Source organism: Enterobacter kobei (assembly GCF_001729765.1).
Lineage (GTDB): Bacteria > Pseudomonadota > Gammaproteobacteria > Enterobacterales > Enterobacteriaceae > Enterobacter > Enterobacter kobei.
In genome coordinates, this window is sequence record NZ_CP017181.1 from 1,088,170 (window position 1) to 1,203,512 (window position 115,343).

General features: G+C 56.0%; 106 protein-coding genes, 1 tRNA gene, 5 pseudogenes and 1 other annotated feature (1 of these 113 running past the window's edge). Of the genes and pseudogenes, 52 read left to right on the top strand and 60 right to left on the bottom strand.

Translation table 11 applies throughout. The features are described 5' to 3' along the window. Together acrB and acrA are read right to left on the bottom strand one after the other, a co-directional pair. Positions 1–528, bottom strand: partial view of a multidrug efflux RND transporter permease subunit AcrB gene (gene acrB, locus BFV64_RS05145; RefSeq protein WP_069601784.1) — the 5' end (the start) only. 2,619 nt of this gene lie to the left of the window's left edge; 528 of the gene's 3,147 nt are visible here — the first part of the coding sequence; the start codon lies at positions 526–528; the stop codon falls past the left edge of the window. Between the two features lie 22 nt (positions 529–550). Then, positions 551–1,744: a multidrug efflux RND transporter periplasmic adaptor subunit AcrA gene (acrA, locus tag BFV64_RS05150; protein ID WP_014882804.1), complete on the bottom strand. Its 1,194-nt coding sequence runs from the start codon at positions 1,742–1,744 to the stop codon at positions 551–553. Positions 1,745–1,885: 141 nt separating this feature from the next. On the opposite strand from acrA, the gene acrR reads away from it, so the two are divergent. Next, a complete protein-coding gene (acrR, locus tag BFV64_RS05155; protein ID WP_032637305.1) occupies positions 1,886–2,539 on the top strand; it encodes a multidrug efflux transporter transcriptional repressor AcrR in 654 nt (217 codons plus the stop codon). A 112-nt stretch (positions 2,540–2,651) separates the two neighbouring features. Then, the gene (gene mscK / locus BFV64_RS05160; protein ID WP_032637303.1) at positions 2,652–5,999 is read left to right on the top strand and encodes a mechanosensitive channel MscK; all 3,348 of its coding nucleotides are present in this window, start codon (positions 2,652–2,654) and stop codon (positions 5,997–5,999) included. A gap of 1 nt (position 6,000) precedes the next feature. On the opposite strand, the gene rsmS is transcribed toward mscK, so the two are convergent. Beyond that, positions 6,001–6,186 carry a pleiotropic regulatory protein RsmS gene (rsmS, locus tag BFV64_RS05165; protein WP_023338125.1) on the bottom strand — a complete coding sequence of 62 codons (186 nt, stop codon included), beginning with the start codon at positions 6,184–6,186 and terminating at the stop codon, positions 6,001–6,003. Between the two features lie 14 nt (positions 6,187–6,200). Continuing rightward, the gene (gene priC, locus BFV64_RS05170; RefSeq protein ID WP_058690568.1) at positions 6,201–6,728 is read right to left on the bottom strand and encodes a primosomal replication protein N''; all 528 of its coding nucleotides are present in this window, start codon (positions 6,726–6,728) and stop codon (positions 6,201–6,203) included. Between the two features lie 50 nt (positions 6,729–6,778). On the opposite strand from priC, the gene BFV64_RS05175 reads away from it, so the two are divergent. From BFV64_RS05175 to BFV64_RS05215, 9 genes are all read left to right on the top strand, one after another. Next, a complete protein-coding gene (locus tag BFV64_RS05175; RefSeq protein WP_014882809.1) occupies positions 6,779–7,156 on the top strand; it encodes a DUF454 family protein in 378 nt (125 codons plus the stop codon). Positions 7,157–7,308: 152 nt separating this feature from the next. Beyond that, complete coding sequence (gene apt, locus BFV64_RS05180; RefSeq protein ID WP_000127359.1) at positions 7,309–7,860, top strand: adenine phosphoribosyltransferase; 552 nt, start codon at positions 7,309–7,311, stop codon at positions 7,858–7,860. An 88-nt stretch (positions 7,861–7,948) separates the two neighbouring features. Next, on the top strand, positions 7,949–9,880 hold the full coding sequence (gene dnaX / locus BFV64_RS05185; RefSeq protein ID WP_069601785.1) for a DNA polymerase III subunit gamma/tau: 1,932 nt from the start codon (positions 7,949–7,951) through the stop codon (positions 9,878–9,880). After that, positions 9,210–9,274, top strand: a sequence feature (DnaX frameshifting element). (Overlaps the previous gene by 65 nt.) A gap of 54 nt (positions 9,881–9,934) precedes the next feature. Next, positions 9,935–10,267 carry a YbaB/EbfC family nucleoid-associated protein gene (locus tag BFV64_RS05190; protein ID WP_014882811.1) on the top strand — a complete coding sequence of 111 codons (333 nt, stop codon included), beginning with the start codon at positions 9,935–9,937 and terminating at the stop codon, positions 10,265–10,267. Beyond that, a complete protein-coding gene (gene recR / locus BFV64_RS05195) occupies positions 10,267–10,872 on the top strand; it encodes a recombination mediator RecR (protein WP_014882812.1) in 606 nt (201 codons plus the stop codon). Before BFV64_RS05190 ends, recR begins: the two co-directional genes overlap by 1 nt. A gap of 110 nt (positions 10,873–10,982) precedes the next feature. Beyond that, positions 10,983–12,857, top strand: coding sequence for a molecular chaperone HtpG (gene htpG / locus BFV64_RS05200; RefSeq protein ID WP_023332254.1), 1,875 nt, complete (start codon positions 10,983–10,985; stop codon positions 12,855–12,857). A 195-nt stretch (positions 12,858–13,052) separates the two neighbouring features. Continuing rightward, positions 13,053–13,697 carry an adenylate kinase gene (gene adk, locus BFV64_RS05205; RefSeq protein WP_006809841.1) on the top strand — a complete coding sequence of 215 codons (645 nt, stop codon included), beginning with the start codon at positions 13,053–13,055 and terminating at the stop codon, positions 13,695–13,697. 124 nt (positions 13,698–13,821) lie between these two features. Further along, positions 13,822–14,784, top strand: a complete 963-nt coding sequence (gene hemH / locus BFV64_RS05210; protein ID WP_014882814.1) for a ferrochelatase — start codon at positions 13,822–13,824, stop codon at positions 14,782–14,784. A 62-nt stretch (positions 14,785–14,846) separates the two neighbouring features. Further along, positions 14,847–16,151, top strand: a complete 1,305-nt coding sequence (locus BFV64_RS05215) for an inosine/guanosine kinase (RefSeq protein WP_023332255.1) — start codon at positions 14,847–14,849, stop codon at positions 16,149–16,151. A 92-nt stretch (positions 16,152–16,243) separates the two neighbouring features. Here BFV64_RS05215 and ybaL read toward each other — a convergent pair whose 3' ends face one another. After that, positions 16,244–17,920: a YbaL family putative K(+) efflux transporter gene (ybaL, locus tag BFV64_RS05220; RefSeq protein ID WP_069601786.1), complete on the bottom strand. Its 1,677-nt coding sequence runs from the start codon at positions 17,918–17,920 to the stop codon at positions 16,244–16,246. Between the two features lie 233 nt (positions 17,921–18,153). Beyond that, positions 18,154–19,356, bottom strand: a complete 1,203-nt coding sequence (locus BFV64_RS05225) for an MFS transporter (protein WP_023332256.1) — start codon at positions 19,354–19,356, stop codon at positions 18,154–18,156. Between the two features lie 164 nt (positions 19,357–19,520). On the opposite strand from BFV64_RS05225, the gene ushA reads away from it, so the two are divergent. Beyond that, on the top strand, positions 19,521–21,173 hold the full coding sequence (gene ushA / locus BFV64_RS05230; protein ID WP_014882818.1) for a bifunctional UDP-sugar hydrolase/5'-nucleotidase UshA: 1,653 nt from the start codon (positions 19,521–19,523) through the stop codon (positions 21,171–21,173). 122 nt (positions 21,174–21,295) lie between these two features. Here the strand turns inward: ushA and ybaK are convergent, their stop codons facing one another. The 3 genes from ybaK to copA form a co-directional block, all read right to left on the bottom strand. Then, positions 21,296–21,775 carry a Cys-tRNA(Pro)/Cys-tRNA(Cys) deacylase YbaK gene (ybaK, locus tag BFV64_RS05235; protein WP_023332257.1) on the bottom strand — a complete coding sequence of 160 codons (480 nt, stop codon included), beginning with the start codon at positions 21,773–21,775 and terminating at the stop codon, positions 21,296–21,298. A gap of 199 nt (positions 21,776–21,974) precedes the next feature. After that, positions 21,975–22,769 carry a TraB/GumN family protein gene (locus BFV64_RS05240; RefSeq protein ID WP_014882820.1) on the bottom strand — a complete coding sequence of 265 codons (795 nt, stop codon included), beginning with the start codon at positions 22,767–22,769 and terminating at the stop codon, positions 21,975–21,977. Between the two features lie 50 nt (positions 22,770–22,819). Continuing rightward, a complete protein-coding gene (copA, locus tag BFV64_RS05245) occupies positions 22,820–25,318 on the bottom strand; it encodes a copper-exporting P-type ATPase CopA (protein ID WP_023332258.1) in 2,499 nt (832 codons plus the stop codon). 108 nt (positions 25,319–25,426) lie between these two features. Here copA and cueR point away from each other — a divergent pair, with 108 nt between their 5' ends. After that, entirely contained in the window at positions 25,427–25,837 is a 411-nt protein-coding gene (cueR, locus tag BFV64_RS05250) for a Cu(I)-responsive transcriptional regulator (RefSeq protein WP_014882822.1), read from the top strand. Here cueR and BFV64_RS05255 read toward each other — a convergent pair. Together BFV64_RS05255 and BFV64_RS05260 are read right to left on the bottom strand one after the other, a co-directional pair. Next, on the bottom strand, positions 25,834–26,286 hold the full coding sequence (locus BFV64_RS05255; RefSeq protein ID WP_023332259.1) for an NfeD family protein: 453 nt from the start codon (positions 26,284–26,286) through the stop codon (positions 25,834–25,836). The genes cueR and BFV64_RS05255 overlap by 4 nt on opposite strands. Further along, a complete protein-coding gene (locus BFV64_RS05260) occupies positions 26,283–27,197 on the bottom strand; it encodes an SPFH domain-containing protein (RefSeq protein ID WP_008499312.1) in 915 nt (304 codons plus the stop codon). Before BFV64_RS05260 ends, BFV64_RS05255 begins: the two co-directional genes overlap by 4 nt. A 136-nt stretch (positions 27,198–27,333) precedes the next feature. On the opposite strand from BFV64_RS05260, the gene fetA reads away from it, so the two are divergent. Both fetA and fetB read left to right on the top strand, forming a co-directional pair. Next, positions 27,334–28,005 (top strand): iron efflux ABC transporter ATP-binding subunit FetA, encoded by a 672-nt coding sequence (gene fetA / locus BFV64_RS05265; RefSeq protein WP_045281677.1) that lies wholly within the window; start codon positions 27,334–27,336, stop codon positions 28,003–28,005. Continuing rightward, positions 27,998–28,780 carry an iron efflux ABC transporter permease subunit FetB gene (fetB, locus tag BFV64_RS05270; RefSeq protein WP_058690574.1) on the top strand — a complete coding sequence of 261 codons (783 nt, stop codon included), beginning with the start codon at positions 27,998–28,000 and terminating at the stop codon, positions 28,778–28,780. The genes fetA and fetB overlap by 8 nt, the downstream gene beginning before the upstream one ends. A gap of 86 nt (positions 28,781–28,866) precedes the next feature. On the opposite strand, the gene BFV64_RS05275 is transcribed toward fetB, so the two are convergent. The 3 genes from BFV64_RS05275 to tesA are packed head-to-tail and all read right to left on the bottom strand — an operon-like array spanning position 28,867 to position 31,202. Then, entirely contained in the window at positions 28,867–29,721 is an 855-nt protein-coding gene (locus BFV64_RS05275; protein ID WP_014882826.1) for a co-chaperone YbbN, read from the bottom strand. 58 nt (positions 29,722–29,779) lie between these two features. Beyond that, positions 29,780–30,550: an SDR family oxidoreductase gene (locus BFV64_RS05280; RefSeq protein WP_069601787.1), complete on the bottom strand. Its 771-nt coding sequence runs from the start codon at positions 30,548–30,550 to the stop codon at positions 29,780–29,782. Between the two features lie 28 nt (positions 30,551–30,578). After that, on the bottom strand, positions 30,579–31,202 hold the full coding sequence (gene tesA, locus BFV64_RS05285) for a multifunctional acyl-CoA thioesterase I/protease I/lysophospholipase L1 (protein ID WP_045281711.1): 624 nt from the start codon (positions 31,200–31,202) through the stop codon (positions 30,579–30,581). On the opposite strand from tesA, the gene ybbA reads away from it, so the two are divergent. The 3 genes from ybbA (at position 31,173) to BFV64_RS05300 (ending at position 35,598) form a co-directional block, all read left to right on the top strand. Then, the gene (ybbA, locus tag BFV64_RS05290; protein ID WP_045281710.1) at positions 31,173–31,859 is read left to right on the top strand and encodes a putative ABC transporter ATP-binding protein YbbA; all 687 of its coding nucleotides are present in this window, start codon (positions 31,173–31,175) and stop codon (positions 31,857–31,859) included. The two genes, tesA and ybbA, sit on opposite strands and share 30 nt — an antisense overlap. Further along, positions 31,856–34,270, top strand: coding sequence for a putative ABC transporter permease subunit YbbP (gene ybbP / locus BFV64_RS05295; RefSeq protein WP_069601788.1), 2,415 nt, complete (start codon positions 31,856–31,858; stop codon positions 34,268–34,270). The genes ybbA and ybbP overlap by 4 nt, the downstream gene beginning before the upstream one ends. Before the next feature lie 182 nt (positions 34,271–34,452). Beyond that, entirely contained in the window at positions 34,453–35,598 is a 1,146-nt protein-coding gene (locus tag BFV64_RS05300) for a porin (RefSeq protein WP_014882831.1), read from the top strand. A gap of 87 nt (positions 35,599–35,685) precedes the next feature. Here the strand turns inward: BFV64_RS05300 and mnmH are convergent, their stop codons facing one another. The 5 genes from mnmH to ppiB form a co-directional block, all read right to left on the bottom strand. Further along, on the bottom strand, positions 35,686–36,756 hold the full coding sequence (gene mnmH / locus BFV64_RS05305) for a tRNA 2-selenouridine(34) synthase MnmH (protein WP_069601789.1): 1,071 nt from the start codon (positions 36,754–36,756) through the stop codon (positions 35,686–35,688). A gap of 94 nt (positions 36,757–36,850) precedes the next feature. Further along, positions 36,851–37,918: a 5-(carboxyamino)imidazole ribonucleotide synthase gene (gene purK, locus BFV64_RS05310; RefSeq protein WP_014882833.1), complete on the bottom strand. Its 1,068-nt coding sequence runs from the start codon at positions 37,916–37,918 to the stop codon at positions 36,851–36,853. Next, entirely contained in the window at positions 37,915–38,424 is a 510-nt protein-coding gene (gene purE, locus BFV64_RS05315) for a 5-(carboxyamino)imidazole ribonucleotide mutase (RefSeq protein WP_014882834.1), read from the bottom strand. The genes purK and purE overlap by 4 nt, the downstream gene beginning before the upstream one ends. Positions 38,425–38,535: 111 nt before the next feature. Continuing rightward, the gene (gene lpxH / locus BFV64_RS05320) at positions 38,536–39,258 is read right to left on the bottom strand and encodes a UDP-2,3-diacylglucosamine diphosphatase (protein ID WP_045134737.1); all 723 of its coding nucleotides are present in this window, start codon (positions 39,256–39,258) and stop codon (positions 38,536–38,538) included. Positions 39,259–39,261: 3 nt separating this feature from the next. Beyond that, positions 39,262–39,756 carry a peptidylprolyl isomerase B gene (gene ppiB / locus BFV64_RS05325; RefSeq protein WP_014882836.1) on the bottom strand — a complete coding sequence of 165 codons (495 nt, stop codon included), beginning with the start codon at positions 39,754–39,756 and terminating at the stop codon, positions 39,262–39,264. 175 nt (positions 39,757–39,931) lie between these two features. Here ppiB and cysS point away from each other — a divergent pair, with 175 nt between their 5' ends. Further along, entirely contained in the window at positions 39,932–41,317 is a 1,386-nt protein-coding gene (gene cysS / locus BFV64_RS05330) for a cysteine--tRNA ligase (RefSeq protein WP_023332268.1), read from the top strand. An 89-nt stretch (positions 41,318–41,406) separates the two neighbouring features. Here the strand turns inward: cysS and BFV64_RS05335 are convergent, their stop codons facing one another. The 5 genes from BFV64_RS05335 to folD all read right to left on the bottom strand — a co-directional run bounded on the left by BFV64_RS05335 (position 41,407) and on the right by folD (position 45,973). Beyond that, positions 41,407–41,934, bottom strand: coding sequence for a metal-dependent hydrolase (locus tag BFV64_RS05335; protein ID WP_045134738.1), 528 nt, complete (start codon positions 41,932–41,934; stop codon positions 41,407–41,409). 73 nt (positions 41,935–42,007) lie between these two features. Continuing rightward, complete coding sequence (malI, locus tag BFV64_RS05340; RefSeq protein ID WP_063614028.1) at positions 42,008–43,024, bottom strand: Mal regulon transcriptional regulator MalI; 1,017 nt, start codon at positions 43,022–43,024, stop codon at positions 42,008–42,010. 86 nt (positions 43,025–43,110) lie between these two features. Beyond that, positions 43,111–44,610: a PTS transporter subunit EIIC gene (locus BFV64_RS05345; RefSeq protein WP_014882840.1), complete on the bottom strand. Its 1,500-nt coding sequence runs from the start codon at positions 44,608–44,610 to the stop codon at positions 43,111–43,113. Positions 44,611–44,892: 282 nt separating this feature from the next. Beyond that, positions 44,893–45,105: a ribosome-associated protein YbcJ gene (gene ybcJ, locus BFV64_RS05350; RefSeq protein ID WP_004143016.1), complete on the bottom strand. Its 213-nt coding sequence runs from the start codon at positions 45,103–45,105 to the stop codon at positions 44,893–44,895. A gap of 1 nt (position 45,106) precedes the next feature. Next, positions 45,107–45,973: a bifunctional methylenetetrahydrofolate dehydrogenase/methenyltetrahydrofolate cyclohydrolase FolD gene (gene folD, locus BFV64_RS05355; protein WP_014882841.1), complete on the bottom strand. Its 867-nt coding sequence runs from the start codon at positions 45,971–45,973 to the stop codon at positions 45,107–45,109. Between the two features lie 309 nt (positions 45,974–46,282). Here folD and fimA point away from each other — a divergent pair, with 309 nt between their 5' ends. The 6 genes and pseudogenes from fimA (at position 46,283) to sfmF (ending at position 52,292) form a co-directional block, all read left to right on the top strand. Further along, on the top strand, positions 46,283–46,846 hold the full coding sequence (gene fimA / locus BFV64_RS05360) for a type 1 fimbrial major subunit FimA (RefSeq protein WP_014882842.1): 564 nt from the start codon (positions 46,283–46,285) through the stop codon (positions 46,844–46,846). A gap of 67 nt (positions 46,847–46,913) precedes the next feature. Next, positions 46,914–47,459: a type 1 fimbrial protein subunit FimI gene (fimI, locus tag BFV64_RS05365; RefSeq protein ID WP_063943373.1), complete on the top strand. Its 546-nt coding sequence runs from the start codon at positions 46,914–46,916 to the stop codon at positions 47,457–47,459. A gap of 34 nt (positions 47,460–47,493) precedes the next feature. After that, the gene (gene fimC, locus BFV64_RS05370) at positions 47,494–48,186 is read left to right on the top strand and encodes a type 1 fimbria chaperone FimC (protein WP_014882844.1); all 693 of its coding nucleotides are present in this window, start codon (positions 47,494–47,496) and stop codon (positions 48,184–48,186) included. A gap of 14 nt (positions 48,187–48,200) precedes the next feature. Further along, positions 48,201–50,761 (top strand): annotated as a pseudogene (locus BFV64_RS05375) (fimbrial biogenesis usher protein). After that, entirely contained in the window at positions 50,754–51,761 is a 1,008-nt protein-coding gene (gene fimH, locus BFV64_RS05380; RefSeq protein WP_023332274.1) for a type 1 fimbria D-mannose specific adhesin FimH, read from the top strand. Before BFV64_RS05375 ends, fimH begins: the two are co-directional and overlap by 8 nt. Before the next feature lie 9 nt (positions 51,762–51,770). Next, positions 51,771–52,292 (top strand): fimbria assembly protein, encoded by a 522-nt coding sequence (gene sfmF / locus BFV64_RS05385; protein ID WP_014882847.1) that lies wholly within the window; start codon positions 51,771–51,773, stop codon positions 52,290–52,292. A gap of 51 nt (positions 52,293–52,343) precedes the next feature. On the opposite strand, the gene fimZ is transcribed toward sfmF, so the two are convergent. From fimZ to BFV64_RS05400, 3 genes are all read right to left on the bottom strand, one after another. Then, positions 52,344–52,976, bottom strand: coding sequence for a fimbria biosynthesis transcriptional regulator FimZ (gene fimZ, locus BFV64_RS05390; RefSeq protein WP_023332276.1), 633 nt, complete (start codon positions 52,974–52,976; stop codon positions 52,344–52,346). Positions 52,977–53,788: 812 nt separating this feature from the next. Continuing rightward, positions 53,789–54,505: a helix-turn-helix transcriptional regulator gene (locus BFV64_RS05395; RefSeq protein WP_014882850.1), complete on the bottom strand. Its 717-nt coding sequence runs from the start codon at positions 54,503–54,505 to the stop codon at positions 53,789–53,791. A gap of 24 nt (positions 54,506–54,529) precedes the next feature. Then, complete coding sequence (locus BFV64_RS05400; protein WP_014882851.1) at positions 54,530–55,228, bottom strand: EAL domain-containing protein; 699 nt, start codon at positions 55,226–55,228, stop codon at positions 54,530–54,532. Between the two features lie 278 nt (positions 55,229–55,506). Between BFV64_RS05400 and BFV64_RS05405 the strand changes: the two genes are divergently transcribed. After that, a tRNA-Arg gene (locus BFV64_RS05405) sits at positions 55,507–55,583 on the top strand. Between the two features lie 15 nt (positions 55,584–55,598). Here BFV64_RS05405 and BFV64_RS25665 read toward each other — a convergent pair. The 5 genes and pseudogenes from BFV64_RS25665 to BFV64_RS05420 form a co-directional block, all read right to left on the bottom strand. Next, positions 55,599–55,908: pseudogene (locus tag BFV64_RS25665) on the bottom strand (tyrosine-type recombinase/integrase); the annotation flags it as partial. Next, positions 55,908–56,114: a hypothetical protein gene (locus BFV64_RS26050; RefSeq protein WP_335671936.1), complete on the bottom strand. Its 207-nt coding sequence runs from the start codon at positions 56,112–56,114 to the stop codon at positions 55,908–55,910. The pseudogene BFV64_RS25665 and the gene BFV64_RS26050, both read right to left, overlap by 1 nt. Continuing rightward, complete coding sequence (locus BFV64_RS05410) at positions 56,096–57,076, bottom strand: IS5-like element ISKpn26 family transposase (RefSeq protein WP_032637327.1); 981 nt, start codon at positions 57,074–57,076, stop codon at positions 56,096–56,098. The genes BFV64_RS26050 and BFV64_RS05410 overlap by 19 nt, the downstream gene beginning before the upstream one ends. Positions 57,077–57,179: 103 nt before the next feature. Next, a protein-coding gene (locus BFV64_RS05415; RefSeq protein WP_223216367.1) for an IS1 family transposase occupies positions 57,180–57,877 on the bottom strand; the annotation gives its coding sequence in 2 pieces (ribosomal slippage) (positions 57,180–57,628 and positions 57,628–57,877; 699 coding nt in all). Positions 57,878–57,992: 115 nt separating this feature from the next. Beyond that, positions 57,993–58,580 (bottom strand): annotated as a pseudogene (locus BFV64_RS05420) (glycosyltransferase); the annotation flags it as partial. 70 nt (positions 58,581–58,650) lie between these two features. Here BFV64_RS05420 and BFV64_RS05425 point away from each other — a divergent pair. Next, positions 58,651–59,631 carry an IS5-like element ISKpn26 family transposase gene (locus BFV64_RS05425; protein WP_000019445.1) on the top strand — a complete coding sequence of 327 codons (981 nt, stop codon included), beginning with the start codon at positions 58,651–58,653 and terminating at the stop codon, positions 59,629–59,631. Between the two features lie 146 nt (positions 59,632–59,777). Here the strand turns inward: BFV64_RS05425 and BFV64_RS05430 are convergent. The 3 genes and pseudogenes from BFV64_RS05430 to BFV64_RS05440 all read right to left on the bottom strand — a co-directional run. Beyond that, positions 59,778–60,134 (bottom strand): annotated as a pseudogene (locus tag BFV64_RS05430) (glycosyltransferase family 2 protein); the annotation flags it as partial. Then, positions 60,131–60,493, bottom strand: a complete 363-nt coding sequence (locus BFV64_RS05435; protein ID WP_014882854.1) for a GtrA family protein — start codon at positions 60,491–60,493, stop codon at positions 60,131–60,133. The pseudogene BFV64_RS05430 and the gene BFV64_RS05435, both read right to left, overlap by 4 nt. A 539-nt stretch (positions 60,494–61,032) precedes the next feature. Further along, complete coding sequence (locus BFV64_RS05440; RefSeq protein WP_069601790.1) at positions 61,033–62,166, bottom strand: acyltransferase family protein; 1,134 nt, start codon at positions 62,164–62,166, stop codon at positions 61,033–61,035. Between the two features lie 284 nt (positions 62,167–62,450). Here BFV64_RS05440 and BFV64_RS26180 point away from each other — a divergent pair. From BFV64_RS26180 to pheP, 8 genes and pseudogenes are all read left to right on the top strand, one after another. After that, positions 62,451–62,862 (top strand): annotated as a pseudogene (locus BFV64_RS26180) (HumD family translesion DNA polymerase). Positions 62,863–63,144: 282 nt separating this feature from the next. Beyond that, positions 63,145–64,365: a cytochrome P450 gene (locus BFV64_RS05445; protein WP_023336848.1), complete on the top strand. Its 1,221-nt coding sequence runs from the start codon at positions 63,145–63,147 to the stop codon at positions 64,363–64,365. 332 nt (positions 64,366–64,697) lie between these two features. Continuing rightward, positions 64,698–65,714, top strand: a complete 1,017-nt coding sequence (locus BFV64_RS05450) for an iron ABC transporter substrate-binding protein (protein ID WP_014882857.1) — start codon at positions 64,698–64,700, stop codon at positions 65,712–65,714. Between the two features lie 24 nt (positions 65,715–65,738). Continuing rightward, entirely contained in the window at positions 65,739–67,313 is a 1,575-nt protein-coding gene (locus BFV64_RS05455) for an ABC transporter permease (protein ID WP_023332289.1), read from the top strand. Position 67,314: 1 nt separating this feature from the next. Further along, a complete protein-coding gene (locus tag BFV64_RS05460; protein WP_069601791.1) occupies positions 67,315–68,337 on the top strand; it encodes an ABC transporter ATP-binding protein in 1,023 nt (340 codons plus the stop codon). A 177-nt stretch (positions 68,338–68,514) separates the two neighbouring features. Next, entirely contained in the window at positions 68,515–70,698 is a 2,184-nt protein-coding gene (locus BFV64_RS05465; RefSeq protein ID WP_023332291.1) for a TonB-dependent receptor, read from the top strand. A 127-nt stretch (positions 70,699–70,825) separates the two neighbouring features. Next, positions 70,826–72,799, top strand: coding sequence for a PhoX family protein (locus BFV64_RS05470; RefSeq protein WP_023332292.1), 1,974 nt, complete (start codon positions 70,826–70,828; stop codon positions 72,797–72,799). Between the two features lie 102 nt (positions 72,800–72,901). Continuing rightward, positions 72,902–74,290, top strand: coding sequence for a phenylalanine transporter (gene pheP, locus BFV64_RS05475; RefSeq protein WP_023332293.1), 1,389 nt, complete (start codon positions 72,902–72,904; stop codon positions 74,288–74,290). A 110-nt stretch (positions 74,291–74,400) separates the two neighbouring features. On the opposite strand, the gene BFV64_RS05480 is transcribed toward pheP, so the two are convergent. Together BFV64_RS05480 and BFV64_RS05485 are read right to left on the bottom strand one after the other, a co-directional pair. Continuing rightward, entirely contained in the window at positions 74,401–74,700 is a 300-nt protein-coding gene (locus BFV64_RS05480; protein ID WP_069601792.1) for a helix-turn-helix domain-containing protein, read from the bottom strand. Continuing rightward, positions 74,688–75,050 carry a type II toxin-antitoxin system RelE/ParE family toxin gene (locus tag BFV64_RS05485; protein ID WP_023332294.1) on the bottom strand — a complete coding sequence of 121 codons (363 nt, stop codon included), beginning with the start codon at positions 75,048–75,050 and terminating at the stop codon, positions 74,688–74,690. The genes BFV64_RS05480 and BFV64_RS05485 overlap by 13 nt, the downstream gene beginning before the upstream one ends. Positions 75,051–75,255: 205 nt before the next feature. On the opposite strand from BFV64_RS05485, the gene BFV64_RS05490 reads away from it, so the two are divergent. The 4 genes from BFV64_RS05490 to BFV64_RS05505 all read left to right on the top strand — a co-directional run bounded on the left by BFV64_RS05490 (position 75,256) and on the right by BFV64_RS05505 (position 79,714). Then, a complete protein-coding gene (locus BFV64_RS05490; RefSeq protein ID WP_023332295.1) occupies positions 75,256–76,491 on the top strand; it encodes an MFS transporter in 1,236 nt (411 codons plus the stop codon). A 15-nt stretch (positions 76,492–76,506) separates the two neighbouring features. After that, positions 76,507–77,532: a sugar phosphate isomerase/epimerase family protein gene (locus BFV64_RS05495; RefSeq protein WP_059372448.1), complete on the top strand. Its 1,026-nt coding sequence runs from the start codon at positions 76,507–76,509 to the stop codon at positions 77,530–77,532. Then, positions 77,525–78,667: a Gfo/Idh/MocA family protein gene (locus BFV64_RS05500; protein ID WP_069601793.1), complete on the top strand. Its 1,143-nt coding sequence runs from the start codon at positions 77,525–77,527 to the stop codon at positions 78,665–78,667. Before BFV64_RS05495 ends, BFV64_RS05500 begins: the two co-directional genes overlap by 8 nt. Before the next feature lie 75 nt (positions 78,668–78,742). Next, positions 78,743–79,714 carry a LacI family DNA-binding transcriptional regulator gene (locus BFV64_RS05505; protein ID WP_047626963.1) on the top strand — a complete coding sequence of 324 codons (972 nt, stop codon included), beginning with the start codon at positions 78,743–78,745 and terminating at the stop codon, positions 79,712–79,714. On the opposite strand, the gene BFV64_RS05510 is transcribed toward BFV64_RS05505, so the two are convergent. Then, positions 79,715–80,959, bottom strand: coding sequence for a mechanosensitive ion channel family protein (locus BFV64_RS05510; protein ID WP_014882869.1), 1,245 nt, complete (start codon positions 80,957–80,959; stop codon positions 79,715–79,717). It abuts the gene before it with no gap. Between the two features lie 66 nt (positions 80,960–81,025). Beyond that, positions 81,026–82,462 carry an MFS transporter gene (locus BFV64_RS05515; protein WP_059372453.1) on the bottom strand — a complete coding sequence of 479 codons (1,437 nt, stop codon included), beginning with the start codon at positions 82,460–82,462 and terminating at the stop codon, positions 81,026–81,028. Between the two features lie 107 nt (positions 82,463–82,569). Here BFV64_RS05515 and BFV64_RS05520 point away from each other — a divergent pair, with 107 nt between their 5' ends. Continuing rightward, a complete protein-coding gene (locus BFV64_RS05520; protein ID WP_059372456.1) occupies positions 82,570–83,439 on the top strand; it encodes a helix-turn-helix transcriptional regulator in 870 nt (289 codons plus the stop codon). 165 nt (positions 83,440–83,604) lie between these two features. Further along, positions 83,605–84,195: a hypothetical protein gene (locus BFV64_RS05525; RefSeq protein WP_235611137.1), complete on the top strand. Its 591-nt coding sequence runs from the start codon at positions 83,605–83,607 to the stop codon at positions 84,193–84,195. A 27-nt stretch (positions 84,196–84,222) separates the two neighbouring features. Here BFV64_RS05525 and nfsB read toward each other — a convergent pair whose 3' ends face one another. From nfsB to BFV64_RS05540, 3 genes are all read right to left on the bottom strand, one after another. Further along, complete coding sequence (gene nfsB, locus BFV64_RS05530) at positions 84,223–84,876, bottom strand: oxygen-insensitive NAD(P)H nitroreductase (RefSeq protein ID WP_014882873.1); 654 nt, start codon at positions 84,874–84,876, stop codon at positions 84,223–84,225. Positions 84,877–84,996: 120 nt separating this feature from the next. Beyond that, positions 84,997–85,365 (bottom strand): MmcQ/YjbR family DNA-binding protein, encoded by a 369-nt coding sequence (locus BFV64_RS05535; RefSeq protein WP_014882874.1) that lies wholly within the window; start codon positions 85,363–85,365, stop codon positions 84,997–84,999. Then, positions 85,355–85,945, bottom strand: a complete 591-nt coding sequence (locus BFV64_RS05540) for a TetR/AcrR family transcriptional regulator (RefSeq protein ID WP_014882875.1) — start codon at positions 85,943–85,945, stop codon at positions 85,355–85,357. Before BFV64_RS05540 ends, BFV64_RS05535 begins: the two co-directional genes overlap by 11 nt. 190 nt (positions 85,946–86,135) lie before the next feature. Between BFV64_RS05540 and BFV64_RS05545 the strand changes: the two genes are divergently transcribed. Together BFV64_RS05545 and BFV64_RS05550 are read left to right on the top strand one after the other, a co-directional pair. Further along, positions 86,136–87,239, top strand: coding sequence for a RomA family MBL fold metallo-hydrolase (locus BFV64_RS05545; RefSeq protein ID WP_023332301.1), 1,104 nt, complete (start codon positions 86,136–86,138; stop codon positions 87,237–87,239). A gap of 32 nt (positions 87,240–87,271) precedes the next feature. Then, positions 87,272–87,613 carry a RamA family antibiotic efflux transcriptional regulator gene (locus BFV64_RS05550; protein ID WP_014882877.1) on the top strand — a complete coding sequence of 114 codons (342 nt, stop codon included), beginning with the start codon at positions 87,272–87,274 and terminating at the stop codon, positions 87,611–87,613. 57 nt (positions 87,614–87,670) lie between these two features. Here the strand turns inward: BFV64_RS05550 and BFV64_RS05555 are convergent, their stop codons facing one another. Beyond that, a complete protein-coding gene (locus BFV64_RS05555) occupies positions 87,671–87,919 on the bottom strand; it encodes a DUF1158 domain-containing protein (RefSeq protein ID WP_014882878.1) in 249 nt (82 codons plus the stop codon). Between the two features lie 466 nt (positions 87,920–88,385). After that, complete coding sequence (locus BFV64_RS05560; protein WP_032637327.1) at positions 88,386–89,366, bottom strand: IS5-like element ISKpn26 family transposase; 981 nt, start codon at positions 89,364–89,366, stop codon at positions 88,386–88,388. A 196-nt stretch (positions 89,367–89,562) separates the two neighbouring features. On the opposite strand from BFV64_RS05560, the gene BFV64_RS05565 reads away from it, so the two are divergent. Beyond that, positions 89,563–90,036, top strand: a complete 474-nt coding sequence (locus tag BFV64_RS05565) for a cold-shock protein (RefSeq protein WP_014882920.1) — start codon at positions 89,563–89,565, stop codon at positions 90,034–90,036. Between the two features lie 108 nt (positions 90,037–90,144). Here BFV64_RS05565 and BFV64_RS05570 read toward each other — a convergent pair whose 3' ends face one another. From BFV64_RS05570 to BFV64_RS05590, 5 genes are all read right to left on the bottom strand, one after another. After that, positions 90,145–90,849, bottom strand: a complete 705-nt coding sequence (locus BFV64_RS05570) for an ABC transporter ATP-binding protein (RefSeq protein WP_014882921.1) — start codon at positions 90,847–90,849, stop codon at positions 90,145–90,147. Then, entirely contained in the window at positions 90,836–91,672 is an 837-nt protein-coding gene (locus BFV64_RS05575) for an ABC transporter ATP-binding protein (protein ID WP_063943401.1), read from the bottom strand. Before BFV64_RS05575 ends, BFV64_RS05570 begins: the two co-directional genes overlap by 14 nt. Continuing rightward, the gene (locus tag BFV64_RS05580; RefSeq protein ID WP_069601795.1) at positions 91,665–92,498 is read right to left on the bottom strand and encodes an ABC transporter permease; all 834 of its coding nucleotides are present in this window, start codon (positions 92,496–92,498) and stop codon (positions 91,665–91,667) included. Before BFV64_RS05580 ends, BFV64_RS05575 begins: the two co-directional genes overlap by 8 nt. After that, complete coding sequence (locus tag BFV64_RS05585; protein ID WP_069601796.1) at positions 92,498–93,511, bottom strand: ABC transporter permease; 1,014 nt, start codon at positions 93,509–93,511, stop codon at positions 92,498–92,500. Before BFV64_RS05585 ends, BFV64_RS05580 begins: the two co-directional genes overlap by 1 nt. A gap of 97 nt (positions 93,512–93,608) precedes the next feature. Continuing rightward, a complete protein-coding gene (locus BFV64_RS05590; protein WP_069601797.1) occupies positions 93,609–95,165 on the bottom strand; it encodes an ABC transporter substrate-binding protein in 1,557 nt (518 codons plus the stop codon). Between the two features lie 212 nt (positions 95,166–95,377). Between BFV64_RS05590 and BFV64_RS05595 the strand changes: the two genes are divergently transcribed. Beyond that, the gene (locus BFV64_RS05595) at positions 95,378–96,076 is read left to right on the top strand and encodes a GNAT family N-acetyltransferase (RefSeq protein WP_047027608.1); all 699 of its coding nucleotides are present in this window, start codon (positions 95,378–95,380) and stop codon (positions 96,074–96,076) included. A gap of 33 nt (positions 96,077–96,109) precedes the next feature. On the opposite strand, the gene BFV64_RS05600 is transcribed toward BFV64_RS05595, so the two are convergent. The 8 genes from BFV64_RS05600 to betI all read right to left on the bottom strand — a co-directional run bounded on the left by BFV64_RS05600 (position 96,110) and on the right by betI (position 104,560). Then, positions 96,110–97,804, bottom strand: coding sequence for a thiamine pyrophosphate-binding protein (locus tag BFV64_RS05600; RefSeq protein WP_069601798.1), 1,695 nt, complete (start codon positions 97,802–97,804; stop codon positions 96,110–96,112). Positions 97,805–97,837: 33 nt separating this feature from the next. Continuing rightward, positions 97,838–98,578 carry an SDR family oxidoreductase gene (locus tag BFV64_RS05605; RefSeq protein ID WP_014882927.1) on the bottom strand — a complete coding sequence of 247 codons (741 nt, stop codon included), beginning with the start codon at positions 98,576–98,578 and terminating at the stop codon, positions 97,838–97,840. A gap of 274 nt (positions 98,579–98,852) precedes the next feature. Continuing rightward, positions 98,853–99,500 carry an anti-sigma factor gene (locus BFV64_RS05610; RefSeq protein WP_047027606.1) on the bottom strand — a complete coding sequence of 216 codons (648 nt, stop codon included), beginning with the start codon at positions 99,498–99,500 and terminating at the stop codon, positions 98,853–98,855. Then, a complete protein-coding gene (locus BFV64_RS05615) occupies positions 99,497–100,051 on the bottom strand; it encodes an RNA polymerase sigma factor (RefSeq protein WP_023332333.1) in 555 nt (184 codons plus the stop codon). The genes BFV64_RS05610 and BFV64_RS05615 overlap by 4 nt, the downstream gene beginning before the upstream one ends. Before the next feature lie 43 nt (positions 100,052–100,094). Beyond that, on the bottom strand, positions 100,095–100,658 hold the full coding sequence (locus BFV64_RS05620) for a fasciclin domain-containing protein (RefSeq protein ID WP_069601799.1): 564 nt from the start codon (positions 100,656–100,658) through the stop codon (positions 100,095–100,097). Positions 100,659–100,808: 150 nt separating this feature from the next. Next, positions 100,809–102,473 carry a choline dehydrogenase gene (betA, locus tag BFV64_RS05625; RefSeq protein ID WP_069601800.1) on the bottom strand — a complete coding sequence of 555 codons (1,665 nt, stop codon included), beginning with the start codon at positions 102,471–102,473 and terminating at the stop codon, positions 100,809–100,811. Between the two features lie 13 nt (positions 102,474–102,486). Then, entirely contained in the window at positions 102,487–103,959 is a 1,473-nt protein-coding gene (gene betB, locus BFV64_RS05630; RefSeq protein ID WP_069601801.1) for a betaine-aldehyde dehydrogenase, read from the bottom strand. 13 nt (positions 103,960–103,972) lie between these two features. Beyond that, positions 103,973–104,560, bottom strand: a complete 588-nt coding sequence (gene betI, locus BFV64_RS05635) for a transcriptional regulator BetI (protein ID WP_014882933.1) — start codon at positions 104,558–104,560, stop codon at positions 103,973–103,975. Between the two features lie 128 nt (positions 104,561–104,688). On the opposite strand from betI, the gene betT reads away from it, so the two are divergent. The 3 genes from betT (at position 104,689) to nadS (ending at position 107,532) form a co-directional block, all read left to right on the top strand. Further along, positions 104,689–106,722 carry a choline BCCT transporter BetT gene (gene betT / locus BFV64_RS05640; RefSeq protein ID WP_023336880.1) on the top strand — a complete coding sequence of 678 codons (2,034 nt, stop codon included), beginning with the start codon at positions 104,689–104,691 and terminating at the stop codon, positions 106,720–106,722. 136 nt (positions 106,723–106,858) lie between these two features. Further along, positions 106,859–107,251: a type II toxin-antitoxin system RelE/ParE family toxin gene (locus tag BFV64_RS05645; RefSeq protein WP_069601802.1), complete on the top strand. Its 393-nt coding sequence runs from the start codon at positions 106,859–106,861 to the stop codon at positions 107,249–107,251. Continuing rightward, the gene (nadS, locus tag BFV64_RS05650) at positions 107,248–107,532 is read left to right on the top strand and encodes a NadS family protein (RefSeq protein WP_069601803.1); all 285 of its coding nucleotides are present in this window, start codon (positions 107,248–107,250) and stop codon (positions 107,530–107,532) included. Before BFV64_RS05645 ends, nadS begins: the two co-directional genes overlap by 4 nt. Positions 107,533–107,611: 79 nt before the next feature. Here nadS and BFV64_RS05655 read toward each other — a convergent pair whose 3' ends face one another. Further along, entirely contained in the window at positions 107,612–108,769 is a 1,158-nt protein-coding gene (locus BFV64_RS05655; RefSeq protein ID WP_045282386.1) for a DDE-type integrase/transposase/recombinase, read from the bottom strand. A 226-nt stretch (positions 108,770–108,995) separates the two neighbouring features. Here BFV64_RS05655 and BFV64_RS05660 point away from each other — a divergent pair, with 226 nt between their 5' ends. The 4 genes from BFV64_RS05660 to BFV64_RS05675 are packed head-to-tail and all read left to right on the top strand — an operon-like array spanning position 108,996 to position 112,406. Continuing rightward, positions 108,996–109,907 carry a metal ABC transporter substrate-binding protein gene (locus BFV64_RS05660; protein ID WP_069601804.1) on the top strand — a complete coding sequence of 304 codons (912 nt, stop codon included), beginning with the start codon at positions 108,996–108,998 and terminating at the stop codon, positions 109,905–109,907. 2 nt (positions 109,908–109,909) lie between these two features. After that, on the top strand, positions 109,910–110,716 hold the full coding sequence (gene sitB / locus BFV64_RS05665; RefSeq protein WP_069601805.1) for an iron/manganese ABC transporter ATP-binding protein SitB: 807 nt from the start codon (positions 109,910–109,912) through the stop codon (positions 110,714–110,716). Continuing rightward, a complete protein-coding gene (gene sitC / locus BFV64_RS05670) occupies positions 110,713–111,570 on the top strand; it encodes an iron/manganese ABC transporter permease subunit SitC (protein WP_045281635.1) in 858 nt (285 codons plus the stop codon). The genes sitB and sitC overlap by 4 nt, the downstream gene beginning before the upstream one ends. Next, complete coding sequence (locus BFV64_RS05675; RefSeq protein WP_069601806.1) at positions 111,567–112,406, top strand: metal ABC transporter permease; 840 nt, start codon at positions 111,567–111,569, stop codon at positions 112,404–112,406. The genes sitC and BFV64_RS05675 overlap by 4 nt, the downstream gene beginning before the upstream one ends. On the opposite strand, the gene entD is transcribed toward BFV64_RS05675, so the two are convergent. Continuing rightward, positions 112,360–113,034, bottom strand: coding sequence for an enterobactin synthase subunit EntD (gene entD, locus BFV64_RS05680; protein WP_069601807.1), 675 nt, complete (start codon positions 113,032–113,034; stop codon positions 112,360–112,362). The genes BFV64_RS05675 and entD overlap by 47 nt on opposite strands. Positions 113,035–113,093: 59 nt before the next feature. Next, the gene (locus BFV64_RS05685) at positions 113,094–115,334 is read right to left on the bottom strand and encodes a TonB-dependent siderophore receptor (RefSeq protein ID WP_023332349.1); all 2,241 of its coding nucleotides are present in this window, start codon (positions 115,332–115,334) and stop codon (positions 113,094–113,096) included. Positions 115,335–115,343: the final 9 nt, after the last annotated feature.

A 115,343-nucleotide genomic window follows, 5' to 3' on the forward strand; every position in this document is an offset into this window, starting at 1 on the left:
CTGAACGTCACCCACACCGGAAGTACGGCTGATGGCATCCTTCATGTTGGCGCCCACGTAGTCGGAAATATCCTCCTGCGTCATGGTGCCGTTGGTGTTGATAACGCCAACAACCATCAGGAAGCTACTGGACGATTTCTCGACGCTCACGCCCTGCTGTTGTACTTCCTGCGGCAGCAACGGCATTGCCAGCTGCAGTTTGTTCTGCACCTGAACCTGCGCGATGTCAGCATCGGTACCTGACTCGAAGGTCAGGGTGATCTGTACTGTACCGGTTGAGTCACTGTTTGATGACATGTACATCAGGTTATCGATACCGTTCATGTTCTGTTCGATAACCTGGGTGACGGTGTCCTGCACCGTTTTCGCATCAGCGCCCGGGTAGGTTGCGGAAATTGTCACCGCCGGTGGCGCAATCGTTGGATATTGCGCGACAGGCAGCTTCTGGATCGCAAGTCCCCCGGCCAACATGATGATAATGGCGATCACCCACGCAAATATGGGGCGATCGATAAAGAAATTAGGCATGTCTTAACGGCTCCTGTTTAAGTTAAGACTTGGTTTGTTCTGACTGGTCAGCGGCCGAAGCAGATTGTTTATCGTCAGATTTCACTTCCTGTGCTTTGACCTGCGCACCAGGACGAACTTTTTGCAAACCAGTAACAATCACGCGATCGCCATCTTTCAGACCTTCCGTCACCAGCCATTTATCGCCAATCGCCTGAGTGGCGGTAATGTTGCGCATTTCGACTTTGTCATCCGCCCCGACAACCAGCGCGCTCGCATCGCCACGTGGCGTACGGGTCACACCCTGCTGTGGAACCAGAAGTGCGGTTGGATTGGTGCCTTCTTCCAGACGCGCGCGAACGAACATACCTGGCAGCAGATTTTTGTCAGGGTTCGGGAAAATCGCCCGTAAGGTGATGGAACCGGTAGTCTGGTCGACCGTCACATCGGAGAACTCCAGAGTCCCTTCCTGCGGGAACTTGATACCGTCGTTGGTCACTAGCTCCACTTTGGCTTTGCCGTTTTCCTGTTTCAGGGTGCCGTTAGCCAGCTCCTGTTTCAGGCGCAGGAAATCATTGCTGGACTGGGTTACGTCAACGTAGATCGGATCAAGCTGCTGCACGGTAGCCAGCGCAGTGGTTTGTCCGTTCTGTACCAGCGCCCCTTCCGTGACGGAAGATTTACCAATACGACCGCTGATAGGGGAGGTCACTTTGGTATAGGCCAGATTAATACGTGCGGTTTCGACGGCCGCTTTGGCGGCCACCACGGCGGCGTTAGCCTGCTGGGCATCGGCCAGAGCGGTATCATAATCCTGTTGACTGATGTACTTCGTACCGAGCAGTTTTTGATAACGGTTCAGCGTCAGCTGGGCGATTTTGGCGGCGGCTTGCGCTTTTGCCAGGTCGCCTTTGGCGCTTTCATAAGAGGCCTGATAGGTCGCGGGATCAATCTGATACAGAGACTCACCGGCTTTCACATCACCGCCTTCGGTAAAGTTACGTTTCAGGATAATGCCACTCACCTGAGGGCGAACTTCCGCAATGCGATAGGCATTGGTACGGCCAGGTAATTCGGTGGTGATCTGCAGAGGTTCAGATTTGAGTGTCACTACGCCGACTTCTGGCGCCTGCTGAGCTCCTTGTTGAGCTGGTTTGTCGTCACATCCTGTTAGCGCTAAGCTGCCTGAGAGCATCAGAACGACCGCCAGAGGCGTTAACCCTCTGTTTTTGTTCATATGTAAACCTCGAGTGTCCGATTTCAAATTGATCAATGGTCCTGAGTCCAAAAACCCATTGCTGCGTTTATATTATCGTCATGCTATGGTACATACATTCACAAATGTATGTAAATCTGACTCCTGTAAATTCACTCACCTATGGCACGAAAAACTAAACAACAAGCGCTGGAAACCCGACAACATATCCTTGATGTGGCAATACGTTTGTTCTCTCAGCAGGGTGTTTCATCAACCTCGTTGGCACAAATTGCTCAGGCTGCTGGCGTGACTCGGGGTGCGATTTACTGGCATTTTAAAGATAAGTCAGATCTGTTCAGTGAAATCTGGGAGCTTTCAGAGTCCAGCATTAGCGATCTTGAGAGTGAGTATCGGGCAAAATTCCCTGACGATCCACTCTCAGTATTAAGAGAGATATTAGTATATATCCTTGAAGCTACGGTAGTTGAAGAACGTCGCAGATTAATGATGGAAATTATTTTTCATAAATGCGAGTTCGTGGGCGAGATGGCGGTGGTGCAGCAGGCGCAGCGTAGTTTGTGCCTGGAGAGCTATGACCGCATTGAACAAACGCTCACCCAGTGTATGCAGGCGAAGCTGTTACCGGCTAATTTACTGACTCGTCGGGCGGCTATCCTGATGCGCAGCTATATTTCGGGCCTGATGGAAAACTGGCTTTTTGCGCCGGACTCCTTTGACCTCAAGCAGGAAGCACGCAGCTACGTCGCGATTTTACTGGAAATGTGTCAGTTCTGCCCGACGCTGCGCAGCGATTCCCCTTCGTTACCCGCCTGAGCCATTCCAGGATTTATCTTAGAGGATAACGTTCACGCTATTCTGCTTCAGACGAGCGTGATATTCTTCACGCCGGACTATTTTCGGTCATCTGCTGACATCATTCACAACTATGCTGCCCATCAATCGCTCGCAACATCCTGTTTTTGCATTGCTCTTTGCTATGCTGTTTTTCTTCTCCACCGGACCGCTTTCGTGGGCCCGCGCAGATAACAGTACGGATATCCCCTCACGCAGTGATGTTCAGTCGCAACTCGATACCCTGAACAAACAAAAAGAGCTCTCTCCGCAGGAGAAACTCACCCAGCAGGATCTGACAGAGACGCTGGAAAACATTGATAAAATTGAGCGCGTTAAAGCAGAAACCACCCAGCTTCGTCAGAAGGTGGCGCAGGCGCCTGAGAACATGCGCAAGGCCACGGAAGCGCTGAATGCGCTGAGTGACGTCGATAACGACGACGAAACGCGTAAGACGCTCGCCACGCTTTCTTTGCGTCAGCTGGAGTCGCGCGTTGCCCAATTGCTCGACGATCTGCAAACCGCGCAGTCCGACCTCGCGACCTACAACAGTCAGCTCGTCTCTCTGCAAACCCAGCCCGAGCGCGTGCAAAATGCGATGTATACCGCGTCTCAGCAGCTGCAACAGATCCGCAACCGCCTGAACGGTACGACGGTGGGGGAAGGGACGCTTCGCCCAACGCAGCAAACTCTGCTACTGGTTCAGCAGTCATTACTCAATGCGCAAATTGAACAGCAGCGTAAAAGCCTGGAAGGGAATACGGTGCTGCAGGACACGCTCCAGAAACAGCGTGATTACGTCACGGCGAATATTAATCGTCTGGAACACCAGCTTCAGCTGCTGCAGGAAGCGGTAAACAGTAAGCGTCTGACCCTGACGGAAAAAACGGCCCAGGAGGCGGTATCGCCGGACGAAACAGCCCGTATTCAGGCCAATCCGCTGGTGAAACAGGAGCTTGAGGCTAACCATCAGCTGAGTCAGCGTCTGATTCTGGCGACGGAAAACGGCAACTCGCTGGTTCAGCAAAACATTAAAGTGAAAAACTGGCTGGATCGGGCGCTGCAGGCGGAACGCAACATCAAAGAACAGATCGCGGTCCTGAAAGGTAGCCTCCTGCTGTCGCGTATTCTCTACCAGCAGCAGCAGACGCTGCCGTCCGCCGACGAGCTGGAAGACATGACTAACCGCATTGCGGATTTGCGTCTGGAACAATTTGACGTGAATCAGCAGCGTGATGCCCTTTTCCAGAGCGATAACTTCGTCGCCAAAATTGAAGAGGGTCATTCCAGCGACGTGAACCCGGAAGTGCATGACGCGCTGCTCCAGGTCGTCGATATGCGCCGTGAGCTATTGGATCAGCTCAACAAACAGCTGGGCAACCAGCTGATGATGGCCATCAACCTGCAGATCAACCAGCAGCAGCTGGTCAGCGTTTCCAAAAGCCTGCAGGAGATTTTGACGCAGCAAATTTTCTGGGTGAACAGCAACAAGCCGATGGACTGGGACTGGGTGAAGTCCTTCCCTGAGCAGCTGAAAACGCAGATCAAGAGCATGAAAATCACCGTGAACTGGGAGAAAGCCTGGCCTGCGGTAATGATTGCTTTCCTGGCGGGATTACCCCTGCTGCTGATTGCCGGTCTGATTCGCTGGCGTTTGAAATGGCTTAAACAGTACCAGGCGAAGCTGGCCTCGGAAGTGGGGCAACTGCGCAACGACAGCCAGCTCCATACGCCAAAAGCGATTCTGATCGACCTTATTCGCGCTCTGCCGGTGTGCCTGATTATTCTGGCGGTAGGCCTGATTCTGCTCACCATGCAGCTTAACGTCAGCGATCTGCTGTGGGCATTCAGCAAAAAACTGGCGCTGTTCTGGCTGGTGTTTGGCCTGTGCTGGAAGGTCCTGGAAAAAGACGGCGTTGCGGTCCGTCATTTCAACATGCCTGCCCAACTGACCAGCCACTGGCGTCGTCAGATTGTGCGTGTCAGCCTGGCGCTGCTGCCGCTTCACTTCTGGTCGGTTGTTTCTGAACTGTCTCCGCTGCATCTGATGGATGATGTGCTGGGTCAGCTGGTGATTATGCTGAACCTGCTGCTGATTGCCATCCTCATGTGGCCGATGTGCCGCGATAGCTGGCGTGATAAAGAATCCCACAATATTCGTCTGGCCACCGTGACGGTACTGGCGATCATTCCGCTGGCGCTGATGGTGCTCACGGCGACGGGCTACTTCTATACCACGCTGCGTCTGTCCGGGCGTTGGATCGAAACGGTCTATCTGGTGATCGTCTGGAATCTGCTCTATCAAACCGTACTGCGCGGGTTAAGCGTCGCGGCTCGCCGTATTGCTTACCGTCGTGCCATCGCGCGTCGTCAGCATCAGGTGAAAGAGGGCGCCGAAGGTGCGGAGCCACAGGAAGAACCGACCATCGCGCTGGAGCAGGTCAACCAGCAGACGCTGCGTATCACTATGCTGGTGATGATCGCGCTGTTTGCGGTGATGTTCTGGGCTATCTGGTCTGATTTAATTACCGTTTTCGCCTACCTCGACAGCATCACCCTCTGGCAGTACAACGGCACCGAAGCTGGCGCTGCGGTGATGAAAAGCGTCACCATGGGCAGCCTGCTGTTTGCGCTGGTGTCGTCGGTGGTAGCCTGGGCGCTGATTCGCAACCTGCCGGGTCTGCTGGAAGTGCTGGTCCTCTCGCGGCTGAACCTGCGTCAGGGGGCGTCGTACGCTATCACTACGATCCTGAACTACGTCATTATTATTGTCGGGGCGATGACGGTATTCGGCTCGCTGGGCGTCTCGTGGGATAAACTCCAGTGGCTGGCGGCCGCCCTCTCGGTAGGTCTGGGTTTTGGCCTGCAGGAGATCTTCGGTAACTTTGTCTCCGGTCTGATCATCCTGTTCGAACGTCCGGTGCGAATTGGCGATACCGTCACCATCGGGACGTTCTCCGGTACGGTCAGCAAGATCCGCATTCGTGCCACCACGATTACCGATTTCGATCGCAAAGAGGTGATCATCCCGAACAAGGCGTTCGTGACCGAGCGTCTGATCAACTGGTCGCTCTCTGATACGGTGACGCGCGTGGTGATCCGCCTGGGCGTAGCCTATGGATCGGATCTGGAGAAGGTGAAAGAGGTGCTGCTGAAGGCAGCCTCAGAACATCCGAAAGTGATGCACGATCCGGCTCCGGCGGTGTTCTTCACCACCTTCGGGCCAAGCACGCTGGATCATGAACTGCGTTTATACGTGCGTGAACTGCGTGACCGTAGCTACACGGTAGATGAGCTTAACCGGTCTATCGATCGCCTGTGCCGTGAAAACGATATTAATATCGCCTTCAACCAGCTTGAAGTTCACCTGCGTAACGAAAAAGGTGATGAGCATACGGAAGTGAAGCGCGACATTAAAGGTGACGATCCCACTCCGGCTTAATCTATTTTCCCTCTCCCTGTGGGAGAGGGGTAGGGTGAGGGCTACTGGCCTTCACCTTTCCTTCGAAATCCCGCTGCACAATCTCCAGCGCTTTCAGCACCGTTTCGGCGGGAATATCATGATTCTCCAGCAGCATAATTAAATCGACGGCCAGCTTGACCTCATCGGGTGCATTTTCCAGTGACATGGGTGTGGCTCCTGTTAGCGGGTCAAACGTTCAATGACGCGTTCAATCTCATCCAGCGCCTGACGGCAGCGCACAATGCGGCCTTCCAGGGCGCTAATCTCGCGCATCAATAATTGTTGTTCTTCCAGCGTTTCGCTGTTATTCAGCCGCACTTCGCGCTCACGTTTCATCTCAAACAGTCGGCGTTCAAACTCCTGATTCTCCAGCCGCTTGCGCTGCCATTTGCCGAGTCCGGGCGAGCCGCTGTCCCAGGCGCGTAGCGGCCAGGCGGCAATTTCGCGATGCAGGGCGGTGATTTGCTCAGTGAGATGCTCTGCAAGCCACGCCACCTGTTCCTGCTGTTCACTTTCAACCGCATGGCAAAGCTCGTCAAGGCGGGTCTGCGCCTCAGCCAGGTAATCCTGAATGACCGTACTGCGGGTACGAAAAAGCTGCCGATCAAAGCGCGGCTTCAGCGTGGCGTGCCCCAGCAGAGGGGTGGCCTCTGCTCGCAGGGTGGTCAACTGTTTTTGCAGCGTCTCCAGAAGCAAGGCTGTTTTCAAAACGCTCTCCAGTGGTAAAGTAGCCGTTCAGTTTGATAACGATTCGCATTATGCAGCGTACTATTTTAATCATCATTGGCTGGCTCGCGGTAGTGCTGGGTACACTGGGTGTGGTTTTACCCTTACTGCCCACCACGCCGTTTATCCTGCTGGCAGCCTGGTGCTTCGCCCGCTCGTCGCCGCGTTTTCACCACTGGCTGCTTTATCGCTCATGGTTTGGTGGCTACCTGCGCCACTGGCAAAAACACCGTGCCATGCCGCCCGGCGCGAAGCCGCGCGCGATTGCGGTGATCCTCATGACCTTTGCTATTTCATTATGGCTGGTGAAAATGATGTGGGTGCGGATCCTGCTGCTGATCATTCTGACCTGCCTGCTTATCTTCATGTGGCGGATCCCCGTGGTTGATGAAAAGCAACAAAAGCACTGAAGCCTCATAATGGCTGTTGCAATTATTGCGTACAGCCAGTAAATTCGACCGTTTTCGAGCACAGGCGCGCCTGGTTAAAGGTTAAACGATTGTTACCTTTACCCACTCCGTTGCGCGTCGTGAGTAACACTGTTTCATTTAGGCACAAACCGATGACCGCAACTGCACAGCAGCTTGAATATCTGAAAAACAGCATCAAAAGCATCCAGGACTATCCAAAACCTGGCATTCTTTTCCGTGATGTCACCAGCTTGCTGGAAGACCCGAAAGCGTACGCGCTCAGCATTGAACTGCTGGTCGAGCGTTATAAAAACGCCGGGATCACCAAAGTAGTAGGTACCGAAGCCCGTGGCTTCCTGTTTGGCGCACCGGTTGCGCTGGCAATGGGCGTGGGTTTTGTGCCGGTGCGTAAACCGCGCAAACTGCCGCGTGAAACCATCGCAGAGAGCTACGAGCTGGAGTACGGCACCGATCAGCTGGAAATCCACGTTGATGCGATCAAGCCTGGCGACAAAGTGCTGGTGGTGGACGATCTGCTGGCGACCGGCGGCACCATCGAAGCGACCGTGAAGCTGATCCGTCGTCTGGGTGGCGAAGTGACCGACGCGGCGTTCATTATTAACCTGTTCGATCTCGGCGGCGAACAGCGCCTGGAAAAACAGGGCATTACCAGCTACAGCCTGGTGCCATTCCCGGGTCATTAATCCCGGTTTTCACAACCTCGCTCAATGGGTGAGGTTGTGATAGCATTCCCCTCCATAAATTCACCTTCCAGCGTTGCAGAGCCTGCCCATGAGTTATCAGGTGTTAGCCCGTAAATGGCGACCACAAACCTTTGCTGACGTTGTCGGTCAGGAGCATGTGCTGACGGCCCTGGCGAACGGCTTGTCGCTAGGTCGCATCCATCACGCCTATCTTTTCTCCGGCACCCGCGGCGTCGGTAAGACCTCAATTGCCCGTTTGCTGGCGAAAGGTCTCAACTGCGAAACCGGGATCACCGCCACGCCGTGCGGCGTGTGTGATAACTGCCGGGAGATCGAGCAGGGGCGTTTTGTCGATCTGATCGAGATCGACGCCGCCTCGCGCACGAAAGTGGAAGATACCCGCGATCTGCTGGACAACGTACAGTACGCCCCGGCGCGCGGTCGCTTCAAGGTCTACCTGATCGATGAAGTGCACATGCTGTCGCGCCACAGCTTTAACGCCCTGCTGAAAACGCTGGAAGAGCCGCCCGCGCACGTGAAATTCCTGCTGGCGACGACCGATCCGCAAAAGCTGCCGGTCACCATTCTGTCCCGCTGCCTGCAGTTCCACCTGAAGGCCCTGGACGTAGAACAGATCCGCGCCCAGCTCGAACACATTCTCGATGAAGAGAAGATCGTCCATGAGCCGCGCGCCCTGCAACTGCTGGCGCGTGCAGCGGACGGCAGCCTGCGTGATGCGTTAAGCCTGACCGACCAGGCAATTGCCAGCGGTGACGGTAAGCTCTCTACCGAAGCAGTCAGCACCATGCTCGGTACGCTGGATGACGATCAGGCGCTTTCACTCATCGAAGCGATGATTGCCGCCAACGGTGAGCGCGTCATGACGCTGGTCAATGCTGCTGCTAGCCGGGGGATTGAATGGGAAGCGCTGCTGGTTGAGATGCTCAGCCTGCTGCACCGCGTGGCGATGCTGCAGCTTTCTCCGTCGGCAATTGGCGCAGATATGGCCGCCATTGAACAGCGGATGCGTGAACTTGCCCGCACCGTGCCGCCTGCCGATGTACAGCTTTATTACCAAACCCTGCTTATTGGCCGTAAAGAGCTGCCGTACGCGCCGGATCCCCGGATGGGCGTAGAAATGACGCTGCTGCGCGCGCTGGCGTTCCACCCGCGCATGCCGCTGCCGGAGCCGGAAGCGCCGCGGCAGTCTTTTGCCCCGGTCGCCCCAACGGCGGTGATGTCACCTCAGCAGGTGCCACCGCAGCCGACACCGCCACCGCAGCCGCAAAACGTGCCGCTGTCGGATGCCACCAGTTCGGTGCTTGCCGCTCGCAGTCAGTTGCAGCGTGCGCAGGGAGTAACCAAACCAAAAAAGAGTGAACCGGCAGCGCCAGGAAGAGCGCGGCCGGTGAACAACGCCGCGCTTGAACGACTGGCCTCGGTAACGGAGCGCGTACAGTCGCGCCCGGCACCGTCCGCGCTCGAGCAGAAAGCCCCGGCGAAAGAAGAGGCATACCGCTGGAAGGCGACCACCGTTGTCGAAACGGTAAAGGAAGAGGTCGCTACGCCGAAAGCGCTGAAAAAGGCGCTGGAGCATGAGAAAACGCCGGAGCTTTCCGCGAAGCTCGCAGAAGAATCTATTGCCCGCGATGCCTGGGCCGCTGAGGTCAGCAAACTCCAGCTGCCGAAGCTGGTCGAGCAGGTTGCGCTGAACGCCTGGAAAGAGCAGGACGGTAATCAGGTGCGTTTACACCTGCGTCCTGGTCAGCGACACCTGAATTCGCCAGGCGCGCAAAAGGCGCTGGCCGAGGCGCTCGCCACATTACAGGGTGCGCCGGTTGAATTGACTATCATTGAAGATGATAATCCGGCAGTGAAAACGCCGCTTGAGTGGCGCCAGGCCATTTATGAAGAGAAACTCGCGCAGGCGCGCGAGGCGATTATTGCGGATAACAACATTCAGACCCTGCGCCGGTTCTTCGACGCCGATCTGGATGAAGAGAGTATTCGCCCCATTTGATCGTGAGTCTGACTTACGGTTGTAATCCTTAAACGTGAAAGAAGAGAGAAGCCTATGTTTGGTGGAAAAGGCGGTCTGGGTGGCCTGATGAAGCAGGCTCAGCAGATGCAGGAAAAAATGCAGAAGATGCAGGAAGAGATCGCTCAGATGGAAGTCACGGGTGAATCCGGTGCCGGTCTGGTCAAGGTGACCATCAACGGTGCGCATAACTGCCGTCGCGTTGAAATCGACCCAAGCCTGCTCGAAGACGACAAAGAGATGCTGGAAGATCTGGTTGCTGCCGCGTTTAACGATGCTGCGCGCCGTATCGACGAAACCCAGAAAGAGAAAATGGCCTCTGTTTCCAGCGGTATGCAGCTGCCGCCGGGCTTTAAGATGCCATTCTGATGCAAACCAGTCCGCTGCTCACGCAGTTAATGGAAGCTCTGCGCTGCCTGCCGGGCGTTGGCCCGAAGTCGGCGCAGCGCATGGCGTTCACGCTTTTGCAGCGCGATCGCAGCGGCGGGATGCGCCTGGCGCAGGCTCTGACCCGCGCGATGTCAGAAATTGGTCACTGTGCGGATTGCCGCACCTTTACCGAGCAGGATGTGTGTAACATCTGCTCGAATCCGCGTCGTCAGGAGAACGGTCAGATTTGCGTGGTGGAGAGTCCGGCGGACATCTATGCCATCGAACAAACCGGGCAGTTTTCCGGCCGCTATTTCGTGCTGATGGGGCATCTCTCCCCGCTGGATGGTATCGGCCCGGACGATATCGGTCTTGACCGCCTTGAACAGCGTCTTGAGTCCGAAACGATTAAAGAGGTGATCCTCGCCACCAACCCAACGGTGGAAGGGGAAGCAACCGCCAACTACATCGCCGAGCTGTGCTCACAGTACGGCGTTGATGCCAGCCGCATCGCCCACGGCGTGCCGGTGGGCGGTGAGCTGGAGATGGTGGACGGCACCACGCTGTCGCACTCTCTGGCCGGGCGTCACAAGATTATTTTCTGACCAAACGGAGGCTGCGTTCGCGGCCTCCGCTTGAAATTTCTCTCCCTTATCCCCATCTCTCACTCAACGTTTTACAACCCCATTAAATGGCATTGTTGAGGTCGACTTAGATGAAAGGACAAGAAACCCGTGGTTTCCAGTCAGAAGTAAAACAGCTTCTGCACCTGATGATCCATTCCCTGTATTCCAACAAAGAAATCTTCCTGCGTGAGCTGATTTCCAACGCCTCCGATGCGGCGGACAAGCTGCGCTTCCGCGCGCTGTCTAACCCGGATCTGTATGAAGGCGACGGCGAGCTGCGCGTGCGCGTCTCTTTCAATAAAGAGAACCGCACCCTGACCATCGCCGATAACGGCATTGGGATGAACCGCGACGAGGTGATCGACCACCTCGGCACCATCGCCAAATCCGGCACTAAAGCGTTCCTTGAGTCCATGGGCTCTGACCAGGCGAAAGACAGCCAGCTGATCGGTCAGTTCGGCGTGGGCTTCTACTCAGCGTTCATCGTGGCGGACAAAGTCACCGTGCGTACTCGTGCGGCGGGCGACAGCGCGGAGAACGGCGTGCTCTGGGAATCCAAAGGCGAAGGTGAGTACACCGTTGACGACATCACCAAAGCAGACCGCGGGACTGAAATCACCCTGCACCTGCGTGAAGGGGAAGATGATTTCCTGAACGACTGGCGCGTACGCTCCATCATCAGCAAATATTCCGATCACATCGCTCTGCCGGTTGAGATTGAAAAACAGGAAGAGAAAGACGGCGAAACCGTGGTTTCCTGGGAGAAAATCAACAAGGCGCAGGCGCTGTGGACGCGCAACAAGTCTGAAATTAAAGACGACGAATATAACGAGTTCTACAAGCACATCGCCCACGACTTTACCGACCCGCTGACCTGGAGCCACAACCGCGTGGAAGGGAAGCAGGAGTACACCAGCCTGCTGTACATCCCGGCGCAGGCCCCATGGGATATGTGGAACCGCGATCACAAGCACGGCCTGAAGCTGTACGTGCAGCGCGTCTTCATCATGGACGACGCCGAGCAGTTCATGCCGAACTACCTGCGCTTCGTGCGCGGTCTGATCGATTCCAACGATCTGCCGCTCAACGTCTCCCGCGAGATCCTGCAGGACAGCACCGTCACCCGTAACTTGCGCAACGCCCTGACCAAACGTGCGCTACAGATGCTGGAAAAACTGGCGAAAGACGATGCGGAAAAATACCAGACCTTCTGGAAACAGTTTGGCCTGGTGCTGAAGGAAGGCCCGGCAGAAGACACCGCAAACGTTGAAACCATTGCTAAGCTGCTGCGCTTCGCCTCCACGCACACCGACTCCTCCGCGCAGACCGTGTCGCTGGAAGAGTATGTCTCCCGCATGAAAGAAGGGCAGGAGAAGATCTACTACATCACCGCCGACAGCTACGCGGCGGCGAAGAGCAGCCCGCACCTTGAGCTGTTGCGCAAGAAAGGCATCGAAGTGCTGCTGCTGTCTGACCGCATCGACGAGTGGATGATGAACTACCTGACCGAGTTCGACGGTAAAGCGTTCCAGTCGGTTGCAAAAGCCGATGAGTCCATCGACAAGCTGGCGGATGAGGTAGATGAAAGCGCGAAAGAAGCCGAGAAGGCGCTGGAGCCGTTCGTTGAGCGCGTGAAAACCTTGCTGGGTGACCGTGTGAAAGAGGTACGTTTCACTCACCGTCTGACCGATACCCCGGCCATTGTCACGACCGATGCCGACGAAATGAGCACTCAGATGGCGAAGCTGTTCGCTGCGGCGGGCCAGGCGGTGCCGGAAGTGAAATATATCTTTGAGCTTAATCCGGATCATCCGCTGGTGAAACGCGCGGCGGATACCCAGGACGAAGCACGCTTTGCCGAGTGGGTTGAGCTGCTGCTGGATCAGTCCCTGCTGGCCGAGCGCGGCACGCTGGAAGACCCTAACCTGTTCATTAAACGTGTGAATGCGCTGCTTCTGGCGTAACTGACCACACCTCCCCTGGTCTTCTCCCTCTCCCCGTGGGAGAGGGCCGGGGTGAGGGCCCCAGACTGCACTCACCCAAATTATCTCCCCCCGTTAACCGTTTCAGCCTTCCCGCCTTCCTTGAGCGATGTCCGTTCTGGTGGTATTGTTTAGCGCTTTTGAAAAATTGAAACGACATTTGAGGGGATTTTCGCAATGCGTATTATTCTGCTTGGCGCTCCGGGCGCGGGTAAAGGAACTCAGGCTCAGTTCATCATGGAGAAATACGGTATTCCGCAAATCTCCACCGGTGACATGCTGCGCGCCGCTGTAAAATCTGGCTCCGAGCTGGGTAAACAAGCGAAAGACATCATGGACGCAGGCAAGCTGGTAACCGACGAGCTGGTTATTGCGTTGGTCAAAGAGCGCATTGCTCAGGAAGATTGCCGTAACGGTTTCCTGCTGGACGGCTTCCCACGCACCATTCCTCAGGCTGACGCCATGAAAGAAGCGGGCATCAACGTGGACTACGTTCTCGAGTTCGACGTACCGGACGAGCTGATCGTTGACCGTATCGTTGGCCGTCGCGTACACGCTGCTTCTGGCCGCGTTTACCACATCAAATTCAACCCGCCTAAGGTTGAAGGTAAAGACGACGTGACCGGCGAAGAGCTGACCACCCGTAAAGACGATCAGGAAGAGACCGTGCGTAAACGCCTGGTGGAATACCATCAGATGACCGCGCCGCTGATCGGCTACTACACCAAAGAAGCGCAGGCGGGTAACACCAAATACGCCAAAGTCGACGGCACCAAAGCCGTGGCTGACGTACGTGCAGAGCTGGAAAAAATCCTCGGCTAATCGCGCGTCTCTCACCCGGGTCCCCGGGTGAGAAATATTCTCACCTTACCTATTACAGCAATGGGTTTCGTTTAAACGCATTTCCGCTACAATTGACAACCTATCAAATGGTTAAGAGGCGTGAATGAGTCAGGCGAAAACCGGCATCCTGCTTGCCAATCTGGGCACTCCAGAAGCACCTACATCAGACGCGGTAAAACGCTACCTGCGACAATTTTTAAGCGACACGCGCGTTGTGGATTTCCCGAGACTGCTTTGGTGGCCGCTGCTGCGTGGCGTGATTCTGCCGATTCGTTCTCCGCGCGTCGCCAAACTCTATCAGTCCGTCTGGATGGAGGAGGGCTCGCCGCTGATGGTTTACAGCCGTCGTCAGGAAAAAGCGTTGGCCGCCCGCCTGCCGGATATGCCCGTCGCGCTCGGCATGAGCTACGGAAAACCGTCCCTGGAAAGCGCGGTGGAATCACTGCTGGCGCAGGGTGTAGACCATATCGTGGTGCTGGCGCTCTACCCGCAATACTCCTGCTCGACGGTGGCCGCCGTCTGGGACGAGCTGGCGCGCATTCTGGCGACCCGTCGCCGCATTCCTGGCGTGACCTTTATTCGCGATTACGCCGATAACGATCTCTACATCAAGGCGCTTGCCAACAGCGCGCGCGCGTCGTTTGAAAAGCACGGCGAGCCGGATCTGCTGCTGCTCTCCTATCATGGGATCCCACAGCGTTTCGCCAACGAAGGGGATGATTATCCGCAGCGCTGCCGCGATACCACCCGTGAGCTGGTTTCTGCCCTCGGCCTGCCGCCGGAAAAAGTGATGATGACCTTCCAGTCGCGCTTCGGTCGCGAGCCGTGGCTGACACCGTACACCGATGAAACCCTCAAAATGCTTGGCGAGAAGGGGGTTAAGCACATTCAGGTGATGTCGCCAGGCTTCTCGGCGGACTGCCTGGAAACCCTGGAGGAGATCGCGGTGCAAAACCGGGAATTTTTCCTTGAGGCTGGCGGCGAAAAGTACGAGTACATTCCGGCGCTTAACGACTCGCCTGAACATATTGACATGATGGTCTCGCTGGTGACGAACAGCCGCTGATCGCACTCCAGGCCGGGTTTGTGCTACCATTCCCGGCCCATATTCTTCATACAGTTCAGACCATGAAATTTCCCGGTAAACGTAAATCCAAACACTACTTTCCCGTTGATGCGCGCGATCCGCTCCTGCAGCAAATCCAGCCTGAAAATGAAACCAGCGCCGCCTGGGTCGTTGGTATCGACCAGACGCTGGTGGACATTGAAGCGAAAGTGGATGATGAGTTTGTCGCCCGTTATGGTCTGAGCGCCGGTCATTCCCTGGTGATCGAAGACGACGTTGCCGAAGCGCTGTACCAGGAGCTGGTGCGTGAAAATCTCATTACCCATCAGTTTGCCGGGGGGACCATCGGTAACACTATGCACAACTACTCCGTGCTGGCCGATGACCGCTCGGTACTGCTCGGCGTGATGTGCAGTAACATTGAAATCGGTGGTTATGCCTACCGCTATTTGTGCAACACCTCCAGCCGTACCGATCTGAACTATCTTCAGGGCGTTAACGGGCCGATTGGCCGCTGCTTCACGCTGATCGGCGAATCCGGGGAGCGTACGTTTGCCATCAGCCCTGGCCATATGAATAAGCTGCGCGCCGAGAGTATTCCTGAAGAGGTGATTGCGGGTGCCTCTGCGCTGGTATTGACCTCCTATCTGGTACGCTGCAAGCCGGGCGAGCCGATGCCGGAAGCGACCATGAAAGCGATCGAGTACGCGAAAAAGTACGACGTGCCGGTGGTTCTCACGCTGGGCACCAAATTCGTGATTGCCGATAACCCCGAGTGGTGGCAGGCGTTCCTGAAAGAGCACGTCTCAATTCTGGCGATGAACGAAGAAGAGGCCGAAGCGCTCACCGGTGAGAGCGATCCGCTGCTGGCCTCTGACAAAGCGCTGGACTGGGTGGATCTGGTGCTTTGCACTGCCGGCCCCGTCGGGCTCTATATGGCGGGCTTTACGGAGGAAGAGAGCAAACGCAAAACCCAGCACCCGTTGCTCCCAGGCGCGATTGCCGAGTTCAACCAGTACGAGTTCAGCCGCGGTATGCGCCATAAAGATTGCCTCAACCCGCTGCGTATCTACTCCCACATTGCGCCTTATATGGGCGGACCGGAGAAGATCATGAACACCAACGGGGCGGGTGACGGCGCGCTGGCAGCACTGCTGCACGATATTACCGCCAATGCCTACCACAAAACCAACGTACCCAACTCCAGCAAACACAAGTTCAACTGGCTGACCTATTCGTCGCTGGCGCAGGTGTGTAAGTACGCGAACCGCGTGAGCTATCAGGTGCTGAACCAGCATTCACCGCGCTTAACGCGTGGCCTGCCGGAACGGGAAGACAGCCTCGAAGAGGCTTATTGGGAAAGGTAAAAGCAAAACGGCAACGCCCGTTGCCGTTTTTAGTGTTTGTTCCCTCTCCCCGTGGGAGAGGGTCAGGGTGAGGGCATCAGACCGCAAAAATCTTACCCCGTAGCAGCCTCTTCAACCGGCGGTTTCGCCAGCAGCGTCAGCATCGTGTTCGCAATCTCACGTTCGCCCATCACTACCTTATCCGCACCGCGCTCGGTGATGTACTCCACCTCATCGTCATAATGCGCCCGGGCGATAATCTCAATATTGGGGCATTTCTCACGCGCGGTGGCTACAATCTCGCCCGCTTCATAGCCATTCGGAATAGTCAGCAGCAGCCAGCGCGCGCAGTCCAGATGCGCCAGCGCCATAATCTCCTCGTTGGCCGCATTGCCCAGCACCGCACGAATACCACGCTCGCGCAGTTCATCAACGCGGGTGCGTGAGGTTTCAATCACCACCAGCGGAATGCCCTGCGCCATCAGCTTCTCACCGAGCAGGCTGCCCACGCGACCAAAGCCGACCAGCAGCGCATGGTTGCAGATATCCACCGGGATCTGCTTCTCCTCTTCGATGGCTTCTTCCAGCGTCTGCTCTTCCAGCGTTTCGGTTTTATCGAGGTATTTTTCCAGCAGGGCAAACAGGACCGGGTTCAGCATAATCGACAGAATTGCCCCCGCCAGCACCAGATTCTGCCCGGCCTGGGGCAGCAGGTTCAGAGCCATACCCAGACCCGCGAGGATAAAGGCGAACTCACCAATCTGCGCCAGGCTGGCGGCAATCGTCAGCGCCGTACGCGGGGAGTGGCCGAACATCCGCACCAGGAAGAAGGCGGCGAGCGACTTACCGAAGATAATGATCGCCAGCGTGCCCAGCACGGCCAGCGGCTGCTGAACCAGAATCATCGGATCAAACAGCATGCCGACGGAGACAAAGAACAGCACGGCGAAGGCATCACGCAGGGGCAGGGTGTCATGCGCGGCGCGGTGGCTCAGCTCAGACTCGTTCAGCACCATTCCGGCGAAGAACGCGCCCAGGGCAAAGGAGACGTCGAACAGTTCAACAGCGCCAAAAGCGATCCCCAGCGCCAGCGCCAGCACGGAAAGCGTAAACAGCTCGCGGGAGCCGGTCGCCGCGCTGCGGGACAGGATCCACGGCACCAGACGACGGCCCACCAGCATCATGATGGCGATAAACGCCACCACTTTACCGATGGTGATACTCATATCCAGCGCCAGCGAGGCGAAGCCGATGTTGTCTTTTTCCATCATTCCGGCGACGGCAGGCAACAGCACCAGCGTCAGCACCATCACCAGATCTTCCACAATCAGCCAGCCTATCGCGATTTGCCCGCGCTGGCTGTCTATCAGCTGTCTCTCTTCAAGCGCGCGCAGCAGCACCACGGTACTGGCGGTTGAGAGACACAGCCCAAATACGATACCGGTCATCAACGACCAGCCCAGCACGGCCGAAAGCGCCATCCCCAGCAGCGTCGCCACCCCTATCTGGGCGATCGCGCCAGGTATGGCGATCGACTTTACCGCCATCAGGTCCTTCAGGGAAAAGTGCAGGCCAACACCAAACATCAGCAGAATCACGCCTAATTCCGCCAGCTCAGGCGCCAGCTTGGCATCCGCGACAAAACCTGGCGTAAACGGTCCCGCCAGAACCCCCGCTAATAAATAGCCGACAAGAGGAGAAATACGCAGTTTATTGGCAATCATGCCAAGGATAAAAGCGAGCACAAGTCCACCAACAATGGTGGTGATAAGCGGTGTGGCGTGGTGCATTCCGTCTCCTTTCGCGGTGAGTGTTCCATTTTTGGCGTGAATACCAAAAGACCAGGTAATAGTTTATGACAATTTTTGCCCTTATGTTTATGAATAATTGTTGAAGTTTGAATAAAACGGCAATATGCGCGTAAAAAAGCGCATATTGATAAATTCAGGTCAGGGATGGAGAGGAAACCCTTATGGCACAAGGGGGGGCAGGTAGCCAAAGTTTTACTTTGGCTACCTGTAATTCACGCTTTGTGACGGTTATCAGGCAGGAATATGGTCAACATCCCCAGAAGTGGCAGGAAAGCGCAGATTTTGTAAACCAGGAAGATGCTGGTGTGATCCGCGACCATCCCCAACACCGCTGCACCAAGCCCACCCATACCGAAGGCGAAACCGAAAAAGAGTCCGGAAACCATACCGATACGGCCCGGTAACAGCTCCTGGGCATAGACCAGAATGGCGGAAAATGCCGAGGCGAGGATAAAACCAATGATCACGGTTAAAATGCCCGTCCACTCGAGGCTGGCATACGGCAAAATAAGGGTAAACGGCGCGACACCGAGGATAGAGCCCCAAATAACATATTTTCGGCCAATCTTATCACCCACCGGCCCGCCAATAACCGTTCCGGCAGCAACCGCGAACAGGAAGGCGAACAGGTGGATTTGCGCATTTTGTACCGATAATCCGAATTTTTGCATCAGATAAAAGGTGTAATAGCTGCTGATGCTTGCCATGTAGAAGTATTTCGAGAAAATCAGCACCAGCAGTACGGAAACCGCCAGAATGACCTTATTTCGGGGCAGGGGATTGATAACCTTCGCTTTAGGTTTCCCCTTATTTACGCGATGCTGAGCGGCATACCAGCGGCTGATCTGCGCCAGCACGATAATCGCCAGCAGTGCGGCCAGCACAAACCACGCCACGTTCCCTTTGCCATACGGGGCGATAATCACCGCCGCCAGCAAGGGGCCGAGGGAGCTGCCAAAGTTACCGCCGACCTGGAAAAGTGACTGCGCCAGCCCGTGACGGCCGCCGGAGGCCATGCGCGCCACGCGTGAGGACTCAGGGTGGAAGACGGACGACCCGGTACCCACCAGCGCGGCAGCAATCAACACCGCCTCAAAGCTGCCAGCCATCGCCAGCAATACCAGACCGCTCAGGGTAAAGCACATGCCAATCGGCAGCGACCACGGCATCGGGTATTTGTCCGTCCAGTAGCCCACCACCGGTTGCAGCAGCGAGGAAGCCAGCTGGAAGGTGAGGGTGATCATCCCGATCTGCACGAAAGTTAACGAAAACTCGGACTGCAGCAGCGGATAAATTGCCAGAATCAACGACTGGATCATGTCGTTGAGCAGGTGCGAAAGACTGATTGCGCCTAATACCTTAAAAGAGGTGCGCGATTTTGGCGGCGACGCCGGGGTTGATTCGCTGATTGCCATAAATACCACGTTGTTTTGTTATTAGAGATGCAGGGTGTAATTATTATCCGACTAACATACCCGCCCGGGACATTTGAAGAAAGTCGCAATTCTGAAAACTTATTTGTCTATTATTGTGAGTCACTGTAATTTTTGCCTTTGTCTATTGGTCAGGGAGAGAGAAGATGAAGTTAATGAAGCGGGGCGTCGCGCTGGCGCTCATCGCCGCATGGGGTCTGGTAAGCCTGCCCGCGCAGGCGTATGAAAAAGATAAAACCTATAAAATCACCATTCTGCATACCAACGATCATCATGGTCATTTCTGGCGCAGTGAATATGGCGAATATGGTCTGTCGGCGCAAAAAACGCTGGTGGACGGCATTCGCAAAGAGGTGGCAGCCCAGGGCGGCAGCGTGCTGTTGCTCTCAGGCGGTGATATTAATACCGGCGTGCCGGAATCTGATTTACAGGATGCCGAGCCGGATTTCCGTGGCATGAATCTGATTGGCTACGACGCGATGGCCGTCGGTAACCATGAGTTTGATAACCCGCTGACGGTGCTGCGTCAGCAGGAAAAATGGGCCAAATTCCCCTTCCTCTCCGCCAACATTTACCAGAAAAGCACCGGCGAACGGCTGTTCAAACCCTGGGCGCTGTTTAAGCGTCAGGATTTGAAGATCGCAGTCATTGGCTTAACCACCGACGATACGGCAAAAATCGGCAATCCCGAGTTCTTTACGGATATTGAATTCCGCAAACCGGCAGACGAAGCGAAGCTGGTGATTCAGGAACTGCAGCAGAACGAAAAGCCGGACGTGATTATCGCCACCACGCACATGGGGCACTACGACAACGGTGAGCACGGCTCCAATGCACCCGGCGACGTGGAGATGGCGCGCAGCCTGCCTGCAGGGTCACTGGCCATGATTGTGGGGGGTCACTCACAGGATCCGGTGTGCATGGCATCGGAGAATAAAAAACAGGTGGATTACGTGCCTGGCACGCCGTGTGCACCGGACCGTCAGAACGGTATCTGGATTGTGCAGGCCCACGAATGGGGTAAATACGTGGGCCGGGCGGACTTTGAGTTCCGTAACGGCGAGATGAAACTGGTGCACTACCAGCTCATTCCGGTCAACCTGAAGAAGAAAGTGACCTACCCGGACGGGAAAAGTGAGCGCGTACTTTACACGCCAGAGATCGCTGAGAACCCGCAGATGCTCTCCCTGCTGACACCGTTCCAGAACAAAGGCAAAGCGCAGCTGGATGTGAAAATCGGCACGCTGAATGGTCGTCTGGAGGGGGACCGCAGTAAAGTCCGCTTCGTGCAGACCAACATGGGACACCTGGTGCTGGCGGCGCAAATGGCGCGCACCGGTGCTGATTTTGGCGTGATGAGCGGGGGCGGCATTCGTGACTCTATTGAAGGCGGAAATATCACCTATAAGGATGTCCTGAAGGTGCAGCCGTTTGGTAACGTGGTGGTCTATGCCGACATGACCGGCAAAGAGGCGATTGACTACCTGACCGCCGTCGCGCAGATGAAGCCGGATTCCGGGGCCTATCCGCAGTTTGCCAACGTCAGCTTTGTGGCAAAAGACGGCAAGCTGAATGATCTGAAGATCAAAGGCGAACCGGTCGACCCGGCAAAAACCTACCGTCTGGCGACGTTGAGCTTTAACGCCACCGGCGGCGACGGTTATCCGCATATTGATAATAAACCGGGCTATGTGAATACCGGCTTTATTGATGCGGAAGTGCTGAAGCAGTACATCGAGCAGAATTCACCGATTGACGTGAACGCGTATGAGCCGAAGGGTGAGGTGAGCTGGCAGTAGTGTTGTGCGGCCTGATGCCCTCACCCCAACCCTCTCCCACCGGGAGAGGGCGCAAACACAAAAAACGGTAACGCATGTTACCGTTTTGCTTTTACCTCGTAGCCGCCACCCGGCTTTTTCTTTCACTCCCGGCGCGCAATATCCGCAAACTTCGCGTCCAGCATTTTCGCCAGATCGCCCGCCGCCAGCTCGATATCCAGCCCGCGTTTGCCGCCTGAAATATAGATCGTGTCAAATTCCTGCGAAGGGGCATCAATCAGCGTCGGCAGGCGTTTTTTCTGCCCCAGCGGGCTAATCCCGCCCACCAGGTAGCCGGTGGTGCGTTGCGCAACCATCGGATCTGCCATATCCACCTTTTTCGCCCCCAGCGCCTTCGCCACTTTCTTGAGATCGAGCTGTCCGGCGACGGGCGTGACCGCCACGGCGAGATGTTTCATATCGCCGTTCACCGCAACCAGCAGCGTTTTATAGACCTGGTCAGCGTTCAGCCCCAGTTTGCGCACCACTTCGTCGCCAAAGTTGGTTTCATTCGGATCGTGATCGTAAGTGTGGATCCGGAAAGAAATGTTGTTTTTTTCGAGTAATTTAACGGCGGGAGTCATAGCTATCCTTCTTACGACAGACAAATCATGCCAACAGCATACGCCTGACGTTTGTCTAAAAAATAGCACCATCTTGCGCAATAGTATTGGCAGTGATGGTCACTTTGAGCGACAATCGGCTCAACCGAAGGTCTCCTTCGGCATAATAAAAACGATGAAATTCCTCTTTGACGGGCCAATAGAGATATTGGCCATTTTTTTATTTCAGCAGCGACGGCAAATTCCCTTCTCCGTACAAATGTAACGCCCCGACCGCAACCACGTATTCCCCGGCAGGTAATGCATGCAGCGTCTCTCGCCAGGCATTGTTGCGCGCATTCATCAGCACATCATACAGCGATTCGCTGAACGTTGACGGCAGCGCCAGCTTTCCGTCTGCTGGCGGCGCATCCAGCCACCAGCCAATCATGGTTTGCAGCAGACGTGCGTTGGTGTGCCAGTGGGTCAGCGTATCATCCAGCAGCATGCGGCCGTCGTCCGGAAGCTGACGCAGGAGCGCAATCTGGCTGTCCGTTCCTTCCAGTTCAATGATGGGCAGATTGCGCGCTCTTGCCAGATTGAGCAGCTGGTAATCAATACCGTAGTCACCGCGCAGACCCAGTCGCTGCGCCTGCGTGGCCTGTAGCACCATCGCAATTTGCCACAGCGGCAGGGCGTCAATCATAGAGAGCGACACGCCGGTTTCATCGGCGACGCGCGTCAGTTCCGCCAGTTGGGCTTCGTCCAGACGTTCCGCCAGGGTCAGATCGCTTTCAAGCCCGGCAAACGGTGACTCCTGGCCCGAAATATCCGCCTCGACGACCAGCGCGTCGGCGCGCTTCAGCCGTTTTATCAGACCGGGGGGCAGAGGCGACATATCCTGCGTACCCATATGGATGCTGCCGACCAGATGCAGGTGCTGACCGCCGGGCAGGGAGATATCCAGGCCGGGCCACGCATAACGGCGGGGAAAGAGGGCGCGAAACGAGGTTTTTATACGATTAAACAGGCTCATACGCGCTCCATAAACGGAAAGGTTCATGCTAGCGCGTACGAGAACAAGGTTCAATCTTTCGGTTTAAAGCGCAACAGGCGGTTGGCATTACTCACCACGGTGATGGAGGAGAGCGCCATTGCCGCACCTGCAACCACCGGGTTAAGCAGCGTGCCGGTCAGCGGCCACAAAATGCCGGCGGCAATTGGAATACCGAGCGAGTTATAGATAAATGCCCCCAGCAGGTTCTGCTTCATGTTGCGCAACGTGGCTTTCGAAATGGCCAGCGCATCGGCAACGCCCATCAGGCTGTGGCGCATCAACGTGATGGCGGCGGTTTCAATGGCAACATCGCTCCCGCCCCCCATGGCGATACCGACGTCTGCCTGGGCCAGCGCCGGGGCATCGTTGATGCCGTCGCCCACCATCGCCACCTGACGTCCCTGGCGTTGCAGGTTCTTAATCGCATCCGCTTTGCCATCCGGCAGAACGCCTGCAATGACTTCATCAATACCGGCTTCTTTCGCAATAGCGTTTGCCGTCGTCGGGTTGTCCCCGGTCAGCATCACCAGGCGATAGCCCGCGCGGTGCAGACGCGCCAGGGCATCCACGCTGTCCTGGCGAAGTGGATCGCGCACGGCCAGCAGGGCAGCGGCTTTGCCATCCACCGCCAGCAGAACCGGGGTTGCCCCCTGAGATGCCTGCGCTTTCAGTTCGGTTTCCAGCGCCGCGGTATCAATACCATTATCATTGAGCAAGGCCTGGTTACCCAGCAGCAGCGTATGCCCCTCGGCTTCACCGCTGACACCGAGCCCGCGCAGCGTGCGGAAGTTACTGACCTGCGGCAGAGCCGCAGCATTCGCTTTCTCGAGAATGGCGCGCGCCAGCGGGTGGCTGGAGCCTTGCTCCAGCGCGGCGGCGAGACGCAGCGCGTCCTCCTGCGCGATGCCTGCGGTGTTCACGGCCACAACCTGCGGTTTCCCCTCGGTCAGCGTGCCGGTTTTATCAAACACCAGCGTATCCAGCGTACTGGCCCGCTGCAGTGCGTCCGCATCCCTGACCAGCACGCCAAATTCGGCGGCACGGCCTACGCCGGAGATAATGGACATCGGCGTGGCCAGGCCAAGCGCGCATGGGCAGGCAATAATCAGCACGGTGGTGGCAATCACCAGGGTGTAGACAATCTGTGGCGCAGGGCCGAAGAAATACCAGATCGCCGCGCTCAGCAGGGCAATACCAACCACCACCGGCACAAAAATGGCCGAGATTCGGTCAGCAAGCTGGCCAATCTCCGGCTTGCTGCTCTGAGCCTGGCGCACCATTCGGATAATACGCGACAGCGTAGTATGGCTACCAACCGCACTGGCGGTGAACAGCACGCTGCCGTCCTGAACGACCGTGCCGGCATGGACGGCATCGCCGTCGGATTTCTGCTGAGGGATGGGTTCCCCGGTCAGCATCGCTTCATCCAGCCAGGCTTCACCCTGGGTTATCGTGCCGTCAACGGGCACGCGATCGCCGGTGGTCAAACGCAGCGTCATGCCGGGCTGCACTTCCGCCAGCGGGACGCTTTTTTCCCCCTCATCCGTGACCACGCGGGCCGTCGGCGGGGTTAAATCGAGTAATCGTTCCAGCGCTTTGGAGGAGCGCTGACGGGCGCGGGCTTCCAGCATATGACCTAAGTTAATCAGGCCGATAATCATCGCGCTCGCTTCATAATAGAGATGGCGCGCTTCCATCGGGAACCACTGCGGCCAGACGTTAACGCTCATTGAATAGAGCCACGCCGCGCCGGTACCGAGTGCGACCAGCGTATCCATCGTCGCGGTGCGGTTTTTCAGGCTCTTCCAGGCGCTGGTATAGAAATGGCCGCCTGCAAACACCATGACCGCAAGGGTAATCAGACCAATCACCAGCCACAGCGTGCGGTTGTCGGCGGTGACCATCATATTGTCACCCATCATGCCCCACACCATCACCGGGATTCCCACCAGCAGGGCGACAATCGCCTGCCAGCGGAAGCGCTTCATGGTGGCGATAGCCGTTTCCTGCTGGCGCTCGCGGCGTTCGACATCATCTTCGATGGCCTCTGCGCCGTAGCCCGCTTTCTCCACGGCCTGCACTAACTCTGCGGCGGAGGCACTGCCCATCACCAGCGCAGTACGCTCCGCAAGGTTTACCCGTGCCTGTGCGACGCCCGGTACCGCCTGTAAGGCATTTTGTACCCGGGAGACGCAGCTGGCGCAGCTCATACCGTTGATCAGCAGCTGTTGGCTGTCATCAATATCATCCGCTGCCGGAAGCTCAGGAGTGGCCGCTGTCAGTGCTTCCGACGGGGATGATGACTCTGCCAGCGGTTTAGCCTTTGGGTGGCTCAGCTCCGCCCCATAACCCGCTTGTTTAATGGTATCGATCAGCGCATCCGCGCTGGCGCTGCCGGTCACGGCGGCATGGTCGATAGTCACCTCAGCGCTTTCAACATCAGGACGCTGTTCCAGGCTTTCTTTAACGCGTTTGACACAGTGGCCGCAGGAGAGGCCGTCCAGCGTCAGGTCAATAGTGTGAGACATAACAAAACTCCCGTATAATGAACTGGTCAGTTGTTGACCGGAGTAACGCTTTTCGCTAACTGTTATGAAGGTTAAACCTTCCATCAAGGGGAAGGTCAAGGGGGAAATGTGAATATCAGTGACGTGGCAAAAAAAACCGGCTTAACCAGCAAAGCCATTCGCTTTTATGAAGAGAAAGGGCTGGTAACGCCGCCGTTGCGCAGTGAAAACGGCTACCGCAGCTACACGCAACGGCATCTTGATGAACTGACGTTACTGCGCCAGGCAAGGCAGGTGGGGTTTAACCTGGAAGAGTGCGGCGAGCTGGTAAACCTGTTTAACGATCCGAAGCGCCACAGTGCCGACGTGAAAAAACGCACGCTGGAAAAAGTGGCGGAGATCGAACGCCATATCATCGAATTACAGTCGATGCGTGAACAGCTGTTACAGCTGGCGGATTCCTGTCCGGGTGATGACAGCGCCGACTGCCCGATTATCGACAATCTTGCCGGCTGCTGCCACCGCAAAACCCACGCTTAACAGGCTTTTACCCGCAGGGTAATGCCTTCTACCGCAATGACCTCGACCCGTGTTCCGGCGCTGAGGTCGTCGTCGGCCACCACCGGCCACGAGCTGTCACCTACGCGCATATGCCCGCGCCCGTTCACCAGCGGGGTGTCGAGCGTAAAACGCTTGCCGACGATCTGCTGCCCGCGCTGGTTAAGGTGGGCATCCAGCGGTTTCTGTTCGCTTACCTGTCGGTTCAGCCAGCGCCACCACAGCCAGGCGGCCACCAGCGTCAGCACGGCAAACAGCGCCCCCTGCCACGCCCAGTCAAGCGGCAGAAGCCAGACGACCAGGCCGGTAATGACCGCGGCAACACCGCTCCACAGCAGGTAACCGTTGCCGCCCAGCATCTCGGCGGCCAGCAGTAAGCCACCGAGGCTTAGCCAGAACGCATGAGGATGTGCGACGATCAGTTCAATCATTTTTTACGCTCGTTTCCGCTGTCTTTAATCAGTTCGGCAATCCCTGCGATAGAGCCCATCAGGCTGCTGGCATCCAGCGGCATCATCACCACTTTGCTGTTGTTCGCGGAGCCGATCTCTTTCAGTGCATCGGTATATTTTTGCGCGACGAAGTAGTTCACGGCCTGGATATCACCGGCGGCAATCGCCTCGGATACCATCTGGGTCGCGCGGGCTTCTGCCTCTGCAGAACGTTCACGCGCTTCTGCCTGTAAGAATGCGGACTGACGATCGCCTTCCGCTTTCAGGATCTGCGACTGTTTTTCCCCTTCCGCTTTGAGAATTTCGGCCTGACGCACCCCCTCGGCTTCCAGAATATAGGCACGCTTGGTTCGCTCAGCCTTCATCTGGGCGTTCATGGAGGCGATCAGTTCTGCCGGCGGGCGCACGTCGCGGATCTCGATACGGGTGACTTTGATCCCCCACGGGTTCGTGGCCTCATCGACAATGTGCAGCAGGCGGGTATTAATGCTGTCGCGCTGGGAGAGCATCTCGTCCAGCTCCATCGAGCCAAGCACGGTACGGATGTTGGTCATCGTCAGGTTAACGATCGCCAGCTCCAGGTTGCTCACCTCATAGGCCGCTTTCGGCGCATCAATCACCTGAATAAAGCAGACGGCATCAATGGTAACGTTGGCGTTATCCTTGGAGATCACTTCCTGAGAAGGGATATCCAGCACCTGTTCCATCATGTTGATCTTGCGACCGATGCGATCCATGAACGGGACAATCAGGCTCAAGCCAGGCTGTAGCGTGTTGGTATAGCGGCCGAAGCGCTCGACGGTCCACTGATAACCCTGAGGGACAATTTTGACGCCTGCGCCGACGATAACCAGCGCAACGAAGATAAGGACAGGAACAACGATGAGCATAAAAACCTCCTGTTTTGCATGCTATGGCAGAAATGAAATCACTTTTTGTTGATCCTAAGTATACGAGGAAAGTCGCTTTATTATCACTCATCGCCGTAAACTACTGCTCATTATTGGGATAAAGGCAGAAGATCACATGAAGGATAACAGCGCGGTATTAACCATCGAGGACATGGGCTACCGCACAGGCGGTACCACCATTCTGAATAATGTCAGTTTTAGCCTCTTGCCGGGCGAGTTTCGACTGATTACCGGCCCCTCAGGCTGCGGGAAAAGTACGCTGCTTAAAATCATTGCGTCGCTGCTCACGCCAACGTCGGGAAAGATCTTCTTTGAGGGGAAGGATATTTCAACGCTTTCACCCGAGGCTTACCGCCAGCAGGTCTCTTATTCGGTGCAAACCCCGAGCCTGTTCGACAGCACGGTGTACGATAACCTGCTTTTCCCCTGGCAGATCCGACATAAGACGCCCGATCCTGAACGGTTTTCCGCCGACCTGGCACGCTTCAATCTGCCGCCGGACACGCTGACAAAGTCCGTTTCCGAACTGTCGGGCGGCGAAAAGCAGCGCGTCTCGCTGATCCGTAATCTGCAGTTCTTACCGAAGGTGTTACTGCTCGATGAGATCACCAGCGCGCTCGATGATGCCAACAAGCGCAACGTCAATGAAATCATTCATCGTTACGTCCGCGAGCAGAATATTGCCGTGCTGTGGGTGACGCATGACGCTAACGAAATTACCCATGCGGATGACGTACTGACGCTCCAGCCGCATGGCGGAAAAATGCAGGAGGCAAACCGTGGGTGAGCACAATATTACGAACGAATCTCTGGCGTTTTCGATGGTGCTGGTGCTGATCGCGATTGTCGTCAGCTACCGTGAAAAGCTGGGGCTGGAAAAGGACATTGTGTGGAGTATCTGCCGCGCGGTGATTCAACTCATTATTGTCGGCTATGTGCTGAAGTATATTTTCAACGTCAACCACGCGGTGCTGACGCTGCTGATGGTGTTGTTTATCTGCTTCAATGCGGCGTGGAACGCGCAAAAGCGCAGTAAATACATCGATAAGGCGTTTATCTCGTCGTTTATCGCCATTACCACCGGAACCGCATTAACGCTGGCGGTACTAGTGCTTTCCGGCTCAATTGAGTTTACGCCGATGCAGGTTATCCCTATCTCAGGGATGATTGCCGGGAACGCCATGGTGGCCGTCGGGCTGTGTTATAACAATCTCGGCCAGCGCTTCAGTAGTGAACAGCAGCAGCTACAGGAGAAATTAAGCCTGGGAGCGACGCCTAAAGTGGCCTCCGCGCGGCTGATTCGTGAGAGCATTCGCTCATCGCTGATCCCCACGGTAGATTCAGCCAAAACGGTTGGGCTGGTGAGCCTGCCGGGCATGATGTCGGGGCTGATTTTTGCCGGTATCGATCCGGTAAAAGCGATTAAGTATCAGATTATGGTGACGTTTATGCTGCTCTCAACGGCAAGCCTGTCCACCATCATTGCCTGTTACCTGACCTATCGGAAGTTTTACAACGCGCGCCATCAGCTGGTGGTGACGCAGTTGAAAAACGTGCGGTGATTATGCCGGGCGGCACTGCCTTTGCCCGGCCTACGATCCGCACTTTTGTAAGCCTGGTAAGCGAAGCGCCACCGGGCATTTTTTTGTTAGTAGAGCAACGCGTACAGCTGACGACGATACTTCGACGCCAGCGCATCGCCGGTGCCCAGCGCGGCCAGGATCTCCTGGAACATTTTGCGCGCCTGACCGTCTGCGGCAGCGAGGTCTTTTTGCAGATGGCTAAACAGCAGCTCAAGCGCTTCTTCGTTACGCCCCACCTGATGCAGCTGCAGCGCCAGCTGGCTTGCCAGAGCCGCATCGGCCGGGTTGTCAGCGACCTGCTGCTGCAGTTGCTGAATTTCCGGCGTATCTGCCGCCTGTTTCAGCAGTTCAATCTGCGCGACCAGCCCCTGATAGCGGGTGTCCTGATCCTGCAGGGGAACCGTTTTGAGCACGGCTTCGGCGTCTTCTGAACGGTGCAGAGCAATCTGCGTTTCCGCCAGCAGCAGGCCAATCTGACTGTTCTGATTCGAGAGCTGCCACGCGTCTTTAAGCAGCGGCAGCGCCTCGTCGTATTTGCCTTCCTGCATCAGCGCCATGGCTTCCTGCGCTTTCAGCTCTTCTTCGCGCGGGAGGACTTTATCCAGCAGGGCGCGAATGGCCTCTTCCGGCTGTGGCCCCTGGAAGCCATCAACAGGCTGACCGTTCTGGAACAGGTAGACGGTAGGGATGGCGCGCAAACCAAACTGAGACGCCACCATCGGCTCTGCGTCACAGTCCAGTTTGGCAAGAATGAACTGACCGTTGTACTGCGCGGCAAGGCTTTCCAGCACCGGCGTCAGCTGTAAACAGTGCTGGCTGCGTTCAGACCAGAAGTAGAACAGCACGGGTTTTGCCATCGACTGTTCGAGGATCTGTTGCAGGTTTGCTTCAGTAATATTGACGATATTCTGTACGGACATGCGGCCTTCTCTTTTATCGGTTTGTTATTTACATGGGGGTGAGCGCTGTCGCTTCAACTCAACCGTGTAAAATTTTGTCCATCATCCGGCCCGGTAGCAGACGTTTTAACCAGCCAACGGCATGGGTGACCAGCGTTACCGGGTAGCGCATTTTGGGATATTCACTCTCAAAAGCATGGCGCACTTTAGCAACCACCGCTTCGGGCCCGAGCGTAAATCGTGCGGCAATGCCGGGGTTTTCGACCGGTTTATCCGCCTGCGTCTGGTTAACGTTTTCGGTAAAGCGGGTGCGGATCGGGCCGGGTTCAATCAGGCTGACCTTAATGCCGCTGTGACGTAACTCCATGCGCAGGGCGTCGGACCAGGCCTCCAGCGCATATTTGCTGGCGGCGTAGGCGCCGCGGCCGGGCGTTGATATCAGACCCATAACTGACGATGTCATCACGATGCGCCCCTCGCCGTGCGGCAGCATGGCGGGGAGCAGACGCATGGTGAGCTGGTGGACACCAAAGAAGTTGGTTGAAAACTGCTTTTCCAGCGTTTCGCGCGAGAGCGTATCCAGCGGGCCATACACGCCGTAACCGGCATTATTAAAAAGCCCGTACAGACGATTGTCGGTCAGGGCTATCACCTCATCGGCGGCGCGTTCGACGCTTTCCGGGGAGTCCATATCCAGCAGCACGCCGGTAAAGCCCAGCCCGTTCATGCGTTCGACATCGTCGGGTTTGCGGCAGGCCGCCAGCACCCGAAATCCCTGACGCTTTAATTCGAGCGCGCTTTCAAGACCGATTCCGCTGGAACATCCTGTAATTAAGACCGATTTTTGCATAACTTTACCTGTCAGGATCTCCGCTTAATCAGGAGTCATGTTTAACTAAAGGAGCCAGCCGCGTTGCCATCCAGTCGGCAATAAACGGCTGCGCATCGCGATTGGGGTGGATCCCGTCGTCTTGCATCCACTGGGGTTTGAGATAGACCTCTTCCATGAAAAATGGCAGCAGCGGAATATCAAACTCTTTGGCAAGCTTAGGGTAGATCGCGCTAAAGGCTTCATTATACCGACGACCGTAGTTAGCGGGCAGGCGAATTTGCATCAGCAGCGGCTGGGCGTTTGCCGCATTGATGTCCTGCAAAATGGTGCGCAGCGTCTGTTCCGTCTGCTGAGGCTGGAAACCGCGCAATCCATCGTTGCCGCCAAGCTCAACCAGCACCCAGCGCGGCTGATGCTGTTTGAGTAGCGCTGGCAGGCGCGACAGGCCCTGCTGCGAGGTATCGCCGCTGATGCTGCCGTTGATAACCGTCGTCTTGCTCTGCCATTTATCGTTGAGCAGAGCGGGCCAGGCTGCGCTGGCCGCCATGCGATAGCCCGCGCTCAGGCTGTCGCCGAGAATCAGTAACGTGTCCGCTGCCGCCGCGCGGAAGGTCATCAGAATCAAGAACAGGAAGGGCAAATGCCAGCGGAAAACAGTGTTGAAGTTCATCGTCTTAAGAAGTCCGTCGGTCAGGGGGAACACGAGCTTTCCATCCTTACTGGAGTTGAACTCGTTGTCAAACGCGCTGAAACCATCGCGCTGATTGGCGAATCCGGTTCCGGCAAGTCCACGCTGCTGGCGATTCTGGCCGGTCTGGACGACGGGAGCAGCGGCGAGGTCCATCTTGTCGGGCAGCCGCTGCACCAGCTTGATGAAGAGGCGCGTGCTGCGCTGCGTGCGCGCCACATCGGGTTTGTCTTTCAGTCTTTTATGCTGATCCCCACGCTGAACGCGCTGGAGAACGTCGAACTCCCGGCGCTGTTGCGCGGTGAAAAGAGTCGCGAAGGCCGCGCCCATGCGAAGGCGTTGCTGGAACAGCTCGGTCTGGGCAAGCGCCTCAGCCATCTTCCCGCACAGCTTTCCGGCGGGGAGCAACAGCGTGTGGCGCTGGCGCGCGCCTTTAATGGCCGCCCGGAAGTGCTGTTTGCTGATGAACCCACCGGCAACCTTGACCGTAAAACCGGCGACAAAATCGCGGATCTGTTGTTCTCGCTTAACCGTGAACACGGTACCACGCTGATCCTCGTGACCCACGATCCGCAGCTGGCCGCCCGCTGCGACCGACGTCTGCGGCTGGTCAACGGTACGCTTCAGGAGGAAGCATGATTGCCCGCTGGTTCTGGCGCGAGTGGCGCTCGCCCTCGCTGCTGATTGTCTGGCTGGCGTTAAGCCTGGCGGTGGCCTGCGTGCTGGCGCTCGGCAGCGTCAGCGACCGTATGGAAAAAGGGCTCAGCCAGCAGAGCCGGGAGTTTATGGCCGGGGACCGGGCGCTGCAAAGCTCGCGTCCTGTTCCGCCGGGCTGGATTGAGGAAGCGCACAAAGCAGGGCTGAAGGTGGGGGAGCAAATCACCTTCCAGACCATGACCTTTGCGGGGGACACGCCGCAGCTCGCCAGCGTGAAAGCCGTGGATGATGTCTACCCGATGTACGGTGACTTACAAACCAGTCCGCCGGGGTTAAAACCAACGCCCGGCACGGTGCTGCTGGCATCGCGTTTAATGGCGCTTCTGAACCTGAAAGCCGGTGACAGTATTGACGTGGGCGATGCCACGCTGAAAATTGCCGGGGAGGTGGTGCAGGAGCCCGACTCCGGCTTTAACCCCTTCCAGCTTGCGCCACGCCTGCTGATGAACACGGCGGATGTTCCGGCAACCCATGCTGTCCAGCCGGGCAGCCGCGTCACCTGGCGCTACAAGTTTGGCGGCACGCCAGCCCAGCTTGATGGGTATGAAAAATGGCTGCTCCCGCAGCTTAAACCGGAGCACCGCTGGTACGGGCTAGAGCAGGACGAGGGGGCGCTCGGTAAATCTCTGGAGCGCTCTCAGCAGTTCCTGCTGATTTCGGCGCTCTTAACCCTGCTGCTGGCGGTAGCGGCAGTGGCGGTGGCGATGGGGCATTACTGCCGCAGCCGCTACGATCGGGTGGCGATCCTTAAAACCCTCGGCGCGGGACGGGCGCAGCTACGCAAGCTGATCGTCGGCCAGTGGCTAATGCTGCTGGTTTTGTCAGTGTTCACTGGCGGAATCATAGGGCTGCTGTTTGAAAAACTGCTGATGGTGATGTTAAAACCGGTGCTTCCGTCCGCATTGCCACCGGCCAGCTTCTGGCCGTGGCTGTGGGCGATTGGCGCGATGGTCGTGATCTCGGTGCTGGTGGGGCTGCGGCCCTACCGGCTGCTGCTCGCGACGCAGCCGCTGCGCGTGCTGCGTAATGATGTGGTGGCGAACGTCTGGCCGCTGAAGTTCTACCTTCCGGTGATTATTGCGGTCGCGGTGGGGCTGCTGGCCTGGCTGATGGGCGGCAGCACGCTGCTGTGGGCGGTGCTGGCCGGTGCGGTTGTGCTGGCGCTGCTGTGCGGCGTACTGGGCTGGATACTGCTCAACGTTCTGAAGAGGCTGACGGTGAAATCGCTACCCGTGCGCCTGGCCGTTAATCGTCTGCTGCATCAGCCCTGGTCTACGCTCAGCCAGCTGTCGGCGTTTTCACTGTCGTTTATGCTGCTGGCCCTGTTGCTGGTGCTGCGAGGCGATCTGCTGGATCGCTGGCAGCAGCAGCTTCCCCCGGAAAGTCCGAACTATTTTCTGATCAATATCGCGCCTGAGCAGGTTACGCCGCTGAAGGGTTTCCTCTCTGAGCATCATATTGTCCCGGAGTCGTTTTATCCGATTGTTCGCGCCCGTCTGACGCAAATCAACGGGCGGTCGACGGAGGGGAACAAGGACGAGTCGCTGAACCGCGAGCTTAACCTGACCTGGCAGGAGAAACGGCCCGACCATAACCCGATCACGGCAGGCACCTGGCCGCCGAAAGTGGGGGAGGTATCAATGGAGGAAGGGCTGGCGGTGCGCCTGAACGTGAAGCTCGGGGACAGCGTGACCTTCACCGGCGATACCCAGGACTTTACCGCCAAAGTCACCAGCCTGCGAAAGGTGGACTGGGAAAGCCTGCGGCCCAACTTCTTCTTTATCTTCCCGCCGGGGGCGCTGGATGGACAGCCGCAAAGCTGGCTGACCAGCTTCCGCTGGGAAAATGGCAACGGCATGCTGACGCAGCTTAACCGGGAATTCCCGACGGTCAGCCTGCTGGATATTGGGGCGATCCTGAAGCAGGTGGGACAGGTGCTGGAGCAGGTGAGCCGCGCGCTGGAGGTCATGGTGGTGCTGGTGACCATCTGCGGCGTGCTGTTGCTGCTGGCCCAGGTGCAGGTGGGCATGCGTCAGCGCCATCAGGAGCTGGTGGTCTACCGCACGCTGGGGGCCGGGAAGCGGTTGCTGCGGATGACGCTCTGGAGCGAGTTTGCGCTGCTGGGGCTGGTTGCCGGTCTGGTGGCCGCGATTGGCGCCGAGACGGCGCTGGCGGTGTTGCAGACACGTGTCTTCGACTTCCCGTGGGAGCCTGACTGGCGTCTCTGGCTGATTCTGCCTCTCTGCGGCGCGGTGCTGCTCTCCCTCTGCGGGGGCTGGCTCGGAACGCGCCTGTTAAGGGGCAAAGCACTGTTCCGGCAGTTTATGGGGTAATCCAGTTCCGTGATAATTGCACACCGGTTTTTATGCCGGTGTGCAATATTTTAAAAGCACAAAGTGATAATACCCACGTATTTAGTAGCACAAAACATTAAAAACCCGTCCACACAGCCCGATTATTTCCAGTTAATATTCACCCGCTAAATATTTAGCAGCGTGTCTATTAAGGAAAAATAATGACTATAAAAAAATCAGCGCTGGCGGTAACGATTGGCGCGGCAGTGGCATTAACGACCTTCGCTTCTCAGGCGGAAATCACCGTTCTTAAACAGGATCCGCAGGCGGGTAACCCGCTGAGCCGTCTGAACTTTACCGTTGGCGGCAGCATTCGTCCTCAGTTCCAGAACATGACCGGCGACGACGGCAAAAACAGCTACAAACGTAACGGCTTTGACGGTGGTACCCGTTTCCGTTTCGCGGCTGATTACTACCTGTTTGATGATATTAGCTGGATAAGCTACTACGAACTGGGTGTGAACATCCCTGCCCAGTTTAACTGGGATCATCACTATGCAGACGGCGCACACGATACCACTCGCCGTATGCTCTACACCGGCCTGAAGAGCGATACCTGGGGTACGCTGACCTTCGGTCAACAGAACAGCGTTTACTATGATGTGGTGGGCGCGAAAACCGATATCTGGGACTACGACATGATTGCTCAGGCACCAGGTAACGGGATCAACGGCGACTACGACGGTTCTTACCGTTCACGCCAGATGCTGAAATACAAGAAAACCGTGGGTGATGCCGACATCTATGCATCTTACCTGTTTGAAGACAGCGAATACCTGCCGGGTAACGGCCTGCGCTATAAGCGTAAAGGCGGCGGTTCACTGGGCCTGGATTACCACCTGACCACCGACCTGACCTGGGGCGCAGCGTGGAACTACACCCGTGCGGACATGCGTAACCCGGACAACGGCGACAGCAAAACCTACGACCAGAACATCCTCGGTACCGCGCTGAGCTGGACGCCGGACAACTGGACCTTCTCCGCAGGCGGCGGCTGGTATCAGAACTTCCTGACCACCAAAAAAGTGTCTGTTAACGACTACTTTGCGGGCGACGCGTGGGGTATTGAATACTTCGCAGGGTATAAATTCCCGATCGGCCAGTATGCGGTGAAATCCATCCAGCCTTACTTCATGGGCGACCGCATTGAGTATGTGAATGGCCGTAACTACCAGCGCATCGACAATGGCGTGGGTATCAGCTTCCAGCTGGATTACGGTTTCCGCGTGGATTACGAACACGTGTTCACCTCCAGCACCGACAACCTGGGCGACATGAACCTGGTGCGTCTGCGTTACGACTTCTAAGTCGTCTGTTCCCCGGTGGCGCTGCGCTTACCGGGGCTACAAAAGCACGCGTAGGCCGGGTAAGGCGTAGCCGCCACCCGGCTTTTTTCAGCTATTAAGCCAGTCAGCGACCTCGTTATACGTCCCTCGGAAAACAATCGTCTCCGCTTTTTTCTCAAGCTGATAGCCGTACATCGGGTCGTAATACTCCTTCAGCAGCGGCACAAGCCAGCTGAAGTGCGCGTCAGTGCTGCCAGTACGCTGTTGTTCTACAAGCGCGGCGTCCAGTAAGGCGGTAAATTCCGCAAAACGCTGCAGCCCCAGGCGGCGGCGAATGGCGAACATTCCGTGGTGCAGATACGCGCTGTACTCTTTCCAGCCGGCCTCTTCACCATAAGCGGCAGAAAAATCCGCCCACATGTGGTCGAAGTACTCTTCGCGCAGACGCTCAAGACGAATATCAAACGGATCCTCGACAACCGCGATGGGCGCTTCATTCATGCGGTCGCGTAGGCACTCCGGCAGGTGGTTGGAGCCAATCATTCGACCTTCATCTTCCAGCACCCAGCGTGCGGCATCTTTTTTTAACAGCTCGACGGCAAGATGATTTTCAAAGCTGGCCTGGGACAGTTGCGGAGTGAGCGTGCGGCCAAAGGACGAACCGCGGTGGTGCGCCAGCCCTTCCAGATCGATACCCTGCGCATGCTGCTTCACCAACAGGGTTTTCCCGTTTCCGGTACAGCCGCCGATAAGCACCATCGGCTTTTGCGACTGCTCAATCGTCACCTGAATCGCCGTCTGGCGCAGGGCTTTATAGCCGCCGCGGATCAGCGGGTAATCGACACCGGCCTCTTTCAGCCAGGCCTGTGAGATATGTGAACGCTGGCCCCCGCGCGCGCAGCAGAGATAACCTTCAGGGTGAGCAAGGCTGGCTTCACGCCAGGCGTTAATGCGCGCCTCACGCGTCTCGCCGTTGACCAGACTGTGGCCGAGCGCCAGTGCGGCCTCGGGGCCCTGACGTTTATAGCAGGTGCCCACGGCGGCGCGTTCGTCGTCGTTCATCAGCGGCAGGTTAAGGGCGGCGGGCATCGCGCCCTGGGCAAATTCTATCGGCGCGCGAACGTCGATTAAAGGGGTATCAGACGCGAGGATCGCGCGATAGTCCGTTCCATCGTTCATGGGTATTCCAGAAATAAAACCAGCAATGGCGGGGATTTTACGCGCGAGAGGAGAGGCCGGGGAAGGGGAAGATCAACTCCCCGGCACTTATCGCTTATTTAAGCTTTGACTGAGCCCAGACAATGCCGCTCGCGTATTCCGGCGGCAGGAGAGGGATCATGGCTTCCAGGGTGGCGCTCAGACGGCCCGTGTCGCTATCGTTCAGGTTCAGGTGACCCACTTTACGACCCTGGCGGACCTCTTTGTCATACCAGTGCAGATGCACCAGCGGCAGCTTGAGCCAGTCGTAGTTCAGATCGGTCCCGATCAGGTTGATCATTACCGACGGGCTGTTCACGACCGGCTGCGGCAGTGGCAAATCGGTGATGGCACGCAGGTGGAGCTCGAACTGGCTGATGGAGGCACCATTTTGTGTCCAGTGGCCGCTGTTATGCACGCGCGGCGCCAGCTCGTTGATCAGCAGGCCGGATGGGGTAACAAAACACTCCATCGCCATCACGCCCACGTAACCCAGCTCGTGCATTATGGCTGAGAGCATGTCTTCCGCCTGCGCCTGCTGGTCGGCATTTGCCTGAGGGAAGGCGACGCTGGTGCGCAGAATGCCGTCCTGATGCAGGTTATGCGTCAGCGGATAAAAGACGGTGTGTCCGTCATGCCCGCGTGCGCCAACCAGGGACACTTCGCCGCTAAAGTTGATGCCCTGCTCAACGATACACTCGCCGTAGCAGTCGTCCGGCAGCTCCGCGGTTTCGTGCGCACGCAGACGCCACTGGCCGCGGCCGTCGTAGCCGCCGACGCGGCGCTTCACGATCGCCAGCTCGCCCAGCATCGCGAACACGTCATTCCACTCGCCTTTATCGGACAACAGCTGCCACGGCGCGGTCGCCAGACCGAGCTTGTCGAACAGCTGCTTTTGCGTCAGACGGTCGGCAATGATCGGAAACACGTCGCGGTTAACGAAGGCGTTATGGCGGGCCAGCTCGCGGGTCAGCGCGGTTTCCGGCCAGCGTTCGATCTCGGCGGTGATCACGCTCTGGTGGAACGGTACCGCTTCCGGTTCGGCATCCAGCCCGACAGGCCAGACGGCAATACCCAGCGGTTCACCGGCCTGGCGCAGCATGCGGCCTAACTGGCCGTTACCGAGGACGCAAACCTGCTTCATGCCGCACCCCGCGGGTCTGGATTATCCAGCACCTCATCGGTCTGGGCTTTACGCCACTCCGCCAGACGCTGGTGTAATGCTTTATCGTGCGTCGCAAGAATTTGCGCCGCCAGCAGGGCGGCATTAGCCGCACCCGCTTTACCAATCGCTAGCGTGCCGACAGGGATACCGCGCGGCATCTGGACGATGGAGTAGAGGCTATCCACACCGCTTAACGCGGCGCTTTGGACCGGAACACCGAGAACCGGTACCAGGGTTTTAGCGGCAATCATGCCGGGCAGATGTGCTGCGCCGCCCGCACCGGCAATGATCACCTCATAGCCATTCTCTTCGGCGCTTTCGGCGAAGCTGAACAGTTTGTCCGGTGTACGGTGCGCGGAGACCACTTCAACGTGGTGCGGAACATTCAGGATTTCAAAGATTTCGGCGGCGAACTGCATGGTAGCCCAGTCGCTTTTGGACCCCATCACGATGGCGACACGCGCCGGATTATTGCGGGAAGACATGCGTCTTAAAACTCCTGTGGTGCGAAACACACTGCTTTCGAGGGCACAGAGAATAGCATGTTATACGAGCAAGGAAAACGGTTGCGCGGTCGTAAACCAGGCGAAAAAACGTTAAAACGGAAACGCAATCAGCTCAACACCCTCAGGCGTCACTTTGACCATGGAACCTTCGCTGTGCCAGGCACCCAGTACGACGCGATGGGCCGGTTCGCCGTTGGCAAGAAGGGAATGAACGTCAGGGCGGTGGGTATGACCGTGGATTAACCACTGAACCCCATGTTTTTCCATTACGCTCACTACGGCCTGCGGATTGACGTCCATGATGGTCATGGATTTACTGCTGTTAGCGGCTTTACTGCCCGCACGCATTCTGGCTGCGATGCGTTTACGGATAAAGAGCGGCAGGGCAAGAAACAGCGTCTGGATCCAGGGGGTGTGAACTTTGGCGCGAAACGCCTGATAGCCGGTATCGTCCGTGCAGAGCGTATCGCCGTGCATAATCAGCAGCCTGCGGCCATAGAGGTCGAGCACCTGTTCTTCCGGCAACAGCGTCATGCCGCTTTCGCGGGCGTAGCGCTTGCCGAGCAGAAAATCACGGTTGCCGTGAATGAAATAGCAGGGGACTCCGGAATCAACCAGCGCCTTAATGGCGGAGGCGATTTCACGATGCAGCGGGTCAGGATCATCGTCGCCAATCCAGGCTTCAAACAGGTCGCCCAGGATGTACAGCGCATCGGCGCTTTTCGCTTCACCGCGTAAAAAACGCAGAAAACCGGCGGTGATCGCCGGTTCTTCTGTTTGCAGATGCAGATCCGCAATAAAGAGTGTCGCCACGAATTACTCGCTGACGGTCACGCTTGTAATCACAACGTCTTCTTTAGGAACGTCCTGGTGCATGCCGCTGCGGCCAGTAGAGACGGCTTTGATCTTATCGACCACGTCCATACCTTCAACCACTTCTGCGAACACGCAGTAGCCCCAACCCTGCAGGCTTTCGCCGGAGAAGTTCAGGAAGTCGTTATCAGCCACGTTGATGAAGAACTGCGCGGTCGCGGAGTGAGGCGCCTGGGTACGGGCCATTGCCAGCGTGCCACGGGTGTTTTTCAGGCCGTTGTTGGCTTCGTTTTTGATCGCTTCTTTCGTCGCTTTCTGCTTCATACCCGGTTCAAAACCGCCACCCTGGATCATAAAGCCGTTGATCACGCGGTGGAAAATGGTGTTGTCGTAGAAACCTTCGCGGCAGTAGTCCAGGAAGTTTTTAACTGTTTCAGGCGCTTTGTCATCAAAGGTTTTGATTACGATATCGCCATGATTAGTGTGGAAAGTAACCATTTTTGCATCCTGTTCCGTTATTGTGGTACGTCGACCCGCGTTTGGGTCACATATAGGGGCTTGTTATAGCATAACCACAGGACGCGATCACCTTGCATTGTGTGCTGATCCTATTCCGAATTATAGGTATTATAGGGAACAAACAACCCACACACGTGTTTACATGGAATCTTCGATGTTAAAAATCTTTAATACAATGACGCGCCAAAAAGAGGAATTTAAACCTATTCATGCCGGGGAAGTCGGCATGTACGTGTGTGGTATTACCGTTTACGATCTCTGTCACATCGGCCATGGGCGCACCTTCGTTGCCTTCGACGTGGTGTCACGTTACCTGCGTTTTTTAGGCTACAACCTGAAATACGTCCGCAATATCACCGACATCGACGACAAAATCATCAAACGCGCGAATGAAAACGGCGAGAGTTTTGTTGCGCTGGTGGATCGCATGATTGTCGAGATGCACAAAGATTTCGACGCTTTAAACATTCAGCGTCCGGACAGCGAGCCGCGTGCAACTCACCATATTCACGAAATCATTGAGATCACCGAGAAGCTGATCGCACGCGGTCACGCCTATGTGGCGGATAACGGCGACGTGATGTTCTCCGTGCCAACGGACCCGACCTACGGTGCGCTTTCCCGTCAGGATCTGGATCAGCTGCAGGCTGGGGCCCGCGTGGACGTGGTCGACGTGAAGCGTAATCCGATGGACTTCGTGCTGTGGAAGATGTCCAAAGAGGGTGAGCCAAGCTGGCCATCTCCGTGGGGTGAAGGGCGTCCGGGCTGGCACATTGAATGTTCCGCGATGAACTGCAAACAGCTGGGCAAACACTTCGACATTCACGGCGGCGGTTCGGATCTGATGTTCCCGCACCACGAAAACGAAATTGCGCAGTCCACCTGTGCCCACGGCGGCGAGTACGTGAACTACTGGATGCACTCCGGAATGGTGATGGTTGACCGCGAGAAGATGTCAAAATCGCTGGGCAACTTCTTTACCGTGCGCGACGTGCTCAAGTATTACGATGCGGAAACCGTGCGTTACTTCCTGATGTCCGGCCACTATCGCAGCCAGCTGAACTACAGCGAAGAGAACCTGAAGCAGGCGCGTTCGGCGCTGGAACGTCTGTATACCGCGCTGCGCGGTACCGACAAGTCTGTTCCTGCCGCAGGCGGCGACGCCTTCGAAGCTCGCTTTATTGAGGTGATGAACGACGACTTTAATACTCCGGAAGCCTACTCCGTGCTGTTCGATATGGCGCGCGAAGTGAACCGTCTGAAGTCAGAAGATATGGCGGCGGCGAATGCGCTGGCCTCTCATCTGCGTAAGCTCTCTTCCGTGCTCGGCCTGCTGGAGCAGGAGCCAGACGCCTTCCTGCAGAGCGGTGCGCAGGCGGACGACGGCGAAGTGGCGGAAATTGAAGCCTTGATCAAGGCACGTCTGGAAGCGCGTCAGGCGAAAGACTGGGCGGCGGCAGATGCGGCGCGTAACCGTCTGACAGAGATGGGGATTATTCTGGAAGACGGCCCGCAGGGCACCACCTGGCGTCGTAAGTAATTTTCCCCTCACCCTAACCCTCTCCCACAGGGAGAGGGAATTGTTAGGTTTTCTCCCTCTCCCTGTGGGAGAGGGCCGGGGTGAGGGCATCAGCGCGCACGTTTTCTCCACCACAGCAACCCCATCAGCACCACTCCCGGCAGCCAGACCCACAGCAACTCTGAAATGATCACCTGATGTCCGTACGGCGTGGTATAGCGCGACAGGGCAAACGGCGCGACTTTTATCACCTGCCACGGGGCAAAGAAGCGTTCATCTGACCACGGCCACAGCCAGCCGACCCCTTTTCCGCCGGTCGTCACGGAATCCAGCAGGCTGTGAGACAGCAGTGACACGGTCAAAAAAAGCCAGCAGCGCGTCAGAGGGGTTTTGAACCATCGTCGGCCAATCAGCACGCAAAGTATCGGCACCACAAAGGCAAACAGCAGGGAATGGGTAAAGCCGCGATGCCCGAAAACATTGCCGTAAGCGACGCCGAACTTAAACGCCAGCACGTCGGCGTCCGGCAGCATGGCGAGGACAATTCCGGCAAATAACAGGCGGGGAGGGATAACTTTACTTCCCAGGCCTAAGCCCAGGCAAAGGGGAACAGCTGCGTGAGTGATAACGGTAGGCATTGCATTTATCCATGGCAAATCATGGAAATATAGCAGGGTAATGGCGGAAAATACGCTGTGCTATATTCTGATTTTACGCCGACTCGCGTGCGATAAGCTGCCCGGAGAGGGTGATGCGTTGCGTTTGCAGATCTGGCTCTTTCAGCTTACGGATAATCAGCCCTGCCGCCTGACGCCCGGTTTCATCGCTCGCTGAGGAGACATAGGTCAACGACGGTGAGGTAAGGTTAACGTGAAGCATATCTTCAAAACCGACCAGCGCGACCTGCTGCGTCAGAAACACATCTTTACCCACCGTACGCCCCACCTGGTGAATGCCTGAGATGGAGCCGAGCATGGCATCCGGCGAGTGGCAGAGCAGGGCGGTGATGGTGTTGTTCTTCTCAAGCAACTGGCGCGTTGCCATCGCCGCCGCCTGGGTATCATCGGGGCAGGGGGGAGAATATTCGTCACGCCAGACCAGCCCGCTTTGCGTCATGGCACTGCGAAAACCGAGCAGGCGTTGCTCGCGGAGAAGACAGCCGTCGCGCCCGCCAATATAGGCAATATTGCGATGTCCGCGCTCGATAAGATAGCGCGCGGCCAGGTTCGCGGCCTGGCGGTTATCGCGCATGACCAGGTTACATTTTTCATCCAGCAACGACTGGGAAACGACCACCAACGGCAGCGGGCAGTGGCGAATGTGTTCCGGCAGCGTTGCGGTGCGGGTGTCGGACGCCAGATAGATGACACCCGCCACGCCCTGCTGCTTAAACGAGAGCAGGGTGCGTTCAAGATGTTCACGGTCATTCAGTGGCTGACCGAGAAACACCATATAGCCTTGCTTCTCCAGTTCCTGAACAATGCTCGCCATCACCTTGATGGAAAAGCTGTCGCTGAAGTCCCGCAGGATCAGGCCAATTAAATTAGAGGTGTTGGCGCGAAGGTTGGCAGCGGCGACGTTATGAACATAGCCCAGCGTCGTGATGGCGGCGTTGACCTTCCCGATCGTTGCCTCTGAGATTTTCCCTTTCTGGCGCAGCACCAGTGAGACGGTCGAGACCGAGACGCCCGCGTGCTTTGCGACATCAATAATGCTGACTTTCTTCAAAACCGCTCCCTGAAATTAACCGATTATCAGCCAGATAAAGTAATGCGTCCCCCAGCGTACAGGAGACGCATCACGCCGGCATCTTATTATTTGCCAATCATGGTGGACATGGTCTGGGCGATAAACTGTGCTCTGGCACCGAAAATCACCTGAATACCGTTGTCGCCAACGAAGACCACGCCGCGGGCGCCGAGTCCGTTCAGGCCGTCTTTATCCACTGCCTCGCTTTTCGCCACTTCCAGACGCAGGCGGGTAATGCAGGAGCCAACGGAATCAATATTCTGCGCGCCGCCCAGCAGGCTGATAATCTCTGTGGCAAGTTCGGAATCGGACTTGTCATTTGCATTGGCAGTGACATCGGTACGACCCGGGGTTTTGACGTCGAAGCGACGGATCACGAAGCGGAACGTAAAGTAGTAAATCAGCCCCATTGGAATGCCGATGATAATGGCATTCAGGAAGTTGGTCTTGTAACCGTTAAAGGACGGCAGGATCCCGAACGACAGGTAGTCGATAAAGCCCGCCGAGAACGATTTGGCGATATGCGCATGCAACAGGTACATGGTCATGTAGGCCAGGCCCGCCATGATGGCATTAAAGACGTAGAGAATCGGCGCCACGAAGATAAAGGTAAACTCTACCGGTTCGGTGATCCCCGTCAGGAAGCAGGTGAGCGCCGCCGAGAACAGAATACCGGCCGCAATCTTTTTGTTTTTCGTGTGGGCTTCGTGATACATCGCCAGGCACGCCGCAGGCAGCGCGAACAGCATCAGCGGGAATTCACCCTGCATGAATTTACCGGCGTTCTGGTAGGTGTCGCTGCTGAAGGATTTCACCCCTTCTTCCAGCATCTTGAACCAGATGGTCTGGTCGCCATGTATCACCTGGCCTGCCTGAGTTGTGTAATCCCCAAACGAATACCAGAACGACGGATACCAGATATGGTGCAGACCGAGGGGGATTAGCGCACGCTCCACCAGGCCGAAGATAAAGGTCGAGGCCGCCTGGTTATCGCCGTTAACAATCACCGAGAGTGCGTCGATACCGGCCTGAATATGCTGCCAGACGTACGGCAGCAACAGCCCCATCAGGAACGAGAGGAACGCGGTGGCAATCGCCACGAAGCGCTTACCGGAGAAGAAGCCAAGGAACTCCGGCAGCTGCATGGTGTGGAAGCGGTTAAAACACCAGGCCGCAAGGATACCGCAGATCAGGCCGCCGAAGACGCCCATCTGCAGCGTGGGTATGCCGACCACCATGGCGTATTTCCCGCCCTGCGAGGCCATTTCCGGCGTGATGCTCAGCACGGTGCTGATGGTGATGTTGGTGACAAACACCGAGACCGCCGCAGAGAGCGCCGCAATACCGGACTCTGACGCCAGGCCCACGGCGGAGCCAATGGCGAACAGCATCGGCAGGTTGTCAAAAATCACCCCGCCCGCGTTCATCATCAGCGGCAGATGGAACTTGTCGCCGAAGGCCAGCAGCAGGCCCGCAGCGGGAAGCAGTGAAATTGGCAGCATTAAGGCGCGACCAATCATCGATAACTTAGACAGCGATTTAACAAACCCTGATATCAGACCCATGCTGATTTCCCCCGAGTAGCGCTTTTTTTGGCGCTGTTATTGTAAGTAGAACGTTTTAGTAGAACGTTCTACTTATCGTGGAGAAAGCCTGAAATACGCGCAACTGAATTCTCACCTTTCAACAGATGAAATAGTGATTATTTGAAGTTGATCGATAATTAACCGTGATGATTGTGGGGGGATGGTGAGAGAAATCGCCGGGTGCGGCTTCGCCTTACCCGGCCTACAAATGGAGACAGTACGTAGGCCCGGTAAGCGCAGCGCCACCGGGCATCAGACGGCTCAGGCCGTAACCGTCACGCTCTGTCCTTCAAAACTCACGGTCTGGCCCGCGACAATTTTGCAGCGCTTACGGGTTTCCACCGCGCCGTCGACTTTTACCAGTCCATCGGCAATGGCGATTTTGGCCTGCGCGCCGCTTTCGCTCCAGCCTTCCAGCTTCAGCAGATCGCACAGCTCTACGTGCGGGTGTTTACCTAATGAAAATGTCGCCATCTTACGCGTCCTCTACGTCGTGATACTCTTCGCATGCCTGCAACGTATTCTGAATCAGTGTTGCTACGGTCATTGGGCCTACGCCGCCCGGTACTGGCGTGATGTAAGAGGCGCGTGCCGCCGCATCTTCATATACCACGTCGCCGACCACTTTGCCGTTTTCCAGACGGTTAATACCGACGTCCACGACAATTGCGCCTTCTTTGATCCACTCTCCAGGAATAAAGCCCGGCTTGCCAACCGCCACGATCAGCAGATCGGCGTTCTCGACGTGGTGACGCAGGTTTTTGGTGAAGCGGTGGGTCACGGTGGTCGTGCAGCCAGCCAGCAGCAGCTCCATGCTCATCGGGCGGCCCACGATGTTGGACGCACCGATGACAACGGCGTTAAGACCGTAAGTGTCGATGTTATAGCGCTCCAGCAGCGTCACGATACCACGCGGGGTACATGGGCGCAGACGCGGCGCGCGCTGGCACAGACGACCCACGTTGTACGGATGGAAACCGTCAACGTCTTTATCCGGGGCGATACGCTCCAGCACCTTCACGTTGTCGATGCCTGCTGGCAGCGGCAATTGAACCAGAATACCGTCGATCTCTTTATCGGCGTTCAGGGTGTCAATCAGTTCCAGCAGTTCCGCTTCGCTGGTGGTTTCAGGCAAATCGTAAGAGCGGGAGACGAACCCCACCTCTTCACACGCTTTGCGCTTGCTACCGACATAAATCTGCGATGCCGGGTTGCTACCAACCAGCACAACGGCGAGCCCGGGAGCGCGTTTTCCGGCAACTTTACGCGCCTTCACTTTTTCCGCGACCTCAGAGCGCACCTGCTGCGCAATCGTTTTACCGTCAATTATCTTTGCTGCCATCAGAGAGATGATTCCGTCTGTAACGTTTGAAAGGGGGGATTGCCTGTATTTTGTCAGAAGCGAGCGCCGCTGTCAGTCACCCTTTACGCGTTTTTATCAGCGAGACGCAAAAACCCTTCTTAGTGGGTGGTCAATTTCTTAGGCAGTATTAGGATGTGACCTGGCGAAATGGCAGCGTTTTGACATATTTAAAAACCTATTCCTGCGCTACTTTGTCTCCTCCGAAATAAGCTTTCAATTAATCAATTGAACGTATTTCTTATTCCCGATTTTCGCGGGAAGGGTTATTTACATTTTAAAGGAATAGACATGAAACTCAGCAACATTGCTTCTACTGTTATTGCTACACTGGCCCTGGTCGCGGGTGCCGCTCATGCTGAAGACCCAGCCACGCCGGTAACCGTAAATGGCGGTACCGTGCATTTTAAAGGTGAACTGGTTAATGCTGCTTGTTCAGTAAATACTGATTCTTCCGAGCAGACCGTTAATCTCGGTCAGTATCGTACCGCGAAATTCACCAAAGTGGGCGACACCACCTCTAATATTCCATTCAACATTGAGCTGAATGACTGCGATCCGCTGGTAGCTAAAACCGCTGCGGTTGCCTTCACCGGTCAGATCGACCCAACCGACAAAACCCTGCTGGCCGTGACGTCCGGTAACAACGACAACACCGCAAAAGGCGTGGGTATCGAGATCCTCGACAGCAAATCCAGCGTGCTGACTCCAGACGGTGCGACCTTCTCTGCCGCTCAGACGCTGATTGAAGGGACTAACACCCTGAAATTCACCGCGCGTTATAAATCAACGGCTGCGACCACCGAGCCAGGCCAGGCGAACGCTGACGCCACCTTCGTAATGAAATACGAATAATTCCCTCGCACAAGGATGTTCAGGCCTCAGGGATGAGGCCGTCATACGCAAATGCCAGGAATGAAGGATGACAAGGACTGGAACACTACTGCTGTTAACCCTTGCGATGGCTGGCCCGGCATCGGCACATACCGTGGTGATCGACGGTGGCAAAGTGCATCTTCGCGGGGAGCTGGTAAACGGCGGCTGCGCCGTGGCGCCCGACAGCCAGAATATGCGCATCGACATGGGGCAGTACCGAACCAATTCATTTTCCGGTGTGGGCAGTTTCTCAACGGTTAACGTGCCCTTCACCGTGCGACTGCTGGATTGCAGCGTGGATGTCTCGCGCACCGTAGGGATCCAGTTTCAGGGTGTTACACCAGAGGAAGATCCGCAGGTTTTTCTGGCGACATCGCGGCCAGGCGAAACACCTGTCAGCAGCGGCGTGGGGTTGGCGCTTTTTGATGAACAGCAGCATCAGATTATCCCAAATGCAACGGCCGTCAGCTGGTTGCCGGTGAATACCAGCGAGCTCGCATTTCATTTTAGCGCCCGCTATCGCGCTATTTCCGAACACCTCGTGCCAGGCAATATTCAGTCGGATGTCTGGTTTACGTTGATTTATCCATAACACCTGCGAACACATTATTAAAGGTACGGTTTTGATGAATATGCTAATTAAACCAGGACTGATGTTATCGTTTATTTTAATGATGGTTTCTACTTGCGCGAATGCTTCCGGCGGTATTGCGCTGGGGGCCACACGCGTTATTTACCCGGCGGATGCGAAGCAAACGTCGCTGGCGATCACCAACAGCAATAAACAAGAACGCTATTTAATTAACGCGTGGATCGAAAATGCAAACGGGCAGAAGGAGAAAACCTTTGCCGTCACGCCGCCGCTGTTTGTTAGCGAGCCGGACAGTGAAAACACGCTGCGTATTATTTACGCCGGGCCAGCGCTGCCCGCCGATCGCGAGTCGCTCTTTTACATGAACGTGAAGGCGATCCCGTCAGTGAACAAAGCAAAAACAGAAAACAATAACGTGCTGCAGCTGGCGATCCTTTCGCGTATCAAACTGTTTGTACGCCCGAATAATCTGGCGATGCAGCCAGAAGAGGCACTCTCTCAACTGCGTTTTGAGCGCGTTGGTAACCATCTCAAGGTCAGCAATGCGTCTCCTTACTACATCACCCTGGTCAACCTGAAGCTGGGCGGTCAGACGCTGGAAAACCTGATGGTGGCACCGAAAAACTCGGCTCAGCAGGTGCTGCCAGCCGGTGCCAGCGGTACGCTCTCATGGCAGAGCGTGAACGACTACGGTGCCATTACACCGGCGCGTAGCGTCAACCTGTGAGCAGAGACAGGGCGATGAAAAACCATCAGGGACGTTACTGCCCGGTTGCGCTGGCGCTGATGGCCGCGCTCTGGCCCCAGGCTGGCTGGAGCGAAAGCTACTTCAACCCGGCCTTCTTGTCTGACGATACTGCCAGCGTGGCGGATTTGTCGCGTTTTGAACAAGGACACCAGCAGGCACCCGGCGTTTATCGCGTGGATATCTGGCGTAACGATGAGTTTATCGGCACTCAGGACGTGCGTTTTGAGCAGGCTGAGAATATGCCACCGGTGGCGGGCGGTCTGACCCCGTGCATTACGCGCGCGATGCTCGATCGCTTTGGCGTCAACGTTGCGGCGTTTCCCGAACTGGCTAACGTGCAGGGCGAAACCTGCGTTCCGTTGACCACGGCCATTCCCGGCAGCGAAACGGTATTTAACTTTGCCTCACAGCGTCTGAACGTCAGCCTGCCGCAGGTGGCGATGCAAAACAGTGCGCGCGGCTACATCCCGCCCGAACAGTGGGATGAAGGTATTCCCGCCGCCCTGGTGAACTACAGCTTCACGGGCAACCGGGGAAGCGAAGACGACAGCTACTATCTCAACCTGCAGAGCGGGCTGAACTATGGTGCCTGGCGTTTACGTAACAACGGCGCATGGCGTTACACCCAGAATAACGGGCAGCGGCACAGTGAGTGGGAGAATATTGGCACCTGGGCGCAGCGCACCGTTATCCCGCTCAAAAGCGAACTGGTGCTGGGCGACAGCAATACCGGGAATGATGTTTTCGACAGCGTCGGTTTTCGCGGCGGACGACTTTACTCGTCCGACAGCATGTACCCGGACAGCCTGCAGGGCTACGCCCCAACCGTGCGCGGTATTGCCAGGACGCCAGCCAAAGTCGTGGTGCGTCAAAACGGCTACGTTATCTATCAAAGCTACGTTCAGCCTGGTGCCTTTGCTATCACCGATCTTAACCCGACCTCCTCAAGCGGTGACCTGGAGGTGACGGTGGAAGAGAAAGACGGCAGCCAGCAGCGCTACACCGTGCCGTATTCCACCGTCCCGCTGCTGCAGCGAGAAGGGCGCTGGAAATACGATCTCGTGGCGGGGGACTATCGCAGCGGTAACAGCGACCAGGATACGCCGTTCTTCACCCAGGGCACTCTGGTGACCGGTCTTGCCAACGGCTTTACCCTGTATGGCGGTACGCAGCTGGCGTCACGCTATACCGCGCTTGCCGTCGGGGCCGGGAAAAACCTCGGTGACTGGGGCGCGGTATCGGTCGATATCACTCATGCCCGCAGCCAGCTCGCGGACGACAGCAAGCACGAAGGGCAGTCGCTGCGTTTTCTTTATGCCAAATCGCTCAACGGCTTCGGCACCAACTTCCAGCTGCTGGGCTACCGCTACTCCACCAAAGGGTTTTACACCCTGGACGATGTCGCCTGGCGCTCAATGGAGGGCTATCAGTATGCCGATAATCAGGACGGTAACGATGTGCCTGACGTACAGAGTTATCACAACCTGACGTGGAACAAAAAAGGCCGCTTTCAGCTCAACGTCTCTCAGTCACTGGGGGATTACGGCTCGGTCTATATTTCCGGGAGTGAGCAAACCTACTGGGGGACGGACGAAACGAACCTCTGGTATCAACTGGGTTACGCGGGGGCGTGAAGGGGATCAACTATTCCGTCTCGTGGTCGTGGAACAAATCCGTCGGTATCGACGGGACTGACCGGATCGCGTCGTTCAACGTCTCCGTGCCGTTTAGCTTGTTTACCCGTCATGGCTATCGCCGGGACAGCGCGATTGACCGCGCCTACGCCACGGCATCCGCCAGCCGAAACAGTGAGGGTGATACCAGCTGGCAAACCGGCGTCAGCGGCACGCTGCTGGAGGACCGCAACCTGAACTACAGCGTGACCCAGGGACACGCCAGCACCAACGGCTCAAGCGGAAGCGCCAGCGCCAACTGGCAGGCAACCTACGGCACGCTGGGGGGGGGCTACAACTATTCCCGCGATCAGCACGATTTCAACTGGCAGCTCTCCGGCGGGGTGGTCGGCCATGCTGATGGCGTGACCTTTAGCCAGCCGCTGGGCGACACCAACGTGCTGATCAAAGCCCCGGGGGCTTCAGGCGTCAGCGTGGAAAACCAGACCGGCGTGAAGACCGACTGGCGCGGCTATGCGGTGATGCCGTATGCCACCGTCTATCGCTATAACCGCGTGGCGCTGGATACCAATACCATGAGCAACAACACCGATATCGAAAATAACGTGAGCAGCGTGGTGCCGACCAAAGGCGCACTGGTGCGCGCCAGCTTTGACACCCGTATTGGCGTGCGTGCCCTGCTGACCGTCACACGTGGTAACCAGCCCGTGCCGTTCGGCGCCGTGGTGCGTGAAACCCAGAGTGGCGTGACCAGCATGGTGGGGGATGACGGGCAAATTTACCTGAGTGGGCTGCCGATCGAAGGCGAACTGCTGATTCAGTGGGGGAACGGGGCACAGTCCCAGTGCCGTGCGCCTTACAGCTTGCCTGAAAAGAGCCTGCAACAGGCAATCACACTTAAGGGGATCCGCTGTGATTAAAATCCACATTTTTGCTTTATCACTTCTGGCTTTACTGCCCGCGTCACACGCACTGGCGACCGTGTGCGTCAACGAAAATGGCGTGCCGACAGAGGTGTACTACGACCTGACGGATAAATTCAACAGCTCGAATAACCAGGTGGGTCAGATTGTGACCCTCAGCGAAAAATCGCAATGGGTGGGGGTGAATGCCGTCTGCCCGAAGGGCACGACCGGCAATACCACCAGACGCAGCTACGTCACGGATTACCCGATCACCGGGACCAGCGATCGCTACCAGTATCTGAAGCTTAACGACTATCTGGATGGGGCCATGAAAATCACGGACAGCTATGCTGGCGAGTTTTACCCCCCGCAAAACTATATCCAGATGGGGAGCCATCCGAACGTCTCAAAAAACAAACCGTTTGGCGTTAAGGATTCCAACCTGGTTTTCCGTCTTAAGGTGACCCGGCGTTTTATCAACATGGTGGTGATCCCGCGTGCCACGATGTTCCGTGTTTACGTGACTACGACCGCCTCTGACCCGTTAACCACGCCGGTCTATACCATCAGCTACAGCGGAACCATTCAGGTACCGCAAAGCTGCGCAATCAATGCCGGTAATGTGGTTGAGTTTGATTTCGGGGACATTGGCGCCTCCTTGTTCAGCAAAGCGGGCGCGGGTAACAAGCCGGAAGGGGTTTCATCGCAGAGTAAAACCATCGCGATTAAATGCACCAACGTAGAGGCGAATGCCATGCTGACGATGCGCGTTGAGGCTGAAAAGGTCTCCAGTAACGCACTGGTATCGGATAACCCGGATGTGGGGTTCATCATTGCCAACGAGAGTGGTACGCCGTTAACGCCTAACAACCTGACGAGCAAAATTCCGTTCCGTCTGGACGACAGCGCGCAGGCGCAGGTGGGGATCCGGGTCTGGCCAGTGAGCGTGACGGGCAATAAGCCCGCGGAAGGGCGCTTTACCTCGCGCGGGTATTTGCGTGTGGATTACGACTAAGGAGCCGATATGCGAAACGGGATCCGTTTTATCACCGTAGCGCTCTTTGCGCTTTGCACACAGGCTCAGGCGGAAACCGCGTTGGGCGAAATTAACATTCAGCTCTACGGCAATATCGTCGATTTTACCTGCGTGGCCGAGGGGAACGACAGTGACAAAACCGTCACGCTGGGCACCTGGCCCACGAAGCAGCTCAGCACTACCGGGAGCCGCACGCAGCCCATGCCTTTTACGCTGAAACTGACCGGCTGTCCGCCAGGGGCCGCGTCCATTACGTTTTCCGGTAAAGCTGACGGGAGCAACAACGGGTTGCTGGCACTGAACGACGCCAGCACGGCAAGCCGCGTCGCCGTCGAGATCAGGGATGCGGATAAATCGCGTCTGGATCTCCAGCAGGCCAGCCAGCCGGTCACGGTCGATGCGCAGGGGAATGCGACACTGTCATTTTATGCCAATTATATTGCTACTGCCGATAACCCTCAGCCCGGAAAGGCTGATGCTGATGCGACCTTCATGATTAATTATAATTAGCACTGACCGCACTCCCTGCAGCTCAGATAAACTGCAGGGAGTGAATTCAGGTTATAGCAGTTCGTGTGCTTTAGCGTAATCAATTAATTCCACGATGCTTTGCACCCCCAGCTTGGAATAAATATTGGATTTGTGCGCGCTAATGGTCTTGTTGCTTAATAGCAATTGCTCCGCAATTTCCTTATTGGACAGCCCATTCGCCAGATAACGTAATACCGTAACCTCGCGATTCGATAACGGCATATCTGCCAGCTCTCCCTTTCCCGACCCCATATGATTTATAAAATTCAGCGTCTCCGACGGGAAAAAAGAATAGCCCATCAGGATCATCTCTACGGCGTTGTAGATCTCACCCAAATCTTTTCGTTTACTGACAAAGCCGTTGGCCCCGGCGCGAATGGCACGTCCGGCGTAAAACAGTTCTGATTTAGATGATAAGAAAAGAACCTTAATCTCTTTATTTAAGTTTTTGATTCTCTTAAGTAAAGCAAAGGCATCTGTGCCCGTAAGTTCAATGTCAAGGATCACCAAATCGATAGGGTGATTGCGGATGCAGTCAAGAACTTCATGGCTATCGCCAGACTTAAGCTTGACGATGATATTCTTATTTTTCTGTAGCAGGACTTCTATCGACATTCTGACGATAGGATGTTCGTCCATAATGATAACGGATGCCGGTTTCATTTTTAATGCCTCAGATTGTTAAAAGCGTTATGTAGAGTTTTGTAAAACTCTCGAAATGCCGGAAGGATATAATGAGCAGATCCCTATACCGTAGTATTTCCCTGGAAAGAGCGAAAGCATCCCTGTTTACGTAATGAAAAGAACCCTGCCTCAGCGCGGTCGTCTCATTTGGCTGGTGTTGGCAAAAAGGTTTTTCTTATTCAATTTTGATACGCATCTTATTATACAGGGTAAGTTTTTTCCGAAAACCCTGTAAATTACGTTCCGCTTATTGGTTTGTATTATCTTCTGGATCTGAATGGCCTCCTTTTTAAATATAGCGGAATTATCCTGGTATCCCATTTACCGCATCTTTTCATCTTTATGTAATAACAAAAAATAACAGATGTCTCTTTATGTTGCAAAAATGTTAATGAAATGGCGTCTCGATTTCAGGCAGGATCTTGAGAAGAGGAGGCGAAAAAGTGCCCTCTCAGGGCCTCAGACCTTCATCTGAAAGTCCTTAAGCGATATCAACGTCGCTCCATCATCGTACAGGAGAACGTGCTGCCAGCTTCGCTTCCCGCTCCTGGTGAGTAAAGGGAAGCTGCTTGTTTTTACATCATTATCATCTCGTTAACGCCTTCTGCATTCACTTAACGGATGGAGGAAAGTGCTGCAGTTGATTCAATCTGTGACATTTCACATGGTTCAAGGCCATAAATTAGGAATAGTTATAAAATCGACTTTATTGTTAATATTTAACATTAAATTAACATAATGGGTAAGTAAATTCTTAAAGCGCTTTAGGAAATAAGGGGTTAGGACGTGAGTTAAAACGAGCAGTCTGAGAGGTTATTAAGAAGGTGTAACAATTCCTGGCGATGGCTCAGCCCGAGCTTCATCAGGATGCAGCTGAGGCGATAGATAATGCGGCTATAGGGACGATTCTGCAGAAGGGCAATCTGTCGTAACGTCTTGCCACGGGCAAGCTCCTGCAAAATGGGCCATTCGTTGCGCGAGAACCAGTCTCTATCGGAGCCCTGTAGGGGGCGGGGTTCCATCAGGCTGTGCTGAAGCCCTGCTGCGTTCATCTGACGTTCGAGCACATGAAAAGGACCTGCCGCTTTGCAGAAGAGACGTGCGTCATAATTATCAGCCCGGATCAGCAGCCACGGCGTCAGGAAGGGGGGATACAGGCTATGTCTTCTTAACTGATCCAGCTGATCAATCAGCCCCGTGGAACGGCTTTCAATATCCACTACCAGACGGGCCGAGGGCCATTGGCTCTGCGCACCCAGCGCATCGTCCAGCGAAGTGAAGTCGCAACAGCTGCTTAGCGGAAACTGCCCATTGAGAAAACCGGAGCGCAAAAAATTGTCCTCCGTTACCAGGATGATAAACGGGGCATCGGTTTTTCGGGGCTGGTTGATGGACTGGCTCAAAAACTCGAGTCGGTCGAAAAAGGGGGGGGCAAAAGGTGAGTGCGTAAATCCCAGTGCATCACTTCCTGTACGCCGCCGCCGGTAACGGCGCACTGTCATTCGCATGGCCTCCCTCCTGGAAATGGCGTGTTAATCCTCCGGCCATGTCCAGGACGGCCAGTAATATCCCTGGCCGAGATCGGCACCTGCCTGCAGTGCCCAGATACGATCGCGTTCAGTCTCAATACCTTCGATGAGTACGCTTCCGGCCAGCTGAAAGCAAAGTGAAACCAGTTTCCTCAGTGCAGGTGTGGCGCGTAAACGCCAGAATGCGTTCTTATCGATTTTGATGCCGTTCAACGGTAATCGACAAAATAAAAACGGCTGAATGATAGTTTCGTCGATATCATCCAGCCAGATAGTGTGTCCCCGTTCCTGAAGTTGCCGCAGGTTGTTAACGACGCTCTGCTTCTGTGCGGCGGAGAACGCCAGAAAGAGAGGGAGGTCGACAATCTCAATATTCAGCGGCGCGGTTTTCATATTGATGAGCCGCGCAAAAGGCGCAGGTGCTGTCAACACGGTTATCGGCAGATTAATAAAAAGATTATTGCCATGCGGGGTATTTTTTAATGCGGCCAGCTGCGCTTCAAGCAGCGTCAAAGAGGCGTCTGCCGACTGATGGCGGAAGAAGTCCTCGCTATGCTCGGTGTCGGACAAGACGCTCAGGACCTCCACGCCGACCCGGCGCCGGGCGTTGAGGGCGACGATAGGCTCCAGTTTGATGCCGACGATGTCCTGAGAAATAGACTGTAATCGGGGGGGCGTATCGAACGGGTTTTGCGCTGTCACTCCATTGTCCTGTTGTCTGTCAGCCTCCAGGCGGCCGGGATACCTCGCTCTAGTGTGACGAGCTGACGTTCAGGAAAACAGCAGGCGTTACTTAAATGCAACTAAGCCTTTTCGCAGCGCTAAATTTTAAAGTGAAACAGCGAGAAATGTTGAGAAAATAGCCGTATTTACAATCGGCTAGCGGTAATTGCCTCTGAAAGCGGAAAAGGCATTGACTCACCTGCCATTGACCGTATAATTCTTCGCGTTTCACCGCCGCGAAGTTCACTCTTCTCAGTGCGCCCTTAGCTCAGTTGGATAGAGCAACGGCCTTCTAAGCCGTAGGTCGTAGGTTCGAATCCTACAGGGCGTGCCATTCGATATTAGTAAGCTAAGCCAGTTTCGAGCCAGCCTGATTTTCTCCTTGTGTCGTATTTGTGTCATGGTCGCTAAAATTGGCAGCTATTTTCCGTGCATGTTCGCATAAATGGTTAGGTGCAAGGTGGGCATTTCGAGGGACCATTTCGATCGACCCCCAGCCCCCCATTTCCTGAAAAAGGACAGCGGCACGCTGGGCTGAATTAACCCGCTCGCCCAGGTATGCCGCAGATCGTGAAATCGCAAGTCCTCAATGCCCGCTTTATCCAGCCAATGCGCTAGGCGCTATTGTCGTCCACTGGCATTTTGCGTATTACCGGAGTCAAATTTTTAATGCCGCGTTGATAGCTTGGGGTGAACTAAGGAAGGTGCGAATAAGCAGGTCATTTCTTCCCAAGCTGACTCGCTGATTAAAATTTCGCGGATCTGGGCCGATTTTTTTCCCGCAAACACATCGAATCAGCCTATTTAGGCTATTTTTTCCACCATTTCTGGCGTTATTTCCGGTTTTTACTGAGATCTCTCCCACTGACGTATCATTTGGTCCACCCGAAACAGGTTGGCCAGGGTGAATAACATCGCCAGTTGGTTATCGTTTTTCAGCAGCCCTTTGTATCTGGCTTTCACGAAGCCGAACTGCCGCTTGATGATGCGAAACGGGTGCTCCACCCTGGCACGGATGCTGGCTTTCATGTATTCGATGTTGATGGCCGTTTTGTTCTTGCGCGGATGCTGCTTCAAGGTTTTTACCTTGCCGGGACGCTCGGCGATCAGCCAGTCCACATCCACCTCGGCCAGCTCCTCGCGCTGTGGCGCTCCTTGGTAGCCGGCATCGGCTGAGACAAATTGCTCCTCTCCATGAAGCAGATTACCCAGCTGATTGAGGTCATGCTCGTTGGCCGCGGTGGTGACCAGGCTGTGGGTCAGGCCACTCTTGGCATCGACACCAATGTGGGCCTTCATGCCAAAGTGCCACTGATTGCCTTTCTTGGTCTGATGCATCTCCGGATCGCGTTGCTGCTCTTTGTTCCTGGTAGAGCTGGGTGCCTCAATGATGGTGGCATCCACCAAAGTGCCTTGGGTCATCATGACGCCTGCTTCGGCCAGCCAGCGATTGATGGTCTTGAACAATTGACGGGCCAGTTGATGCTGCTCGAGCAGGTGGCGGAAATTCATGATGGTGGTGCGATCCGGCAGGGCGCTATCCAGGGATAATCGGGCAAACAGGCGCATGGAGGCGATTTCGTACAGGGCATCTTCCATGGCACCGTCGCTCAGGTTGTACCAATGCTGCATGCAGTGAATACGCAGCATGGTCTCCAGCGGATAGGGCCGTCGGCCATTGCCCGCCTTGGGATAAAACGGCTCGATGACAGCGGTCATATTCTGCCATGGCAGAATCTGCTCCATGCGGGAGAGGAAAATCTCTTTTCGGGTCTGACGGCGCTTAGTGCTGAATTCACTATCGGCGAAGGTGAGTTGATGGCTCATGATGTCCCTCTGGGATGCGCTCCGGATGAATATGATGATCTCATATCAGGAACTTGTTCGCACCTTCCCTAATACCTACCTTGAGCTTGGTAATGACTCCAACTTACTGATAGTGTTTTATGTTCAGATAATGCCCGATGACCTTGTCATGCAGCTCCACCGATTTTGAGAACGACAGTGACTTCCGTCCCAGCCTTGCCAGATGTTGTCTCAGATTCAGGTTATGCCGCTCAATTCGCTGAGTGTAACGCTTGCTGATTACGTGCAGCTTTCCCTTCAGGCGGGATTCATACAGCGGCCAGCCATCCGTCATCCATACCACGACCTCAAAGGCCGACAGCAGGCTCAGAAGACGCTCCAGTGTGGCCAGAGTGCGTTCACCGAAGACGTGCGCCACAACCGTCCTCCGTATCCTGTCATACGCGTAAAACAGCCAGCGCTGACGTGATTTAGCACCGACGTAGCCCCACTGTTCGTCCATTTCAGCGCAGACAATCACATCACTGCCCGGCTGTATGCGCGAGGTTACCGACTGCGGCCTGAGTTTTTTAAGTGACGTAAAATCGTGTTGAGGCCAACGCCCATAATGCGGGCGGTTGCCCGGCATCCAACACCATTCATGGCCATATCAATGATTTTCTGGTGTGTACCGGGCTGAGAGGCGGTGTAAGTGAACTGTAGCTGCCATGTTTTACGGCAGTGAGAGCAGAGATAGCGCTGATGTCCGGCAGTACTTTTACCGTTACGCACCACGCCTTCAGTAGCTGAGCAGGAGGGACAACTGATGGAGATGGAAGCCACGGGAGCACCTCAAAAACACCATCGTACACTAAATCAGTAAGTTGGCACCATTACCCGAAAACAAATGTGAATAGCATCCATTCAAAATGAGTTTTTTTTTCCTAAGCATGACTAATCATTTATCGTCCTTCCGATTATCCTTAAGTTCGTTTTTGATGATGTAACGAGGTCTTCCCTTAACTTCAACATATATCCTGCCGATATACTCGCCAAGTACGCCTATACCTATCAACTGAATTCCGCCCAGGAAAAGTATTGAAACCAGCATTGATGGATAGCCGCGAACCGGATTGCCGAATGCTAACGTGTCGACGATCATACATGCGCCATAGATGAAGGCCATACCAGCAACGAATAAACCAATGTAAGTCCACATGCGCAGAGGGAAAGTTGAGAAACTGGTTATACCCTCCAATGCAAGATTCCACAGCTTCCAACCATTGAACTTAGAATCCCCAGCAACACGTTCAGCACGAGCATATTCAACAACATCAGTGCGGCCGCCAACCCAGCTCAAAATGCCTTTCATGAAAAGATTGCGTTCTTGCATTTGCTTAATGTTTTCAACTACATCTCGAGACATCAGACGGTAGTCGCCAACGTTTTCCTCGATCTGCGGATTGCTTATTTTGTTGTGCAGTTTATAGAACCATTCAGCAGTCTTGCGCTTGAGTCGTCCATCCGCAGAGCGGTCTGTTCTCTTAGGGAAGGTGCGAACAAGTTCCTGATATGAGATCATCATATTCATCCGGAGCGCATCCCAGAGGGACATCATGAGCCATCAACTCACCTTCGCCGATAGTGAATTCAGCACTAAGCGCCGTCAGACCCGAAAAGAGATTTTCCTCTCCCGCATGGAGCAGATTCTGCCATGGCAGAATATGACCGCTGTCATCGAGCCGTTTTATCCCAAGGCGGGCAATGGCCGACGGCCCTATCCGCTGGAGACCATGCTGCGTATTCACTGCATGCAGCATTGGTACAACCTGAGCGACGGTGCCATGGAAGATGCCCTGTACGAAATCGCCTCCATGCGCCTGTTTGCCCGATTATCCCTGGATAGCGCCCTGCCGGATCGCACCACCATCATGAATTTCCGCCACCTGCTCGAGCAGCATCAACTGGCCCGTCAATTGTTCAAGACCATCAATCGCTGGCTGGCCGAAGCAGGCGTCATGATGACCCAAGGCACTTTGGTGGATGCCACCATCATTGAGGCACCCAGCTCTACCAAGAACAAAGAGCAGCAACGCGATCCGGAGATGCATCAGACCAAGAAAGGCAATCAGTGGCACTTTGGCATGAAGGCCCACATTGGTGTCGATGCCAAGAGTGGCCTGACCCACAGCCTGGTCACCACCGCGGCCAACGAGCATGACCTCAATCAGCTGGGTAATCTGCTTCATGGAGAGGAGCAATTTGTCTCAGCCGATGCCGGCTACCAAGGAGCGCCACAGCGCGAGGAGCTGGCCGAGGTGGATGTGGACTGGCTGATCGCCGAGCGTCCCGGCAAGGTAAAAACCTTGAAGCAGCATCCGCGCAAGAACAAAACGGCCATCAACATCGAATACATGAAAGCCAGCATCCGTGCCAGGGTGGAGCACCCGTTTCGCATCATCAAGCGGCAGTTCGGCTTCGTGAAAGCCAGATACAAAGGGCTGCTGAAAAACGATAACCAACTGGCGATGTTATTCACCCTGGCCAACCTGTTTCGGGTGGACCAAATGATACGTCAGTGGGAGAGATCTCAGTAAAAACCGGAAATAACGCCAGAAATGGTGGAAAAAATAGCCTAAATAGGCTGATTCGATGTGTTTGCGGGAAAAAAATCGGCCCAGATCCGCGAAATTTTAATCAGCGAGTCAGCTTGGGAAGAAATGACCTGCTTATTCGCACCTTCCTTAGCCAAAACCATATCTGCCCCTGCTTGCCATTTCTCTATCAGGTATGGAATAACCTCAATCGGGTCTTGCAAGTCCACGTCAATCGGGATAATCGCGTCACCGGTCGCATGGTCAAGACCCGCAAATAACGCAGGCTCTTTTCCAAAGTTGCGGGTGAAGGAAAGTGGTATTACAAGCGGGTCAGCTACAGCAAGCGCGTTTATGATTGATTCTGTGGCGTCTTTACTGCCGTCATTGATAAAGACTATCTCGACTTCGTGTTGTTGCAGATCTTCAAATTCGCGCACTGTTTTATAGAAGATCGGAATTGCTTCCTCTTCATTAAATACAGGAACGACCAGAGAAATTTTCATTTCGCATCCCTAAAGACAATGAACCGTGAGTATAAAAAACCGGCTACAAGACTGAATCCGGAAAAGGCGACAAGGGTAACGACAGGTGGAGCGCCGATTAAATCCGCGATATATCCTGTCACGCCAGCCATAACGCCCATGAAAACGATGAACGCGATGTAACGCGCAGAAGTGGCCTGAGCCTTGAACGTCCATTTTGCATTCGCAAAAAAACTGAAAGTTACCGCAATACAGAAAGCAACGACGTTCGCAACGGTCTGGTTAGCATCGAGGAAATGCATAAGCGCACCGAAACACAACCAGTGAAGAGCAGTGTTGACCACGCCCACTGAAACATAGCGAGTAAACAGTTTTACCATTTTAGAAATCAGTTAATTCTGAAAGGCGAGGATTTTAACACCACTGCGAAGCATGATCGACCCTATTATTTAGTGAGGCTGTGTATGGATACAGTTGTTTGTATGATATTCATGCCACGCACAGCAGAGGTGAGCACCTCTTTCGTTGCGCGCATTCATCTCACCCATAGTTACTTGAGTTCAGACCGCGTCATTGAACAGTTACGGGAGTTCAACTGGCATTTTACCTGCAGCGGAGCTAAGTCTTGGATAGAGCGTTACCCCCTCTCCCGACTTGGCCGATAAGACAACAGACTAAAGCGATAACAGTTACTGGATCATGCATAACATGGTGAGGTTTTTCTGAAGGGGCTTTTCCTCACCAGTCATGGAGTATCAGGAACAGGGGGTTAACTATCGATCTTCTATGCGGGATTGATGGCAACTACCGGTTATTTGGAACGTCAAAGGTTGGGCTGTCAATATGGCAATGTCTGCAGATAGAGCGAGTTTGGCATTACGAGAGAATAAAAAAGGCGACCGCATCAGGTCGCCATAAATTATGAAGCAGTATTAGTTTTGTATAATGATGCTTTTTTCGATTTGATGAATGGCCTCTCCACAAAATGGTAGGTGAAAGAGGATAGCAGGCAAATTGATATGTATGCTGAAACAAATAATGTGATGACCTTGTAGTCAGTATGCGAAACATCATCCTTACTAATTACTTGACTTAAAGGGAAAAGTATCAATCCCTGGGTTAAGTACAGGCTATAGCTAACAGCACCAAGTCTCTTTGCAGCCTTAGTTGCCAGTAACCCGAATATGTCGGCACCGGAGATTACAGAGAAAAATATTACGCATAAAAAAAACTTTTCCGGAGACCTGAACAGGTCTGGCTGTGCAAAGCCAGTAATCAGAACTGTAGCCACTAAAAGTATGTTTGCATGCAGTCTGGAGATAATTATTTTGTCCTTAAGTTCCCTGCAAAGCATCCCGGCGAAAAAATATGACCATAGATATGCATCTCTTGTAAAGCCAGGCAATAAATATACAGAAAACGCAAAAAGGACTATGGTTAACTCCATAGACCACTTTTTAAGAATAAAAAGTAAAGGCAGTGAAAAGTAGAACATCCATTCCCACCTCAACGTCCACGTTACACCAGCCAGTGCCATCCATGATTTATTAAAGTCAGTCACATTAGGCTTGCTATTCCAGAGGCCACCATCGAACCATGACATTGTTTTTGAAACTGTATCCAATGTAATAGGGTCATGATCTGTTAATGAAAACAACAAAACCAATCCAGCAAAAGAGCATGCAGTTGCTAGCGGAACGATTCTTAAAAATCTCTTCTTATAAAGGTCTACCCAGTCTACGGTTTCCTTATTTCTCACCTTTCCCCAAAAGAGATATGCCGTAGTCATGAAAAAAAGCGCAACGCCGTATTTACCCATGTATGTGAGCCATAAAGAACTTGGTGACCACATGCCCTTTGTAATATAAGAATGCAAACAATCAAGATGATGGAGAATAACAAATGATGCCAATAAAAACCGCATGCCATCAAGACTATTGGAACGAACCGCTTCGGTTTCTTCATCAATAAACCTGAAAACAGGGAGACTGAAAATTAAAAGCGCAATAATAAGGCTAAAAAGCGCCATGCTAATTGTGTAAGTGACGTCCATTATTTATATACCTTTATAATATCAACTATTAATCTATTATTCGCCATGTCACTTCAAAGTCATTTGAACTTTAGAATGGCGAAGAGTCTAGCATTGAGAGAGTCTGAAATCGACGGTCATGGCGTTTTCTTGCTGTCTAGTTGGTGACATCGATTAAGGTGGAGCTTAAAAACTAAATTTTTTTGAATCTAGCATGACTTGGGGATTCCTCTCATCTCAACGCTTGCTCAACTGCATCAATCATTCATTCTGTTCATGCATCCAGTAATTATTGGAGGCGTATCATGGGGCTTCCACCGCCAGCGCAAGACTATGCAGAGAAGCGCATGTCGTTCGACAAGCGCATCATAACCAGATCGTCATCGACATATCTGATGAGAGCTGGTGCAACGCATCACTGCGAAGGAGGCTTGAGCGGAGTTGTTCTGGAAGTGGATATCTCATTGAGTGTGCGACGGATCATTGTTGGTACAAAGCATGGCAGGTGAGTTGAGGATAAAGCGATACCGCAAATCGCCAAAACCGCACCTGGAGGATTTGCAGGCGGGTAGACGTGATGAGATTCCGGTTCACGATGACGGAACGAGTCTGGATGGGGTATTCGGAGTGATAACGTATCTCACCAACGATACACGAACAGGTGAGTTTGAAGGTTACCCGGTGATGCAGGAATCAAATTACACAGCCATGCCATGAGGCATACTGTGTACCCTCTGTTTAATAAATGTGTCATGCATTGATGAACCATAACGCAACGCAGAAACATGTAACGACACTTAATGACAAAAAAACGGCGCGAATGCAGCAAAGATAATTATATAACATTGAGTTAAATCGAACCGTGCGTTCTTCTAAACCATATGTAGTAGGCTAGAATCCTACAGGGCGTGCCAATGATCCCCCCTTTTTTCTATATTTGAACTGCAACATATCCCTGCTTTACTGAAAGGTGATTAATCCTGCGATGAGGGCTCACCCGTGGCATATGTTGAAAAAGCACTTCGGTTTAATCCTGCCTCACCTGTCTTTCAGGAAAATCTTCATAACGTCTACCACCACATGCGAAACCACCAGCCTGTAGCGCGAATCGGCAAAACGTGGGTGCTTACCCGCTATCAGGATGTTTATCAGACGCTTAAAGAGCGAGCATTCGTCTCCTCGGGTATACCTGAAGATGTGCATAGCGAAATGGAAAAAGAGTGCTTCAGCCTCTCGCCCCCCATACGCGATCTTCTCTACGGCATTGTGCTGTTTGAAGACGGGAATGTGCATCGCGCGCACCGTCAGGCGCTGCAAGCTCTGTTTACCGGCGAATCCTGGGCTGCGTTAACCCAGTTGATTTCTGACGAGTCACATACGTTGGTGGCAGAGTTAACCACCACCGGCACGTTTGACGGCATTCGCCAGATTGCTGCCCCGCTCTGGGGGAAGCTGTTCACCGCCTGGCTCAACCTGCCGGAAGCGCAGCAGGAGGTGGTTGAACAAGAGAAAAGTGCCATCAGGCTGTTGCTGGACCCCAGCGCAATTGATCGAGAGGGATTACAGCGGCTGATCGTGGCGCTTTCCCGTCTGGATGACAGTTTTCGCCAACTCGCGCAGGCACACAGCCAGGGTTACGACTCGCTTTTTTATCGCAGCCTCCTGAAAGGATATGGCGGCGATCGGGATGCGCTTGCAACGCGGTTTAGCACAGACTGCGTCACTATGCTGATCGGCGGGAGTGAAACCAGCGAAGCGTTAACCGGAAACCTGGTGTATATGCTGGCACAACATCCTGAATTACAGGCGTGCGTCAGAAATAACACGCTGCGGATGAAAGATGTCGTCAGTGAAACCATGCGCTTTGAGTCTCCGTTGCAGATGGGCAGGCGAAAGGTAGTGGCTCCCGTGCAATTTCTGGGACGCGAACTTAAAGCGGGGGATAACATCTTAGTATGCCTTGGTTCTGCAAATCGCGATGAAAGCGTATTTGAAGAGGCGTGGCGTTTTATTCCTGGCCGCAAGAATGCCCAACGTCAGCTGGGATTTGGCGCAGGCGTGCACCAGTGTATTGGACAACTGCTGGCGCAGTGTCAGGCTGAAACCCTTGCCATGGCTTTATGCGAGCGCGGGACGCTCTCTCTCGACGGTGAGGCTAAATGGTCGACGCGAAGCCTGATTCTGAGAACGCTGGAGACGCTGCCGGTAAAAATTACCTGAGGTAATAATAAGGACAACGCTAAGAAGGGAATCATATTTTCACGGCGGAAGTGGTGAACGTTTTTTATTCTTAAATTGTCAGATAAATAACGACGTAATAAATAGAAGGCTAATGATATTTTGTAGTGTGTTGTCTTAAGGTTTTCTTAATCTTTAATTAATCCGTTTTTTAAATCTGGATTTTTATCACTTCACTCCCCGCAAAAAAGAAATTTTACACTTTTACGCTTAAACTGGATTGATACTAATTATCATTAGCGTTTTTGTATGCTTTAATCCTGTCCCACAACGCTATGCGTCATTATTCCCGTTGCTCTATTAAGGATATGTTCATGAATTCTCGCCTGCTGTCCTGCTTCTCGCTTGCCTTGTTGTCATCATCGCTTTTCCTTTCCACACAATCCGTTGCCGCCGATAACAGCGAAGGCATTGTGGTATACAACGCGCAGCATGAAAACCTGGTGAAGTCGTGGGTTGACGGTTTTACCAAAGAGACCGGCATTAAGGTCACGCTGCGTAACGGCGATGACAGCGAGCTGGGTAACCAGCTGGTTCAGGAAGGCAGCGCATCACCTGCAGACGTATTTCTGACGGAAAACTCGCCGTCCATGGTACTGGTGGATAACGCTAACCTGTTTGCCCCGCTGGATGCAGACACCCTGAAGCAGGTACCGGCAGAGTACCGCCCGGCGCATGGCCGCTGGATCGGCATTGCCGCCCGCAGCACCGTATTCGTCTATAACCCGGCAAAACTGAGCGAACAGCAGCTGCCTAAGTCGCTGATGGATCTGGCCAAACCCGAGTGGAAAGGCCGCTGGGCGGCATCACCGTCAGGCGCGGATTTCCAGGCCATCGTGAGCGCAATGCTGGCGCTTAAAGGCGAAAAAGCCACGCTGGAATGGCTGAAGGCGATGAAAGCTAATTTCGTGGCCTATAAAGGCAACAGCACCGTGATGAAAGCCGTCAACGCCGGCCAGATTGATGGCGGGGTGATTTATCACTACTACCGTTTTGTCGATCAGTCCAAAACGGGTGAGAACAGCAAAAACACCAAACTCTACTACTTCAAACACCAGGATCCGGGCGCGTTCGTCAGCCTTTCCGGTGGTGGCGTGCTGGCGTCCAGTAAACACAAAGCGCAGGCCCAGGCGTTCATCAAATACATTACCGGTAAAGAGGGCCAGGAAAGCCTGCGCACCAACAATGCCTTTGAATATGCGGTGGGCGTGAACGCGGCCTCTAACCCGAAACTGGTCCCGCTGAACGATCTGGATGCACCGAAAGTTGAACCTTCAACGCTCAACAGTAAAAAAGTTATCGAGCTGATGACGCAAGCCGGTCTGCTGTGATCCTGAGAGTGAAGTGAAGGTCTTATGTCTGGTCTGAGTCTCGACCTCGGCAAAAACAGCGTGCGGGAGCCTGGCCGCAGGCGTCCTGCACTGCCGATGGTAGCGTTAGCTGTCCTTTTTTCTTTACTGGCACTTCTGCCCCTGGGTTTTATCATTGCCATAGGCGTTGAGACGGGCTGGGAAACGATTAGGGCGCTGGTATTTCGCCCACGTGTTGCTGAGCTGCTCAGCAACACGCTGTGGCTGACGGCGCTGGCGGTACCGCTGTGTATCGTGACGGGCGTGGCGATCGCCTGGCTCACGGAGCGCACGCAGCTTGCCGGGCGAGGGATCTGGTCCGCGCTGGCGGTCGCCCCACTGGCGATCCCCGCGTTTGTGCAAAGCTATGCCTGGGTGAGCGTGGTTCCCTCGATGCATGGCCTTTCCGCGGGCGTGTTCCTCTCCGTTTTAGCTTACTATCCGTTTATTTATATGCCGGTTGCGGCGGTGCTGCGTCGTCTTGACCCGACGCTGGAAGATGTGGCCGCCTCGCTCGGCACCCCGCCGTGGCGGGTCTTTTTCCGCGTGGTGCTGCCGCAGCTAAAACTGGCTATCTGCGGCGGCGCGCTGCTGGTGGCGCTGCACCTGCTGGCGGAATACGGTCTGTACGTGATGATCCGTTTTGATACCTTCACAACGGCCATCTATGACCAGTTTCAGTCCACCTTCAGCGGCCCGGCAGCGAACATGCTGGCGGGCGTATTGGCCTTATGCTGCCTGGCGATCTTAGTGCTGGAAGGCGTGACGCGCGGGAAAGCGCGCTATGCACGCATTGGCGCGGGCGCGGCACGTGAACAGAAACGCTGGCCGCTGAAGCCTGCGGCGGCTGCGCTGGGACAGCTGTTTTTCCTCGCGCTGGTCATTCTGGCGCTGGGCGTGCCGTTACTTGTCCTGTGCCGCTGGATTTGGCTCGGCGGCGTACAAAACTGGATGAACGCCGACCTCTGGCACTCCCTGCGCCAGACGCTGATGCTCGGCGTGGGTGGGGCACTGCTGACGACGGCGTGCGTGATCCCCATCGCGTGGCTTGGGATCCGCTACCCGCACCGTATTTTCCGGATGCTGGAAGGGTGCATCTATATCACCAGTTCGCTGCCGGGCATTGTCACCGCGCTGGCGCTGGTCACGGTCACTATTCATTACGCTCGCCCCATTTATCAGACGGAAATCACCCTGTTCCTGGCCTATCTGCTGATGTTTATGCCCCGCGCGCTCATTAACCTGCGGGCAGGGATTGCCCAAGCGCCGGTGGAGCTGGAAAACGTGGCGCGCAGCCTGGGCAGCACGCCTGCGAAAGCGCTCTGGAGCGTTACCCTGCGGCTGGCCGCACCGGGCGCTGCGGCAGGCGCCGCGCTGGTATTCCTTGGCGTCAGCAACGAATTGACCGCCACGCTGCTGCTCTCGCCGCTGGGAACCCGCACGCTCTCCACCGGATTTTGGGCGCTGACCAGTGAAATTGATTATGTGGCCGCCGCGCCCTACGCAATGCTGATGATTCTGATCTCACTCCCGCTGACCGCCATTCTCTATATGCAGTCGAAAAAAATTGCAGGGCTATGACATGCTTGAATTAACCGCCATTTCAAAATCGTTTTCGGACGTGCAGGTGCTCGACAGCTTAAACCTGAGCGTTGCGCCGGGGAGCCGCACGGCGATTGTCGGCCCCTCCGGGTCGGGGAAAACCACGCTGCTGCGTATTCTCGCCGGGTTTGAGACGCCGGATACCGGCCGCATTGTCATGCAGGGAAAAACGCTGTTTGATGAAAATCATATTGTTCCTGCTCACCTGCGCGGGATCGGTTTTGTGCCCCAGGAGGGCGCGCTGTTCCCCCATCTCAACGTGGCAGATAACATTGCCTGGGGGCTGAACGGTACCCGCCATGAGAAGCGCCAGCGCGTTGAGGTGCTGATGGAGATGGTCTCTCTCGACAGGCAGCTGGCGACGCACTGGCCCCATGAGATTTCCGGCGGACAGCAGCAGCGCGTGGCGCTTGCCCGTGCGCTGGCGCAACGTCCTTCGCTGATGCTGCTGGATGAACCGTTCTCGGCGCTGGATACCGGCTTGCGCGCCATGACGCGTAAAGCAACGGCCGATCTGCTGGCGGAAGCGGGCGTGGCCTCAATTCTGGTCACCCACGATCAGAACGAAGCGTTGTCTTTTGCCACGCAGGTTGCCGTGATGCGTTCTGGCCGCTTCACGCAGGTGGGAACGCCTTATGACGTCTACACCCGTCCCGTTGACGAAGAGACGGCGCTGTTTCTTGGCGATGCCGTGATCCTGCCTGCTCAGCTCGCTGGCGGTTACGCCGTGTGTGCACTGGGCGAGGTGCCGACGGACAATCCGCATGCAACAGGAGAGGGCCGGGTAATGATGCGTCCTGAACAATTGCGCGTGACGGCATGTGCGCCTCATGAAAGCCCGGTCTCCATTCTTGATGTCGACTTCACCGGTCAGCTGTCTACGCTGACGCTGGGATTAGCGGGGCATGAACAGCCCGTTATCCTCAGGACCGTCAGTCAGCCGGGCTGGCACCCGGGCGCGGCGGTACGCATTGATGTGACGGGCACTGCGCGCGTTTTATAATCGTAACCACCCCTAAAGGGGGTGGTTGTTCCCCATCGTCCTCATTACCTCCCTTCATGAACGCGTGACGCTTGCCAATGCATACATAATGCGTATAGTTCTCATTTGCATTGCTGTTAATACATTCTAAGGCCCGACAACGGGTCATTTTTTCGCGCACTTTCAAATGAGTTAACGATGGACAACACCAAAATACACAAAACGCTGCTGGCGCTCGCCATTGGGGCGGTGACACATTCCGTCCAGGCGGCGGATGATAAAAAAGAAGATACCCTTGTTGTGCAGGCTGCACCTGCCAGCGACTTTAAACCCGGCGGCGACCAGCTGGTACCGGCCTTTCTTGACGGGCAGGTGGCGAACGGCGGGCGCATGGGGATGCTGGGCCAGCAGAACGCCATGGACGTGCCGTTTAACATCATCAGCTACACCTCGAAGCTGGTGGAAGATCAGCAGGCGAAAACCATCGCTGACGTGGTCGCCAACGATGCGGGCGTGCAGTACGTTCAGGGGTACGGTAACAGCGCGGAAACCTACCGCATTCGCGGCCTGAAGTTTGACGGCGACGACATGACGTTTGGCGGGCTGTCCGGCGTACTGCCGCGTCAGGTGGTGGATGCGCAGATGGTTGACCGTATTGAGATCTTCAAAGGCGCCAACGCGCTGATGAATGGCGCGGCAAGCTCTGGCGTGGGCGGGATGATCAATCTTGAGCCGAAACATGCGGGCGATACCCCGCAGGCAAAAGTGGGCGTGGATTACACCTCAGATTCGCAGTTTGGCACCACCCTAGATGCAGGCCGTCGCTTTGGCGACAGCGACCAGTTCGGCGCGCGCGTGAACCTGGTCCACCGTGAAGGGGAAACCGGCGTACCAAACGACCGTCGCCGCACCACGCTGCTCTCCACCGGTCTTGATTACAACGGCGACAACGTCCGCACCTCGCTGGATCTGGGCTATCAAAAGAAAACCTTCCACGGCAGCCCGACCAGCGTCAACATCTCGGCGGTGGATTTCGTGCCTGAACCGCCGAAAAACGATCGTAACTTCTCGCAGAAGTGGGCCTACAGCGACATCGAAAACGAATTTGGGATGTGGCGCAGCGAATACGACATCACCGATAACTGGACCGCCTATACCGGCCTGGGCGCGCAGCATGCGCACGAAGAAGGGATCTACAGCGCGCCGAAGCTGCTGGACAAAAGCGGCAAAGCCACGGTCAGCCGTCTGGATACTAACCGCATTAGCGATTCCGTTAGCGGGATGGCGGGCATTCGCGGGAATTTCAATACCGGCTTTGTGTCGCACAAGGTGAACGTCGGCTACTCGGCGACGACCAAAAACGAAAAAATCGCGTGGAAAATGTCGGCGACGAAGGATAACCCGACCACCAACATCTACCACAACACCGGCGTTGATATGCCGGACAGCTCCAACTTCAATGGATCAGGTGGCAAATACAGCGATCCGCTAACCAGCGGGCGCACCCGTACTCAGGGCTGGCTGCTGAGCGATACGCTGGGCGTCCTGGACGACAAGCTGCTGTTCACCGCGGGGGCGCGTCATCAGAAAGTGGTCATCCGCGGGTATAACAAAATTACCGGTGCGGAAAACGACGCGGACGGCTTCGACGGTAGCCGCTGGATGCCAACCTACGGCGTGGTTTATAAACCGTGGGAGCAGATTTCCCTTTACGCCAACCACACCGAAGCGCTGCAGCCGGGAAAAACCGCGCCGGACACCGCCACCAACTACGGTCAAAGCACCGGTATTGTTCACTCTAAACAGAATGAAGTCGGCTTGAAGGCAGACTTTGGACGCGTGGGCGGCTCTCTGGCGCTGTTTGAGATCAAAATGCCATCGGCGATCCTCGACGATGACAATCACTACGGCCTGGACGCTGAACAGCGTAACCGTGGCGTAGAGCTCAACGTTTTTGGCGAGCCCATGCTCGGGATGCGCCTGAACGCCAGCGCCACCTGGCTGCAGGCCGAGCTGACCAAAACCAAAAACGGCGTGAATCAAGGCAACGATGCGATTGGCGTGCCGAACTTCTATGCCGTGCTGGGGGCAGAGTACGACATCAAGCCAGTTGACGGCCTGACCGCCACCGCACGCGTGAACCACTCGGGCACGCAGTATGCCGATCTCGCGAACAGCAAAAAGCTGGACAGCTATACCACGCTGGATCTGGGCATGCGCTACCGCTTTGCGCTGAACCACAATGCAAACCAGATGACCGTGCGCGCAGGCATCGACAACGTGACCAATGAAAACTACTGGGCCAGCGTGGACGATTCCGGTACCTACATCACTCAGGGCGAACCGCGAACCTTTAAGGTCTCGGTGGGCTACGAGTTCTAAGCGTTCCACCTCGTTATCCGGGGCAGGGACGCCCCAATCCCGCCGTTATCCTGTTATAAAATTGTAACAAAAGCTTCTTACACTGTTCGCCAACTCCTTACCTCTTGGCCAATGACAGGAAGCCGCTATGGGCAGACCCCTCAAATCCGTTTTTAAAAAAGAACATCGCGACGACATCACTAACCGCAGCGCTAATCCGGTTTTCTCCGAGGTTGCAGAGGTTTTCCTCTCCCGCCGTCGTTTTCTCCAGATGGGCGCCGTGGCGGGTGCTGCCGTTTCCTTTCCCTTTTTGATCAAACCTGATAGCGCCATTGCCGCGGTATCGAAGCCGTCCGCGCTGGCAAAAGCGGTGTCGCTTGGGTTTACCAGTATTCCCGTTTCCACGGACGATACGGTGAGGGTGCCGGAAGGTTATATTGCCCGCCCGTTTTATCGCTGGGGTGACCCGACGGGCATCAAAGACCACATGCCGGCATTTAAGCCGGATGCCAGCAACACGACCGACGAACAGGCCGTGCAGGCGGGGATGCACCACGACGGTATGGCGTGGTTTAGCCTGCCGCAGGGGGAGCAAAACCCGGAACATGGTCTGCTGGCGCTGAACCATGAATACATCGATAACGGGATGCTGTTTACGGACGGTATGGCGAACTGGAACCTCGACAAAGCCCGTAAGGGGCAGAACGCGATGGGCGTGTCGGTGGTGGAAGTGAAAAAAACGGGCAGCGGCTGGGAGGTGGTTCGCCCGTCTTCTTATGCCCGCCGTATCACCGTCAATACGCCGATGCAGCTTACCGGCCCGGCGCGGCATCAGCCCCTGATGAAAACCGCCGCCGACCCGCAGGGGGAGCGCGTGCTGGGCACCATGCAAAACTGCGCCAACGGCCATACGCCGTGGGGCACCTATCTCACCTGCGAGGAGAACTGGTCGGATATTTTCGTGAAAAAAACCGATCTCAATCCGCTGGAAAAGCGCTATGGCATCAGCGACAGCGACGAATCTTACCGCTGGAACGAGGTGGATGAGCGGTTTAGCGTCGATAAAACGCCTAACGAGCCTAACCGATTCGGCTGGGTGGTAGAGATTGACCCCTACGACCCGACCTCCACACCGCGCAAGCACACCGCACTTGGCCGCTTCAAGCACGAGGGGGCCGCCGTTACGCTCTCCGCCGATAATCGCGTGGTGGTCTATATGGGGGACGATCAGAAGTTTGAGTACATTTATAAATTCGTCTCTGACAAAAAATACGATCCTGCGAACCGTGAGGCCAATATGCAACTGCTGACCTCGGGCACGCTGTATGTTGCCAGGTTCAACGAAGAGGGAAGCGGCGACTGGCTGCCGCTGATCTTCGGGCAGAATGGCCTGGATAAAAGCCACGGTTTTGAAAACCAGGGCGATCTGCTGATTAAAACCCGCCTGGCGGCTGACGTGGTGGGGGCGACGAAAATGGATCGCCCGGAGTGGATAGCCGTGGATCCGCACGCCAGCGGCAGCGTCTACTGTACGCTCACCAACAACAGCGATCGCGGTAAAGAGGGGAAAGCCCCGGTCGATGCCGCCAACCCGCGTGCTAATAACGTGTTTGGTCATATTATGCATTGGCACGAAGAGGGGGCCGATCCTGCCGCCGCACGCTTTAAATGGGATATTCTGGTCATGGGCGGGCGCACAGACAGCGACGATCCGAAGGCCAAAGGCTCTATGCAGGGGGCGGCATTCGGCAGCCCGGATGGTCTGTCGTTCGATCATCAGGGCGTTCTGTGGATCCAGACCGACGTCTCTTCCAGCACGATCAACAAAAAAGCGTATGAGGGGATGGGCAATAACCAGATGGTGGCCACCATTCCGGGCAGCAATGAGTTTCGTCGTTTCCTGACGGGCCCGCGTGGGTGTGAAATCACCGGTATTGCGTTTACGCCGGACAACCGGACGCTGTTTATCAATATTCAGCATCCGGGAGAGGGCGGGGATGACATTACCGACCCGGCCAATCCGCGTGCCGTCTCTAACTGGCCGGACGCCAGCCCGAACGGACGCCCGCGTTCGTCAACGGTGGTGATCGTCAAAGCGGACGGCGGGATCATCGGGTCGTGACGTTAATCCGCCGGGCGCATGCGCTGGCCCGGCGTTAAACTTGCTACCACCAGCATGAAGTGTTAAAACGTGCCCCTTCTAAAAAAGAGACAGGGGTAGGGCGTGAAAGACGCGTCATCCGCTTCAGGCCATGGTAGCGCTGAAGCCTCGTCGGATCAGAATCCGACGCTGCAACGTGGTTTGCAAAATCGACATATTCAGTTAATTGCCCTCGGCGGCGCGATTGGTACCGGGTTGTTTCTCGGCATCGGCCCCGCCATTCAAATGGCTGGCCCTGCAGTACTGCTGGGATACGGCATCGCCGGGATTATCGCCTTCCTGATCATGCGCCAGCTCGGCGAAATGGTCGTTGAAGAGCCGGTGTCAGGCTCCTTCGCACACTTTGCTTACAAATACTGGGGCCCGTTTGCAGGCTTCCTCTCCGGCTGGAACTACTGGGTGATGTTCGTGCTGGTGGGGATGGCCGAACTGACCGCCGCAGGCATCTACATGCAGTACTGGCTCCCGGATGTCCCGACGTGGATCTGGGCGGCGGCCTTTTTCATCATCATTAATGCCGTTAACCTCATCAATGTGCGCCTGTATGGCGAAACCGAGTTCTGGTTTGCGCTGATCAAGGTACTGGCGATTATCGGGATGATCGGCTTTGGCCTGTGGCTGCTGTTCTCCGGTCATGGCGGCGAGCGGGCAACCATTGATAACCTCTGGCAGCACGGCGGCTTTCTGGCAACCGGCTGGAAAGGACTGGTTCTCTCTCTGGCGGTGATCATGTTCTCCTTCGGCGGGCTGGAGCTGATTGGTATTACTGCTGCCGAAGCGCGCGACCCGCATAAAAGTATCCCAAAAGCGGTCAACCAGGTGGTGTACCGTATTCTGCTGTTTTACATCGGCTCGCTGGTGGTTCTGCTGGCGCTCTATCCATGGGTGGAAGTGAAATCTGACAGCAGTCCGTTCGTGATGATTTTCCACGATCTGAACAGCAATGTGGTGGCGTCGGCGCTGAACTTCGTCATTCTGGTGGCGTCGCTTTCGGTCTATAACAGTGGCGTTTACTCCAACAGCCGTATGCTGTTTGGCCTTTCCGTACAGGGGAACGCGCCGAAGTTCCTGACCCGCGTCAGCCGTCGCGGTGTGCCGATTAATTCCTTGTTCCTTTCCGGCGCGATTACGTCATTAGTGGTGCTGATCAACTACCTGCTGCCGAAAGCGGCATTTGGCCTGCTGATGGCGCTGGTTGTCGCCACGCTGCTGCTGAACTGGATCATGATCTGCCTGGCGCACCTGCGCTTTCGTGCGGCGATGCGACGCAAGGGACGCGAGACGCAGTTTAAAGCGCTGCTCTACCCGGCAGGGAACTATATCTGTATCGCGTTCCTGGGGCTGATTCTGGTGCTGATGTGCACGATGGATGAGATGCGTCTCTCAGCGATGCTGCTGCCAGTGTGGGTGGTGTTCCTGTTTATTGCGTTTAAATTATCCCGTAAAAAGTAGCACGTTTTTCGCCCGGTGGCGCTGCGCTTACCGGGCCTACATGTTCTGGGCCGTTATTATTTTGTAGGCCGGGTCAGGCGAAGCCGCTACCCGGCTTTGAATGTGCAATATCAAATCTGAAACGCTATTCGTTTCCCATTCGGTAACGTCACATCAATGCTCATTTCACCGCCGAGCGCACTGACATAGCGTTTGAGTGTTGAAAGCCGGGGATCGTTTCCCAGCTGTTCGATTTTTGCCACAGTGGGTTGTTTTACCCCCATTGCCGCGGCCAGTTCTGTCTGCGAAATATTGAGCTCTTCCCGCAGTTGGTTCAGGGCAACAATTCTTCGTATTACATCAACTTTAGCCGCAATACGCTCCTGACTTTCCGCGCTCTGTTGTGCCATGAGTTCTTTTAGCGTTGCCATATGGCCTCCTTATCCGCCAGATGTCTGCTGTACTCAACGTCAGCCAGCGTAATCATTTCGTTATAAAACCGTTTTTGATTGCAACCGGTTTTGTCTCCAGCACAGAGCACAATTGCCTTACGGTCAGGATCAAAAGCAAAAAAAGCTCTGATGGGATTTCCCGCATGTTGAATCCGTAATTCCTTCATGTTCGCATAGGCTGAAGCCTTCACGGTATCTACGTATGGCCGCCCAAGCGTTGGGCCAAACTCAGCAAGAATATGCATCATCGCTAGCACATCTTCTTTTAATGCTGTTGTTTGTTCGAAGTACCATTGATCAAATCTGTCCGTTGTCTCGACATTCCACATCGTTTCTCCTTTAGCTTCCTCGCTATATTATTTTATAGCCTGTAGGCTATAGTGACAATCAGAACGCCTCGTTTTGTCATACATCGACCTTTATCGTGACCCCCCTCCCAATTCTGTTTCGATCCACAGGATCTTTATTTTGTAATCGATTACTTTTTATTTGCTGTCATTTGTAATCGATTACTTTTTCCGGGTGAGGCTTATCATGGTGTCAACTGAAAGTAGTGAAAAGGCGATAACACAGCACCGGCTGCTGGTGCCGCGTCTGTCGTTGATGATGTTTCTGCAGTTTTTCATCTGGGGTAGCTGGTCAGTCACGCTTGGCCTGGTGATGACCCGGCACAACATGTCTCTGTTAATTGGCGATGCGTTCTCCGCCGGGCCCATCGCCTCCATTCTCTCGCCGTTTGTGCTCGGCATGCTGGTGGATCGTTTCTTTGCCTCGCAGAAGGTGATGGCGGTGATGCACCTGGCGGGCGCGGCAATCCTTTGGTTTGTGCCGGGGGCGCTGATTGCCGAAAACGGCGCGCTGCTGATTGGCCTGCTGTTTGGTTACACGCTCTGCTATATGCCAACGCTGGCGCTGACCAACAACATCGCATTTCACAGCCTGGCGAACGTGGATAAAACTTTCCCGGTGGTGCGCGTGTTCGGCACCATCGGCTGGATCGTGGCGGGAATTTTCATCGGCGTGACCGGCGTGGCGTCCAGCGTCACCATTTTTCAGGTGGCGGCAGCCAGCTCCCTGCTTCTCGCACTCTACAGCCTGACGCTGCCGCACACGCCAGCGCCAGCGAAAGGGCTACCGGTGCAGGTGCGCGATCTCTTTTGTGCCGATGCCTTTGCGCTACTCAAAACCCGCCATTTCTTTGTCTTCTCCGTCTGCGCGATGCTGATCTCCGTCCCGCTTGGCACCTATTACGCCTATACCGCCTCGTATCTGGCGGATGCCGGTATTGCAGACGTCAGCACCGCCATGTCCTTCGGGCAGATGTCAGAGATCTTCTTCATGCTGGTCATTCCGCTGCTGTTCCGCCGTCTGGGGGTGAAAGTCATGCTGCTGATCGGCATGCTGGCGTGGTTCGTGCGTTATGCCATGTTCGCGCTGGGCGTCAGCGAGGAAGGACGCATCCTGTTGTACCTGGGGATTCTGCTGCACGGCGTCTGCTACGATTTCTTCTTCGTCGTCGGCTTTATCTACACCGACCGCGTGGCGGGTGAAAAGGTGAAAGGACAGGCGCAAAGCATGATTGTCATGTTCACCTACGGCATCGGCATGCTGCTGGGCTCTCAGATTTCCGGCGCGCTTTATAACCGTCTGGTGGCCGGGCAGACCGTGCCGCAGGCATGGGTGACATTCTGGTGGATCCCGGCGGTGGCTGCCGCGGCGATCGCGCTGATTTTCCTTCTCACGTTCAGGTATGACGATGACAAGGCGTAATGTTCAGGAGGGGCTATGAGGACGATGAAAGGACCGGGCATTTTTCTGTCGCAATTTATTGGCGAGAAAGCGCCGTTCAACACGCTCGACGGACTGGCAGGCTGGGCGGCGGCGAAGGGTTACAAAGCGGTGCAGATCCCCTGCAATCATCCGCACATTTTTGATGTCGAAAAAGCGGCAGAGAGCCAGGCCTACTGCGATGACATTACCGGCAAGCTGGGCGCGCACGGGCTGGTCATCAGCGAGCTGTCGACCCATCTGGAGGGGCAGCTTGTGGCGGTAAACGAGGTCTACAGCGACGCGTTTGACCACTTCGCCCCCGCCGCCGTGCGCGGTAATGATGCAGCTCGCCGGGCATGGGCAACGGAAAAGCTAAAGCAGGCGGCAGTCGCCTCAGCCAGACTCGGCCTGAAAGCGCACGCCACCTTCTCCGGCTCGCTGGCGTGGCCGTTTTTCTATCCATGGCCGCCGCATAACGAGCAGCGTTTTCAGGCGGCATTCGAGGAGCTGGCAAATCGCTGGCGACCGATTCTGGATACCTTTGACGAACAGGGCGTGGACGTCTGTTTTGAGTTGCATCCGGGCGAAGACTTGCACGACGGCGTGAGCTTCGAGCGTTTTCTGGCGCTTCTGGATAATCACCCGCGCTGCAATATCCTTTACGACCCGAGCCACATGCTGTTACAGCAGATGGATTACCTGACCTTCATCGACATTTACCACGCGCGCATCAAAGCCTTCCACGTCAAAGATGCCGAGTTCCGTCCTAATGGGCGCAGCGGCGTGTACGGTGGTTACCAGCCGTGGATCAACCGCGCCGGGCGCTTCCGTTCGCTCGGCGACGGACAGATCGGCTTCAAAGGCATTTTCAGCAAGCTGACCCAGTACGATTATGACGGCTGGGCGGTGCTGGAGTGGGAGTGCTGCCTGAAAGATGGTGATACCGGCGCAAGTGAGGGAAGCGAGTTTATCCGCCGCCACATCATCCCCGTATCCGGGCGTGCGTTTGATGACTTCGCGGCAGGGGGCAGCCATGATTAACGTCGGGATTGTCGGCAGCGGGTTTATCGGCCCGGCGCATATCGAGGCGCTGCGGCGTCTCGGGTTTGTGCAGGTGGTGGCGCTCTGCGACGGCACGCTTGCCAACGCGCAGGAAAAAGCACGCCAGCTTAACGTGCCCCACGCCTGCGCCAGCGTGGCGGAACTCCTCGCACTTCCTGACCTGCACGTGGTGCACAACTGCATGCCCAATCATCTGCATGCGGAGATTAACCGTCAGATCCTGCGCGCGGGAAAACATGTCTTTTCTGAAAAACCGCTCTGCATGACGTCGGACGAGGCGCGTGACCTGGTGGCGCGGGCGGAGCAGGCTGGCGTGGTGCACGGCGTGAGCTTTGTCTATCGCCAGTTTGCGATGGTGCGCCAGGCGGAAAGCATGATGCGCGCGGGTAGCCTCGGGCGGCTATTCGCCTCACACGGCAGTTATTTACAGGACTGGATGCTGCTGGAAACCGACTACAACTGGCGGGTGGATGCCGCGCTTGGCGGGGCTTCGCGCGCGGTGGCGGATATCGGCTCCCACTGGTGCGATACGGTGCAATTTGTGACCGGCAGGCGCATTACCGAGGTCATGGCCGATCTCTCCATCGTCTGGCCGACGCGTAAGGCCAGCATGGGCGGTCATCAGACTTTCTCCCACGATGAGGCGGCGGCGTATACCAACACACCGGTCAGTACCGAAGACTTTGGCTCAGTGCTGTTCCGCTTTGACGATGGCAGCAAAGGTTGCTTTAGCGTCTCGCAGGTGAGCGCCGGGCGTAAAAATCGCCTGACGTTTGAGATTAACGGCAGCGAGCAGTCAGTGGCGTGGGATCAGGAGGTGCCGCAACAGCTGTGGATCGGCCATCGCGCGCTGGCAAATCAGACGCTCACCGATGATCCAGGCCTGATGAACCCTGACGTGGCCAGCAGCGCACACTTCCCCGGCGGGCACATCGAAGGCTGGCCTGACGCCTTTAAAAATATGATGATGCAGTTCTACCGCGCCGTGCGGGCGGGAGCGATGCCGGAGGCGCCGCAGTTTGCGACCTTCCACGATGGCGCAAACGTGATGTATATCATTGATGCCATAGTGAAAAGCCATCAGCAGCAGCGTTGGGTACGCGTGGCGCAATGACGTGTTGCCCGGTTCGCCGGGCAACAAATTTATGGTAGCCTGCACAAAACGCTAACCGCAGGATGTGTCGTCGCTATGTCAATTCAGAAAATCGCTCAGCTGGCCGGGGTCTCCGTGGCAACGGTCTCCCGCGTGCTCAATAACAGCGACACCGTGAAGGCAAAAAACCGCGAGCGCGTCCTGCAGGCCATCAAAGAGAGCAACTACCAGCCTAATTTACTGGCCCGTCAGTTACGTACTGCCCGGAGCTATATGATCCTGGTGATGGTCTCAAACATTGCCAACCCGTTCTGCGCCGAAGTGGTGAAGGGCATTGAAGAAGAGGCGGAGATAAACGGCTATCGGATCCTGCTGTGTAACTCCGGGTCGGACATCGAACGTTCCCGTTCGGGCTTAAGCCTGCTGTCGGGCAAAATCGTCGACGGCATTATCACCATGGACGCTTTCTCAAAGCTGCCGGAACTGGCCGCGCTGATTGGCTCCGCACCGTGGGTGCAGTGTGCCGAATATGCCGATGCCGGCGCGGTTTCCTGCGTGGGGATTAACGACGTTGATGCGTCGCAGCATGCCGTCAGCCAGCTTGCCGACGGTGGACGCAAACGCATCGCGATGATCAACCACGACCTGAGCTATAAATATGCCCGTCTGCGCGAGCGCGGCTATAAGAGCGTGATCCACCTCAAAGATCTGGAGTATCAGGCGGTTGAATACGCCAGCGATCTTAGCTTCCGCGCCGGGATGGTGGCGATGCAAAATCTGTTGCAGGATAATCCACCGGATGCGGTGTTTGCCGTCTCCGATACGCTGGCGGCGGGCGCGCTGCGCGCCATTCAGCAGGCCGGGCTGCGGGTGCCGGAGGATATTGCTGTTGTGGGATTTGACGGCACCGAGCTGGCGGACATGATTTCGCTGACCACCATCGAACAGCCGTCGCGGGATATCGGGCGCAAGGCGGTCGACCTGCTCTTAAATAAAATCGACAACCCCGAGGCGCCCACGGAAAGAGTGATGATGGACTGGCGCTTTATTTCCCGCGCCAGTACCTGATTATTGCGCTATAACCCCTGCCAGGGAGCGAATATCGTTCCCGGTAGGTGACTGATGAATACGCAAACCAAACTCCTCCACCACCGCAAAAATATGATCGAAGATGTCAGCCTGAATCTCCTCATATTCTGCCCAGATCACCGTGTTGGTGAAAGCGTATATTTCAATCGGCAGGCCGTTGGCATCCGGTGCCAGCTGACGCACCATTAACGTCATATCTTTGCGAATGCGCGGGTGGTTACGCAGATATTCATTCAGGTAGGCGCGGAAGGTACCAATATTTGTCATTTTGCGCAGGTCTAATACCGATTCACCTTCGCCATTTTTCTGATTCCACAGGCTAATTTCCTCATGTCGCGCGGCCAGATAGGGCTTGAGCAGTTTCGCCTGAATCAGCTTCTGCTGCTCCTGCTCGTCCAGGAAGTGAATGCTGGTGGTATCGATATTCAGGCTGCGCTTAATGCGTCGGCCGCCGGAGGCCGACATGCCGCTCCAGTTGATAAAGGCGTCAGAGACCAGCGCCCACGTTGGGATCGTGGTGATGGTGTTATCGAAGTTGCGCACTTTAACGGTGGTCAGGCCGATGTCCGTAACCGTGCCGTTGGCACCGTATTTCGGCATCTCCAGCCAGTCGCCAAGCTTGAGCATGTCGTTGGCGGAAAGCTGGATCCCGGCGACCAGTCCCAGTATCGGGTCTTTAAAGACCAGCATCAGAACGGCGGCCATAGCACCCAGGCCGCTAATCAAAATGGCCGGTGACTGACCGATCAGCAGAGAGATAATTAAGATCCCCACCAGAATCGCGCTCACCAGCTTGATGCCCTGGAAGATCCCTTTCAGCGGCAGCTGTGAGGCGGTCGCCATTTTCTGCGAAAGATTGAATATGACGTCCAGCAGCGAGAAGAAGGAGAGCAGGGCATACACCATCACCCACAGCTTCGCGCAGGTGGTGAGCATTTCTGCCGCTTCGCTCCCTTTTTGCAGCCAGAGAACGGCCTGAACGTTGACGATTATCCCCTGAAGGGTAAATGCCAGACGGTGAAATAATTTATTCTGGGTAATAATCTGCAACCATAAATGGCTGCTGGCCCGGGCGCGTTTCTCGAATGCGCGCAGCACGACTTTGTGCAGAATAAAATGAACGATGATGGCAGTAAGAAAAATAATACCAAAGATAATCACTAAAGAGGTGGTGTGATTAATTTCAATGCCTAACTCTTCAACCTGAGCAATTAATTCCTGCATAACGTCTCCTGTATTGATGCAGCCCCATAATGGCGGCTGCGGATCTATTATGCAAATACCTCAGGCTTATTTGCTGGCCTGGCAGACCTTCACGACGGGTAAACACAGCCGATGGCGGATGCGCAGCGTTGCCAGCGCCAGGATGACCATCAGGCCGGTTTCCACCGTCAGGAAAAGGTTAATCGCCTGGGCGTAATCCCCGTGATGATGTTGCAGCCCGTGCAGCAAAATCGCCCCGAAAATGGCCGGGCCAAGCCCCAGCGCGGCCTGCTGCAGGGTGCTTAAGATGGCGCTGGCGGCCCCTGCGTCCTCAGGCTGAATATCGCGCATCCCGATGCGGTAGAAGCTGTTCACAATCAGCGCCTGACCGTAGCCTACCAGCCCGGTGGCTGGCGCCAGCGTCAGCGCCGTATTTTGCACTCCCCAGTAGCGGAACGTGGCGATCAGCGCCAGCAGGCCGATTATCTGGATTGCCAGGCCGGTGAGCAGAATCGTGCTGGTGCTGTAGCGCGCAATCAGCCGCGGCGCGAACCACGCGGAGATAAAATAGGTCACCCCGAGGGCGATAAAACTGTTCCCGGACTGCCACGGCGCCATTCCCAGACCCGTTTGCATGGTCAGCGCCATACAGAACATAAACCCGGACCAGACGCTGAAAAAGAGCAGCGCAATTACGATGCCAAAGCGAACGCTGCGGAGCTGAAGCAGACGCGGTGGGATCAGCGGATGGGCATTTCCACGCTCTTTTTTGCGCGCATTCTGTGCCATCAGCCAGGCCAGCGGAATAATGGCGAGAAGCATAACCTTTAGCGACCACGGCCAGTGCCACTGTGGGCCGAGCGCCATCGGGAACAGCAGACAGCAGAGCATGATGGCCAGCAAGACGGTCCCTGTCCAGTCGATGCGCGACGGCGTTTCACGGTGGGTTTCCGGCACGTAGCGACGGCTCAGCGCCAGCACCACCAGGCAGATGGGGACGTTAATAAAGAAGGCGTTACGCCAGCCCAGTCCGGCGATATCCGCCGATACCAGCCAGCCGCCGCCCATCTGGCCGACGATAAACGCAATCCCCCCAATGCCGCCGAACAGGCTAATCGCCTTCGCGTGGGCGGTGCCTTTTAACGTGACGTGCAGCGTGGCAAGAATTTGCGGCATGATCAGGGCGGCACCCGCCCCCTGAACAATACGCGCGGCCAGCAGTTGTTCAATGTTCCCCGCCATTCCGCACAGCAGCGAGGCCAGGCCAAAGATTGCCACACCCCACATAAACAGGCGACGGCGGCCAAGATTATCTCCCAGCTTGCTGCCGAGCGCGAGGCAGACGGCAAACGCCACGCCATAAAGCGCGACAATCAGCTCCAGCTCGGTGGCGGTAGCGTGCAGTGAATGGGTAATGGCGTCCAGCGCCACGTTAGTGATTGAGGTATCAATCATGGGTAGCATCTGGCCGGTTAACAGCAATATCAGGCCTGCGCGACCCGGTGAAACAACTGACGTATTCATGGTAACTCCATTGCGTCATTCATCAGATGGTCGTAGCATCAACTATCTGATAAACGGGTACCAGTTCTTGCTTATACTGGTACTGGCACTACCATGCAGGGGGATTTATGGCGTTGATGTCTGAACCCGTCGCCTCACTTCAGGATGACACGCGAAAACAGCTGGGCGCATTTTTACGCGCCCGGCGTGAAAGCCTCGATCCGCAGCGTCTCGGTTTGCCGCGCAGCGGACGCCGCCGCACGCCGGGTCTGCGCCGCGAAGAGGTGGCGATGCTCGCCGACGTGGGTGTGACCTGGTATACCTGGCTTGAGCAGGGCAGGGACGTCAATCCGTCCAGCGCGGTGATGGCAGCCTTAGCGAAAGCCCTGCAGTGTACTCCGACCGAAGCCCGGCATCTTTTCGTGCTCGCCGGTTTGCCGCCGGGCGAAGCACCGCAGGCGGTCTGCTGCGAGGGGATCAGCGAAGGCACGCGTCGCCTGCTGGATACGCTGATGCCAAAACCTGCCAGCATCCAGAAACCCAATTTCGATATCGTGGCGTGGAACGACAGTTTTGGGCATCTGATGGGCGTTGATTTCAATGCAATCCCGCCGGAGGACCGCAACTGTATTTACCTGTTTCTCACCCATCCCGCGTGGCGCGCGCGGCTCGGCAGACGCGACGATGTACTGCCGATTTTTGTCTCCTATTTCCGCGCGGCGATGGCCGAGCACCGGGGCGACCCGCTGTGGGAAGCCAAACTGGCGCGCTTCTTTGCGGTGTCTGAGGAGTTCAAAACGCTGTGGCACCAGCGCAACGACGTGCGCGGCGTGGAGAACCAGCTCAAGCTGTTTACCCATCCCGAGCTGGGGGATTTTACGCTGCAGCAGATGTACTGGTACTCCGCACCGCGAAACGGGTCGCGGCTGCTGGTCTATTTACCGGTGGACGAGGCGGGGGAGAGGGCGATGGCATGGCTGGCGGAACAGGCTAAATAATTTTTTTGCGAGACGTTTTCAAGGAATCAGCACGGATCCTGCCGTGTCGGTTCACATTGCGTAAGATAAGGTCTGAATGAGACCAACCTGCTGAATCTACATCATTTAGATGAGTAGTGAAGTGGACTATACTTACGCGATGAGAAACCACCGATGTCGCCACTGATGATTGATTCCGCAGAATTTAGCCAAAAACTTGGGCTTATCACTCAAAACGTTGAACATACTGAAGCGTTTCTGTTGCGGGGCACGGTGGATTTTCATCTGCCAGGTTTTTTGTTGCCTGTGGGGTATCGGCTTCTGAAGTCGCGCTATAGCGATGAATACCGTCTCGTGACTACCGACGACGGTAAGCCTTATACGGCATATGCCGTGAAGCTGACGTTTCATAAAGAAATTACCTCTCCTCACGGTGCCGCCACGCAAGTGATGGTCTGGCGTACGCCCCGCGCGGTCCATCAATCCGTTATCAGCGGGTTGCCACAACTTTTCTTTCAGTGGGTGCTCAGCGAATACGATATCGTGGTCTCAGACAGCGAGCAAACGGGAGACGGGCAGCGGTTTTGGTTGCGGATGATAGACTGGGCGTTCAGCATGAATTACCAGATAAGCGTGGCGGACGGTACGGTAGGCGCAGAGTGGGAATTAACACCAGTGAGTTCATACGCTGAACTGGAAGAACGCTGGATTGCTTTTGCCTGGGGAAACGATCGTGATGTCCATCCTCATCGCAGACTGGTCATCAGTAAAACGTAACGGGCCGCGCGCGGCGGCCCGTCGGGATTAGCACTCGGTCACAATCGTGCTCAGCGGCAGGCGAGACTTCGGCAGCGTGGCGTTGAAATCTTCCACGCTGTGATGGCCAACCGGCACCACCACTACGCTGGTGAAGCCTTTCTCTTTCAGGCCAAACTCTTCGTCGAGGATCGCGGCATCGAAACCTTCGATTGGCACTGCATCCAGACCCATGGCACCCACGCCCAGCAGGAAATTACCGACGTTCAGGTAAACCTGTTTCGCCATCCACTGGTCATCATCTTTCAGATCCACACGGTGCATATCGGCGAAGTAAGTCCGGCCCTTATGGTTCGCGGCTTTGGCTTCTGGCGTGTTAAAACGACCATCGGCTTCTTCCTGATCCACGACGCGCTCAAGCCAGGCATCGTCCATCGCGGTTTTCGCGCAGAACACCACCACGTGAGAGGCGTCCAGCATTTTGCGTTCGTTGAACACATAGGTCCCTGCGGCGGATTTCGCCACGCGCGCTTTACCTTCCTCGGTGCTGGCCACAATAAAGTGCCACGGCTGGGAGTTGGTGCTGGACGGGCTGTACTGCAGCAGGGTTTTGATTTTTTCTGCTTCTTCAGCGGTCAGTTTTTTAGTCGGGTCGAACGCCTTGGTGGAGTGGCGTTTCAGGGCGACAGAAATGATATCCATAACTACTCCTGGTAATGAAATTCGCCCGTACGCGGGCGCGAAAGGAGAGCAGATTACCGCGCAAAGCGGCAAAAGATAAGTGCATTTCGAGCGCTTAATCTGTTCGTCTCAGACGAACAATCAGGCAGGGCGTATCCACTTCTGGTCTTTCTTCGGCAGTTTATCAACGACCAGATTCCAGGAATCTGCAATCAGGTCGGCAACCAGTTCCGGGGTGATGTCCTCGGTGCCGTAAAGGGAAATCCAGTGTTTTTTATTCAGATGGTAACCAGGCTCAACGCCCCGGTAGATCTGCTGATTTAACAGCGACGTTTCCGGATCGGATTTCAGGCTAACGTGCGGCCGTCCGTGTGCGGTTGCCATCAGCATGAAAATTTTCCCGCCGACCTTGAAGACGTCGTACTCCGGGCCGAACGGCCAGCAGTGTTCGGTAAAAGGCATCTCCAGCGCGACGCGCTTCGCGTGTTCCTGCAAGGATTTACTGTCCATCGCTCTCCTCCTGAGCCAGTCCGCGCCACATGACTTCAAAACCCAGGGCTTTAAAATCGACGGCGCGGGACGGATCGCGGGTGGCAAACTCCATCGTGCTTTCGGCCAGCGATAAAAACAGCGCATCGCCAAACGTTTTGAATTCATCCGACATAAACACCGGGCGCACCGAACGACGGCATAGTTCATGCAGTTCCGGGAACATCTCTTTCACCGCCATTTCCGTTTCGGCGCTCAGCTTTTCACTGACCCCAATCTGGCGAATAGCCGCATGCGCCACGGGGTTACGAATCCCCCAGTCCACATAGCTGTTCCAGATATTGCGGGTATGTTCTTTCGGCAGCGTGATGGTGCGATCGAGGTTCGCCAGCATGGTCTGGCAGAGATCCTGCTTCAGGTGCAGATAGAGGGCATTCAGCAGATCGTCTTTGGTAGCAAAGTAGCGGAACAGGGTGCCTTCGGCGACACCCGCCTTACGGGCAATGAGCGCCGTTGAGGCGGCAATACCTGACTGTGCAAATGCCGCCGTTGCGGCGTCCAGTAAGGCCTGTTTTTTATCTTCACTCTTCGGACGTGCCACTAAATTTTTCCCCCTTTCACTGATAAAAACCCCGATTGAAACACGTGCTTTGACACGCTGCAACGCGGAATGTCAAAGATCGAAAACGTCTTGACGACTTTCTCATCATATCTATAATGAGTGCTTACTCACTCATAATCAAGTTTACCCCACGCAAACCATCGGATGGCTCGCGTTTTCGGGTCAGGATATGAAAAAAACTCTCTTCATCTGCGTGGTGTTCGTCATGATTATTGCTTCAGCTGCGAGTTTACCGTTTGTTCTGAATGCCGGTTTTGGCCAGCCACCGCAGGGTGCGCAGCTCACGGAAGTGGAAGCGTCTCCGCACTACTACGAGGGGAAATTCCACAATACGCTCCCGACGCCTGGCTTTACCGGCCAACAAAATATGCTGGTGGCGTGGTGGCAATTTCTGACCCGTAAAACCGAAAACGCCCGCCCGGCTCAGCCGCTGCCGCTGGTGAAAACCGATCTGGCGAGCCTGCCGCTGGAGCAGGACACGCTGGTGTGGCTCGGCCACTCCTCCTGGTATCTGCAGCTGGCGGGAAAACGCATCCTGATCGACCCGGTCCTTGGTAACTATGCCGCGCCGTTTTCGTTTCTCAATAAAGCCTTTGCGGGGGAGTATCCGTGGCGCGCGGCGAGCATGCCGGAGATCGACCTGCTGATTATCTCTCACGATCACTACGACCACCTGGATTACGCCACCATCAGGGCGTTATTGCCGAAGGTGAAACGCGTGGTGACGCCGCTTGGGGTAGGGTCACACCTGCGCTACTGGGGGATGAAGCCAGAGATTATCGACGAACGCGACTGGAACCAGTCGGTACACATCAGCGATGCGCTGACGGTTCACCTGTTGCCCGCGCGTCACTTCTCCGGGCGAGGCATTAAACGTGACCAGACGCTGTGGGGCAGCTTTATGTTTGTCACCCCAGAGCAGAAGATCTACTACAGCGGAGATTCTGGCTACGGCCCGCACTTTAAGGCAATCGGCGAGCAGTTTGGTGATGTGGATTTAGCCATCATGGAAAACGGCCAGTATGACCAGGACTGGAAGTACATCCACATGCTGCCAGAGGAGACGGCTCAGGCGTCGGTCGACCTGAATGCAAAGGCGGTGGTGCCGGGGCATAACGGTCGTTTTGTGCTGGCAAAACACACCTGGAACGACCCACTGATCCAGCTGGCAAAAGCCAGCAAGGATAAAAACTATCGACTGCTCACGCCGGAACTGGGCGAGCCCGTTCGGGTGAGTGATACCACACAAACTTTTCGTCAGTGGTGGGAATAATGTTTAAGCAAGAAGCAGAAGGGGAGAGCAGTATGACCATTTCCGCTCAAGTCATTGATACGATCGTCGAATGGATCGACGACAACCTGCACCAGCCGTTACGCATTGAAGACATTGCCCGCCATGCGGGTTACTCCAAATGGCATTTGCAGCGGCTGTTTATGCAGTATAAAGGTGAAAGCCTGGGGCGCTATATTCGCGAACGCAAGCTGCTGCTGGCGGCGCGGGATCTGCGTGAATCGGACGAGCGCGTTTATGAGATCTGCCTGCGCTACGGGTTTGAATCGCAGCAGACGTTCACGCGCATCTTTACCCGCACCTTCCATCAGCCGCCAGGGGCGTACCGCAAGGAAAACCATAGTCGGACGCACTGAAACTGACAACACACAGGCCGGGTAAGGCGAAGCTGCTACCCGGCTTTTTTTATGCATTCATGACGCCAGTGAAAACCAGCGGCGCCAGACGAAACGCAGCACGACGAATTCGATAGCGCCAAGCAGTAAAAACCACACGCAAAACAAAATGGTGTAAAGCTGGTTCAGATCGACCATGTGAAAGGTCGTCATCAGCTTTTGCGCCAGCACCAGGCCCAGCGACGGCGCGGGTAACAGCAGGCAAGAGATCAGCGCCAGTAATAAAATGCCCCCGGCAGTCAGCAGCGATTCTAACGGGTGTTTCATCGTAATGTTAATCGTCAGTTAAAAATGTCATTGTCCGGCATCCTTTAACGTAAAGCAATATCAACCTGCCTGGGCTTTTTTAATGAAATAATCACCTTCTCCGGCAAATAAAGCGCGTAAGGAGAATGATTTAATCGTGGTGATTAAATTAATATTATGCCATGTAAATAAATGTCTGCATCATGAAAATAATTTTACAAAACTATATGTGCTATATCCAATTAACGTCGCAATAACAATGGCTGCGACAATGTATAACGCCAGGCGTCGTCCACGATAAATACCAAACATGCTTCCCCCTCGTTTAGCGTTGGTTTAGGGAAGGTGCGAATAAGCAGGTCATTTCTTCCCAAGCTGACTCGCTGATTAAAATTTCGCGGATCTGGGCCGATTTTTTTCCCGCAAACACATCGAATCAGCCTATTTAGGCTATTTTTTCCACCATTTCTGGCGTTATTTCCGGTTTTTACTGAGATCTCTCCCACTGACGTATCATTTGGTCCACCCGAAACAGGTTGGCCAGGGTGAATAACATCGCCAGTTGGTTATCGTTTTTCAGCAGCCCTTTGTATCTGGCTTTCACGAAGCCGAACTGCCGCTTGATGATGCGAAACGGGTGCTCCACCCTGGCACGGATGCTGGCTTTCATGTATTCGATGTTGATGGCCGTTTTGTTCTTGCGCGGATGCTGCTTCAAGGTTTTTACCTTGCCGGGACGCTCGGCGATCAGCCAGTCCACATCCACCTCGGCCAGCTCCTCGCGCTGTGGCGCTCCTTGGTAGCCGGCATCGGCTGAGACAAATTGCTCCTCTCCATGAAGCAGATTACCCAGCTGATTGAGGTCATGCTCGTTGGCCGCGGTGGTGACCAGGCTGTGGGTCAGGCCACTCTTGGCATCGACACCAATGTGGGCCTTCATGCCAAAGTGCCACTGATTGCCTTTCTTGGTCTGATGCATCTCCGGATCGCGTTGCTGCTCTTTGTTCCTGGTAGAGCTGGGTGCCTCAATGATGGTGGCATCCACCAAAGTGCCTTGGGTCATCATGACGCCTGCTTCGGCCAGCCAGCGATTGATGGTCTTGAACAATTGACGGGCCAGTTGATGCTGCTCGAGCAGGTGGCGGAAATTCATGATGGTGGTGCGATCCGGCAGGGCGCTATCCAGGGATAATCGGGCAAACAGGCGCATGGAGGCGATTTCGTACAGGGCATCTTCCATGGCACCGTCGCTCAGGTTGTACCAATGCTGCATGCAGTGAATACGCAGCATGGTCTCCAGCGGATAGGGCCGTCGGCCATTGCCCGCCTTGGGATAAAACGGCTCGATGACAGCGGTCATATTCTGCCATGGCAGAATCTGCTCCATGCGGGAGAGGAAAATCTCTTTTCGGGTCTGACGGCGCTTAGTGCTGAATTCACTATCGGCGAAGGTGAGTTGATGGCTCATGATGTCCCTCTGGGATGCGCTCCGGATGAATATGATGATCTCATATCAGGAACTTGTTCGCACCTTCCCTAATAAGCTCTGACATGAGTTTTCCCCTGCCCCCGTGCAGGGGCTTTTTTTTGTCTCCTTAGCCATTGTGCATTACACTGCGCGCTGCAAAACTTTAGTCATTACGATCTGACAGGCGGTAACAGCGATGAACGGAACAATCACAACGTGGTTTAAAGATAAAGGCTTTGGATTTATCAAAGATGAAAACGGCGATAACCGCTATTTTCATGTGATTAAGGTCGCCAACCCTGATCTGATTAAGAAAGATGCGGCGGTGACGTTCGAACCGACGACGAATAACAAAGGCCTTTCCGCCTATGCGGTGAAGGTGATCCCCGAGAGTAAACACCTCTATATTGCGGGCGAGCGCGTGAAGCTCACCTCGATCAAATCCTTCGTGGTGTTCAGCGAAGAAGAGCCGGTTGAAACCAAAATCGACAAAGAAAACGCGGTGCTGTCGGTGGGTCTGCTGATGAACAGCATTAAACCGAAATCCGAGGTAAAATCGGGTGAAATGCGCACCGTGAAGAAGCTGGCGATCACGACCTTCCAGAACACGACGCTGATCTTTACCGAAGATGAAATTGACATTGACGCTACGGTCAAGCTGCTGAAGTGATTTGTTGCCGGGTGGCGGCGATGCCTTACCCGGCCTACGAAAAACCCTCAACGCGGCACGAAACGTAGGCCCGGTAAGCATCGCGCCACCGGGCACAGCCGCACCCGTTTACCCCATCCTGTGCTCGCCCCGTAACATCGCCTCCCGATCAAACACCTTCTGGATCTCCCCGTGTGCCATAAATGCCGCCCGGTCGGACATATGGGCAATCACGTCCGCATCGTGGCTCACCAGCAGATAGGTCATGTCGTGGGCTGCTTTCAGGCGGTTGAGCAGGTTCAGAATTTCCGCCTGCACGGACATATCCAGTGCCGAGGTCGGTTCATCCAGCAGCAGAAGCTGCGGGCGCAACAGCAGCGCACGGGCAATCGCCACGCGCTGACGCTGGCCGCCGGAAAGCTGGTGCGGATAACGTTTCCCCGCATCGGCAGACAGGCCCACCTGTTTAAGCGCATCCGCCACCTTTTCCGCAATCTGCGTTTCGCCATGGATGTTCAACGGCTCCGACAGCGTGCGTGCAATGGTGTGGTTCGGGTGCAAAGACGCCCACGGATCCTGAAACACCATCTGCACGTTGCGACGCAGCGTGCCTTGAAAACGTCGCCCGGGCGTTAACGTCTCTCCCAGTAGCGTAATGTTCCCGCGCCACTCGCGCTGCAGCCCCGCCAGCACGCGCAGAAGGGTCGATTTCCCGCAGCCGGATTCCCCGATCAGGCTGAAGGTTTCGCCTTTCGCGATGGTAAAGCTGGCGGCAGAGACCGCCGTCTTTTCCCCGAAGGTGACCTGAACCTGGTTAACCTCAACGAGCGCCATCGTTCGCCTCCTTCCACGGCTGCGAACGGTCGAGCGTCGGCAGCATCTGCCCAAAGGTATTGGCATTTGGCCTGCAGGTCCACAGGGTGCGCGTATACGGATGCGTTGCCTGAGGGAGTTGGCTTGCCGCCATCTCATCTACCTTTTCGCCCTGATACATCACCAGCACGCGGTCGCAGTGTTCCGCCACCAGCGGCAGGTCATGGCTGATTAACAGCATCGCCATCTGGCGCGCTTCACACTGCTGCACCAGCAGTTCGAGGATCTGCTTGCGCAGGCGAGCGTCCAGCGCTGAGGTCGGTTCGTCGGCAATCAGCACCTGCGGGTTGTTGATGAGCGCAATCGCAATCATCACCCGCTGGCCCATGCCGCCGGAAAGTTCGCCGGGATAACGCTGAAGCACATGTTCGCTCAGTCCGACAGCACGAATGATGTCGTGAATGCGCGCCACGCGTTCTGAACGGGGCAGGCGGTGATGCAGCGTGAGCGCCTCGTCAAGCTGGGCGGCAACGCTTTTCACCGGATTGAGCGCGTAGCGCGGGTCCTGCAAAACCATCGCAATCCCGTTGCCGCGCAGCGCTTGCCAGCGGCGGGCGTTCAGAGTCAGCAGATCGTTGCCCAGCACGTTAAGTTGCCGGGCGCTCACCATGCCGGGCTTACGTACCAGCCCCATCAGGGCGCGGGCAGACATCGATTTACCCGAGCCGGATTCACCCACCAGCGCCAGACGCTCGTTGCCAAGCGTAAAGCTCAGGTTGTTGACCACGCGTGCGGCGGGGTAGTCGATATTCAGCGCATCGACGATAACGCGGTGTTCAGTCATGTTGCGGCTCCAGTACGTCACGCAGGCCATCGCCTAGCAGGTTAAAGGCCAGGCTGGCAAACAGAATGGCTCCGCCGGGAATGGCGGCGATCCACCACTGGTCGAAAATCACCTGCATGCCGTCAGCAATCATTGCCCCCCATTCAGCCATTGGCGGACGGGCGCCAAGGCCGAGGAAACCGAGTCCGGCGGCGGCCAGAATAATGCCGGCCAGATCCAGCGCCAGCCGCACAATCGCAGACGGCAGACACAGCGGCAGAATATGGCCGACCAGCAGGCGCGGGCCGCGAATTCCCATCATCTCGGCAGCGGCCAGATAATCACTGTGGCGCAGACGCTGAATTTCACTTCGCGCCTGACGTGCATAAGCAGGCCAGGTGGTTAAGGCCAGCGCCAGCGCGCCGTTGACCAGCCCCGGACCCAGCATCGCCACAAACGCGAACGCAAGGATGAGGCGCGGCATCGACATCACCACGTCGGTAAAGCGCATCAGGAGGCGCTCCATCCAGCCGCCGTAGTAGCCGGACAGGATCCCCACCAGCAGCCCGGTGGGCAGGGTAATGACCGTCACTAAGGCCACCAGCCCGAGCGCCGGACGGGTGCCGTAAATCAGGCGCGAGAGCAGGTCGCGCCCGTAGCTGTCGGTGCCGAGCCAGTGCTGGCTATTCGGTGCCTGCAGGCGCGAGGCGGTGTCCTGCCAGTTCGGGTCAACCGGTGCAAGCCAGGGGGCGAACAGGGCGATCACCATCAGCAGCACGATGGCAATCAACCCGCAAAAGGCGGCAGGCGAACGGCGCAGGCGACGTATAAAGAGATAAAACGGCATCAGCGCACCCTGGGATCGGTTGCCTGCACAAGCAGGTCGGTAAGGTTATTGATCAGCACAAAACAGATGCCAATCAGCAGCGTGCCGCCCATGACGGCGGTAGTGTCTCCGGCGAACAGGGCGGTGGTGAGGTAGCGTCCGATGCCTGGCCAGGAGAAGACGGTTTCCGTTAATACCGCACCTTCCAGCATGCTGGTGTAGGCCAGCGCAATCACCGTCAGCAGGGTGCTGCGAATGTTCGGCAGCACGTGGCGCAGCAGAATAGTCATCTCCCCGGCCCCCTTGGCGCGAGCGAGCAGGATGTACTCTTTGTTCATTTCGCTCAGACAGGCGGAGCGCGTCAGGCGGGTAATGATTGCGAGCGAGTAATAGGCCAGCAGCAGCACCGGCAGCACAAGGTGGCTGAGGGCGTTGCGAAACGCCTCGCGATCGCCAGAAAGCCAGGTATCCACCAGCGCAAAGCCGGTGCGTGGTTCGACGGTGAACTGCCAGATGTCATCCAGCCTGCCGGGACCCGAGCTCCACTGCAGCTTCGCGTAGAACAGGGCCAGCATCAGCAGGCCAAGCCAGAAAATCGGCACCGAGTTGCCGAGCAGGGTGAGCGTTCTGAGCGATAAATCAAGCGGCGAACCGGCATAGCGGGCGCACAGCACCCCGGCAATCACGCCGAGCACGGCGCCGATGATTAAGGCCAGCGTAGCCAGTTCGAGCGTGGCGGGAAAAGCGTGCAGCAAGTCCTGCAACACCGGCTGGCCGGTGGCGCTGGCAGTGCCCAGATCACCGTGGGCAAGGTCTTGCAGGTAGTGCCAGAACTGCACGGGCAGGGGGCGATCTAACCCGAGCTGGTGGCGAACCTGATCGTAGGTGGACTGGCTGGCGTGATCGCCGACGATCTGCAGCACGCGATCGACCGGAGAAAATGCCGAGAGCGCAAACGTGACGAGCAGCAGCCCGAAAAGCGTGAGCAGCAGAGTCAGCAGAGCCTGAAGCACGCGGGTGGAAAGATGTGGCATGGGAAATCTCTTCATGCCGGGTGGCGGCTTCGCCTTACCCGGCCTACAAAACCGAGAACACAGGCCGGGTAAGCGCAGCGCCACCCGGCAACAAAGGCTACTTCGTGACGCGATCGTACCAGACCATGTCCGCGTTCAAACCCTGCTGATATCCCTTCACGTTATCGCGCACCACGATCTGGGTTTTGCCCTGATCGACGAACACATACGGCGAGCTATGTTGCAGCTGTTCCTGCATTTTCTTGTACAGATCCAGACGTTTCGCCGGATCCGGCTCGGCAACCGCCGCCAGTGTGGCTTTGTTAAGCTCGGGAATTTTCCAGCTGTTCAGACCGGCTACGGTACTGGATTTGCCATCGTTCCACGCAAAGGCGCTGGCATTAGAGTGCGCATCAAAGTAGTCCGGGATCCACAGACGAATCGCCGCCTGATGCTGCTTTGCGCGCACGCGGGCATAGACCTGACTCCCGGCAGCGGGCAGCAGATCGACCTTCACGCCCCCCTGAGCAAAGCTCGCCTGCATGGACTGGGCGATGGTGATAAACGGCGGCTTGTTCTCCACGTCCAGCGTGAAGTGCGCGTCTTTAATGCCCGCTTTGGCGAGAATTTCTTTCGCCTTAGCCGGGTCAAACGTGAATGGATTCGCTTCCAGCGCGCCCGGCAGACCGACCGGCAGGAAGCTCTGATGAACAAAATACTGGCCTTTCAGCAGGTTTTTGGTAATGCCTTCATAATCAACCAGCCAGCGTGAAGCCTCCCAGAACGCCGGGTTGTTGAGCAGTGGGTTAGCGCTGTTGCCGGTGTTAAACACCAGATAATTTTGCTCGGCGGACGGAATGCTCAGCACCTTCACGCCCGGCTTGCCCTCCAGGGCGCTAATCTGGTCTGCCCCCAGATCGCGCGCCACGTCGGCATCACCCTGCTGGATCAGCAGGCGGCGGGAAGCCGGATCGGGAACGTTTTTAATGATGATGCTTTTAAGCTTCGGCGCGCCGCCGGGAGCCGATTCGTTGGCTTCCAGCACGATAGCCTGATGCGGCTGATAAACGCGCATTTTGAACGCGCCGCTGCCTGCCGAGTGCATTTTCAGCCAGGCGTTGCCGAAGTCGTTGTCCTTCACGTTCGCCACCACCTGCTTTTCATCGACGATGGAGGCAATCGGCGTGGAGAGAATATTCAGCGCCACCGACGGGCTAACGTCCGCCGTCCAGTGAAGCTGGAGGGTATGGTCATCCACTTTTTTCAGCTGGCTGGCGATGTTGCTCGCGTCCCAGCCCAGCACGTTGAGGATAAACGCCGGGGATTTGTTCAGCGTCACGGCGCGGGTATACGAGAAGATCACGTCTTCCGGGCGCAGTGGGTTTCCGGAAGCGAATTTCGCATCGGGCTTAAGCTTGATGGTCAAGGTTTTTGCTGCCGCGTCGGCTTCCCAGCTTTCCGCCAGAATCGGCGTGATTTTTTCCGGGTTATCGCGGTCCGGTTGCACCAGACGCTGATACAGGCTCGGTACGGTCTGGATGCTGGAGAGCTCGTTGGCTTCGGCCGGGTCGAGGCTTACGATGTCATCAAGCCCCTGGGCAACCACCAGCGTATTCGGCGGAGTAGCGGCGTGGACTGCGTTTGAGAGCGCGGCCAGCACCAGTAACGGCAACAGTTTTTTGTCATAGCGATCCCTGAAATAACTCTATTGTGATTGTTTTATGCTCCGCTACGTTAGGTCGACTAAGACATTCCGCAAAGTCGAAATTCAGCTTTGCTTATGCCTTCCGGGAATAACGCATACGCTAAGGCTATTAGAATGCGCTGCTTTTCGTCCGCTTTTTAACCTGCTATAACAAACTCCTTACCTTTCAGGGAGTCACCGCCGTGCCCGAAATCAATCAACATGGTCAAACCGTTAACGATATTGTTCCAGACTGGAAATGCGCCCAGATCTTAACCCGCACCCCACTTACCGGTCAGTATTGCCGACTGGAGCCGCTGGATACCGATCGCCATTCGGCTGATTTATACGAAGCCTACGCGCTGGGTGATGACAGTGACTGGACGTGGCTTGCCAGCACTCAGCCGGAAAGCGTTGAGGCCACTGCGCACTGGGTGCTGGGAAAGGTGATGGATGACGATCTGGTGCCCTTTGCCGTAATCGATTTACGCACTGAACAGGCGGTAGGGCTGGTGAGTTACATGGCGATTGAGCGGTTTCTCGGCTCGGTGGAAATCGGGCATGTCACCTGGTCGCGCAAAATGAAGGGCACGCGTCTGGGTACCGAGGCGGTGTGGCTGCTGCTGAAAAATGCCTTTGAGCATAAGTACCGTCGACTGGAATGGAAATGCGATTCAATGAACATTGCCTCGCGCAATGCGGCGGAGCGGCTGGGTTTTGTCTGGGAAGGTCGCCTGCGTCAGAAACTTGTGCGCAAAGGGCGTAACCGCGACAGCGATATGCTCTCCATTATTGATGGCGAATGGCCGCAAAGAAACGCGGAGCTGTGCGCCTGGCTGGCTGCGGAGAATTTTGACGCAGAAGGGCGGCAGATTCAGCGGCTTGAGGCATTTAGGTTATAAGTCTTGTATGTAGGGTACAGCTGGAACGGATAATTACTCTGAGGAAATGGCAATTTCAATCAGGTTGGTTTCTCCGGACTGGACGCCCTTTGTCACCGCTGCGGCGATATCTGCGGCATCGGTGATCCGGCAGCAGTGAACGCCCATGGCGTTGGCCAGCGACTGAAAATCGATATGCGGGTTAACCAGGTCCATCCCGATAAAACGCCCGAGCTGCGTTGAGCTGTAGTCAGCCTGGCTCTTCATAAAGTTTTTCAGGATGTTGTACTCCCGGTTGTTCATGACGATAAAGGTGACCGGCAGGTTTTCGTGCGCCGCCGTCCAGAGCGCCTGCGGGGAGTACAGGGAGGCACCGTCGCCCAGCAGACAGACCACCGGCTCGCGGCCGAGCCCCAGCGAGTGGCCTACTGCCGCAGGCATACCCCAGCCCAGCCCGCCGCCGCGCATGAAGAAGTAGCGTTGATGCTGCTGGTCGGAGATAAACCGACGGACATGTCTCGCTGTTGCAATGGCTTCATCGACGATGGTGGTGCCTGGTGGAACGGCCTTAATGACTTCATATGCCGCCACCATCGGTGAGATCGCCGGGCGCAGCCGCTCGGCCGACAGGCGCTCTTCCTGCTGCTGCCACTCTTTTTCACGTTCACTGCGCGCGGTTTTCAGCAACTGCTGGTGGATCAGTTTGCCCGCCACCAGACGCTGCTCAAGCATCGGTAACAGCGCCTGCAACGAGAGTTTGATATCCCCCATCACCGAGAGGCGGGTGGCATAGGTGCGACCCAGCTCGTTCATGTCGGCGGAGAGCTGATAGACCGCGCATGAACCCGGAATCGCGTCCCCTTCGCTGTATAAAATGGTAATCAGGCTTCTGCCGCCGATGATAAAAACGGCGTCGTAGGCATTGACAATGCCCGCGATTTCACTGGCGGTGGTGGGCATATTGCCGCGCCAGAGGGCATGCTGCGTGGGGAAGGGTAAATTCAGCGGCCAGGACGAACCGTAGACATGAGCGCCGAGGTTTTCCGCCAGCTGGACAATCTCCGGCGTCGAGCCGCTGGAGTGCACTTCATCTCCGGCCACGATCATGATCCTGCCAGCTGCAACCTGGCTTAACTCTTCCGCCAGCTCATCCAGCGAGCCCGCAACGGTGTGATAATTCACTTTGGAGGCCGTTTGTATCCCGACATCGCTGAGTTCTTCCATGACATTCATTGGCAATGAGAGTAAGACGGGACCGGCGGGAGGGTAGCTGGCGGCATGAAACGCACGACGCACCAGCACCGGGAGTTGCTCGGCATGGGTGACCTCCTGCGCCCATTTCATGACCGGGGAACCAATGGAAACAATGTCATCATACAGAAGCGGATCACGCACGTAGTGGCGCGTATCCTGCTGTCCGACGGTGACCACCAGCGGGGTTTTCATGATCCGCGAGTTAATGAGATTCCCCATACCGTGACCAAGACCGCTGGCGGTATGCAAATTGATAAAGCCCGTTTTGCCGGAGGCTTTGGCATAGCCGTCGGCAATGGCAACCACGCTGCTCTCCTGGAGTGCCAGAATATAGTGAATATTTTCATGGCGAAGCAGCGCATCAATGAGCGGCAGTTCGGTGGTGCCAGGATTGCCAAATATATATTCCACGCCTTCGCTTTCCAGAAGTTCAAGGAGAATATCGGCACCCGTTCGCATATTTAAATCTGATATAGACGTTAATGATTTAATCATGATGACACCTCGGTTAGTGTTATTTAAGGCATGCTAAAATTCTTCCTGCGTCGGACGAACCACAATTTCATTAATATCAACGTCGCCAGGCTGTTCAATGGCAAATAAAACGGCTCGGGCAATGGCGTCAGCCGGAATAGCCTGCTTATAGAATTCGTGCAAAAACGCCAGGCTGTCTTTATCAGAACTGCCGAACTGCAATTCGCTTTCGACGGCGCCGGGGGAAATAAGCGTCGTGCGGATAGTTTTCCCCACCTCCTGACGTAACCCTTCGCTCAGGGCGCGAACGGCAAATTTAGTGGCGCTGTAAACGACGCCGCCGGGGGCAAGCACTTTGATACCCGCAACGGAAGCCACGTTAATAAAGTGTCCGCTACCCTGACGCTGGAACACCGGTAACGCCGCGGCAATGCCGTACAGCACGCCCTTCAGGTTAGTATCAATCATCTTGTCCCACTCGTCGGTTTTGCGCTCGCTGATGGGGGCTATCGCCATGTAACCGGCGTTATTGATCAATACGTCCACGCGCTGGTAGGCCGTCACAGCGGCATCGATGGCGGCCTGAACCTCTTCCTGACGGGTGACATCGGCCTTCACGGCAATCGCCTTGCCGCCCTGCTGGATAATCTGATCCACCAGGGCATTAATCCTGTCGAGGCGGCGCGCCACCAGCACCAGCGAAAAGGCCTTATTCGCTAAATACAGGGCAATGGCCTGACCGATGCCGCTGCTGGCGCCGGTGATAACGACAACGTTGTATGCACTGTTATTCATGATCTTATCTCGCTGTTGAGTAATGCAAAAAATAAAAGGCAGGGAGGTGTTAATGAATAATGACAAATTCATTAACGCGGATTTTTGATATATTGTGTATCGGAAATAAAATGATGGCTATTTAAAACTTAATGGAGTGTGGAAGAGTCTGTCAATATCATATTTTTAATATTTAAACGGATTGCATGCCTAACGTTTATTTCTTATATGTAAGCGAGAATAGTATAAAAAGAAATGGGGTGACGCTGGAGGCCCTGCGAACAAGGCCTAAGGATTAGATTTTGCCACTATAAAGCACCGGCCCTGTTGGCAAGCCAGTGGGTGATCCGCCCTCTGGTTCAAGGCTTATCGCTATCGTGGCGCCAGGAGGAAGCGTTGTGTTCCTGAGGGTCACCTTCGTCGGTATGCTGCTATGCAGCAATCCCAGCGAGACAGGGTTCTGTCCGGTCGGAATCAGCCAAAGCTGCAGGCTGTGCTGCGCCGGGACGGCGGCAGGTCCGAGAGGAGCAATACTCAGCTGCTGACGGCGGCTGTCCGCACTCACGACCCACTGCCCGTGCTGTTGGGCATCGTTGAGCACCATCAGCGGTGCGAGCGTCGGCGCGCGGGTGGAATACCACGTCACGACGCTAAAGGCGGCAAGACCGGCTGCCACCATCCAGCCGAGGTAAGGTCGATGGTTGCGCAACGGCTGTTTAGACGGCAGTTCGAGGGCAATTTTTTTCCACACCGACTCAGGGGGAGGAATGGGGACAAGATGGCTATCGAGCGTGCTGAGCATTTCCTGCCAGTACGCTACGCGGGCGGCCAGAGCGGGCTCATTGGCAAGCCTTTTCTGGAACTGAAGCCGCGCGCCTCCCCGCAGGGTGCCGAGGGCATATTCTGCTGCCAGCATGTCGTCGCGTTTTTCTGCGTTATTCATAGCCCCACACACTCCCGGAGATGATCCATTGCGCGACGTATCCAGCTTTTCACTGAGCCTACAGGCTGCTGGAGCCAGTCGGCAATATCGCTGTGAGACATCCCTTGATAGTAGGCGAGCGTAATGCTCTGGCGCTGCTCGCTACTCAAATGTTCGAGACAATGCCTGAGCCGTTCTGCCTGCACATCGTCGTGCCAGTTGTTCTGCTCGTCATTCTCGCTCGGCAGAAGCGCGTCGGTATACGGCGTCTCGCGGTCGGCTGCCCGGGTTTGCCCGCAACGCAGCCAGTCAATACAGCGGTTGCGAACAATATGCGTAAGCCAGGTCATCGGGGAACTGAGGGCGGCGTTATAGGTTTCGGCTTTACTCCAGACCGTGAGAAAACAGTCGTGAAGGATCTCTTCTGCCCATGCCCGGTCACGCAACATACGCAGCGCGACGGCAAACAGATGCGGCGAGGTGAGTCGGTAGAGTTGTTCAAATGCACGGCGATCGCCTTTCGCGACCGCCTGCATTAATTTCTGCTGCTGTTCAGCCAGCGCGTTATCCATGTTTTTCCCGAAAGGCAACGGCACACTTCCGAAGTATAGACAACTACTTAGGCATCAGAACGGTATCAATGACATCGATAACGCCATTTTTTTGATGAACGTCGTAGGTGCTGATGTTTGCCACATTGCCCTGACCATCCTTAAGCTGAATATTGTGCAGGCCGTTGCTCATGATCCACAGCGGCTGACCGTTAACGGTCTTCAGCTCCGCGCGACCACCACCCTGTTTAATTTTCTGCTCCAGCGCTTTCATATCGTAATTACCGGCAACCACGTGATAGGTCAGGATGCTGGTTAGCAGTGCTTTGTTTTCGGGTTTGACCAGGTTATCGACCGTACCGGCGGGTAATTTCGCAAACGCCGCATTGGTCGGCGCAAACACGGTGAACGGTCCTTTGCTCTGTAGCGTATCCACCAGTCCGGCAGCTTTGACAGCGGCCACCAGAGTCGTGTGATCTTTCGAGTTCACGGCGTTTTCAACAATATTTTTGCTCGGGAACATTGCCGCTCCGCCCACCATCACGGTGTCAGACGTCATGGCTGCTAATGCGCCTGCACAGAAGAGTAAAGCGCTGGTTACGAATGCAACATGGGTTAGCTTTTTCATCATCATTCCTCGGATTGGGGAGCAAAGGGGTTGCTCACATACCCATATACGAAGGCAGGGTGGAAACTGGATGCAGGGAAATGAAAATAAATTTAGGAGACGTTTATTCCCTCTCCCCTGTGGGGAGAGGGTAAGGGTGAGGGGGCACCCTCAGCGGCGAACCGGCGCCCCGTTCGCGACATAATACGCGGCCGTGCTCTTCGCCAGCGGTTCGTGCCCGCGAATGGCGTCTGCAATCTTCTCGCCAATCATGATGGTGGTGGCGTTCAGGTTACCGGTGATGATCTGCGGCATGATCGACGCATCCACCACGCGCAGCCCTTCCAGCCCGTGAACGCGGCCTTCGCCGTCGACAACTGCCATCTCGTCATAGCCCATCTTACAGGTACCGCACGGGTGGAAGGCGGTTTCGGCGTGGTTGCGCACGAACTCGTCCAGCTGTTCGTCAGTCTGGCACTCCACGCCCGGGCTGATCTCGCGACCGCGGTACTTGTCCAGCGCAGGCTGGTGCATGATCTCGCGGGTGATACGGATCGCGTCGCGGAACTCCTGCCAGTCCTGCTCGTGGGACATATAGTTGAACAGGATCGCCGGATGCTGATGCGGATCGCGCGACTTGATGCGCACGTGGCCGCGGCTCGGCGAGCGCATGGAGCCGACGTGGCACTGGAAGCCGTGCTCTTTTACCGCATTCGAACCGTTGTAGTTAATCGCCACCGGCAGGAAGTGGTACTGAATGTTCGGCCACGCGAACTCCTCGCGGCTGCGAATAAACCCGCCCGCTTCGAAGTGGTTGCTCGCGCCCACGCCGGTGCCGCCAAACAGCCACTCGGCGCCAATCTTCGGCTGGTTCCACCACTGCAGGGCTGGGTAGAGGGAGACCGGCTCTTTGCATTCGTACTGGAGGTACATCTCCAGGTGATCCTGCAGGTTTTCGCCCACGCCGGGCAGGTCGTGCACCAGCGGGATATCGAACTGCTTCAGCAGCTCCGCGCTGCCCACGCCGGAACGCTGGAGGATCTGCGGAGAGGCAATGGCGCCTGCGCTCAGCAGCACCTCTTTGTTCGCCGTCGCTTTCGACGGAATCGTGCTTTCGCCCTCCAGCCACTCGACGCCCACCGCGCGCTTGCCTTCAAAGAGGATGCGGTCGGTCATGGCGTGGGTACGGATGGTCAGGTTCGGGCGTTGCTTTGCCTGGTCCAGATAGCCGCGCGCGGTGCTGGCGCGTCGGCCCTTCGGCGTGACCGTGCGGTCCATCGGGCCGAAGCCTTCCTGCTGATAGCCGTTGAGATCGTCCGTGCGCGGGTAGCCCGCCTGCACGCCCGCTTCCACCATCGCTTCAAACAGCGGGTTCACGCCCGGTTTGGAGGTGGTAACGCTCACCGGACCGTCACCGCCGTGGTAGTCGTTCGGGCCCACGTCGCGCGTCTCTGCCTTGCGGTAGTACGGCAGGCAGTTGAGATAGCTCCAGTGCTCCAGACCCGGCTCTTTCGCCCAGTGGTCGAGATCCATCGCGTTACCGCGGATGTAGCACATGCCGTTGATCAGCGACGAACCGCCCAGCCCTTTACCGCGCCCGCACTCCATGCGGCGGTTGTTCATAAACGGCTCTGGCTCGGTTTCATACGCCCAGTTGTAGCGCTTGCCCTGCAGCGGGAACGCCAGCGCGGCAGGCATCTGGGTGCGGAAGTCAAAGCGGTAATCCGGTCCGCCCGCCTCAAGCAGCAGCACGGTGGTATTCGGATCTTCAGTCAGTCGTGTTGCCAGTACGTTGCCGGCAGAGCCGGCGCCGATAATGATGTAGTCAAATTGCAAATAAACCTCCCGGTTAAAATATGGACTGGAATTTACCCATCTCAACCTGGATGGACTTCACCTGGGTGTAGCTCTGCAGCGTCATAACGCCGTTCTCGCGGCCAATGCCGGAGTGTTTATAACCGCCCACCGGCATCTCTGCGGCGGATTCACCCCAGGTGTTGATCCAGCAGATGCCCGCTTCGAGCTGATGAATCGCGCCGTGGGCGCGGTTCAGATCGGCAGTGACGATACCCGCCGCCAGTCCGTAGTCGGTATCGTTGGCGCGGCGAATCGCTTCTTCATCGGTTTCATAGGTGAGGATGGACATCACCGGGCCGAAGATCTCTTCGCGCACGATGGTCATCTCGTCGGTGCAGTCGGTGAACACGGTCGGGGCCACCCACGCGCCGTTATCAAACCCTTCGCCCTTCAGCACGTCGCCGCCGCACAGCACGCGCGCGCCTTCTTCTTTACCTTTGGCGATGTAGCGCAGCACGCTGTCGCGGTGCGGGAAGCTGACCATCGGGCCAAAGTTGGTTTTCACATCGAACAGATCGCCCGCGCGGATGCGGCCCACGCGCTCAACGATTTTCTGCTCAAACGCGGCCTTAAATTTCGCGGGCACGAACACGCGGGTGCCGTTGGTGCAGACCTGACCGGAGCTGAAGAAGTTGGCCATCATGGCGATGTCTGCCGCCAGATCCAGATCCGCATCGTCGAAAACAATCAGCGGCGATTTGCCGCCCAGCTCCATCGTCACCTCTTTTAGGGACGAGGCCGCCGAGTTGGCCATCACCTTTTTGCCGCTGGCAACGCCGCCGGTAAAGGAGACCTTCGCGATGCCCGGATGCTCGGTCAGGTACTGGCCGGTCTCCGCGCCTACGCCTGGCAGGACGTTAAACACGCCGTCCGGCAGACCCGCTTCGGTATAGATTTCGGCAAGCTTGAGGGCGGTGAGCGGCGTCACTTCGCTCGGCTTGAAGATCATCGCGTTGCCCGCCGCCAGCGCCGGGGCCGATTTCCACAGGGCGATCTGGATCGGGTAGTTCCACGCGCCGATGCCCGCCACCACGCCCAGTGGCTCGCGGCGGGTGTAGACGAATGAGGTTTCGCGCAGCGGGATCTGGCTGCCTTCCAGCGCCGGGATCAGCCCTGCGTAATACTCCAGCACGTCCGCGCCGGTGACGATGTCCACTGTCGAGGTTTCGGAATACGCTTTACCGGTATCGAGGGTTTCCAGCTTCGCCAGCGCGTCGTTACGCTCGCGCAGGATATCCACGGCGCGACGCAGGATGCGTGAGCGCTCCATGGCGGTCATCGCCGCCCAGATTTTTTGCCCGCGTGTTGCGCTTTCCACGGCGCGGTCGACGTCTTCACGCCCGGCGGCCTGAACGCTCGCCAGGACTTCACCGTTGGCCGGGTTGATGGTCTCGAAGGTGCGACCGCTGGTGGCGGGTGTATAACCACCATTGATATAAAGCTGCTGTTCTGCCATTCGGGACATACTTTCTCCTCGGTTATTCGGTCGGTAAATGCTGGCTGATAAAGTGGCTGGTGAGCGACTGGGCCAGCGTTTTATCCAGCGGTTTGCCGCTCAGTGCGGCACGCAGCCAAAGCCCGTCGATCAGTGCCGCCAGCCCGTAGCCCGCTTCCTGCGCCTGCTCGCGCGGCAGTTCGCGGCGGAACTCGTACACCAGGTTCGACAGCAGGCGGCGGCTGCTGACCTGCTGCAGACGGTAGAGCATCGGCTGGTGCATGCTGCTCGCCCAGAAGGCCAGCCAGGCTTTCATTGCCGCGCTGCTGATCTGGGTTTCATCAAAATTGCCGCCGACAATCGCCTGTAATCGCTGCTCCGCGCTGCCGTCCGGCAGGGCGTGCAAGCGGCTTAATACCGCATCGCGCAACTGCCCGGTGATGTCGCGCATGGTCGCTTCCAGCAGACCGTTTTTGTCTTTGAAATAGTGACTGATGATCCCCGTGGAAACGCCCGCCCGGCGGGCGATCTGCGCGATGGTTGCGTCGTGCATTCCCACTTCATTTATTGCTTCCAGCGTGGCGTTAATAAGCTGCCTGCGCCGGATCGGCTGCATCCCCACTTTGGGCATTGTTGCCACTCCATTCATCAGCGTTGGTAATACATTAAAGCGTTTTTTGATTGGACGTTCAATATAAAATGTGTCTTAATTGTTGCGGATTTGGATTTTGATAGTTACAAAAACAGTGGGGATACTGGATGACAGACCTTTCACAAGACAGAGAAAAAGACAAAATCAACCCGGTCGTTTTTTATACTTCCGCCGGGCTGATTTTGTTGTTTTCCCTGACGACAATCTTCTTTCGTGATTTTTCCGCCGAGTGGATTGGGCACACGTTGAACTGGGTGTCGAAGACCTTTGGCTGGTACTATCTTCTGGCGGCGACGCTCTATATTGTCTTCGTGGTTTGCATCGCCTGCTCGCGCTTCGGTTCGGTGAAGCTTGGGCCAGAGCAGTCCAAGCCCGAGTTCAGCCTGCTGAGCTGGGCCGCAATGCTGTTTGCTGCGGGTATCGGCATCGACCTGATGTTCTTCTCCGTGGCCGAACCGGTCACGCAGTATATGCAGCCGCCGGAAGGGGCAGGGCAGACGATGGAGGCCGCGCGCCAGGCGATGGTCTGGACGCTGTTCCACTACGGCCTGACAGGCTGGTCGATGTATGCCCTGATGGGGATGGCGCTCGGATACTTTAGCTATCGTTATAATTTGCCCCTCACTATCCGCTCTGCGCTGTACCCGATTTTTGGCAAAAAAATTAACGGGCCGATTGGTCACACCGTTGATATCGCAGCGGTGATTGGCACCATCTTCGGCATCGCGACCACGCTCGGTATCGGCGTGGTGCAGCTCAACTACGGGCTAAGCGTGCTGTTTGATATTCCGGATTCAATGGCGGCAAAAGCGGCGCTGATTGCGCTCTCCGTGATTATCGCCACCATCTCGGTGACCTCCGGCGTGGACAAGGGCATCCGCGTGCTCTCCGAGCTGAACGTCGCGCTGGCGCTGGGCCTGATCCTGTTTGTGCTGTTTATGGGGGACACCTCGTTCCTGCTCAACGCGCTGGTGCTCAACGTGGGCGACTACGTGAACCGCTTTATGGGGATGACGCTCAATAGCTTCGCCTTCGACCGTCCGGTGGAGTGGATGAATAACTGGACGCTGTTCTTCTGGGCGTGGTGGGTTGCGTGGTCGCCGTTTGTCGGCCTGTTCCTGGCGCGAATTTCGCGCGGGCGCACCATCCGCCAGTTTGTGATGGGCACGCTGATTATCCCGTTCACCTTTACCCTGCTGTGGCTGTCGATTTTCGGCAACAGCGCGCTGCACGAGATCATCCACGGCAATGCGGGTTTTGCTCAGGAAGCGATGGCGCACCCGGAGCGCGGCTTCTACAGCCTGCTGGCGCAGTACCCGGCGTTCACCTTTAGCGCCTCCGTGGCGACCATCACCGGGCTGCTGTTCTACGTCACCTCAGCGGACTCCGGCGCGCTGGTGCTGGGCAACTTCACCTCGAAGCTGAAGGACATCAACAGCGACGCGCCGAACTGGCTGCGCATCTTCTGGTCGGTCGCCATCGGTCTTCTGACGCTCGGTATGCTGATGACCAACGGTATTTCGGCGCTGCAGAACACGACGGTGATCATGGGCCTGCCGTTTAGCTTCGTCATCTTCTTCGTGATGGCTGGGCTGTATAAATCGCTCAAAGTGGAAGACTACCGCCGCGTCAGCGCCAGCCGTGATACCGCGCCGCGTCCGATGGGCGCGCAGGACAGGCTGAGCTGGAAAAAGCGCTTGTCGCGCCTGATGAACTACCCGGGCACGCGCTACACCAAACAGATGATGGAGACGGTCTGCTTCCCGGCGATGGAGGAAGTCGCACAGGAGTTGCGCCTGCGGGGTGCCTACGTGGAGCTGAAAAATCTGCCGCCGGATGAAGGCGAAAATCTGGGGCACCTGGATCTGCTGGTGCACATGGGCGACGAGCAAAACTTCGTCTACCAGATCTGGCCGCAGCAGTATTCCGTGCCCGGGTTTACCTACCGGGCGCGCAGCGGGAAGTCGACCTATTACCGGCTGGAGACCTTCCTGCTGGAAGGTAGCCAGGGGAACGACCTGATGGACTACAGCAAGGAGCAGGTGATTACGGACATTCTGGACCAGTACGAACGCCACCTGAACTTTATCCATCTGCACAGGGAAGCGCCGGGGAATAGCGTGATGTTCCCGGATGTCTAAACAGATTCTTAAAACTTCATCATGCTGTATATAAATACAGTCAACTGACGCAATATTACTCATGGAAGAGTAATATTGCAGCGACAGCCTGCGCTGATGAGCCAGGCTGTTGTTGTTTTTCGGGAAGGAACCATGGATGAGTCACGCGATAGAATTTATCGAAACTTCACTTTTTACCCGCCAGATCAAAAGCATTGCTACGGATGATGAATTAAAGGATCTCCAAAAGGAACTCATTGCCCGGCCTGATAAAGGTGACCTGATTCAGCATACGGGGGGATTACGTAAAATAAGGCTGGCCGCAGGCTCAAAAGGAAAGAGAGGGGGAGCCAGAGTGATTTACTTTCTGGCAACGGAAGAGGTGATCTATTTCATCATGGCCTACCTAAAAAGCACCAGGGACAGCCTGACTGAGGCAGAGAAAGCTGAACTTAAAAAACTGACTTCTGTTCTGAAAAATACTACTTCCTATGCCATAAGTGGTAGGTGTACTATGTACTCCATTCAGGCAGGAGGAGGCAGACAATGAGTATATTCGATGAATTAAAATCTTCGCTTGAAGAAGCCGTTGAGATCCATAGCGGAAGGAAGGCAGCTTCCAGAGTAACCCGCTATGAAGTTGCAGATGTTCGCGCAATCAGAGAACAGCTCAATATCACCCAAAGCGAAATGGCGAAGGCGCTTGGCACGAGCGTTGACACGATAAAAAGCTGGGAGTCTAAACGTCGCAACCCAACCGGACTGGCGGCGAAGGTACTGAATGTGATTCGGGAGAACCCTGCATTTTATAGGGCCCTTGCCGGGCATTAGGTAGCCCTCTTGCCGGTTGGCGCTGCTGTATGACCGGATACATAGGTGACAGATCAGACCGGGAACATAGGTAACACTTTTAGTCTATCCGGAGCACACTCTGGGTTTTTCGGTCGTAGTACGCAAGCGTTATCCCATTAAAGATGATGGCCTCAAGGCCATCATCTTGTTCTTCCAGCATGATGTACTCCCCAGTCAGTGCTTCACTCAGGAACACCGTACCCTTTTTTCCCATATAGAGGGTCCCCCTCGATTTCACCCTGTAGACTGTACCTCCTTCCGGATAAGCATATTCAGGAACACGGCCATCCCAGTGTCGGTTTGAGGGTTGCCATACCGTTCCGGGCGTTGCTCCCGCCAGTGCTTCATGCGGCCTTTCGTAGTTAAATTCTTTCCGGTAGTCACTGAACCACCGCTGTTGTTCTTCCATCGTCATGAAGGTGTTGCCCTGTTTCACCGCACTTTTCAGGGAGCGGTGCATTCGCTCATGGCGGCCATTTTCTTCCGGATGCCCCTTTCTGATACGCTCCGGCCTGATGCCCAGCTTGATTAGCCAGACGGCAAGACGACTTAATCCGGCTATTCCTGTTCCCGCGAAGGGCTGGCCGTTATCGGTTCTAAGCACTTCCGGCAGACCATATTCCAGGAACGCATCCGTCAGGCACTCTCTGACAAAGGGTTCACTCTCACGGTGTGTTCCCCGGCAGCTGAGCAGATACCGGCTGTGATTATCGGTCAGGGTGAAAGGATGGCAGTACTCTCTGCTGAGCAGCCTGAACTTGCCTTTAAAATCAGCGCTCCAGACCTGATTGTTCTCACTGATGATGGTCAGGGGCTGGCGATTGCCTGGTGTTCTGCGTTTTCGTTTTTTATCCGGAACCAGGCCTTCGCGCTTGAGGATATCGCCGATAGTGCTGGCGGCAGGTACGGTAAAATCGACGTGATGATTGAGCAACCACATCCGCAGTTTTTTTGGCCCCCAGTCAGGGTGTTTTTGACGCAGGGCAGTCAGGTGTCCGGCGATATCATCAGGAACCGTCCGGGAGTGGGAGCGTGGCGCACGCGACCGGTCCGAGAGAGATGACAGGTCAGAAGGGTCAAAACGCTGAAGCCATTTATAGCCGGTTTTACGGCTGATGCCAAAAAGACGGCAAAGCGCGGAGAAGGAGTCCGTACCTGCATGGCAGGCACGGATAAAATCAAGGCGTTGCATAGGTCGGGTCTCAGTCCAGGGCATAGCGAGTCTCCTCTTCTATGCCAGTTATAACTGTTACCCATGTATCCGGTCTAAAGTGTTACCCATGTTTCCGGTTCATACCCTGCGCTTACCCGGCCCACAAAACGAACCGCCTTCGTTGATATATCTTTAATGATAACTATTTTCATTTAAACATAGCCTGTGCTATACCTTATAGCACGGGCTAATTTTGCTTTGAATTTAATCACCTCGGGAGAGTTCTGCGATGCACCTACTGCAAGGATTGAAGCGTCTGTTGTTCAGCTCGCTGCTACTGACCGCGGCCACCGCGGGTGCGCAGGCGGCTGAAAAATTCCAGGTCATCACGACCTTTACCGTTATCGCTGATATGGCGAAAAACGTGGCGGGGGACGCCGCAGAAGTCACTTCCATCACCAAACCGGGTGCTGAAATCCATGAGTACCAGCCGACGCCCGGCGACATCAAGCGCGCCCAGAAGGCGCAGCTGATTCTGGCCAACGGCATGAACCTTGAGCTGTGGTTCCAGCGGTTTTATCAGCATCTGAACGGCGTGCCGGAAGTGATTGTCACCAAAGGCATTACGCCGATGGGGATCGGGGAAGGGCCGTATAACGGCAAACCCAACCCGCACGCGTGGATGTCTCCGGATAACGCCCTGGTTTACGTCGATAACATTCGTGACGCGTTGGTGAAGTACGACCCGGCGAATGCGCAGACCTATCAGCGCAACGCTGAAGCCTATAAGCAGAAGATCACCGCCACCCTCGAACCGCTGCGTAAGCAGGTTGCGGAGATCCCGGAAGATAAGCGCTGGATGGTCACCAGTGAAGGAGCGTTCTCCTATCTGGCGCGGGATCTGGGCCTGAAGGCGCTTTATCTGTGGCCGATCAACGCCGATCAGCAGGGCACGCCTCAGCAGGTGCGCAAGGTTATCGATCTGGTGAAAAAACATCGCATCCCGGCGGTGTTCAGCGAAAGTACGGTCTCCGATAAACCCGCGCGCCAGGTGGCACGGGAAACCGATACCCATTACGGTGGCGTGCTGTATGTCGACTCCCTGAGCGCAGAAAACGGCCCGGTGCCGACCTATATCGATCTGTTGAACGTCACGACCCGCACGCTGGTGCAGGGCATCCGTGACGGCATGAAGGAGTAACCATGCAGAAGGGGATTGTCGTAACCGATTTGACCGTGACCTACCGTAACGGTCATACCGCATTGCGTGATGCCTCGTTCAGCGTGCCGGGCGGTTCGATTGCCGCACTGGTCGGCGTGAACGGTTCCGGCAAATCTACGCTGTTTAAGGCGGTGATGGGCTTTGTACGGGCGGCAAGCGGCACGATCACTATTCTGGGATTACCGCCTCACCGGGCGCTCCGTCAGAACCTGGTCGCCTACGTGCCGCAGTCGGAAGAGGTTGACTGGTCGTTCCCGGTGCTGGTGGAAGACGTGGTGATGATGGGCCGCTACGGACACATGGGTTTTTTGCGTCGGCCAAAAGCGCTGGATCGGCAGATCGTCACCGACGCTCTGAAACGGGTGGATATGCTTGAGCTGCGCCATCGGCAGATTGGCGAGCTCTCCGGCGGGCAAAAGAAACGCGTGTTTCTGGCGCGGGCGATTGCCCAGCAGGGCGAGGTGATCCTGCTCGACGAGCCGTTTACCGGCGTGGACGTTAAAACTGAAGCCAGAATTATCAGCCTGCTGCGGGAACTGCGCGATGAGGGCAAAACCATGCTGGTATCGACCCACAATTTAGGCTCCGTCTCCGAGTTTTGCGATTACACGGTCATGGTCAAAGGTACCGTGCTGGCAAGCGGCCCGACGGAAACTACCTTTACCGCCGAAAATCTGGAGCGCTCCTTCAGCGGCGTGCTGCGCCACGTGGTGCTCAGCGGCTCTGAAGATCGCATTATTACCGACGATGAACGCCCCTTCGTGACGCACCGTCAGGAGGTAAAATGAGCGTACTTCTGGAACCCTTCGGCTACGAGTACATGCTGAACGCGATGTGGGTTTCGGCGATGGTGGGCGGGCTGTGCGCGTTTCTCTCGTGCTATTTGATGCTCAAAGGCTGGTCGCTGATTGGCGATGCGCTCTCGCACTCCATCGTACCGGGCGTGGCGGGAGCCTACATGCTCGGGCTGCCGTTTTCGCTGGGGGCGTTCCTGTCGGGCGGGCTGGCGGCGGGCAGCATGCTGTTTCTCAACCAGCGCAGCCGCCTGAAAGAGGACGCCATCATCGGGCTGATCTTCTCCTCCTTTTTCGGCCTCGGGCTGTTTATGGTCTCACTCAACCCGACCTCGGTGAATATTCAGACTATCGTCCTCGGGAATATCCTCGCCATTGCCCCGGAAGACATCGTCCAGCTGGCGATTATCGGCGTGGTGTCGATGCTTGTTCTGCTGTTCAAATGGAAAGATTTGATGGTGACCTTTTTTGATGAGAACCACGCCCGCGCCATCGGTCTGCGTCCTGAACGTCTGAAGATCCTTTTCTTTACCCTGCTGGCGGTTTCCACCGTGGCTGCGCTGCAAACCGTCGGCGCATTTCTGGTGATCTGTCTGGTGGTCACGCCCGGCGCGACCGCGTGGCTGCTGACCGATCGCTTCCCGCGACTGCTGATGATTGCCGTTGCCATGGGTAGCATTACCAGCTTCCTCGGCGCGTGGGCGAGCTATTATCTCGACGGCGCGACCGGCGGCATTATCGTGGTCGCCCAGACGCTGCTGTTCCTGCTGGCGTTCGTCTTTGCGCCGAAGCACGGGCTGCTCGCCAGCCGCCGCCGGGCGCGTCAGGCGCAGGAGGTCCACCCATGATCGCGCTGCTCCTTGAACCCTTCCAGTTTGCGTTTATGAACAACGCGCTGCTGATTTCACTGCTGGTCGCCGTGCCCTGCGCGCTGCTGTCGGTTTTTCTGGTGCTCAAGGGCTGGGCGCTGATGGGCGACGCCATGAGCCATGCGGTGTTTCCCGGCGTCGTGCTGGCCTGGATGATAGGGCTGCCGCTGGCGCTGGGCGCATTCGTTGCCGGTCTGTTCTGCGCGGTCGCCACCGGATACCTGAAAGACAACAGCCGCATCAAGCAGGATACGGTTATGGGGATCGTCTTTTCCGGCATGTTCGGTGCCGGGTTGATCCTCTACATCGCCGTCAAACCCGAGGTGCATCTCGACCATATTCTGTTCGGCGATATGCTGGGTATTAACGGGATGGACATTCTGCAAAGCGGGATTGTGGCGGGGCTGATTGCGCTGGTGATTGGCCTGAAGTGGCGGGACTTTTTGCTGTTCTGCTTTGATTATCAGCAGGCGCAGGCGAGCGGGTTGCGCACTCGCTGGCTGCACTATGGATTACTGTGCATGGTTTCGCTGACCATCGTGGCGACGCTGAAAGCGGTGGGGATTATTCTGTCGATTTCGTTGCTCATTGCGCCCGGCGCGGTGGCGGTGCTGATCACCCGGCGCTTCCACATGGCGCTGCTGGTGGCGGTAGCCGTTTCCGCGCTCGTGTCCGTAAGCGGCGTCTATGCGTCATTTTATCTCGACAGCGCGCCTGCCCCGACCATCGTCGTGCTGTTCGCGGTCGTGTTTATCGTGACGTTTGTAGTCACCAGCGTGAAGGCCCGTCGACAGGAGAGTGTGACAGCAGGGTAATCGCCTGTTCGCCGTGCTGTTGCCAGTGAACGGTAAAGGCGGTGCCTTCGGGATAGCCCGCGCGCTGGCAGGTCAATGCCAGCGTAAGCGTCTTATCGACGAGCTGCATGACGCGGGCGCTGTCAAATCCCATCCAGGCCTGCACCTGCGGAAAGAGGGCTTTGAACAGGCTCTCTTTGGCGCTAAACACCAGCGTCAGGGCGAGGGCGAACGGGTAACCCGAGCGGGAAAGGACGCTCTCTTCTAGCGCATCAATAATGCCGTCTTTGATTTCCCGGGCTTCGTTTTCGGGGAGGATCGTTTCGCAATCAATGCCGATAAGCGCAGGGTGGTCGTGCGTAACGACAGCCATCGCCTGCGTGCTGATGTGGGTAATGCTGCCAGACACTCCCTGTGGCCAGCGCGGTTCCCCGCTGGGGCCGATGCCGGGTACGGTGTGGTCCGGTAAGGCGTGCGCCACGGCGATGCGCCCGGCAAGATGCTCGGCTTTGCGTTTGCGTCCGGCGTTTGAAAGCTCTGCGTGATGGGGAAGCCAGAGGAGATCGGCGTCGGTAAAAGTGGTGGGGTCGAAGGTGACCCGGTGAACGGTGCGATCGGCGAGAATGAACGTGCTGTGGGTTGTGTGCATGGTTTCCCCTCACCCTGACCCTCTCCCCGGAGGGGAGAGGGAAGGTTTACTTCAGTGCCTTAAAAATGCGTATTCACACTCATATACCACGTGCGACCCGGCTCATTATACGTATACGCTCCCGCACCGTACATATACGCGCCGGTGGTGGCATTCCCCGTAGTCTGGGCATTACCCGCACGCCACTGGCGCTTGTCGAAGACGTTGTCCACGCCGCCGGTCAGGCTGACGTTTTTGGTCACGTCCCAGGTCGCGCTCAGGCCAACGATGCTGTACGGGCTAACTTCGTCTTTCTCAGACCCGCTCACCGGCTCACCCTTGTAGTTGTACTTCTTCGGCTGCTGCTTGCCGTACCAGGTGAAGGTCGACTGCAGCGACACATCCTGATGCACCTGCCAGCTCAGGGTCGAGTTTAGCGTGTACTCCGGAATGATCGACAGACGGTCGCCGGTCTCCTTGTTCTTACTCTGCAGCATGTAAGTGATGTTATTGGTCCAGTTGATCGTGTCGCTGACCGGCACGTTCAGGGAGCCTTCCAGCCCTTCAACCACCGCTTTCGGGACGTTTTCCCACTGGTAAATATCCGTCTGCACCTTACCGGAAGAGGTGTGGCCAATTGGCGCATAGCCCGCTTCAATCTTGTCGCGGTAGTCGTTGCGGAACCAGGTCACGCCCGCCAGCCAGCCGTCGCGTTTCCACTCCAGACCGATCTCTTTGTTGATGCTGGTTTCGGCTTTCAGATCGTCGTTGCCCATCATGTAGCAGCCGACGCCGTCGCCGCTTGCGTAGCAACCCTGGCCTTTACTGTAGAGCAGATAGTTCGGGTTGGTCTGATACAGGCTTGGCGCTTTGTAAGCCCGCGCAATACCCATCTTCAGCGTGAAGTCATCCCCCAGACCTTGCGACAGGTTAAGCGACGGGCTCCAGTTATTGCCGACGATGGTGTGGTGATCGAAGCGCAGGGCAGGGGTCAGCATGGTGCTGTCGGTCAGCTCCATGTTGTTCTCCGCAAACAGGGAGAAAATCTCCGCCGAGGTGTACGGACTACGGTCGTTGCTCATGCCCGGAATGGTGCCGCCCTGCTGGGTTTGCGTGAAGGAGGTCGAATCCTTCATGCGCTGCTGGTTCCACTCGGTGCCCAGGGTCAGATTCTGGTTAACGAGGAAATCAATCGGCAGATTGATTTCGCTGTGCAGCATCACGTCGGCCAGATCGGTGTCGGTGAATTTATCGCTGTTAAACAGACCTTCCGTCCCGCCAGCCAGCCCTTCGCCCAGACGGGAGTTGCGGGTGTGTTCGTACTGCGCCCAGTTGCTGGTGGTAATGCCGTTATCCCAGCCGCCGTTCCAGGTCACCGCGAAGTTCTGGCGATAAATACGGTTGGTCTCTTTGCCGTAGTTTTTCTTCACCAGCGCGTTGTCGTTATTGGTGTTCTGCGTGTCGCCCGCATAAAGGTTGTTCTGGCGGCTATAGCCTGCTTCAAACTCCAGGGACTGCATGGGCGCGAAGTCCCAGCGCACGACGCCGTTGATGTCTTTGTTCTCTACACCTTCACGACCTGCGGGCAGGGTGTTGGCGTAGGCGCCGGTACGGTCAGACTGATGGCCCTGGTTGATGTCCCACGCGTCGGCCTGGGTTTTGTCCAGGTTACCGAACATGCGGAAGCTGAAATCGCCGCCCAGCGGGCCGCTCAGGCTGAAGTTGGTGCGCTTAGTTGAACCTTCATCTTTATGTTCCGGCGCATTCAGGTAGGTGTTCCAGGAGCCGTGCCACTGGTCGTCGAATTTTTTGGTGATGATGTTGACCACGCCACCTGCCGCGCCGTTGCCGTAGCGGGCGGCCGCCGGACCACGGATCACTTCGATGCGCTCGATCATCTCCGGCGGTACCCAGCCGGTATCGCCCCGGGTATCACGCTCGCCGCGCCAGCCCAGACGGATGGAGTTACGGCTGGTAACCGGTTTACCGTCGATCAGGATCAGGGTGTTTTCCGGGCCCATGCCGCGGATATCAATCTGACGGTTATTCCCGCGCTGGCCGCTGGTGGAGTTACCAGTGAGGTTCACGCCCGGCATGGTGCGGATGATTTCCGACACGTCGCGCGCGGGCGGGTTTTTACGGATCTCATCGGCGGTGATGGTCGACACGCCCGGTGCCTGCAAATTTTGCTCGGCGGCGGTGATCACCATCGTGTCTTCGTGCTGCGCGGAGGCGGCGTTGTCGTCTGCCATGGCGGGCAGCGCGACGCCATAAATCCCTAAATTGACCAGCAAGGCCAGAGAGTGAATCTTCTTATTCATTGTACGTCC

Coding starts and splice junctions, on each gene's coding strand:
- hemH (WP_014882814.1), top strand. CDS start 13,822: ATGAGTCAGGCGAAAACCGGCATCCTGCTTGCCAATCTGGGCACTCCA.
- BFV64_RS05615 (WP_023332333.1), bottom strand. CDS start 100,051: ATGGATAACGCGCTGGCTGAACAGCAGCAGAAATTAATGCAGGCGGTC.
- BFV64_RS05620 (WP_069601799.1), bottom strand. CDS start 100,658: ATGAAAAAGCTAACCCATGTTGCATTCGTAACCAGCGCTTTACTCTTC.
- fimA (WP_014882842.1), top strand. CDS start 46,283: ATGAAACTCAGCAACATTGCTTCTACTGTTATTGCTACACTGGCCCTG.
- BFV64_RS05685 (WP_023332349.1), bottom strand. CDS start 115,334: ATGAATAAGAAGATTCACTCTCTGGCCTTGCTGGTCAATTTAGGGATT.
- BFV64_RS05410 (WP_032637327.1), bottom strand. CDS start 57,076: ATGAGCCATCAACTCACCTTCGCCGATAGTGAATTCAGCACTAAGCGC.
- BFV64_RS05225 (WP_023332256.1), bottom strand. CDS start 19,356: ATGGCAATCAGCGAATCAACCCCGGCGTCGCCGCCAAAATCGCGCACC.
- BFV64_RS05580 (WP_069601795.1), bottom strand. CDS start 92,498: ATGCCGTTTTATCTCTTTATACGTCGCCTGCGCCGTTCGCCTGCCGCC.
- apt (WP_000127359.1), top strand. CDS start 7,309: ATGACCGCAACTGCACAGCAGCTTGAATATCTGAAAAACAGCATCAAA.
- BFV64_RS05485 (WP_023332294.1), bottom strand. CDS start 75,050: ATGTGGAATGTCGAGACAACGGACAGATTTGATCAATGGTACTTCGAA.
- htpG (WP_023332254.1), top strand. CDS start 10,983: ATGAAAGGACAAGAAACCCGTGGTTTCCAGTCAGAAGTAAAACAGCTT.
- recR (WP_014882812.1), top strand. CDS start 10,267: ATGCAAACCAGTCCGCTGCTCACGCAGTTAATGGAAGCTCTGCGCTGC.
- BFV64_RS05610 (WP_047027606.1), bottom strand. CDS start 99,500: ATGAATAACGCAGAAAAACGCGACGACATGCTGGCAGCAGAATATGCC.
- BFV64_RS05450 (WP_014882857.1), top strand. CDS start 64,698: ATGAATTCTCGCCTGCTGTCCTGCTTCTCGCTTGCCTTGTTGTCATCA.
- BFV64_RS05455 (WP_023332289.1), top strand. CDS start 65,739: ATGTCTGGTCTGAGTCTCGACCTCGGCAAAAACAGCGTGCGGGAGCCT.
- BFV64_RS05345 (WP_014882840.1), bottom strand. CDS start 44,610: ATGGGTCTGATATCAGGGTTTGTTAAATCGCTGTCTAAGTTATCGATG.
- ppiB (WP_014882836.1), bottom strand. CDS start 39,756: ATGGTTACTTTCCACACTAATCATGGCGATATCGTAATCAAAACCTTT.
- BFV64_RS05480 (WP_069601792.1), bottom strand. CDS start 74,700: ATGGCAACGCTAAAAGAACTCATGGCACAACAGAGCGCGGAAAGTCAG.
- BFV64_RS05240 (WP_014882820.1), bottom strand. CDS start 22,769: ATGAGCCTGTTTAATCGTATAAAAACCTCGTTTCGCGCCCTCTTTCCC.
- BFV64_RS05440 (WP_069601790.1), bottom strand. CDS start 62,166: ATGGACGTCACTTACACAATTAGCATGGCGCTTTTTAGCCTTATTATT.
- BFV64_RS05570 (WP_014882921.1), bottom strand. CDS start 90,849: ATGGCGCTCGTTGAGGTTAACCAGGTTCAGGTCACCTTCGGGGAAAAG.
- BFV64_RS05435 (WP_014882854.1), bottom strand. CDS start 60,493: ATGGTAAAACTGTTTACTCGCTATGTTTCAGTGGGCGTGGTCAACACT.
- ybaK (WP_023332257.1), bottom strand. CDS start 21,775: ATGACTCCCGCCGTTAAATTACTCGAAAAAAACAACATTTCTTTCCGG.
- dnaX (WP_069601785.1), top strand. CDS start 7,949: ATGAGTTATCAGGTGTTAGCCCGTAAATGGCGACCACAAACCTTTGCT.
- fimZ (WP_023332276.1), bottom strand. CDS start 52,976: ATGAAACCGGCATCCGTTATCATTATGGACGAACATCCTATCGTCAGA.
- BFV64_RS05275 (WP_014882826.1), bottom strand. CDS start 29,721: ATGTCCGTACAGAATATCGTCAATATTACTGAAGCAAACCTGCAACAG.
- ybcJ (WP_004143016.1), bottom strand. CDS start 45,105: ATGGCGACATTTTCATTAGGTAAACACCCGCACGTAGAGCTGTGCGAT.
- entD (WP_069601807.1), bottom strand. CDS start 113,034: ATGCACACAACCCACAGCACGTTCATTCTCGCCGATCGCACCGTTCAC.
- copA (WP_023332258.1), bottom strand. CDS start 25,318: ATGTCTCACACTATTGACCTGACGCTGGACGGCCTCTCCTGCGGCCAC.
- BFV64_RS05575 (WP_063943401.1), bottom strand. CDS start 91,672: ATGACTGAACACCGCGTTATCGTCGATGCGCTGAATATCGACTACCCC.
- folD (WP_014882841.1), bottom strand. CDS start 45,973: ATGGCAGCAAAGATAATTGACGGTAAAACGATTGCGCAGCAGGTGCGC.
- sfmF (WP_014882847.1), top strand. CDS start 51,771: ATGCGAAACGGGATCCGTTTTATCACCGTAGCGCTCTTTGCGCTTTGC.
- BFV64_RS05335 (WP_045134738.1), bottom strand. CDS start 41,934: ATGCCTACCGTTATCACTCACGCAGCTGTTCCCCTTTGCCTGGGCTTA.
- BFV64_RS05675 (WP_069601806.1), top strand. CDS start 111,567: ATGATCGCGCTGCTCCTTGAACCCTTCCAGTTTGCGTTTATGAACAAC.
- betI (WP_014882933.1), bottom strand. CDS start 104,560: ATGCCCAAAGTGGGGATGCAGCCGATCCGGCGCAGGCAGCTTATTAAC.
- BFV64_RS05605 (WP_014882927.1), bottom strand. CDS start 98,578: ATGAATAACAGTGCATACAACGTTGTCGTTATCACCGGCGCCAGCAGC.
- BFV64_RS05300 (WP_014882831.1), top strand. CDS start 34,453: ATGACTATAAAAAAATCAGCGCTGGCGGTAACGATTGGCGCGGCAGTG.
- sitC (WP_045281635.1), top strand. CDS start 110,713: ATGAGCGTACTTCTGGAACCCTTCGGCTACGAGTACATGCTGAACGCG.
- mscK (WP_032637303.1), top strand. CDS start 2,652: ATGCTGCCCATCAATCGCTCGCAACATCCTGTTTTTGCATTGCTCTTT.
- BFV64_RS05190 (WP_014882811.1), top strand. CDS start 9,935: ATGTTTGGTGGAAAAGGCGGTCTGGGTGGCCTGATGAAGCAGGCTCAG.
- BFV64_RS05550 (WP_014882877.1), top strand. CDS start 87,272: ATGACCATTTCCGCTCAAGTCATTGATACGATCGTCGAATGGATCGAC.
- acrA (WP_014882804.1), bottom strand. CDS start 1,744: ATGAACAAAAACAGAGGGTTAACGCCTCTGGCGGTCGTTCTGATGCTC.
- BFV64_RS05660 (WP_069601804.1), top strand. CDS start 108,996: ATGCACCTACTGCAAGGATTGAAGCGTCTGTTGTTCAGCTCGCTGCTA.
- BFV64_RS05555 (WP_014882878.1), bottom strand. CDS start 87,919: ATGAAACACCCGTTAGAATCGCTGCTGACTGCCGGGGGCATTTTATTA.
- cysS (WP_023332268.1), top strand. CDS start 39,932: ATGTTAAAAATCTTTAATACAATGACGCGCCAAAAAGAGGAATTTAAA.
- BFV64_RS05495 (WP_059372448.1), top strand. CDS start 76,507: ATGAGGACGATGAAAGGACCGGGCATTTTTCTGTCGCAATTTATTGGC.
- BFV64_RS05175 (WP_014882809.1), top strand. CDS start 6,779: ATGCAGCGTACTATTTTAATCATCATTGGCTGGCTCGCGGTAGTGCTG.
- mnmH (WP_069601789.1), bottom strand. CDS start 36,756: ATGAACGATGGAACGGACTATCGCGCGATCCTCGCGTCTGATACCCCT.
- fetA (WP_045281677.1), top strand. CDS start 27,334: ATGAAGGATAACAGCGCGGTATTAACCATCGAGGACATGGGCTACCGC.
- rsmS (WP_023338125.1), bottom strand. CDS start 6,186: ATGTCACTGGAAAATGCACCCGATGAGGTCAAGCTGGCCGTCGATTTA.
- BFV64_RS05465 (WP_023332291.1), top strand. CDS start 68,515: ATGGACAACACCAAAATACACAAAACGCTGCTGGCGCTCGCCATTGGG.
- BFV64_RS05545 (WP_023332301.1), top strand. CDS start 86,136: ATGAAAAAAACTCTCTTCATCTGCGTGGTGTTCGTCATGATTATTGCT.
- BFV64_RS05525 (WP_235611137.1), top strand. CDS start 83,605: ATGATTGATTCCGCAGAATTTAGCCAAAAACTTGGGCTTATCACTCAA.
- ybaL (WP_069601786.1), bottom strand. CDS start 17,920: ATGCACCACGCCACACCGCTTATCACCACCATTGTTGGTGGACTTGTG.
- BFV64_RS05280 (WP_069601787.1), bottom strand. CDS start 30,550: ATGCAAAAATCGGTCTTAATTACAGGATGTTCCAGCGGAATCGGTCTT.
- BFV64_RS05515 (WP_059372453.1), bottom strand. CDS start 82,462: ATGAATACGTCAGTTGTTTCACCGGGTCGCGCAGGCCTGATATTGCTG.
- BFV64_RS05460 (WP_069601791.1), top strand. CDS start 67,315: ATGCTTGAATTAACCGCCATTTCAAAATCGTTTTCGGACGTGCAGGTG.
- sitB (WP_069601805.1), top strand. CDS start 109,910: ATGCAGAAGGGGATTGTCGTAACCGATTTGACCGTGACCTACCGTAAC.
- betB (WP_069601801.1), bottom strand. CDS start 103,959: ATGTCCCGAATGGCAGAACAGCAGCTTTATATCAATGGTGGTTATACA.
- adk (WP_006809841.1), top strand. CDS start 13,053: ATGCGTATTATTCTGCTTGGCGCTCCGGGCGCGGGTAAAGGAACTCAG.
- BFV64_RS05560 (WP_032637327.1), bottom strand. CDS start 89,366: ATGAGCCATCAACTCACCTTCGCCGATAGTGAATTCAGCACTAAGCGC.
- BFV64_RS05470 (WP_023332292.1), top strand. CDS start 70,826: ATGGGCAGACCCCTCAAATCCGTTTTTAAAAAAGAACATCGCGACGAC.
- BFV64_RS05490 (WP_023332295.1), top strand. CDS start 75,256: ATGGTGTCAACTGAAAGTAGTGAAAAGGCGATAACACAGCACCGGCTG.
- BFV64_RS05395 (WP_014882850.1), bottom strand. CDS start 54,505: ATGCGAATGACAGTGCGCCGTTACCGGCGGCGGCGTACAGGAAGTGAT.
- ushA (WP_014882818.1), top strand. CDS start 19,521: ATGAAGTTAATGAAGCGGGGCGTCGCGCTGGCGCTCATCGCCGCATGG.
- BFV64_RS05655 (WP_045282386.1), bottom strand. CDS start 108,769: ATGCCCTGGACTGAGACCCGACCTATGCAACGCCTTGATTTTATCCGT.
- BFV64_RS05500 (WP_069601793.1), top strand. CDS start 77,525: ATGATTAACGTCGGGATTGTCGGCAGCGGGTTTATCGGCCCGGCGCAT.
- BFV64_RS05520 (WP_059372456.1), top strand. CDS start 82,570: ATGGCGTTGATGTCTGAACCCGTCGCCTCACTTCAGGATGACACGCGA.
- BFV64_RS05215 (WP_023332255.1), top strand. CDS start 14,847: ATGAAATTTCCCGGTAAACGTAAATCCAAACACTACTTTCCCGTTGAT.
- tesA (WP_045281711.1), bottom strand. CDS start 31,202: ATGAACTTCAACACTGTTTTCCGCTGGCATTTGCCCTTCCTGTTCTTG.
- ybbA (WP_045281710.1), top strand. CDS start 31,173: ATGCCAGCGGAAAACAGTGTTGAAGTTCATCGTCTTAAGAAGTCCGTC.
- ybbP (WP_069601788.1), top strand. CDS start 31,856: ATGATTGCCCGCTGGTTCTGGCGCGAGTGGCGCTCGCCCTCGCTGCTG.
- BFV64_RS05565 (WP_014882920.1), top strand. CDS start 89,563: ATGAACGGAACAATCACAACGTGGTTTAAAGATAAAGGCTTTGGATTT.
- BFV64_RS05535 (WP_014882874.1), bottom strand. CDS start 85,365: ATGGACAGTAAATCCTTGCAGGAACACGCGAAGCGCGTCGCGCTGGAG.
- BFV64_RS05510 (WP_014882869.1), bottom strand. CDS start 80,959: ATGCAGGAATTAATTGCTCAGGTTGAAGAGTTAGGCATTGAAATTAAT.
- fimC (WP_014882844.1), top strand. CDS start 47,494: ATGAATATGCTAATTAAACCAGGACTGATGTTATCGTTTATTTTAATG.
- BFV64_RS05425 (WP_000019445.1), top strand. CDS start 58,651: ATGAGCCATCAACTCACCTTCGCCGATAGTGAATTCAGCACTAAGCGC.
- acrR (WP_032637305.1), top strand. CDS start 1,886: ATGGCACGAAAAACTAAACAACAAGCGCTGGAAACCCGACAACATATC.
- purE (WP_014882834.1), bottom strand. CDS start 38,424: ATGTCTTCCCGCAATAATCCGGCGCGTGTCGCCATCGTGATGGGGTCC.
- BFV64_RS05600 (WP_069601798.1), bottom strand. CDS start 97,804: ATGATTAAATCATTAACGTCTATATCAGATTTAAATATGCGAACGGGT.
- BFV64_RS05255 (WP_023332259.1), bottom strand. CDS start 26,286: ATGATTGAACTGATCGTCGCACATCCTCATGCGTTCTGGCTAAGCCTC.
- nadS (WP_069601803.1), top strand. CDS start 107,248: ATGAGTATATTCGATGAATTAAAATCTTCGCTTGAAGAAGCCGTTGAG.
- BFV64_RS05585 (WP_069601796.1), bottom strand. CDS start 93,511: ATGCCACATCTTTCCACCCGCGTGCTTCAGGCTCTGCTGACTCTGCTG.
- nfsB (WP_014882873.1), bottom strand. CDS start 84,876: ATGGATATCATTTCTGTCGCCCTGAAACGCCACTCCACCAAGGCGTTC.
- BFV64_RS05645 (WP_069601802.1), top strand. CDS start 106,859: ATGAGTCACGCGATAGAATTTATCGAAACTTCACTTTTTACCCGCCAG.
- purK (WP_014882833.1), bottom strand. CDS start 37,918: ATGAAGCAGGTTTGCGTCCTCGGTAACGGCCAGTTAGGCCGCATGCTG.
- BFV64_RS05260 (WP_008499312.1), bottom strand. CDS start 27,197: ATGCTCATCGTTGTTCCTGTCCTTATCTTCGTTGCGCTGGTTATCGTC.
- fimI (WP_063943373.1), top strand. CDS start 46,914: ATGACAAGGACTGGAACACTACTGCTGTTAACCCTTGCGATGGCTGGC.
- betT (WP_023336880.1), top strand. CDS start 104,689: ATGACAGACCTTTCACAAGACAGAGAAAAAGACAAAATCAACCCGGTC.
- BFV64_RS05505 (WP_047626963.1), top strand. CDS start 78,743: ATGTCAATTCAGAAAATCGCTCAGCTGGCCGGGGTCTCCGTGGCAACG.